The organism is Dietzia sp. 111N12-1 (genome assembly GCF_001658045.1).
Classification (GTDB): Bacteria; Actinomycetota; Actinomycetes; order Mycobacteriales; family Mycobacteriaceae; genus Dietzia; species Dietzia kunjamensis.
On sequence record NZ_LSSV01000071.1, the window covers coordinates 54,892 to 163,847 of the forward strand.

111 protein-coding genes, 3 pseudogenes and 1 riboswitch are annotated in these 108,956 nt (G+C 71.4%); of the genes and pseudogenes, 57 read left to right on the forward strand and 57 right to left on the reverse strand.

Going from position 1 to position 108,956, the window contains the following annotated elements:
- Window positions 1-22 precede the first annotated feature (22 nt).
- The 3 genes from AYO52_RS14625 to AYO52_RS14635 all read left to right on the forward strand — a co-directional run bounded on the left by AYO52_RS14625 (window position 23) and on the right by AYO52_RS14635 (window position 2,444).
- Entirely contained in the window at window positions 23-841 is an 819-nt protein-coding gene (locus AYO52_RS14625; RefSeq protein ID WP_067718877.1) for a glutamate ABC transporter substrate-binding protein, read from the forward strand.
- 113 nt (window positions 842-954) lie between these two features.
- Window positions 955-1,617 (forward strand): amino acid ABC transporter permease, encoded by a 663-nt coding sequence (locus AYO52_RS14630; RefSeq protein WP_067718880.1) that lies wholly within the window; start codon window positions 955-957, stop codon window positions 1,615-1,617.
- Window positions 1,614-2,444 carry an amino acid ABC transporter permease gene (locus AYO52_RS14635; protein WP_067718882.1) on the forward strand — a complete coding sequence of 277 codons (831 nt, stop codon included), beginning with the start codon at window positions 1,614-1,616 and terminating at the stop codon, window positions 2,442-2,444. The genes AYO52_RS14630 and AYO52_RS14635 overlap by 4 nt, the downstream gene beginning before the upstream one ends.
- A gap of 138 nt (window positions 2,445-2,582) precedes the next feature.
- On the opposite strand, the gene AYO52_RS14640 is transcribed toward AYO52_RS14635, so the two are convergent.
- From AYO52_RS14640 to AYO52_RS14650, 3 genes are all read right to left on the reverse strand, one after another.
- Complete coding sequence (locus AYO52_RS14640; RefSeq protein ID WP_067718885.1) at window positions 2,583-3,359, reverse strand: SDR family NAD(P)-dependent oxidoreductase; 777 nt, start codon at window positions 3,357-3,359, stop codon at window positions 2,583-2,585.
- Between the two features lie 60 nt (window positions 3,360-3,419).
- Window positions 3,420-3,842, reverse strand: coding sequence for a VOC family protein (locus AYO52_RS14645; protein ID WP_371517884.1), 423 nt, complete (start codon window positions 3,840-3,842; stop codon window positions 3,420-3,422).
- Window positions 3,843-3,927: 85 nt separating this feature from the next.
- Window positions 3,928-4,509, reverse strand: coding sequence for a maleylpyruvate isomerase N-terminal domain-containing protein (locus tag AYO52_RS14650; protein WP_067719146.1), 582 nt, complete (start codon window positions 4,507-4,509; stop codon window positions 3,928-3,930).
- Window positions 4,510-4,617: 108 nt separating this feature from the next.
- Between AYO52_RS14650 and htpG the strand changes: the two genes are divergently transcribed.
- A complete protein-coding gene (gene htpG, locus AYO52_RS14655; protein WP_067718890.1) occupies window positions 4,618-6,690 on the forward strand; it encodes a molecular chaperone HtpG in 2,073 nt (690 codons plus the stop codon).
- Window positions 6,691-6,875: 185 nt separating this feature from the next.
- On the opposite strand, the gene AYO52_RS14660 is transcribed toward htpG, so the two are convergent.
- The 3 genes from AYO52_RS14660 to AYO52_RS14670 form a co-directional block, all read right to left on the reverse strand.
- Window positions 6,876-7,508: a hypothetical protein gene (locus tag AYO52_RS14660; RefSeq protein ID WP_253702197.1), complete on the reverse strand. Its 633-nt coding sequence runs from the start codon at window positions 7,506-7,508 to the stop codon at window positions 6,876-6,878.
- Between the two features lie 129 nt (window positions 7,509-7,637).
- Entirely contained in the window at window positions 7,638-8,210 is a 573-nt protein-coding gene (locus AYO52_RS14665) for an O-acetyl-ADP-ribose deacetylase (RefSeq protein ID WP_067718893.1), read from the reverse strand.
- The gene (locus AYO52_RS14670) at window positions 8,207-9,028 is read right to left on the reverse strand and encodes a phosphatase PAP2 family protein (RefSeq protein WP_067718896.1); all 822 of its coding nucleotides are present in this window, start codon (window positions 9,026-9,028) and stop codon (window positions 8,207-8,209) included. The genes AYO52_RS14665 and AYO52_RS14670 overlap by 4 nt, the downstream gene beginning before the upstream one ends.
- A 106-nt stretch (window positions 9,029-9,134) precedes the next feature.
- Between AYO52_RS14670 and aspA the strand changes: the two genes are divergently transcribed.
- The gene (gene aspA / locus AYO52_RS14675; RefSeq protein ID WP_067718899.1) at window positions 9,135-10,598 is read left to right on the forward strand and encodes an aspartate ammonia-lyase; all 1,464 of its coding nucleotides are present in this window, start codon (window positions 9,135-9,137) and stop codon (window positions 10,596-10,598) included.
- Between the two features lie 70 nt (window positions 10,599-10,668).
- Here the strand turns inward: aspA and AYO52_RS14680 are convergent, their stop codons facing one another.
- Window positions 10,669-10,848 (reverse strand): hypothetical protein, encoded by a 180-nt coding sequence (locus tag AYO52_RS14680; protein WP_067718902.1) that lies wholly within the window; start codon window positions 10,846-10,848, stop codon window positions 10,669-10,671.
- Between the two features lie 146 nt (window positions 10,849-10,994).
- Between AYO52_RS14680 and AYO52_RS14685 the strand changes: the two genes are divergently transcribed.
- The gene (locus AYO52_RS14685) at window positions 10,995-11,771 is read left to right on the forward strand and encodes an acetoacetate decarboxylase family protein (protein WP_067718905.1); all 777 of its coding nucleotides are present in this window, start codon (window positions 10,995-10,997) and stop codon (window positions 11,769-11,771) included.
- Here the strand turns inward: AYO52_RS14685 and AYO52_RS14690 are convergent.
- The 3 genes and pseudogenes from AYO52_RS14690 to AYO52_RS14695 form a co-directional block, all read right to left on the reverse strand.
- Window positions 11,723-12,943: a glycosyltransferase 87 family protein gene (locus AYO52_RS14690; RefSeq protein ID WP_067718907.1), complete on the reverse strand. Its 1,221-nt coding sequence runs from the start codon at window positions 12,941-12,943 to the stop codon at window positions 11,723-11,725. The two genes, AYO52_RS14685 and AYO52_RS14690, sit on opposite strands and share 49 nt — an antisense overlap.
- A gap of 76 nt (window positions 12,944-13,019) precedes the next feature.
- Window positions 13,020-13,241: pseudogene (locus AYO52_RS17940) on the reverse strand (STAS domain-containing protein); the annotation flags it as partial.
- Entirely contained in the window at window positions 13,234-14,724 is a 1,491-nt protein-coding gene (locus tag AYO52_RS14695) for a SulP family inorganic anion transporter (RefSeq protein WP_371517887.1), read from the reverse strand. The pseudogene AYO52_RS17940 and the gene AYO52_RS14695, both read right to left, overlap by 8 nt.
- 132 nt (window positions 14,725-14,856) lie before the next feature.
- Between AYO52_RS14695 and AYO52_RS14700 the strand changes: the two genes are divergently transcribed.
- The gene (locus tag AYO52_RS14700; RefSeq protein ID WP_067718910.1) at window positions 14,857-15,255 is read left to right on the forward strand and encodes a MerR family transcriptional regulator; all 399 of its coding nucleotides are present in this window, start codon (window positions 14,857-14,859) and stop codon (window positions 15,253-15,255) included.
- A 61-nt stretch (window positions 15,256-15,316) separates the two neighbouring features.
- On the opposite strand, the gene AYO52_RS14705 is transcribed toward AYO52_RS14700, so the two are convergent.
- Together AYO52_RS14705 and AYO52_RS14710 are read right to left on the reverse strand one after the other, a co-directional pair.
- The gene (locus AYO52_RS14705; RefSeq protein WP_067718912.1) at window positions 15,317-17,062 is read right to left on the reverse strand and encodes a glycerol-3-phosphate dehydrogenase/oxidase; all 1,746 of its coding nucleotides are present in this window, start codon (window positions 17,060-17,062) and stop codon (window positions 15,317-15,319) included.
- A complete protein-coding gene (locus tag AYO52_RS14710) occupies window positions 17,059-17,655 on the reverse strand; it encodes a TetR/AcrR family transcriptional regulator (protein ID WP_067718915.1) in 597 nt (198 codons plus the stop codon). Before AYO52_RS14710 ends, AYO52_RS14705 begins: the two co-directional genes overlap by 4 nt.
- Before the next feature lie 155 nt (window positions 17,656-17,810).
- On the opposite strand from AYO52_RS14710, the gene AYO52_RS14715 reads away from it, so the two are divergent.
- From AYO52_RS14715 to AYO52_RS14730, 4 genes are all read left to right on the forward strand, one after another.
- Window positions 17,811-19,412 (forward strand): FAD-binding oxidoreductase, encoded by a 1,602-nt coding sequence (locus tag AYO52_RS14715; protein WP_067718918.1) that lies wholly within the window; start codon window positions 17,811-17,813, stop codon window positions 19,410-19,412.
- Window positions 19,409-20,368 (forward strand): diacylglycerol kinase, encoded by a 960-nt coding sequence (locus AYO52_RS14720; RefSeq protein WP_082924055.1) that lies wholly within the window; start codon window positions 19,409-19,411, stop codon window positions 20,366-20,368. The genes AYO52_RS14715 and AYO52_RS14720 overlap by 4 nt, the downstream gene beginning before the upstream one ends.
- Window positions 20,369-20,468: 100 nt before the next feature.
- Window positions 20,469-21,077 carry a CAP domain-containing protein gene (locus AYO52_RS14725; protein ID WP_240341356.1) on the forward strand — a complete coding sequence of 203 codons (609 nt, stop codon included), beginning with the start codon at window positions 20,469-20,471 and terminating at the stop codon, window positions 21,075-21,077.
- Between the two features lie 146 nt (window positions 21,078-21,223).
- Entirely contained in the window at window positions 21,224-22,957 is a 1,734-nt protein-coding gene (locus AYO52_RS14730; protein ID WP_067718923.1) for a BCCT family transporter, read from the forward strand.
- Here the strand turns inward: AYO52_RS14730 and AYO52_RS14735 are convergent.
- On the reverse strand, window positions 22,954-23,736 hold the full coding sequence (locus AYO52_RS14735; RefSeq protein WP_067718926.1) for a pirin family protein: 783 nt from the start codon (window positions 23,734-23,736) through the stop codon (window positions 22,954-22,956). The genes AYO52_RS14730 and AYO52_RS14735 overlap by 4 nt on opposite strands.
- Window positions 23,737-23,972: 236 nt before the next feature.
- Between AYO52_RS14735 and AYO52_RS19150 the strand changes: the two genes are divergently transcribed.
- Complete coding sequence (locus AYO52_RS19150; RefSeq protein WP_256385631.1) at window positions 23,973-24,098, forward strand: hypothetical protein; 126 nt, start codon at window positions 23,973-23,975, stop codon at window positions 24,096-24,098.
- Between the two features lie 48 nt (window positions 24,099-24,146).
- Here AYO52_RS19150 and AYO52_RS14740 read toward each other — a convergent pair whose 3' ends face one another.
- Genes AYO52_RS14740 through AYO52_RS14750 form a run of 3 tightly spaced genes read right to left on the reverse strand, consistent with a single transcriptional unit; the run spans window position 24,147 to window position 26,915 of the window.
- Window positions 24,147-25,193, reverse strand: coding sequence for a hemolysin family protein (locus tag AYO52_RS14740; protein ID WP_067718929.1), 1,047 nt, complete (start codon window positions 25,191-25,193; stop codon window positions 24,147-24,149).
- Complete coding sequence (locus AYO52_RS14745) at window positions 25,186-26,559, reverse strand: hemolysin family protein (RefSeq protein WP_067718932.1); 1,374 nt, start codon at window positions 26,557-26,559, stop codon at window positions 25,186-25,188. The genes AYO52_RS14740 and AYO52_RS14745 overlap by 8 nt, the downstream gene beginning before the upstream one ends.
- An 11-nt stretch (window positions 26,560-26,570) precedes the next feature.
- A complete protein-coding gene (locus AYO52_RS14750; RefSeq protein WP_067718935.1) occupies window positions 26,571-26,915 on the reverse strand; it encodes a hypothetical protein in 345 nt (114 codons plus the stop codon).
- Window positions 26,916-27,041: 126 nt separating this feature from the next.
- Here AYO52_RS14750 and dapA point away from each other — a divergent pair, with 126 nt between their 5' ends.
- Complete coding sequence (gene dapA, locus AYO52_RS14755; protein WP_067718938.1) at window positions 27,042-27,929, forward strand: 4-hydroxy-tetrahydrodipicolinate synthase; 888 nt, start codon at window positions 27,042-27,044, stop codon at window positions 27,927-27,929.
- 71 nt (window positions 27,930-28,000) lie between these two features.
- Here the strand turns inward: dapA and AYO52_RS14760 are convergent, their stop codons facing one another.
- Complete coding sequence (locus AYO52_RS14760; RefSeq protein ID WP_067718941.1) at window positions 28,001-28,915, reverse strand: SDR family NAD(P)-dependent oxidoreductase; 915 nt, start codon at window positions 28,913-28,915, stop codon at window positions 28,001-28,003.
- 162 nt (window positions 28,916-29,077) lie between these two features.
- Between AYO52_RS14760 and AYO52_RS14765 the strand changes: the two genes are divergently transcribed.
- On the forward strand, window positions 29,078-29,896 hold the full coding sequence (locus tag AYO52_RS14765) for a DUF1906 domain-containing protein (RefSeq protein WP_067718943.1): 819 nt from the start codon (window positions 29,078-29,080) through the stop codon (window positions 29,894-29,896).
- A gap of 24 nt (window positions 29,897-29,920) precedes the next feature.
- Here AYO52_RS14765 and AYO52_RS14770 read toward each other — a convergent pair whose 3' ends face one another.
- Complete coding sequence (locus AYO52_RS14770) at window positions 29,921-30,244, reverse strand: putative quinol monooxygenase (RefSeq protein ID WP_067718946.1); 324 nt, start codon at window positions 30,242-30,244, stop codon at window positions 29,921-29,923.
- An 84-nt stretch (window positions 30,245-30,328) separates the two neighbouring features.
- On the opposite strand from AYO52_RS14770, the gene AYO52_RS14775 reads away from it, so the two are divergent.
- Window positions 30,329-31,168: a serine O-acetyltransferase gene (locus tag AYO52_RS14775; protein ID WP_082924056.1), complete on the forward strand. Its 840-nt coding sequence runs from the start codon at window positions 30,329-30,331 to the stop codon at window positions 31,166-31,168.
- A gap of 12 nt (window positions 31,169-31,180) precedes the next feature.
- A complete protein-coding gene (locus AYO52_RS14780; RefSeq protein ID WP_067718948.1) occupies window positions 31,181-31,867 on the forward strand; it encodes a response regulator transcription factor in 687 nt (228 codons plus the stop codon).
- 104 nt (window positions 31,868-31,971) lie between these two features.
- On the opposite strand, the gene AYO52_RS14785 is transcribed toward AYO52_RS14780, so the two are convergent.
- Complete coding sequence (locus tag AYO52_RS14785) at window positions 31,972-33,438, reverse strand: cell wall metabolism sensor histidine kinase WalK (RefSeq protein ID WP_067718951.1); 1,467 nt, start codon at window positions 33,436-33,438, stop codon at window positions 31,972-31,974.
- Between the two features lie 74 nt (window positions 33,439-33,512).
- Here AYO52_RS14785 and AYO52_RS14790 point away from each other — a divergent pair, with 74 nt between their 5' ends.
- Both AYO52_RS14790 and AYO52_RS14795 read left to right on the forward strand, forming a co-directional pair.
- Window positions 33,513-34,325 carry a PaaI family thioesterase gene (locus tag AYO52_RS14790; protein WP_067718954.1) on the forward strand — a complete coding sequence of 271 codons (813 nt, stop codon included), beginning with the start codon at window positions 33,513-33,515 and terminating at the stop codon, window positions 34,323-34,325.
- A gap of 66 nt (window positions 34,326-34,391) precedes the next feature.
- Entirely contained in the window at window positions 34,392-34,955 is a 564-nt protein-coding gene (locus AYO52_RS14795) for an NADPH-dependent FMN reductase (RefSeq protein WP_067718956.1), read from the forward strand.
- A 103-nt stretch (window positions 34,956-35,058) separates the two neighbouring features.
- Here the strand turns inward: AYO52_RS14795 and tpx are convergent, their stop codons facing one another.
- The 3 genes from tpx to AYO52_RS14810 all read right to left on the reverse strand — a co-directional run bounded on the left by tpx (window position 35,059) and on the right by AYO52_RS14810 (window position 37,140).
- Window positions 35,059-35,556 (reverse strand): thiol peroxidase, encoded by a 498-nt coding sequence (gene tpx / locus AYO52_RS14800; protein WP_067718959.1) that lies wholly within the window; start codon window positions 35,554-35,556, stop codon window positions 35,059-35,061.
- 100 nt (window positions 35,557-35,656) lie between these two features.
- Entirely contained in the window at window positions 35,657-36,460 is an 804-nt protein-coding gene (locus AYO52_RS14805) for an adenylate/guanylate cyclase domain-containing protein (RefSeq protein WP_067718962.1), read from the reverse strand.
- A gap of 11 nt (window positions 36,461-36,471) precedes the next feature.
- Window positions 36,472-37,140, reverse strand: coding sequence for a DNA-3-methyladenine glycosylase (locus tag AYO52_RS14810; RefSeq protein ID WP_067718966.1), 669 nt, complete (start codon window positions 37,138-37,140; stop codon window positions 36,472-36,474).
- Between the two features lie 112 nt (window positions 37,141-37,252).
- Here AYO52_RS14810 and AYO52_RS14815 point away from each other — a divergent pair, with 112 nt between their 5' ends.
- From AYO52_RS14815 to AYO52_RS14825, 3 genes are all read left to right on the forward strand, one after another.
- Window positions 37,253-37,885, forward strand: a complete 633-nt coding sequence (locus tag AYO52_RS14815; RefSeq protein ID WP_067718968.1) for a YdcF family protein — start codon at window positions 37,253-37,255, stop codon at window positions 37,883-37,885.
- A 74-nt stretch (window positions 37,886-37,959) separates the two neighbouring features.
- Complete coding sequence (locus AYO52_RS14820; RefSeq protein ID WP_067719157.1) at window positions 37,960-38,562, forward strand: DedA family protein; 603 nt, start codon at window positions 37,960-37,962, stop codon at window positions 38,560-38,562.
- Window positions 38,563-38,635: 73 nt separating this feature from the next.
- Window positions 38,636-39,643: a pirin family protein gene (locus tag AYO52_RS14825; RefSeq protein WP_067718971.1), complete on the forward strand. Its 1,008-nt coding sequence runs from the start codon at window positions 38,636-38,638 to the stop codon at window positions 39,641-39,643.
- A 34-nt stretch (window positions 39,644-39,677) separates the two neighbouring features.
- Here the strand turns inward: AYO52_RS14825 and AYO52_RS19300 are convergent, their stop codons facing one another.
- From AYO52_RS19300 to AYO52_RS14835, 3 genes and pseudogenes are all read right to left on the reverse strand, one after another.
- The gene (locus tag AYO52_RS19300; RefSeq protein ID WP_256388226.1) at window positions 39,678-40,238 is read right to left on the reverse strand and encodes an isochorismatase family cysteine hydrolase; all 561 of its coding nucleotides are present in this window, start codon (window positions 40,236-40,238) and stop codon (window positions 39,678-39,680) included.
- A 21-nt stretch (window positions 40,239-40,259) separates the two neighbouring features.
- Window positions 40,260-41,078 (reverse strand): annotated as a pseudogene (nadE, locus tag AYO52_RS19305) (ammonia-dependent NAD(+) synthetase); the annotation flags it as partial.
- A gap of 72 nt (window positions 41,079-41,150) precedes the next feature.
- A complete protein-coding gene (locus AYO52_RS14835) occupies window positions 41,151-41,954 on the reverse strand; it encodes an alpha/beta fold hydrolase (RefSeq protein WP_067718976.1) in 804 nt (267 codons plus the stop codon).
- Window positions 41,955-41,999: 45 nt separating this feature from the next.
- Here AYO52_RS14835 and AYO52_RS14840 point away from each other — a divergent pair, with 45 nt between their 5' ends.
- The gene (locus AYO52_RS14840) at window positions 42,000-43,508 is read left to right on the forward strand and encodes a hypothetical protein (RefSeq protein WP_156523632.1); all 1,509 of its coding nucleotides are present in this window, start codon (window positions 42,000-42,002) and stop codon (window positions 43,506-43,508) included.
- Here the strand turns inward: AYO52_RS14840 and AYO52_RS14845 are convergent.
- The 3 genes from AYO52_RS14845 to AYO52_RS14855 form a co-directional block, all read right to left on the reverse strand.
- Entirely contained in the window at window positions 43,432-43,947 is a 516-nt protein-coding gene (locus AYO52_RS14845; protein ID WP_067718982.1) for a GNAT family N-acetyltransferase, read from the reverse strand. The genes AYO52_RS14840 and AYO52_RS14845 overlap by 77 nt on opposite strands.
- Complete coding sequence (locus AYO52_RS14850) at window positions 43,944-44,525, reverse strand: DUF2599 domain-containing protein (protein ID WP_067718985.1); 582 nt, start codon at window positions 44,523-44,525, stop codon at window positions 43,944-43,946. The genes AYO52_RS14845 and AYO52_RS14850 overlap by 4 nt, the downstream gene beginning before the upstream one ends.
- 250 nt (window positions 44,526-44,775) lie before the next feature.
- Window positions 44,776-45,345: a DUF1697 domain-containing protein gene (locus AYO52_RS14855; RefSeq protein ID WP_067718988.1), complete on the reverse strand. Its 570-nt coding sequence runs from the start codon at window positions 45,343-45,345 to the stop codon at window positions 44,776-44,778.
- 49 nt (window positions 45,346-45,394) lie between these two features.
- On the opposite strand from AYO52_RS14855, the gene AYO52_RS14860 reads away from it, so the two are divergent.
- Window positions 45,395-45,835: an SRPBCC family protein gene (locus AYO52_RS14860; RefSeq protein WP_067718991.1), complete on the forward strand. Its 441-nt coding sequence runs from the start codon at window positions 45,395-45,397 to the stop codon at window positions 45,833-45,835.
- On the opposite strand, the gene aroD is transcribed toward AYO52_RS14860, so the two are convergent.
- Entirely contained in the window at window positions 45,832-46,611 is a 780-nt protein-coding gene (gene aroD, locus AYO52_RS14865) for a type I 3-dehydroquinate dehydratase (protein ID WP_067718994.1), read from the reverse strand. The two genes, AYO52_RS14860 and aroD, sit on opposite strands and share 4 nt — an antisense overlap.
- Before the next feature lie 38 nt (window positions 46,612-46,649).
- Window positions 46,650-47,132, reverse strand: coding sequence for a DUF4262 domain-containing protein (locus tag AYO52_RS14870; RefSeq protein WP_067718996.1), 483 nt, complete (start codon window positions 47,130-47,132; stop codon window positions 46,650-46,652).
- Window positions 47,133-47,322: 190 nt separating this feature from the next.
- Between AYO52_RS14870 and AYO52_RS14875 the strand changes: the two genes are divergently transcribed.
- Window positions 47,323-48,459, forward strand: a complete 1,137-nt coding sequence (locus tag AYO52_RS14875) for a patatin-like phospholipase family protein (RefSeq protein WP_067718999.1) — start codon at window positions 47,323-47,325, stop codon at window positions 48,457-48,459.
- Between the two features lie 11 nt (window positions 48,460-48,470).
- Here AYO52_RS14875 and AYO52_RS14880 read toward each other — a convergent pair whose 3' ends face one another.
- Entirely contained in the window at window positions 48,471-49,031 is a 561-nt protein-coding gene (locus tag AYO52_RS14880) for a DUF732 domain-containing protein (RefSeq protein WP_067719002.1), read from the reverse strand.
- 142 nt (window positions 49,032-49,173) lie between these two features.
- Between AYO52_RS14880 and AYO52_RS18420 the strand changes: the two genes are divergently transcribed.
- From AYO52_RS18420 to AYO52_RS14895, 4 genes and pseudogenes are all read left to right on the forward strand, one after another.
- Window positions 49,174-49,329 carry a hypothetical protein gene (locus AYO52_RS18420; protein WP_156523633.1) on the forward strand — a complete coding sequence of 52 codons (156 nt, stop codon included), beginning with the start codon at window positions 49,174-49,176 and terminating at the stop codon, window positions 49,327-49,329.
- Window positions 49,280-49,852, forward strand: a pseudogene (locus tag AYO52_RS14885) (sterol desaturase family protein); the annotation flags it as partial. The gene AYO52_RS18420 and the pseudogene AYO52_RS14885, both read left to right, overlap by 50 nt.
- Before the next feature lie 10 nt (window positions 49,853-49,862).
- Complete coding sequence (locus AYO52_RS14890) at window positions 49,863-51,335, forward strand: FAD-binding oxidoreductase (RefSeq protein WP_067719004.1); 1,473 nt, start codon at window positions 49,863-49,865, stop codon at window positions 51,333-51,335.
- Window positions 51,332-52,648 (forward strand): class I SAM-dependent methyltransferase, encoded by a 1,317-nt coding sequence (locus AYO52_RS14895; protein WP_172812182.1) that lies wholly within the window; start codon window positions 51,332-51,334, stop codon window positions 52,646-52,648. The genes AYO52_RS14890 and AYO52_RS14895 overlap by 4 nt, the downstream gene beginning before the upstream one ends.
- Window positions 52,649-52,707: 59 nt before the next feature.
- Here AYO52_RS14895 and AYO52_RS14900 read toward each other — a convergent pair whose 3' ends face one another.
- The 3 genes from AYO52_RS14900 to AYO52_RS14910 all read right to left on the reverse strand — a co-directional run bounded on the left by AYO52_RS14900 (window position 52,708) and on the right by AYO52_RS14910 (window position 55,777).
- Window positions 52,708-53,565 (reverse strand): anti-sigma factor, encoded by an 858-nt coding sequence (locus AYO52_RS14900; RefSeq protein ID WP_067719009.1) that lies wholly within the window; start codon window positions 53,563-53,565, stop codon window positions 52,708-52,710.
- A complete protein-coding gene (sigK, locus tag AYO52_RS14905; protein WP_067719012.1) occupies window positions 53,562-54,143 on the reverse strand; it encodes an ECF RNA polymerase sigma factor SigK in 582 nt (193 codons plus the stop codon). The genes AYO52_RS14900 and sigK overlap by 4 nt, the downstream gene beginning before the upstream one ends.
- 74 nt (window positions 54,144-54,217) lie before the next feature.
- Entirely contained in the window at window positions 54,218-55,777 is a 1,560-nt protein-coding gene (locus AYO52_RS14910; RefSeq protein ID WP_371517914.1) for a molybdopterin-dependent oxidoreductase, read from the reverse strand.
- Between the two features lie 491 nt (window positions 55,778-56,268).
- Here AYO52_RS14910 and AYO52_RS14915 point away from each other — a divergent pair, with 491 nt between their 5' ends.
- Complete coding sequence (locus tag AYO52_RS14915; RefSeq protein WP_082924057.1) at window positions 56,269-56,946, forward strand: fasciclin domain-containing protein; 678 nt, start codon at window positions 56,269-56,271, stop codon at window positions 56,944-56,946.
- Between the two features lie 177 nt (window positions 56,947-57,123).
- Here AYO52_RS14915 and AYO52_RS14920 read toward each other — a convergent pair whose 3' ends face one another.
- From AYO52_RS14920 to AYO52_RS14930, 3 genes are read right to left on the reverse strand one after another with little or no spacing between them, the layout of a single operon-like run.
- Complete coding sequence (locus AYO52_RS14920; RefSeq protein ID WP_067719017.1) at window positions 57,124-58,935, reverse strand: acyl-CoA dehydrogenase; 1,812 nt, start codon at window positions 58,933-58,935, stop codon at window positions 57,124-57,126.
- A 49-nt stretch (window positions 58,936-58,984) separates the two neighbouring features.
- Window positions 58,985-59,947: an SDR family NAD(P)-dependent oxidoreductase gene (locus AYO52_RS14925; RefSeq protein WP_067719020.1), complete on the reverse strand. Its 963-nt coding sequence runs from the start codon at window positions 59,945-59,947 to the stop codon at window positions 58,985-58,987.
- 9 nt (window positions 59,948-59,956) lie between these two features.
- Window positions 59,957-61,945, reverse strand: a complete 1,989-nt coding sequence (locus tag AYO52_RS14930; RefSeq protein WP_082924058.1) for a penicillin-binding transpeptidase domain-containing protein — start codon at window positions 61,943-61,945, stop codon at window positions 59,957-59,959.
- A 63-nt stretch (window positions 61,946-62,008) separates the two neighbouring features.
- On the opposite strand from AYO52_RS14930, the gene AYO52_RS14935 reads away from it, so the two are divergent.
- Window positions 62,009-62,512: a DUF4112 domain-containing protein gene (locus AYO52_RS14935; protein WP_067719023.1), complete on the forward strand. Its 504-nt coding sequence runs from the start codon at window positions 62,009-62,011 to the stop codon at window positions 62,510-62,512.
- Window positions 62,513-62,552: 40 nt separating this feature from the next.
- Here AYO52_RS14935 and AYO52_RS14940 read toward each other — a convergent pair whose 3' ends face one another.
- Complete coding sequence (locus AYO52_RS14940; protein ID WP_253702200.1) at window positions 62,553-63,656, reverse strand: hemolysin family protein; 1,104 nt, start codon at window positions 63,654-63,656, stop codon at window positions 62,553-62,555.
- A complete protein-coding gene (locus AYO52_RS14945) occupies window positions 63,653-65,014 on the reverse strand; it encodes a hemolysin family protein (protein WP_067719025.1) in 1,362 nt (453 codons plus the stop codon). The genes AYO52_RS14940 and AYO52_RS14945 overlap by 4 nt, the downstream gene beginning before the upstream one ends.
- 226 nt (window positions 65,015-65,240) lie before the next feature.
- Here AYO52_RS14945 and AYO52_RS14950 point away from each other — a divergent pair, with 226 nt between their 5' ends.
- Window positions 65,241-66,716: a peptide MFS transporter gene (locus AYO52_RS14950; RefSeq protein WP_067719028.1), complete on the forward strand. Its 1,476-nt coding sequence runs from the start codon at window positions 65,241-65,243 to the stop codon at window positions 66,714-66,716.
- Between the two features lie 149 nt (window positions 66,717-66,865).
- Here AYO52_RS14950 and AYO52_RS14955 read toward each other — a convergent pair whose 3' ends face one another.
- Window positions 66,866-68,128: an Ig-like domain-containing protein gene (locus tag AYO52_RS14955; protein ID WP_067719031.1), complete on the reverse strand. Its 1,263-nt coding sequence runs from the start codon at window positions 68,126-68,128 to the stop codon at window positions 66,866-66,868.
- A 176-nt stretch (window positions 68,129-68,304) separates the two neighbouring features.
- Between AYO52_RS14955 and AYO52_RS14960 the strand changes: the two genes are divergently transcribed.
- From AYO52_RS14960 to AYO52_RS14970, 3 genes are read left to right on the forward strand one after another with little or no spacing between them, the layout of a single operon-like run.
- Window positions 68,305-68,967 carry an SDR family oxidoreductase gene (locus tag AYO52_RS14960; RefSeq protein WP_067719167.1) on the forward strand — a complete coding sequence of 221 codons (663 nt, stop codon included), beginning with the start codon at window positions 68,305-68,307 and terminating at the stop codon, window positions 68,965-68,967.
- Window positions 68,968-68,989: 22 nt separating this feature from the next.
- The gene (locus AYO52_RS14965; RefSeq protein ID WP_067719033.1) at window positions 68,990-69,427 is read left to right on the forward strand and encodes a hypothetical protein; all 438 of its coding nucleotides are present in this window, start codon (window positions 68,990-68,992) and stop codon (window positions 69,425-69,427) included.
- Between the two features lie 21 nt (window positions 69,428-69,448).
- Entirely contained in the window at window positions 69,449-70,414 is a 966-nt protein-coding gene (locus AYO52_RS14970; RefSeq protein ID WP_067719170.1) for an NADPH:quinone oxidoreductase family protein, read from the forward strand.
- A gap of 162 nt (window positions 70,415-70,576) precedes the next feature.
- On the opposite strand, the gene AYO52_RS14975 is transcribed toward AYO52_RS14970, so the two are convergent.
- Together AYO52_RS14975 and AYO52_RS14980 are read right to left on the reverse strand one after the other, a co-directional pair.
- Window positions 70,577-72,436, reverse strand: coding sequence for an acyl-CoA dehydrogenase (locus AYO52_RS14975; protein WP_067719036.1), 1,860 nt, complete (start codon window positions 72,434-72,436; stop codon window positions 70,577-70,579).
- A 128-nt stretch (window positions 72,437-72,564) separates the two neighbouring features.
- Entirely contained in the window at window positions 72,565-73,725 is a 1,161-nt protein-coding gene (locus AYO52_RS14980) for a pyridoxal phosphate-dependent aminotransferase (protein ID WP_067719039.1), read from the reverse strand.
- A gap of 76 nt (window positions 73,726-73,801) precedes the next feature.
- On the opposite strand from AYO52_RS14980, the gene AYO52_RS14985 reads away from it, so the two are divergent.
- Together AYO52_RS14985 and AYO52_RS14990 are read left to right on the forward strand one after the other, a co-directional pair.
- Complete coding sequence (locus AYO52_RS14985) at window positions 73,802-74,281, forward strand: Rieske (2Fe-2S) protein (protein WP_082924071.1); 480 nt, start codon at window positions 73,802-73,804, stop codon at window positions 74,279-74,281.
- A gap of 105 nt (window positions 74,282-74,386) precedes the next feature.
- Window positions 74,387-74,581, forward strand: a riboswitch (FMN riboswitch).
- A 100-nt stretch (window positions 74,582-74,681) separates the two neighbouring features.
- Entirely contained in the window at window positions 74,682-75,404 is a 723-nt protein-coding gene (locus AYO52_RS14990) for a nicotinamide mononucleotide transporter family protein (protein WP_067719042.1), read from the forward strand.
- Window positions 75,405-75,447: 43 nt separating this feature from the next.
- On the opposite strand, the gene AYO52_RS14995 is transcribed toward AYO52_RS14990, so the two are convergent.
- Genes AYO52_RS14995 through AYO52_RS15005 form a run of 3 tightly spaced genes read right to left on the reverse strand, consistent with a single transcriptional unit; the run spans window position 75,448 to window position 78,145 of the window.
- Window positions 75,448-76,818, reverse strand: coding sequence for an MFS transporter (locus AYO52_RS14995; RefSeq protein WP_067719044.1), 1,371 nt, complete (start codon window positions 76,816-76,818; stop codon window positions 75,448-75,450).
- On the reverse strand, window positions 76,815-77,426 hold the full coding sequence (locus AYO52_RS15000; RefSeq protein ID WP_067719047.1) for a bifunctional 2-polyprenyl-6-hydroxyphenol methylase/3-demethylubiquinol 3-O-methyltransferase UbiG: 612 nt from the start codon (window positions 77,424-77,426) through the stop codon (window positions 76,815-76,817). The genes AYO52_RS14995 and AYO52_RS15000 overlap by 4 nt, the downstream gene beginning before the upstream one ends.
- Window positions 77,427-77,458: 32 nt before the next feature.
- A complete protein-coding gene (locus AYO52_RS15005; protein ID WP_067719049.1) occupies window positions 77,459-78,145 on the reverse strand; it encodes a PIG-L deacetylase family protein in 687 nt (228 codons plus the stop codon).
- Window positions 78,146-78,259: 114 nt separating this feature from the next.
- On the opposite strand from AYO52_RS15005, the gene AYO52_RS15010 reads away from it, so the two are divergent.
- On the forward strand, window positions 78,260-78,892 hold the full coding sequence (locus AYO52_RS15010; RefSeq protein ID WP_067719052.1) for a class I SAM-dependent methyltransferase: 633 nt from the start codon (window positions 78,260-78,262) through the stop codon (window positions 78,890-78,892).
- On the opposite strand, the gene AYO52_RS15015 is transcribed toward AYO52_RS15010, so the two are convergent.
- Complete coding sequence (locus tag AYO52_RS15015; RefSeq protein WP_067719055.1) at window positions 78,867-79,505, reverse strand: hypothetical protein; 639 nt, start codon at window positions 79,503-79,505, stop codon at window positions 78,867-78,869. The two genes, AYO52_RS15010 and AYO52_RS15015, sit on opposite strands and share 26 nt — an antisense overlap.
- A 71-nt stretch (window positions 79,506-79,576) precedes the next feature.
- Between AYO52_RS15015 and AYO52_RS15020 the strand changes: the two genes are divergently transcribed.
- The 4 genes from AYO52_RS15020 to AYO52_RS15035 all read left to right on the forward strand — a co-directional run bounded on the left by AYO52_RS15020 (window position 79,577) and on the right by AYO52_RS15035 (window position 82,663).
- Window positions 79,577-79,978 (forward strand): BlaI/MecI/CopY family transcriptional regulator, encoded by a 402-nt coding sequence (locus tag AYO52_RS15020; protein WP_253702202.1) that lies wholly within the window; start codon window positions 79,577-79,579, stop codon window positions 79,976-79,978.
- Window positions 79,978-80,931: a M48 family metalloprotease gene (locus AYO52_RS18425; RefSeq protein ID WP_067719057.1), complete on the forward strand. Its 954-nt coding sequence runs from the start codon at window positions 79,978-79,980 to the stop codon at window positions 80,929-80,931. Before AYO52_RS15020 ends, AYO52_RS18425 begins: the two co-directional genes overlap by 1 nt.
- Window positions 80,932-81,027: 96 nt before the next feature.
- A complete protein-coding gene (locus AYO52_RS15030; RefSeq protein WP_216635339.1) occupies window positions 81,028-81,768 on the forward strand; it encodes a thioredoxin domain-containing protein in 741 nt (246 codons plus the stop codon).
- A gap of 10 nt (window positions 81,769-81,778) precedes the next feature.
- The gene (locus tag AYO52_RS15035) at window positions 81,779-82,663 is read left to right on the forward strand and encodes a cytochrome c biogenesis CcdA family protein (RefSeq protein WP_067719060.1); all 885 of its coding nucleotides are present in this window, start codon (window positions 81,779-81,781) and stop codon (window positions 82,661-82,663) included.
- Here AYO52_RS15035 and AYO52_RS15040 read toward each other — a convergent pair.
- Window positions 82,642-83,610 carry a glucosyl-3-phosphoglycerate synthase gene (locus AYO52_RS15040; RefSeq protein ID WP_067719063.1) on the reverse strand — a complete coding sequence of 323 codons (969 nt, stop codon included), beginning with the start codon at window positions 83,608-83,610 and terminating at the stop codon, window positions 82,642-82,644. The genes AYO52_RS15035 and AYO52_RS15040 overlap by 22 nt on opposite strands.
- A 179-nt stretch (window positions 83,611-83,789) precedes the next feature.
- Between AYO52_RS15040 and AYO52_RS15045 the strand changes: the two genes are divergently transcribed.
- The 7 genes from AYO52_RS15045 to AYO52_RS15075 all read left to right on the forward strand — a co-directional run bounded on the left by AYO52_RS15045 (window position 83,790) and on the right by AYO52_RS15075 (window position 92,479).
- Complete coding sequence (locus AYO52_RS15045; protein ID WP_067719066.1) at window positions 83,790-85,079, forward strand: acyl-CoA dehydrogenase family protein; 1,290 nt, start codon at window positions 83,790-83,792, stop codon at window positions 85,077-85,079.
- Entirely contained in the window at window positions 85,076-86,428 is a 1,353-nt protein-coding gene (locus AYO52_RS15050; protein ID WP_067719068.1) for a phosphotransferase family protein, read from the forward strand. The genes AYO52_RS15045 and AYO52_RS15050 overlap by 4 nt, the downstream gene beginning before the upstream one ends.
- Window positions 86,428-87,150, forward strand: a complete 723-nt coding sequence (locus tag AYO52_RS15055) for a histidine phosphatase family protein (RefSeq protein ID WP_067719071.1) — start codon at window positions 86,428-86,430, stop codon at window positions 87,148-87,150. Before AYO52_RS15050 ends, AYO52_RS15055 begins: the two co-directional genes overlap by 1 nt.
- Window positions 87,151-87,272: 122 nt before the next feature.
- Entirely contained in the window at window positions 87,273-88,082 is an 810-nt protein-coding gene (locus AYO52_RS15060; RefSeq protein ID WP_067719074.1) for an alpha/beta fold hydrolase, read from the forward strand.
- 14 nt (window positions 88,083-88,096) lie between these two features.
- A complete protein-coding gene (locus tag AYO52_RS15065) occupies window positions 88,097-90,352 on the forward strand; it encodes an MMPL family transporter (RefSeq protein ID WP_082924060.1) in 2,256 nt (751 codons plus the stop codon).
- Entirely contained in the window at window positions 90,349-91,095 is a 747-nt protein-coding gene (locus AYO52_RS15070; protein ID WP_082924061.1) for a lipocalin family protein, read from the forward strand. The genes AYO52_RS15065 and AYO52_RS15070 overlap by 4 nt, the downstream gene beginning before the upstream one ends.
- A gap of 10 nt (window positions 91,096-91,105) precedes the next feature.
- On the forward strand, window positions 91,106-92,479 hold the full coding sequence (locus AYO52_RS15075; RefSeq protein WP_067719077.1) for a TIGR01777 family oxidoreductase: 1,374 nt from the start codon (window positions 91,106-91,108) through the stop codon (window positions 92,477-92,479).
- Between the two features lie 13 nt (window positions 92,480-92,492).
- Here AYO52_RS15075 and AYO52_RS15080 read toward each other — a convergent pair whose 3' ends face one another.
- Genes AYO52_RS15080 through AYO52_RS15090 form a run of 3 tightly spaced genes read right to left on the reverse strand, consistent with a single transcriptional unit; the run spans window position 92,493 to window position 95,003 of the window.
- On the reverse strand, window positions 92,493-93,137 hold the full coding sequence (locus AYO52_RS15080; protein WP_067719079.1) for a TetR/AcrR family transcriptional regulator: 645 nt from the start codon (window positions 93,135-93,137) through the stop codon (window positions 92,493-92,495).
- Window positions 93,138-93,194: 57 nt separating this feature from the next.
- Window positions 93,195-94,517: an SPFH domain-containing protein gene (locus tag AYO52_RS15085; RefSeq protein ID WP_067719082.1), complete on the reverse strand. Its 1,323-nt coding sequence runs from the start codon at window positions 94,515-94,517 to the stop codon at window positions 93,195-93,197.
- 51 nt (window positions 94,518-94,568) lie between these two features.
- Complete coding sequence (locus AYO52_RS15090) at window positions 94,569-95,003, reverse strand: NfeD family protein (protein WP_067719085.1); 435 nt, start codon at window positions 95,001-95,003, stop codon at window positions 94,569-94,571.
- Between the two features lie 69 nt (window positions 95,004-95,072).
- On the opposite strand from AYO52_RS15090, the gene AYO52_RS15095 reads away from it, so the two are divergent.
- Window positions 95,073-95,963, forward strand: a complete 891-nt coding sequence (locus AYO52_RS15095; RefSeq protein WP_067719088.1) for a cation diffusion facilitator family transporter — start codon at window positions 95,073-95,075, stop codon at window positions 95,961-95,963.
- Here AYO52_RS15095 and AYO52_RS15100 read toward each other — a convergent pair.
- On the reverse strand, window positions 95,942-96,949 hold the full coding sequence (locus tag AYO52_RS15100; protein ID WP_241261203.1) for a carbon-nitrogen hydrolase family protein: 1,008 nt from the start codon (window positions 96,947-96,949) through the stop codon (window positions 95,942-95,944). The genes AYO52_RS15095 and AYO52_RS15100 overlap by 22 nt on opposite strands.
- 112 nt (window positions 96,950-97,061) lie before the next feature.
- Between AYO52_RS15100 and AYO52_RS15105 the strand changes: the two genes are divergently transcribed.
- From AYO52_RS15105 to AYO52_RS15115, 3 genes are all read left to right on the forward strand, one after another.
- Window positions 97,062-97,490 (forward strand): hypothetical protein, encoded by a 429-nt coding sequence (locus tag AYO52_RS15105; RefSeq protein WP_067719090.1) that lies wholly within the window; start codon window positions 97,062-97,064, stop codon window positions 97,488-97,490.
- A gap of 70 nt (window positions 97,491-97,560) precedes the next feature.
- Entirely contained in the window at window positions 97,561-97,992 is a 432-nt protein-coding gene (locus AYO52_RS15110; protein WP_067719093.1) for an MmcQ/YjbR family DNA-binding protein, read from the forward strand.
- A gap of 9 nt (window positions 97,993-98,001) precedes the next feature.
- On the forward strand, window positions 98,002-98,307 hold the full coding sequence (locus AYO52_RS15115; RefSeq protein WP_067719096.1) for a hypothetical protein: 306 nt from the start codon (window positions 98,002-98,004) through the stop codon (window positions 98,305-98,307).
- Here the strand turns inward: AYO52_RS15115 and AYO52_RS15120 are convergent.
- From AYO52_RS15120 to AYO52_RS19010, 5 genes are all read right to left on the reverse strand, one after another.
- Window positions 98,304-99,188 carry an alpha/beta fold hydrolase gene (locus tag AYO52_RS15120; protein ID WP_253702204.1) on the reverse strand — a complete coding sequence of 295 codons (885 nt, stop codon included), beginning with the start codon at window positions 99,186-99,188 and terminating at the stop codon, window positions 98,304-98,306. The genes AYO52_RS15115 and AYO52_RS15120 overlap by 4 nt on opposite strands.
- A gap of 80 nt (window positions 99,189-99,268) precedes the next feature.
- Window positions 99,269-100,291, reverse strand: coding sequence for a glycine betaine ABC transporter substrate-binding protein (locus AYO52_RS15125; protein ID WP_241261202.1), 1,023 nt, complete (start codon window positions 100,289-100,291; stop codon window positions 99,269-99,271).
- Window positions 100,288-100,998, reverse strand: a complete 711-nt coding sequence (locus AYO52_RS15130; RefSeq protein WP_067719194.1) for an ABC transporter permease — start codon at window positions 100,996-100,998, stop codon at window positions 100,288-100,290. The genes AYO52_RS15125 and AYO52_RS15130 overlap by 4 nt, the downstream gene beginning before the upstream one ends.
- Before the next feature lie 86 nt (window positions 100,999-101,084).
- Window positions 101,085-102,263 carry an ABC transporter ATP-binding protein gene (locus AYO52_RS19005; RefSeq protein ID WP_067719100.1) on the reverse strand — a complete coding sequence of 393 codons (1,179 nt, stop codon included), beginning with the start codon at window positions 102,261-102,263 and terminating at the stop codon, window positions 101,085-101,087.
- Entirely contained in the window at window positions 102,260-102,904 is a 645-nt protein-coding gene (locus tag AYO52_RS19010) for an ABC transporter permease (protein WP_067719103.1), read from the reverse strand. The genes AYO52_RS19005 and AYO52_RS19010 overlap by 4 nt, the downstream gene beginning before the upstream one ends.
- Before the next feature lie 133 nt (window positions 102,905-103,037).
- Between AYO52_RS19010 and AYO52_RS15145 the strand changes: the two genes are divergently transcribed.
- From AYO52_RS15145 to AYO52_RS15155, 3 genes are read left to right on the forward strand one after another with little or no spacing between them, the layout of a single operon-like run.
- Window positions 103,038-103,928, forward strand: coding sequence for an inositol monophosphatase family protein (locus AYO52_RS15145; RefSeq protein WP_067719105.1), 891 nt, complete (start codon window positions 103,038-103,040; stop codon window positions 103,926-103,928).
- Window positions 103,925-104,626, forward strand: coding sequence for an alpha-ketoglutarate-dependent dioxygenase AlkB (locus tag AYO52_RS15150; protein ID WP_067719108.1), 702 nt, complete (start codon window positions 103,925-103,927; stop codon window positions 104,624-104,626). Before AYO52_RS15145 ends, AYO52_RS15150 begins: the two co-directional genes overlap by 4 nt.
- Complete coding sequence (locus tag AYO52_RS15155; protein WP_067719110.1) at window positions 104,623-105,348, forward strand: APA family fibronectin-binding glycoprotein; 726 nt, start codon at window positions 104,623-104,625, stop codon at window positions 105,346-105,348. The genes AYO52_RS15150 and AYO52_RS15155 overlap by 4 nt, the downstream gene beginning before the upstream one ends.
- Before the next feature lie 7 nt (window positions 105,349-105,355).
- Here the strand turns inward: AYO52_RS15155 and AYO52_RS15160 are convergent, their stop codons facing one another.
- The gene (locus tag AYO52_RS15160) at window positions 105,356-106,135 is read right to left on the reverse strand and encodes a PIG-L deacetylase family protein (protein ID WP_082924063.1); all 780 of its coding nucleotides are present in this window, start codon (window positions 106,133-106,135) and stop codon (window positions 105,356-105,358) included.
- 111 nt (window positions 106,136-106,246) lie between these two features.
- On the opposite strand from AYO52_RS15160, the gene AYO52_RS15165 reads away from it, so the two are divergent.
- Together AYO52_RS15165 and AYO52_RS15170 are read left to right on the forward strand one after the other, a co-directional pair.
- Entirely contained in the window at window positions 106,247-107,404 is a 1,158-nt protein-coding gene (locus AYO52_RS15165) for an acyl-CoA dehydrogenase family protein (RefSeq protein ID WP_067719112.1), read from the forward strand.
- On the forward strand, window positions 107,401-108,537 hold the full coding sequence (locus AYO52_RS15170; protein ID WP_067719116.1) for an ArsO family NAD(P)H-dependent flavin-containing monooxygenase: 1,137 nt from the start codon (window positions 107,401-107,403) through the stop codon (window positions 108,535-108,537). The genes AYO52_RS15165 and AYO52_RS15170 overlap by 4 nt, the downstream gene beginning before the upstream one ends.
- The last annotated feature ends 419 nt before the right edge of the window (window positions 108,538-108,956 follow it).

The following is a 108,956-nucleotide window of genomic DNA, read 5'->3' on the forward strand; positions in this document are numbered from 1 at the left end:
ACCCATCCCACGAGGAGAACCCATGAACATCCGACGGATCGGAGCGGCCACGGCGGCCGTCGCCCTGGCACTCGGCGTGAGCGCGTGCGGTAGCGACGATGGCGGCGGCGAGGACCAGCTCAAGGTCGGCATCAAGTTCGACCAGCCGGGACTCGGGCTGAAGGAGGGCAACGACTACACCGGCCTCGACGTCGACGTGGCGCGCTACATCGCCGACAAGCTCGGGACCCCCGAGGACGAGATCGAGTGGGTGCAGGCCCCCAGCGCCCAGCGCGAGACGCTGCTGGAGACCGGTCAGGTCGACATGATCGTGGCCACCTACTCCATCACCGACTCCCGCAAGGAGAAGGTCGGATTCGCCGGCCCGTACTTCATCGCCGGCCAGGACCTGCTGGTCCGCTCCGACGACGACTCGATCACCGGTCCCGATTCCCTCGACGGCAAGCGTCTGTGCTCGGTCACCGGGTCGACCTCGGCCCAGACGGTCAAGGAGCAGGTGCCGGGTGTGAACCTGCAGGAGTTCGGCACGTACTCGGAGTGTGTCTCGGCACTGGTGTCCGGCGCGGTCGACGCCCTGACCACGGATGACACGATCCTCGCCGGATACGCCGCCCAGGACCAGTACCAGGGCCAGCTCGAGGTGGTCGGGGAGCCGTTCTCCGAGGAGCGGTACGGCGTCGGCATCGCCAAGGGTGACACGGAGATGTGCGAGCAGATCAACGAGGCCATCCGCGAGATGATCTCCGACGGCAGCTGGGACACGGCCGTCGAGGAGAACCTCGGCGCCGCCGGCTTCACCCCGGGCGAGGGCAACCCGCCCGAGCCGGAGGCCTGCGCCTGATCTGATCCGACCCGGCCGGATCGGCACCCGATCCGGCCGACCACCGCCTCCCTCCCCGCGCCGACCCACCGGCGCGGGGAGGAGGGCGGGCACCTCACCACGGAAGGTGGACCATGGGCGACATCTTCGCCGACTACGACGTCCTCGGGGCGGTCTGGGTGACGATCCAGCTCTCGGTCCTGGGCACCATCGGGGCCATGGTCCTGGGGACGATCATCGCCGTCCTGCGCGTGTCCCCGGTGGCTGTCCTGCGCGGCCTCGGTACCTCGTACGTCAACACGTTCCGGAACCTCCCGCTGACGTTGCTGATGGTCTTCAGCATCCTGGGGTTGTCCTTCATCCTCCAGCTGTCGGTCTCGGACGACTTCGCCCGCAACGCCTTCTGGTGGGCCGCGATCATGTTGGCCGTCTACCACGCCGCGTATGTCTGCGAGGCCCTGCGCTCCGGCGTCAACACCGTCCCGGTGGGGCAGGCGGAGGCCGCCCGCTCGATCGGTCTGGCCTTCGGCCAGTCCATGCGAGAGGTCATCCTCCCGCAGGCGTTCCGCGGGTCCATCGCCCCGCTGGGGTCGGTGGTCATCGCACTGATCAAGAACTCCACCGTCGCGGCGGTCATCGGCGTCGGGGACTCCGCCGGCCTGCTCCAGGTCATCACGGAGAACGAGGGCGCGAGCCTGCTGACGTTCTTCTTCTTCGCCATGGTCTTCGTGGTCCTCACCCTCCCGATCGGACTGTGGACCACCTCCCTCTCCCGGAAGCTGTCGGTGAAGCGATGAGCACACAGGCGGTACTTTTCGACGTACCCGGCCCCAAGGCCCGGCTGCGGCACAGGATCCTCACCGCTGTCGGCGTGGTCCTCGTGGTCGCCATCGCCTACGTCATCTATCTCCAGTTCGAGAAGGCCGGCCAGCTCAAGGCCTTCATGTGGGAACCGTTCGTCACCGACCCCGAGGTGTGGACGTCCTACCTCATCCCGGGCCTCAAGGGGACGTTCACGGCGGCGGCGATCTCCATCGTGCTCGCCGTGGTCTTCGGACTGCTCTTCGGCATGGGGCGGCTCTCGCCGTTCGCACCGTTGCGCTGGTTCTGCAGCGTGATCGTGGAGTTCTTCCGCTCCGTGCCCGTGCTGCTGATGATGGTCTTCGCCTACTTCGGCTACTTCGCCACCTCCGACATCGTGCCCAACCAGCACGCGCCGCTCGCCGCCGTCGTCACCGCGCTCACCCTCTACAACGGCGCGGTCATCGCCGAGCTCGTCCGCTCGGGTGTCCACGGACTGCCCGCGGGGCAGTCCGAGGCGGGACTGGCCGTGGGCCTCACCCCGGGGCAGGTGCTGCGCTCGATCCAGCTCCCCCAGGCACTCACGGCGATGCTCCCGGCCCTCGTCGGCCAACTCGTCGTCGTCCTCAAGGACTCCGCACTGGGCTACGGCATCACCTACCTGGAGCTGCTCAACTGGTCCAAGACCCTGGGCTCGGCGTACGCGAACACCGTCCCCGCCTACATCGTGGCGGGCATCCTGTTCATCCTCGTCAACTACACACTCACCAAGTTCGCCGTGTACCTCGAGGGCCGGATGAAGAAGCGCCGCGCGAAGGCCTGACCCGCGCCCACACCGTCGAAAGCCCGCACCGTCGAGAACCGCACCGTCGAAAAGGACGTTCCGCGCACATCGCCCGAGAGGGGAGTGCGCGGAACGTCCTTTTCGATGCCCGGGGGCGTGGTCGATTCCGGGGGCGTGCTACTTCGGTGGCATCCGGATGCCACCGTCGACGCGGATGGTCTCCGCGTTCATGTACGGGTTGGTGAGCAGCTCCATGACCATGGACGCCAGCTCATCGCCCGAGCCGAGACGCTTCGGGAACAGGACATTCGAGCCGAGGTTGGCCTTGAACGCCTCCGAGTCCGGGCCCTCGCCGTAGATCGGGGTGTCGATGAGGCCGGGCGCCACGGTATTGAGGCGGATGCCGGCGGCCGACAGGTCGCGCGCGACGGGCAGGGTCAGGCCGACGATGCCGCCCTTCGAGGCGGAGTAGGCGGCCTGGCCGATCTGGCCGTCGAACGCGGCGACGGAGGCCATGTTGACGATGGCGCCCTTCTGGCCGTCCTCGTCGGCCTCCTGCGTGCTCATCTTGGTGGCGGCCAGCCGCAGCATGTCGAACGAGCCGATGAGGTTGATGTCGATGACCTTGCGGAACGAGTCGATGTCGAAGGCCGACGAGTACTCACCGTCGCGGCCGATGGTGCGCTGCGCCCAGCCGATGCCGGCCGAGTTGACGAGGTAGCGCAGCGGACCGAGCTCGAGAGCGGCGGCGACGGCCTTCTCGTTCTGGTCGGTCTTGGTGACGTCGACGGAGACGAACACGCCTCCGACCTCGTTCGCCAGGGCCTCACCCTTCTCGGCATTGAGATCGGCGACGACGACCTTGGCGCCCTTGGCGGCGAGCTGACGGACGACGGCGGCGCCGATTCCCGACGCACCGCCCGTGACGATGGCACTTGCTCCAGAGATTTCCATGCCAGAACGGTAACAAGCACGAGCGCTGGATAAGGGTGGCTTGGCCGGGTCAGTGCGTAATCAGTCGCCGGTGCCCAGCACGACGACGTCCCAGCGGATGCCGAACCGATCGTGGACCTGCCCGTACCGGTCACCCCACGGGGCGACCTCGAACGCCATCGCCGTTTCGCCACCGCTCGAGGTGACCTTGTCCAGGAACGCACGGGCCTCGTCCTCGGTGTCGAATCCCAGCAGGAACGAGTAGACGTCGCTGCGCGGCTGCGGGAGGCTCTCGCCCATGGCGTCACCGCCGGTCAGGCTGATCCCGGGGGCCTCGAGGGTCGCGTGGGCGACCGAACCGTGCGGTGGGTCGAACGGGAAGTCCTCGGTGGAGGGGAACTGGTCGTAGGTCATCACCTCGAGCTTCCCGCCGAAGAGTTCCTGGTAGTAGGGGAACGCCTCCGCCGCGTTGGCGGGGAAGGAGATGTAGGGGACGCAGGTCATGGCCATTGTCGGAGTCTCTCGTCGTGGGCGACCGCGTGCCGGTGCTACCCGGTATACGCAACGCTAGACCCGTCTGCGGCGCCGGTCACGTTAATTCTGGGCGCCGTCCGGACAGCGCGAGCAGTCGGGCCCGAGAATCCGCCCCGAGCGTCACGGGGCTCGCCTCGGCGAGCACGTCGAACGACCGCATCAACTCCACCACGCTCCTGGCGTGGTCGAGGGTCCAGGCGGCGAGGTCCTCCGCCTCCGTCGACTCCCAGGTCGGGGGGTCGAGGTCGTGGGCGTGGACCAGGAGTTCGAAGACGCGCAGGGCGAGGAGGTCGCGGACCGGGATCTCGGCGAGCCGGTGCTGGACGATCGCGTCCGCGTCCCGGGCCCGCGCGAGTTCCCTGCGCAGACCCGCGGACGTGCGGTGCAGTGCGGGGATCGGCTTCTCACCGGCGTGGTCGGCGGTGCGGGTCCACTCGATCTCCGACTCCGGCAGCCGTGGGAAGTAGGCGGCGTAGCGCAGTCCACCGCCCAAGACGTGGTTGGCGCAGTCGCGGCGGGTCCATCCCGGGCAGGCCTCGCAGTCACCGTCGAGTCCGCCGGCGAGCGCGCGGCCGAACAGGGTGGTGGCCCGGTCGAGGACCGCGAGGTCCTCCGGGCTCAGCGGGGTCGGGGTCACGGGCACCTCACCTCCAGGAATGTCTGGGCTTCACACTAGGTTGACTGGGACGGTGTGAACAGATCGCGCCAGCCCTTCAGCCGTGACGAGAAAGGACCGATACCCGCCATGAGCCCGCAGACCTCCGGTGCAGCAGAGACCCGGGAGTTCCAGGCCGAGACCCGGCAGCTGTTGGATCTGATGATCCACTCGATCTATTCGAATCCGGACACCTTCCTGCGCGAGGTCATCTCCAACTCCTCGGACGCGCTGGACAAGCTCCGGTTGGCCGCGCTGCAGGATTCCTCGCTCGGCGCGGACACCTCGGATCTGCACATCGAGCTGATCCCGGATGCCGCCGCCCGGACGCTGACGATCCGCGACAACGGCATCGGCATGTCCCGCGACGAGGTGGTGGACCTCATCGGCACGCTCGCCAGGTCGGGCACCGGGCAGATGCGGGAGGCACTCTCCGCGGCCCGGGCGGCGCAGGAGTCCGGTGAGGTCTCGGAGCAGGCCACCGCGGACCTCATCGGTCAGTTCGGCATCGGCTTCTATTCGACGTTCATGGTCGCCGACACCGTCACGTTGGTCACCCGCAAGGCGGGCGAGAGTGTGGGGACGCGCTGGACGTCGAGCGGCGAGGACACGTACACGATCGAGGACGCCCCGGACGCTCCCCAGGGCACCTCGGTGATCCTGCAGCTCAAGCCGGCCGGTGGGGACGCGGCGCTTCCGGACTACGCCGAGGAGCACACGCTGCGCCGGGTGGTGCGCACCTACTCGGACTTCATCGCCTGGCCGATCCGCATGGACGTCGAGCGCCCGGCGCCGGAGTCGACGGATGAGGCCGGCGCAGACGATGCCGCAGACGATGCCGCCGCCGAGGACGCCGCGCCCGAGGCTCCCGGCACGGTCACCGAGACGGAGACGCTCAACTCCCAGAAGGCCCTGTGGACGCGGCCCCGCTCGGAGGTCACCGACGAGGAGTACGCCGAGTTCTACCGTCACGTCTCGCACGCGTGGGACGAGCCGCTGGAGACGATCACCCTCAAGGCGGAGGGCACGTTCGAGTACCAGGCGCTGCTGTTCCTTCCCACGCAGGTGCCGTTCGACCTGTTCTCCCCGGACACCAAACGTGGGGTGCAGCTCTACGTCCGTCGTGTCTTCATCATGGACGACTGTGAGGAGCTGGTCCCGCCGTTCCTGCGCTTCGTCAAGGGCATCGTCGACGCCCAGGACCTGTCGCTCAACGTCTCCCGCGAGATCCTTCAGCAGGACCGCCAGATCCGGGCGATCCGCAAGCGCCTGGTCAAGCGGGTGCTGCAGACGATCGAACAGATCAAGACCGACCGGCCGGAGGAGTTCCGCAGCTTCTGGGCCAACTTCGGTGCCGTCCTCAAGGAGGGACTGATCGCGGACGTCGACGCCCGCGAGCAGTTGCTCGCCGTGAGCACGTTCGCCTCCACGCGTCCCGCCCAGGCGGGCGCCGGGGACGCCGCGTCCGGATCGGACGAGGCCCCGCGCGAGGACGAGCGTGACGACGACGAGGTGGGCACCACCATCGCCGAGTACGTCTCCCGGATGGCCGACGGGCAGGAGGAGATCTACTACCTCACCGGGACGTCCCGCGCGGCGGTGGAGAACTCCCCGCACCTGGAGGCGTTCCGTGCCCGTGGTGTCGAGGTCCTCATCCTCACCGACCCGGTCGACGAGGTGTGGGTCGACGCGGTCGGCGAGGTCGACGGCAAGCGCCTGCGGTCGGTGGCCAAGGGTGACGTGGACCTGTCCGGCATCGGCTCGGAGAGCGAGGATCGCGAGGACGAGCCCGACGCGGCCGAGTTCGCCGACCTGCTCGCCTGGCTGGGCGAGGAGCTGTCGGACGAGGTCAAGCAGGTCCGCCTGTCGCACCGGCTCACCGAGTCGGCCGCGTGCATGGTGGGCGACGAGTTCGACATGACTCCGCAGCTCGAGGCCATGTACCGCGCTTCGGGCATGGAGTTGCCCACGAGCAAGCGGATCCTCGAGCTCAATCCCACGCACCCGCTGGTCGGGCGACTGCGCGAGCAGTACGCCTCGGATCCGTCGGCGCCCGGCCTGGCCGATACCGCCCGGCTGCTGTCGGGTGCGGCCGTCCTCGCGGAGGGCGGCACGTTGTCCGATCCGGCCGCGTTCGCCAAGTTGCTGGTCGACCGCATCTGACCTCGCCCCAGCGGCCCCTCGCGCCGCGCCGCTGGCCCGGCGGCCTCGTCGGCTCGAGCAGCCTCGCCGGTTTCCCGGCTCGCACGCCCGCCGCTCCGCAGGATCCCGTCAGGGCTCCCGCGGCGCGACGGGCGTTGTTGTCGACCTCCCCGCCCACAGCGACGGCCGGGGCGACGACTACCCGATCACCGGTGTCCGGCCCCGGCCAGGGAGCCGCAGGCCACGCCGATCACCGCCCCGAGCGCGGTCTCGGCCGGGGTGTGGTGGCTGATCCGCACGCGCGCCCACGCCACCGTCGGTACGAGGGCCAGCAGTCGCCAGTAGCGGGGTGAGAGTTCGCGGGCGAGGACCGTGGCGACCCCGGCGAGCACGGCGGTGTGGAACGAGACCTTGATCCGGAGCGTCGCGGCCCCGGTCACGCCCAGCGCCACCAGTGCGGCCCGCGTCATCCGCTGCAACTCGTCCGGGGCGTCGCCCCACCGTTGGGCCGCGAGCAGGGTCGCCACCGACCCGGCGATGCCGACGATCACCAGGGGGCGGTCCTCCCGCCGGGTGACGTGGTGGTCGGACAGCGCCTTGCGTCGGACCCGCCAGGTGATCGCGGCCTGCGGAACGATGCCCAGGCCGGCGGCGGTCGCGAGCCCCCACCCGGTCGACCCCACCGCCCGGCCGAGGTGCACCGACCCGACGGTGAGCACCACCCACGGGGCGCAGACCTCCGTCAGAACCGTCGCCGGGAGCACGCCACGCGCTCGCCCATCCGACGCGACCGGGCCCCGGGCCGACGCACCGCTCTCGACCACCACGCTCTCCGCCACCCCCCGAAAATCCGCTATCCCGAATACGGATCCGCTGGTCGGATTGGACTAGCGGATCCGGAGGGAGAGTAGCGGATCTGGCCGGGGCGGATCGGAGTGCGGGGCGAGGCGGGCCGGGAGCGGGGCGGGTCAGCGGGGCCGGATCTCGGCGAGGCACTGCTCGGCCAAGCTCAGGGTGGCTGCGTCGAACAGCAGCAGCGTGGCGGACTCCACCTCGGTGTCGATGCCGGCGAGAGTCCCGAGCGCGGTGCGGATCGCGTCCTCGCGCGGCCAGCCGTAGGCCCCGGCGGAGATGAGCGGGAAGGCCACCGTGCGGGCGCCGAGCTCATCGGCCACGGCGAGGGAATTGCGATAGCAGCCGGCCAGCAGCGCTCCGGCGCCGGTGCCGCCCGTGCCGCCCGTTGCTTCGGCGCCGCCGGTGCGTTCGTAGACCGGGCCCACGGTGTGGATGACCCAGCGGGCGGGGAGATCTCCGGCACCGGTCGCGACGGCCTGTCCCGTCGGCAGCCCGTCGCGCAGGCGGCCCGCCCTCAGCTCCCGGCACTCGGCCAGGATCGTCGGCCCGCCCGCGCGGTGGATCGCCCCGTCCACGCCGCCGCCCCCGAGCAGGGAACTGTTGGCCGCGTTGACCACCGCGTCGACGGCCATCCGGGTGATGTCGCCGTGGCCCAGCTCGATCCGGGCGCGCCTCGTCGTCGTCATCCCGACACCCCGGGCGCCACGGCCTCGCGGGCCGACCTCCGGCGGGTGATCATCGGCGTCGGCGAGTCGTCGAGGCGGTCCATCAACCACATGATGGTCGCCACCTCGCCCACCCACGCCAGGCTCACGCACCAGCCGGCCAGGATGTCGCTCGGGAAGTGCACACCCAGGTACATGCGGGTGACGCCGATGGCCGGGACGTACCCCGCGGACCCGACGATCACCGGGTAACGCCACGCCGTGGGCCAGGCCAGGACGCAGGCGCACCCGGCCAACGCCGCGCTCGCCATGGCGTGACCGCTGGGGAACGAGTAGCTCTTCTCCTCCACGATGTGGGTGAAGAACGTGGGCCGACCCCGCCGGTACAGGGCCTTGAGCACCGAATTGATGATCGTCGACCCCACCAGGGACACCGTCAACAGTGCGGCGGGCCGGCGACTGCCCCGGACGGAGACCAGATACGCCGAGGTGGCCAGGGCGAACAACGGCACCGCAGTGACTCCGCCGAGTTCGGTGACGGCCCGGACGATGCGCGTGTTGCGCGGCGAATGGCGACTCTGCAGCCACAGCATGACGGGCCGGTCGAAGGGCAGGCCCGCATCGCCGCGGATGCGCTCGGCCAGCTCGACGAATCCGATCACCGGGGTCGCGAACCCCACGAACGCCACCCCGAAGATCGTCCACGTCCCGCGCGGCAGCGGCATCTCGCGCCGGTCGACGATGCTCCCCAGCACCCCGTCCGACGGGTACAGCTGCCGCAGGATGTCCCGTGCGGAGTTGAACGCTCGGGAGCGACGGGAGGTCGTCGTGCGCGACATGCCACCACACTAGGCAGAGCGGCGGCCTTCCCGCCGGTGGATCGCCGCGAGGTCGGGTGCGGCGCGGTTAGGGTGGGCCGCAGGCGACCCGAGAGGCGGAGGACGAATGAGCCAGACCCGTGTGGAACATGACCTGCTCGGTACCAAGGAGGTCCCGGCGGAGGCCTATTACGGCATCCACACGGTCCGGGCCGTCGAGAACTTCCCGATCACCGCCACCACCATCAGCGACATCCCCGACTTCGTGCGCGGCATGGTCATGGTGAAGAAGGCCGCCGCGCTCGCGAACCTCGAGATGGGTGTCCTCGACGAGACCGTGGCGAAGGCGATCGTCGGGGCCTGCGACGAGATCCTGGTCGACGGGCGCTGCATGGACCAGTTCCCCTCCTGCCAGTTCCAGGGCGGCGCCGGCACCTCGGTGAACATGAACACCAACGAGGTCGTGGCCAACCTCGCCCTCGAGCGCCTCGGCCACCCCAGGGGCTCCTACGACATCGTCAGCCCCAACGACGACGTCAACCGTTCACAGTCCACCAACGACGCCTACCCGACCGGATTCCGCATCGCCCTGTGGCACGCGCTGGAACGGCTCGAACCGGCGATCGTCGCCCTGCGGGAGGCCTGCTACGACAAGTCCGAGGAATTCCGCGAGGTCCTCAAGATGGGGCGCACGCAGCTGCAGGACGCGGTCCCCATGTCGATGGGCCAAGAGTTCGGCGGCTTCGCCGTGACGCTCGACGAGGAACTCCACGTCCTCGGCGCCGCGGCCCGGATGCTGCTCGACGTCAACCTCGGTGCGACCGCGATCGGCACCGGAGTCAACACCCCGCCCGACTATCGTCGCGCCGTCATCAAACATCTGCGGGCCGTCACCGGACTGCCGGTCACCGGCGCGATGAACCTCATCGAGGCCACCAGCGACACCGGCGACTACGTCAACGTCCACGCCGCCCTCAAGCGGACCGCGGTGAAGGTCTCCAAGATCTGCAACGACCTGCGGCTGCTGTCCTCGGGGCCGCGCGCCGGCTTCAACGAGATCAACCTGCCGGAGCTGCAGGCCGGGTCGTCGATCATGCCCGCCAAGGTCAACCCGGTGATACCCGAGGTCGTCAACCAGGTGTGCTTCAAGGTGATCGGCAACGACGTCACCGTGACCATGGCCGCCGAGGCCGGTCAGCTCCAGCTCAACGTCATGGAGCCGGTGATCGCCCAGGCGATGTTCGAGTCGATCTCCCTGCTGACCAACGCCATCGAGACCCTGACCGAGAAGTGCGTGGAGGGGATCACCGCCAACGTCGAGGTGGCCCGACAGAACGTGATGAACTCGATCGGGATCGTCACCTACCTCAACCCGATCATCGGACACCACAACGGCGACCGGGTCGGCCGCGAGTGCGCCCGGTCGGGCCGCGGGGTCCGGGAGGTGGTGCTGGAGATGGGGCTGCTGTCGGCGGCGGAGCTCGATGACATCCTGTCGCCGTCCAACCTCCTGCGGCCGAAGTACAAGGGGAAGGCCGACAAGCGGGACGTGGCCCAGCCCGGGCAGGACATGACCGGCCCCACGGCCTGAGCCGCCGGGTCGGAGTCGGACCAGGGCGGTCCGACTCCGACCCGGGTGAGCCGTGTCAGGGTGAGCCGTGTCAGGCGGGGGGCTCGCCGACGCGGCCGATGCTGCTTACGGCGAGGTTCCCCAGCGAACTGTCGAAACCGAACTGCTGGTCGATGAATGCGGACGAGCCCGAGATCGCGGCGTTGATGGCGGCGGACGAGCCGACGGTGTAGTCGAACTGGGCGAAGAAGTCGGCGATGGCCTTGAGCATGAGTGCCTCCAGATGGATCGGTGGTCGCGCCGCGAACCGGGCGGCGGGACGTGAGCTGGCCTACACAGGTGATATCGGACCCGCCGCCCCGATCGTTAGCCGCGCAAACTGATGATTCCGGCCCGCGCGACCGCTACCGTCGCACCATGAGCTCTCCCACCTCCCGCGTCGTCGCCGGGCGCGAGATCACCTTCCCGGTCCCCGTCGTGTCCGCCTCGGTCTCCGGCGCGGCGTTCCTCACCCGGGCAGCCGTCGTCCGCCGGCTCATCGCGGCCGGCCGTCAGTCCGCCGTTCTCGACGCTGCGGGCGCCGAGCCGGTGGCACTACCCGGCGGCCGGACCCCCGCGATCATGATCCACGTGCGGTACCACGACGTGCCCGGCAACGTCCTGGGTGCGTACCACGAGATGGGAGTGGCTTTCCAGCTCAAGGTGCCGGGCCACGGGACGCTGGTGCACATCCACGAACTGCCGGTGGACCAGGACTTCACCCTCGCGGCGGGCAACGAGCTGTGGGGCTTTCCCAAGTGGAAGGGCGACATGGTCGGCACCGCCGGCGGGGCGCTCGACGATGCCCGTCTCGGGGCGGTCGGGTCGGCGGGCGCGGGCGGGGTCGATCTCAGGCTGGATACCCGCGTCGGTGTCCCGATCCCCGGCAGCCAATCACTCGCCATGAACTGCGTGCAGGTCCTCGACGGTCAGCCGGTGCGGGTCACGGCCGAGGCCACCGCCCGAGGTGGGCGGATGCGTCCGCTGAGCGGCGCTCGCGTGACGATCGCGACGGGCGCGGATGACAGCGACGCCGATGTCGCGCGGTTCGCCGAGGCGGTACGCGAACTCGGGCTGGACCGCGCCCGCGCCCTCGCCACCTTCTCCTACGACAGGTTCGAGGCCGAGTTCCAGGCGCCCGAACGGATCGGCTGACGCCGCCCGGGGGCGCCGCCCAAAGCCGCGCCGCCCAGAGCGGCGTCGCCGAGCAGCATCGCGAACGCGGCGATTCCGCTCACACCCTGCGCGTTGCCGATGAGCCACTGCAGCACGTGGGCGGCTGGGTCGACCGCGGTGAGCGCGTAGGCGTAGTGCGTGCCGATCAGGTGGGTGAGGACCAGGACCGCCACCGCGATCCGGACCGGTCTGCGCCGGGCGGTCAGTAGTAGCGGGATGGCGATGATCACGCCGGACCAGTGGTGGGTCACCGCCACCGGAGAGGCGATGAAGACCCCGAGGGCGACCAGGAGTAGGGCGTCGACGGGCCGGTTGTCCCGGGTCAGTCGCCAGGCTCCCCAGGTGGCTGCCGCGGCGACGAGCAGGAAGAAGCCGTAGACGGGCGGGTCGAGGTGCTCGGCGGGGATCCGGGCCCGGGCCAGCAGGCCGCTCAGGGCCTGGTTGGGGACGAAGTGCCGTGTGCCGCCCCGTTCGGTGAGGAAGAACTCGGCGGTCCAGAAATGCCAGGACTCGGCCGGGCGGATGAGGTGCCCGAGGCCGATCGTGGCCGCGACTGTCCCAACCGCCCGTGCCAGGGACGCCCAGTCTCTACGGACGAGGAACAGAACGCCGAACGCGGCCGGGGTGATCTTGATGCCGGCGGCCAGGCCGAGCAAGACGCCGCGGGCGCGGCGGGGAGTGAAGCCCAGGACGTCGGCGGTGACCATGAGGAACAGGAAGATGTTGATCTGGCCGAAGCCGATGTTCGCGCGGACCGGCTCGAACAGCAGCGCCACGCCGGTCAGTGCCAGGGCCAGGGTCCGTGCGCCCTGAAGCTGGAGCCGGGACGCGGCCATGGCCAGGATCGCCCAGACCGCGACCACCGTGGCGGCGGTCCAGGCGAGTTGGGCGACAGTGGCTCCGAGTGGCGCCAGCGGCAGGAAGACGACGGCGCCGAACGGCGGGTAGATGAACCTGAAGCCCGAGCGGGTGGGAAAGCCCTCGGAGTACAGGTCCGCCCCGGCCAGCAGGGCCCGTCCGGCGTCCTGGAACACCTGGAGGTCCAGCATGAACTCGGTCGCGGCTCGCACCATGACCGCGGTGATCACGGCCGCGGTCAGGATCAGACCTGCCAGGCGCAGCGCGCTCCCCGGCTTCGGGAGGGTGTGCATCGGGTAGCGCTCCTTTCGGTCCGGAACGGGGTGCGGTCGACCAGGATACGGTCTGGTCAGGCCGGGTCGGGTCAGGTCAGTGCCCCTCACCGAGGTTGCCGGAGAGCTTCTCCAGTCGCTCCTGGCTGGCCCCGTCGAGGCCGATGATCTCGACCGTCTTGCCCTTGGCCGCGTACTTGTGGCTGATCGCATCCAGGGTGGCCACGGTGGAGGCGTCCCAGATGTCGGCCTCGGTCAGGTCGATGACAGCGTGCTGGGGATCGCCCGAGTAGTCGAACTGGTAGACCAGATCATTGCTGGAGGCCCAGAACAGTTCCCCGCGGACCCGGTAGGTACGGATGTCGATGGTGCCGTCGTGATTNGTCGGCCTCGGTCAGGTCGATGACAGCGTGCTGGGGATCGCCCGAGTAGTCGAACTGGTAGACCAGATCATTGCTGGAGGCCCAGAACAGTTCCCCGCGGACCCGGTAGGTACGGATGTCGATGGTGCCGTCGTGATTCACGTCGAGCTCCGAGACCTTCTCCAGGCTCGTCATGTGCGCGACCCGGCGGGCGAACATGACCATCGCGGTGAGGACGCCGAGGACGACGCCGATGGCCAGGTTGTGGGTGATCACGGTGGCGGCCACGGTGACGATCATGACGACCGTCTCGCTGAGCGGCATCAGACGCAGGGTGCGGGGATGGATGGAGTGCCAGTCCAGGGTGGCCACGGAGACCATGATCATCACCGCGACGAGAGCGGCCATGGGGATCAGGCCGACGATGTCGCCCAGTGCGACGACGAGGATGAGCAGGAAGACGCCCGCCAGGAGGGTCGACAGGCGGGTGCGGGCGCCCGACTGCTTGACGTTGATCATGGTCTGGCCGATCATCGCGCAACCGCCCATGCCGCCGAAGAAGCTGGTGACGATGTTGGCCACACCCTGGCCCCAGCCCTCGCGGGTCTTGTCGGTGCGCACCTCGGTGAGGTCGTCGACGAGTTTGGCGGTCATCAGGGACTCCATGAGCCCGACCAGGGCCATCGCCAGGGCGTAGGGGGCGATGATCTGGAGCGTCTCCATGGTCCACGGCACGTCGGGGATGAACAGCGACGGCAGCGAGTCGGGCAGTTCACCCTGGTCGCGCACGTTGGGCATGGTCCAGCCGAACAGCACCACGACGGCGGTGATCGCCACGATCGCGATCAGCGGTGCGGGAACCGCGGCCGAGAGCCGGGGGAAGAACACCATGATGCCGATGCCGGCCGCGACCATCGGGTAGACCAGCCAGGGCACCCCGAGCAGGTGCGGGATCTGCGCGGTGAAGATGAGGATCGCCAGGGCGTTGACGAACCCGACCATCACGCTGCGGGGGATGAAGCGCATGAGCCGGCCCACGCCGATCAGGCTGAGGACCACCTGGAAGATGCCGGCCAGCAGCACTGTGGCGACGAGGTAGTCCATTCCGTAGTCACGCGCCACGGGGGCGATGACCAGAGCGATCGCGCCCGTGGCGGCGGAGATCATCGCCGGCCGCCCGCCGGTGAAGGCGATCGTCACGGCCATCGTGAACGAGGCGAACAGCCCCACCCGCGGGTCGACTCCGGCGAGGATCGAGAACGAGATGGCCTCGGGGATCAGCGCGAGGGCGACGACCAGTCCTGCCAGCACCTCGGTGCGCAGCCGCCGGGCCGAGGAAAGGGCGTACCTGAATGACGCGAGGACACCGACGGGCGCCAGACCGTCATCGTCGACGCCGGGAGCGGGAGCGGCCCCGGGCGTGGTCGCGGGAGCTGTCACGGAGAATTTTCCTCACCACGTAGGGGCATGACACACTCTCCCGTAGCGGGAGATTCTGAATGTACCGTAACGGTAGAGTTGGCCGAGCGCGAACCCGAGCCCATGAGTGTGAACAAGCCCACAAGGAGAACGATGTCGGACGACGCGGTGCGCAAGATCGGCGAGGTCGCCGAGATCACCGGATTGTCGATCCGCACCCTCCGCCACTACGACGAGCTCGGCCTGGTGGTGCCCTCCGGTCACACCGCCGGTGGGTTCCGGCTCTACACCGATGCGGATGTCCAGCGACTGCTCCTGGTGCGGCGGATGAAGCCCCTGGGGTTCTCGTTGGAACGCATGAGGCAGTTCCTCCGGGCGACGGACGTCCTCTCGGCGGGCCGCGGCTCGGGTTCGGTGGAGCTCGATGACTGGCACGCGGCCCGGACGACGGTCGAGGAGATCCGCTCGGAGGCGGAGGCCCGCTATCGCGACCTGCAGACCCAGCTCGACTACGGCACGGAGTTTCTGCAGCTGGTCCGGAGATTCGACTAGGGCCTCCCGGCGCCGGTCGGCTCCAGTCGGGTCGCAGCAGGCGCGGTAGGCGTACCGGCCGTCAGCCCGAAGCGGCCAGCCCTGCGGCGAGGGCCTGACGGGCGACCGGCTCGGCGGCGGCCCGATCGGTGGCCACCAGCCCGATGCGGCTGCGACGGTCGAGGACGTCGTCGACGGTCAGCGCCCCCTCGTGGGTGACCGCGTAGGAGAACTCGGCGCGGGTGACGTCGAGGCCCTCGGCCACCGCCTCCAGCGGCCGGTCCAGCAGGCTGGCCGCCACCACGGTGCCGGCCTCCTGGCCGTAGCGCGCGACCAGGGAGGCGGGGAGGAGTCCGGCGGAGGTGGCCGACACCGCGGCCACGGGATGCCCCGGCGCCCCGACGAGCGGGAGGTCGGCGGTCCGGCACGGACCGGCGGGGAGTCCTGCGCGCCCCACGACGAGGTCGACCACCTGCTCGGCCATGAGCCGGTACTCGGTGAGCTTGCCGCCGGTGATCGTGACGAGGCCGTTGTCCGCGGTGAGCAGCGCGTGATCGCGGGAGAGGTCCGCCGTGTCTCCGTCGCCGGAGTCGACCAGGGGGCGCAAGCCCGCGAAGGTGCCCAGCACGTCATCGCGGGTCAGCCGCACCTCGAGGGCGCGGTTGACCACATCCAGCAGGAAGTCGATCTCCGCCTCGGTCGACACCGGGACGTCCGGCACCGGGCCGGGGGCGTCGACGTCGGTCAACCCCACGTGCAGTCGCCCGAACTCGGCCGGGATGGCAAAGCAGAAGCGGTTGGTCTCACCCGGCACCGGCACGGTGAGGGCGCCGACGGGATGGCCCAACGCGGCCGCGTCGAGGACCAGGTGGGTGCCACGCGAGGGACGCACGCGCACCCCGGGAGTGGTCTGGCCGGCCCACACGCCGGTCGCCGACACGACGGCCCGCGCGGAGAGGGTGAACTCGCCGTCGCCGTCGCCGTCGCCGTCGCTCCGCGCCGCGCTGCCGACCCCCGCGCTGCCGACCCCCGCGCCGCCGCCCCCCGCGTCGTCGCTCCGCGCCGCGCCGCCCACCACGGCGCCGCCCGCGACCCCGGCGCCGAGCTCGTCGCGGACGGTGACCCGCGTGCCGCTCGTCTCCAGCACCCGCGCCCGCGTGATCACCCGGGCCCCGTGCCCGGCCGCGGTGCGCGCGACGGCGGTGACCAGGCGGGCGTCGTCGACGAGCTGACAGTCCCAGTTGAGGTGGCCGAACCGCAGGCCGTCGCGGCGCACGCCCGGCACGTACTCGGCGACCCGGCGCGGGCCCAGCACCCGCGCGCCCGGCAGGCGGTCGGCGCGCGTCCCGGCGAGACGGGAGAGCACGGTACCGGCGACGAACCCGAGGCCCGGCAGCACGGCCCCCACCGGCTGGGTGTCGCGGTAGACGGGCACCACCTGCGCGAGCGGGCGCACGAGGTGGGGGGCGGTGCGCTCGAGCATGATGCCACGCTCGACGGCCGAGCGGCGCGCGATCGCGACGTTGCCGGTCGCCAGATAGCGCAACCCGCCGTGGGCGAGCTTGGAGGACCACCGGCTGGTACCGAACGCCAGGTCGTGGGCCTCCAGCAATACGGTCTCGAGTCCGCGGGAGGCGGCGTCGAGCGCGATCCCCGCGCCCGTGATGCCGCCGCCGATCACGATGAGGTCCACGGGAGTGGAGCGGCCGCGCAGCTCGGCGAGCTCGCGCGCGCGTCGACCGGCGGACAGCGCGGTGGACGGGGCCCTCGCATCGGTGGGCCCGGGGCGCGCGGTGGGCCCGTGGTCCGCTTTCGCGTGCCCGGTCACAGGCCCAGGTACCCGGTCACGAGCAGGTGCAGCTCGGCGCGCCACGAGTCCGCGTCGAGCGGCGGGTCGGCCAGTGGAGCGGACAGCACGGCGCCCTGGACCGCGAGGTAGAGCATGGTGGCCATGCGGTCGGGGTCGCGGCCGGCGAGGCGGGCGTCGGCCGCGATGGCGCGGGCGAGGACGTCGCGGAGGAACCCGATGAGTCGGTGCTGGGACGTGCCGAGCCGGCGGAACACGTACTCGGCGAGCATGCCGCTCTCGTGTCGGCGCAGCGCGTCGAGCAGGGGGTCGGTGCGCACCTCGTCGGCCATCGCGCACAGCAGGCGGGCCAACTCGCCGGCATCGTGGACCGCGCCCTCCAGCAGGTCCGGGCCGACGCGCTCGACCACGCCGGTGAGTTCGCGGGTGAGGAGGTCGGCGACCAGTGCCCTGACGTCGGGCCAGTGCCGGTAGAGGGTGGTGCGTCCGACGCCGGATCGGCGCGAGACCTCGACCATCGTGGTGCGGCTGGGGCCGATCTCGAGGATCGCGGCGCGGGCGGCGGTGAGCGCGCGGTCCCGGGTGGTGTGACGCGAGGGGGAGGAGACGGTCATCAGGCCTCCTTCGCGGCGGGTCCCGCGGCGTGCGGGTCGGTGCCGGGACACCCGACGAAAACCCGTGAGCGGAACAGATCGTGCTCTAGTGTCCCAGTATGAGCGACGTGAACCCCGCTGACAAGCACCGATCCGGCCGCCTGCCGCTACCACCGATGGACCTGTCCAGGTGGGGGACGGCCGCCGAGGCCACGGAGCTGAGCGAGAGCATCCGCGCCCTGCTGCGCGACGTGCTCGGCGTGACCGCGGAGACCGGGCGGACGTTCGACCCGTCCGCGGTGACCGCCTCGCCGTCGCGATTGACCGACGCCGATCTCGCCGCACTGGCCGACATCGTGGGCCCCGACGACGTCTCGGCCGACGACGCGCAGCGCCTGCCGCGCGCCCGTGGCAAGTCGACGCCCGACCTGTTGGCGTGGCGGACGAGACCGGCCGTGGACTGCCCCGATGCGGTGGTGGCCCCGGGGGACGACGACGAGGTGGCCGCCCTCCTGGACTGGTGCACCACCGAGAAGGTCGCGGTGGTCCCCTTCGGTGGCGGCACCTCCGTCGTCGGTGGCCTGGACCCGGACACCGGGACGAACAGGGCCGTGCTGAGCGTCGACCTGGCCCATTTCGATGGTCTCGAGTCCATCGACCCCGAGTCGGGGGAGGCGGTCCTCGGGGCGGGTGTCACGGGCCCTCGGGCCGAGGAACTGCTGGGTGAGCACGGTTTCTCGCTCGGGCATTTCCCGCAGTCCTTCCCCTACGCCACGCTGGGCGGCTACGCGATGACCCGGTCCTCGGGACAGAGCTCCGCCGGATACGGGCGCTTCGACGAGATGGTCCGCGGGCTGACGGTGGTCACCCCGGTCGGCGTGATCGAGGCGGGCCGGGCCCCGGCATCGGCCGCGGGCCCGGACCTGCGGCAGTGGCTCCTGGGATCGGAGGGTGCGTTCGGCGTGTGCACCCGGGTGCGCGTGCGGATCCATCCGGTGCCGGAGGTGGTGCGGCACGAGGCGTTCCGCTTCCCCGATTTCGCCACCGGCGCCGCGGCGCTGCGCGCGGTCGAACAGCAGGGGACGGGCCCGACGGTCATCCGTCTGTCCGACGAGACGGAGACCATGGTGAACCTCGCGACCGCGACCGAGTCGATCGGCGAGCGGGCCGCGGACGACGAGGACCGCTCCGGAGGGTGCCTGTGTCTCTGCCTGTTCGAGGGCACGGCCGCCCATGCCGGGTCCCGGCACGCGGAGACGCGGGAGGTCATGATCGCCCACGGCGCTATCTCCCTGGGCGCGGAGCCCGCGCAGTCGTGGGAGCACGGACGCTTCGGGGCCCCGGTCCTGCGCGATGCGCTGCTGGACAACGGCGCGCTGGTGGAGACCCTGGAGACCGCCACCGACTGGTCGCGCCTGCCGGCACTGCGGGCTGCGGTCACGGAGGCGTTGACCACCTCGCTCGAGGCCTCCGGAACGCCGGCGCTGGTCATGTGCCACATCAGCCACGTCTACCCGACGGGTGCGTCCCTCTATTTCACCGTGGTCGCTGGTCAGCGTGGGCAGGACCCCGCCGCCCAGTGGCTCGATGCCAAGCGGGCGGCCTCCGAGGCGATCGTGGCGGCCGGCGGCACGATCACCCACCACCACGCGGTCGGGGTGGACCACCGCCCGTATCTGGAGTCGGAGATCGGCGAGGTCGGCCTGCGGATGCTGCGAGCGGTGAAGAACGCCGTCGACCCCCACGGCGTGTGCAACCCGGGCACACTCATCCCATGAGCGCGCAGCTGTCCGACCGCCGGATCGGCGCGGTCACGCTGCTGGTCAACCCCGCCGCGGGCGGTGGGCGCGGGGAGAAGGTGGCGGGCCGGGCCGCCGACCGGCTGCGCGCGCACGGTCTCGAGGTCACCCGGCTAGCCGGAGGCGGGGCGACCGAGTCCCTCGCGCTGGCGCGGCGGGCGGTGGCCGACGGGACCGACGCGCTGGTGGTGTGCGGTGGAGACGGGATGGTCTCGATCGCCGTGCAGGCGCAGGCCTTCACCGATGTGCCCGTGGGCATCATCCCGGCGGGCACCGGCAACGACCTGGCCCGCGAATACGGCATCCCCCTGGGCGATCCCGAGGCCGCCGCGGACGTCGTCGCCGACGGCCGGGTCGAGACCGTTGACCTCGGCCGGGCCACCCCGGACGGCGGGGAACCAACGGTGTTCGCCTCGGTGCTGTGCGCCGGGTTGGACTCGAAGGTCAACCGGCGGGTCAACGAGATGGGACTCCTCCGCGGGCCCCTGCGCTACGTCCTCGCCTCGATCATCGAGTTCCCGACCTACCGTCCCCGGCGCTTCCGGATGGTCTTCGACGCCGGGCTGCCGAGCGAGGACACCGTCGAGACCGAGGTCCTGCTCAGCGCGTTCGCGATCACCCGCAGCTACGGCGGGGACATGAAGATCGCACCCGACGCCGACCGGAGCGACGGGTTGTTCGACGTCTGCTACGTCGGGAAGATCTCCAAACTCCGCTTCATGCGGCACTTCCCCTCGATCTACTCCGGTGCCCACGTGGGTCTGCGCGGCGTGTCGACGAGGCGGTGCCGGACGGTCCGACTCGAGGCCGCGGACGTCGAGGCCTTCGCCGACGGGGACGCCATCGCGCCCCTTCCGGTGACCGTCGAGGTGCTCCCCGGAGCGGGTCGGTTCCTCGTACCCCGTGAGCCACTCCAGTCACACCAGCATCGCTGATATCTGCTGGTCACAGCATTGACGCCGTCCCGCGCCCGTCCTGTTACCTCATCGGCCAATCGGTTCGCTTCAGGCGCACCGAGACGGCATGATCACCACCATGCGCACCAGTCCCATCGCGTCACTCGCGACGATCGCCGTCACCGCCGCCACCCTTCTGGGTGGGGCCGCGACCGCCTCTGCCCAGACGGCTGACCGGACCCTGCCGTCCTTCATCCCGCAGCACCTGATCCCGGCCCACCTGGTCCCCCAGGTGGACGGTCTCGTCTCCCAGGTGCGGGCCGCACTGCCTCCCGAGGCGTGGGCTGCGGTCGGCTCCAGCGAGATGGCCTACCAGGACATCACCGCCCTGGCCGTCGGCGGCGGGTTGCGCGAGGGCATCGTCCGCGAGATCGACGCGTACCGCATCGGCCGCGCGCTCGGGACGCTGGCGCCCAACCCGGAACTCGACCGTGAGGCCCAGGCCTGGGCCGACCGACTCGCCGCCCGCGACGAGGTGGTCCACAACACCGCCCTGATCGGCCGTGGCTACGGGGAGAACATCGTCGCCGCCGGGACCCACTGCGGCGCGACCTGCCTCGTCGACCTGTGGAAGAACTCGCCCGGACACAACGAAAACCTCCTCGATCCCGGGTACCGGTCCGCCGGTATGGGAATCGCCTATTCGAGCGGCGGGAAGGTATTCGTGGTACACAACTTCGCGTACTAGAAGCAGGACCACAGGTTGAAGCACGACCACAAGTAGAAGCACCACCACTGGTAGAAGCCCGACCACTAATAGAAGCAGCACTCTGACTGAACCACTCGATCCGGCGGCACCGGCGCCCGGGTAGAGCCGAGACGACGGGGGAGACCATGTCCGAACGGATACTGAGAGCACTGAGGCTCAAGACCGATCCGGGGGTGTTCTTCACGACCGTCGGGGTCATCCTTCTCTTCGTCGTGGTGACGTTCTTCGCCGGCGACTGGGTGGGCAGCGTCTTCGGTTCCGCCTCCGGGTGGATCATGACCAACCTCGGCTGGTTCTACATCTTCGGTGTCACCGCGTTCCTCGGCTTCCTCATCTGGATCGCCCTGAGCCGATTCGGCCACGTCCGTCTCGGCGGGGACGACGAGCTCCCCGAGCACTCCACGCTGAGCTGGTTCGGCATGCTGTTCGCGGCCGGGATCGGCACCATCCTCATGTTCTGGGGCGTGGCGGAGCCCATCTCGCACTTCGCGACCCCGCCGCGCGGGGGCGTCGAGCCCGGCAGCCGGGACGCGGCCACCGAGGCGATGGCGTTCACGCTGTACCACTTCGGCCTGCACACGTGGACGATCTTCGCGCTGCCCGCCCTGGCGTTCGCCTACTTCATCTACAAGCGCAAGATGCCGCCTCGGGTGAGTTCGATCTTCGCCCCGCTGCTGGGTGACAAGATCTTCGGTCCGCTCGGCAAGACGATCGACATCGTGGCACTCGTCGGCACCGTGTTCGGTGTGGCCACCTCGGTCGGCCTGGGCACGCTGCAGATCAACGCCGGCCTGGACGAGCTGTTCGGCATCGCCATGTCCCCGGTCGTCCAGGTCCTCGTCATCGTCGTGGTCACCACCATCGCGTGCATCTCCGTGGCCCTGGGCCTGGAGAAGGGCATCAAGCGGCTGTCCAACCTCAACATCGCGGTCGCGGTCGCGCTGCTGATCTTCGTCGTGGCCACCGGGCCGACCCTGTTCCTGCTCAAGGGCACCGTCGAGTCGCTGGGGATCTACCTGTCGACCCTGCCGGAGCTGGCGCTGTGGAACAACGTCTTTCCTGCCAACGACGACCTGGCCTCGTGGCAGAACACGTGGACCGTCTTCTACTGGGCGTGGACCATCACGTGGTCGCCGTTCGTGGGCATCTTCATCGCCCGGATCAGCCGCGGCCGCACGATCCGCCAGTTCGTCTTCGGCGTCCTCGCCCTGCCGGTGGGCTTCTCGGTGTTGTGGTTCGGCATCTTCGGCATGGCCTCGTTCCACATCGAACTCTTCGGTTCCGGTGGCCTCACCGAGGCGGTGGTCGACGACGGCGACATCCCGGGCGCGCTGTTCGCGTTCCTGTCGAACTACCCGCTGGCCACGCTGCTCTCCGGTATCGCGGTGCTGCTCGTCGTCGTCTTCTTCACCACGTCCGTCGACTCGGCGTCGATGGTCGTCGACATGATGGCCTCCGGCAAGGACGACGACTTCGAGCCCTCGCCGACCCATCAGCGCGTCATCTGGGGCGTGCTCATGGGCGCGGTCGCGGCGACCCTGCTGGCCGGCACGGGCGAGGGCGGACTGACCGCGCTTCAGGAGGTCATCACCGTCATCGGCCTGCCGTTCTTCATCATGGGTTTCGTCATGATGTACAGCCTGGTGCGCGGGATCAGCAATGACATGGGGGAGAGGCCGCCCACGATCACCCGCCAGTGGCGCCGTGCCTACTCGGCCGAGGAGCTCGAGAAGCACGAGGAGGCGCCCTCGCCCGAGCCGGTGCACCCGCTGTACCACATCCCGGGGGACGGGGAGCAGGACGACGGTGCCCCCCTGTCGGCCGGCGACGACAAGGGGACGGCAACCGAGAAGGACTAGTGGCCGCGGACGTCGAGCATCGTCATGCCCGCGTGCATCTCCCACGCGAGGATCTCGGCGCCGTGGTCGCCGGCGGTGACGCGTCGGCCCCCGGCGGCGGTCATCCGCGCGGCGTCGCCGGTGTCCAGCAGGCCCTCGCCCTCCAGCGTCACCGAGCCCAGGGGCACGTAGAGGTGGACGTAGGGCGCGTCGGGGAGCTGGACGGACCGGCCCGGTGCCAGCCGCGCGGCGTGCAGCGCGGACGAGCGGTCGCGGATCCGGATGGCGGCGCGGTCGGCGTGGGTGGGTAGCCCTCCGGCGACGACGACGAGCTGGTTCTCCAGCTCCGCCGGTTCGATCTCCAGCTGTTCGTAGCCGGGATCCCCACCGGAGGAGTCCGGGACGACCCACATCTGGACGAGGTGGACCGGGTCGGCGGGGGCGGCCTCGGGGCGGACCGGGCCGTCGCGCCAGCCGTCGTTGCGTTCGGAGTGCAGGATTCCCGTGCCGGCGCTCATCCGCTGCGCGAGTCCGGGGTAGATGATCCCGCTGTGTCCCTCGGAGTCCTGGTGCACGAGCGAGCCGGACAGGACCCACGTGACGATCTCCATGTCCCGGTGGCCGTGCGTGTCGAAGCCGGAGCCGGCGGCGATGCGGTCGTCGTTGTTCACCAGCAGGCGGCCGAAGTGCGTGTTCATCGGGTCCTGGTAGTTGCCGAACGAGAACGAGTGGCGGGAGTCCAACCACCCGCCGGCGTCGTGTGAGCGCGACCGGGACCGGTGGATACGGATGTCGGACATGGGCTCTGCGCCCCCTCCCCAGCGGTGGATGACGCATCAACTATAGCACCGGCCGGTGGCGGGATGGCGCTCTCGCGCGTTCGGTGGCGGCGATGGAGGGGGCACTTTAGGGTTCGAAACGACTGTTCGGGCGATCGTTCAGAACGCCCGTCCAGAAAGATTGTTTATCTGTCAGCGGCCCGCCGCCGACGAGCGTAGAGTGACGGGAGTCACACCGACTAGCAGGAGGTTCCACGATGTTGCAGAACGCGCTGGCCGCCACGGTGCGAGTAGGCGTGGCCACGTACAGCGGGGTGGCGCAGATCGTCGTGGACAACACTCTCGGGCGGGTGCTCGACACCAACCCCGACAAGGTCCGGTAGGTCGTCGGGGCGCTTCCTGCTGCTCAAGCGACCTACTGCTCGGGCGCCCTACTGATCGGCTCCGGGCGTCGCATCCCTGACCTCGCCGACGAGTTCTGCCAGGACGTCCTCCAGGACCAGCAGCCCACGCGGGTCGGGTTCGCCGGGTTCGCGATCGTCGACGACCGCGAGGTGGGCCCGCGCCCGCTGCATCGCCTCCAGGACGTCGTCGAGGGGGGTCTCCGCGGGCACGATCCCCAGTTCGCGGATCCGATCCCGGCGCAGAGGCTGGGACAGGTCGTCGCCGAGGGTGTCCTTGACGTGGACGTAGCCGACGTACGCGCCGCCGCGGCGCACGGGGAACCTCGAGTGCCCCGTCCGCACGCACAGTTGCTGCACGTCTCCGGTGGACCAGTCCTCCTCGATCGAGTCCACCTCCGCGATCGGCCGGAGGACGTCGGCGGCGGTGATGTGATCGAACTCGAGCGCGCCCTCGAGCAGCAGCGTCTCGTCCTCGTCGAGGAGGCCGGAGTCCCCGGCCGCGGCGACCATCCCGTGCATCTGGTCCACCGTGAAAGTGGTCTCCACCTCGGAACGCGGTTCCACCCGCAGTACGTACCTCACCACCGCGTCCGCGGACTTGTTCATCAGCCAGATCGCGGGCAGGAACACCAGCACGAAGACCCGCAGGACCGGGCCGAGCAGGAGGGCCGCGGCCGCGGGCCGGGCGATCGCCATGTTCTTGGGCACCATCTCGCCGAGCACCATGTGCAGGAACGTGACGATGAGCAGGGAGATCACCAGAGCGATCGGGTGGGCGAACCCGGTGGACACGCCCAACCAGCCCAGCGGCTGCTCGATGAGATGGGCGATGGCGGGTTCGCCGACCGCGCCGATGAGCAGCGAGCAGGCCGTGATGCCGAGCTGCGTGGCCGCCAGCGAGAGCGACACGTTCTCCATGCCGCGCAGCGACCACAGTGCGCGCGTGCTGCCCTCGGCAGCGTGCGGCTCCAGGTTGTCGCGCCGCGCGGAGACCATCGCGAACTCCGCGGCGACGAAGAACCCGTTGCCCAGCAGGAGGGCCACCAGGACCAGCAACGCCACACCGTCACTCATCCGGGTCCACCGCCTCGGGCTCGTCCCGCAGGACGGTGGCACGCACCCGCTCGGCCCGGTGCGCGCGCAGTGATTCCACCCGCAGGCGCACACGCGCCCGCGTCGGCAGGTCGTCGTCGTCGCGGTTCTCGTGGTCGTGCGCGTCCAACTCGGTCTCGTCGCCGACCCGGGGGAGTCGGTCCACCGCCTCGGACAGGAGCCCGGACAGGGTGGACACCGTCTCCACCGGCGGGATCTCCAGTCGCAGGATGGCGCCCAGTTCGTCGGGCCGCATCATCCCGCCCACGAGCACGGTGTCGTCGTCGACCCACTCGTGGGTGCGCGACGCACGGTCCTGCTCGTCATCGATCTCGCCGACGATCTCCTCCACCAGGTCCTCCAGGGTGACGATCCCCGCGGTCCCGCCGAACTCGTCCACCACCACGGCCATCTGCAGATCGGTCTGACGGAGCAGCCGCATGAGCGGGTCGAGCGTCATCACCTCCGACACCACGGTCGCCTCGGTGGCGATCTCCCGCACCGGCGTCCGGGCGCGCTCGTCGACAGGCACGGCCAACGCCTGCCGGTAGTGGACGACGCCCACCACCTCGTCGACGGTCGCGCCGAGGACGGGGAACCGCGACCGGCCCGTCGCGGCCACCGTGTCGAGCAGGTCCTGTGCGGTGTGGTCACGCAGGAACGTCACCAGCGGACGGGGCACCATCACGTCCGCCGCGCGGTGTTCCCCGAACGAGATCGAGCGGGTCACCAGCTCGGCCGTGTGCGGGTCCATCGCGCCCTGGCGGCCCGACCGCGCGGCCGACGCCCGCAGCTCCTCGGGTGACCGTGCCTCGCCGGGTTCCTCCTGCGGGGTGAACCCGAGCAGCCGCAGGACGACGTTGGCGGTGGTGTTGAGGCCCTTGACCAGCCAGCCGAACACCGCCATGAAGATCCGCTGGGGGATCACGACCAGCCGCGCGACCCGCATCGGAGCGGCGATGGCCCAGTTCTTGGGGACCAGTTCGCCGAAGACCATCTGGAGGAAGGTGACGACGACGAAGGCCACCGTCATCGCGATGCCGCGGGCCGCCGGTTCACCCATCCCCGACAGGCCGAGGGCGCCGGTGATCAGCTCGCCCACGGAGGGACCGGTGAGGTATCCCGCCAGGAGGCTGCTGACCGTGATGCCCAGCTGGGCCCCCGACAGGTTCGTCGAGGTCCTGGCCAGGGACCCGTCGAGGGTCGTGGCGATGCGATCGCCCTCCGAGCCGGCCGCGCGGACGTCGTCCCGGTTGACGGTGAGGAACCCGAACTCGACGGCCACGAACAGGGCGTTGGCACTGATGAGCAGTACCAACGCCAGCGTGAGCGTCAGGGCGATGGCCACGTCAGGCCCGACTACTGGCCGTCTGCCGTACCGTCCGAGCCGCCCACGGCGTGATCCGGCTGCTCGGGGGTCTGGTACACCTTCTTCTGCTCGGCGCGCTCGGCGGCGCCGTCCCCGCCCGCGCCGGACGTCGCAGCTGAGCTCGCCGCTCCCGCGGAGTCGTGCGGGGTCGCGCCCCCGGCGGCCCGGTCGGTGGCGGACTCGGTGGCGGCGGGCTCGGTGGCGGTGTCCGCCTCGTCCCCGCCCCGGGAGGTGCTGCCGTCGCCGGCCCCCGATCCGTCGATGGTGTTGCCGAACGACTCCGGGGGCTCCTCCGGGATGCGCGCGGGGTCGTCGGGTCGGGTCTGGTCGGTCACAATCGCCTCCGCGGTCTCGGTGGTGGGCGCCGGTCCCCGGCGCCGGGGTGCTGACGACCCTAGTCCCGTGGGCACCCCTCACGTCGGAATCTCCCGACCGCGTCACCGTGGCTTAGTCTGGTGCGCATGTCGGACAATCCCTTCGGTCGGGTCATCACCGCGATGGTGACCCCCATGCATGACGACGGCTCGATCGATTTCGACGGCCTGCAGCGGCTCGCGGTGCACCTCGCCGATCACGGCCACGACGGTCTGCTGGTCAACGGCACGACCGGCGAGTCCGCGACGACCACCGACGACGAGGACTACGACAGCGTGGCCGCCGTCGTCGAGGCCGTCGGCGACCGGGTGAAGGTCATGGCCGGTTGCGGCACCAACGACACCGAGCACTCGATGCGCGCGGCGCGCGAGATGGTCGCCCGTGGCGCCGACTCCCTGCTCGTGGTGACCCCGTACTACAACAAGCCCACCCAGCACGGGATCGTCGAGCACTTCCGGATGATCGCCGAGGCGGCCGACCGCCCGATCATGGCCTACGACATCCCCGGCCGCACGGGCACCGCCCTGGCCACGGACACCATCCGGCGGATGGCCGAGATCCCCCGGGTGCTGGCGGTCAAGGACGCCAAGGGTGACCTGTTCGAGGCCAGTCGACTCATGGCGGAGACGGACCTGCTCTGGTTCTCCGGCGACGACGTGCTCAACCTGGCCTTCTTGGCCCTCGGTGCCACCGGCATCGTCTCGGTCGTCGGCCACGTCGCCGGCGACGACTACCGGGCGATGATCGAGGCCGTCGACGCCGGCGACCTGCCGCGGGCCCGCGAGATCCACACCCGCCTCATCCCGGCCGTGGACGCGATCATGCACACCTCGCAGGGCGCCATCCAGGTCAAGGCGGCGCTGAAGGAGGCCGGCCTCATCGGCTCGGACCGCCTGCGCATGCCCCTCCTCCAGGGGCCGCCCGAGCACCGGGCCAAGTTGCGCGACGGGCTGGCCGCGGCCGGGCTCGGCTGACCCATCCCGGCCACCGGCCGACCACGGTCACCACTCTGCGGGGGATGACCTCGTCGTCGTCGTGACCCTCGTCATGACCGCTGGAACGCGGCCATCTCCGTGCACCGCCGCCACAGTGCGGCGGCCGTGGTCCGGTCGTGCGAACGGCGACCCGACCGGGCGGGCTGCGGATGCCCGCGTAGGCCCCCGAGGCGATCGGGGCCGACGAACTCGCCACCGGTGAGGCCGGGCACCGTCGCCGCGTACAGCACGGACAGTGCGCCCATCTCCGGTGTCAGGCCCGCCCACGTGATGGAGTTGCCCAACTCGAAGAAGCGGTCCGCCAGTGGGTTGCCGCTCTGGCGGGTGAGGTCGGTCGCCGTGTAACCGGGATGGGCGGCGACCGACCGCAGCCCGCTGCCGGACCGCTCGAAGTGGCGCTGCCATTCGTAGCCCAGCATGATGCACGCCAATTTGGAGTTCGCGTACGCCGCCATGGGGCGGTAGCCGCGCACGTCCATGTCGAGATCGTCGGTGTCGAGTCGTCCGCGCAGGTGGGCGAGCGAGCCCAGCCACACGACCCGGTCCGTCAGCATCTGCTCCAGCCCCAGGGTGAGCGCGTGATGTGCCAGCACGTTGACCCCGAACTGCATCTCGTGTCCCTGCGCGGTGCGGGCGTGGGGGATGTTCATCACGCCGGCGTTGTTGATCAGCACGTCGACCGGCGCACCCTCCGCCGCCGTGGCCGCCACGAACGCGTCGACGGAGTCCAGGTCCGCCATGTCGAGCAGGCGAACCTGCGCGCGCTCCCGGTCACCGGCGGGGAGCGTCGCGCGCGCCTCCTGCGCCTTCTCCTCGTTCCTGCAGGCCATGACGACCCGGGCGCCCCGGGCCGTGAGTGCGGCGGTGGTCGCCAGCCCGATCCCGCCGTTGGCGCCCGTGACCACGAAGGTCCGGCCCGTCTGGTCGGGGATGTCGGTGGCGGACCATCTGTGCGCGCGAGTCATGAACGTCAGTCAACCAGCCGTGCCTGCCCTGTGGTGGTCCGTCCGTGTGGTAACGCCGGGATATCCTTCGCGATCTCCTTGTGACACACTCGTCGGGTGTGCGGGTCCCACGTGTCACAGGTGCCCCCTCGTGCCCCTTCCTCGAGATCCCGGAGTAGCCCCATGACGTTCGACCGCCGAACCTTCCTGCGCCGCGCCGGCATCGGCGCCGCCGGGGCGGGCGCCCTCGCCGCGGGCATCACACCCGCGGTGGGTGCCCAGTCCTCGATCCCCGCCGGGCTCGGTGCGCTGCCGGGGGCGGGTGTCGGCGTCCCGATCGGCACCCTGCTCGACTACGCCTCCGGCCCGCCGTCGGCGGCGTCGATCCGCGCGGCCGGCCACATGGGCGCCGTGCGGTACTGCTCCAACCGTCGCCCCGGCGCCGAGTGGATGACGGGCAAGCCGCTGCTGCGCCGCGAGGTCGACGACTTCCGCCGCAGTGGCCTCAACATGGTCTCCTGCTACCAGTACGGGCGTGCCGAGACCGCCGACTGGAGGGAAGGCGCCGCGGGCGGCGACCGCCACGCCCCGATCGGGATCCGGATCCACCGCGAGGCCGGCGGGCCGTCCGGCGTGCCGATGTACGTCGCGATCGACGACAACCCCACCCGGTGGCAGTTCGACAACCAGATCCGCCCGTACCTCGAGCGCTGGCGCGCCCAGCTCCACGGCGCGGGGATGGAGCTCGGCGTGTACGCCAACGCCCCCACCATCGACTGGTGCCGTCAGACCGGCCTCGGGCGGTACTTCTGGCAGCACGACTGGGGCTCCGGTGGGCGCCTCAACCCGAGCGCGACGATCCACCAGCTGCCGGTCCGCCAGCAGGTCACCGTCGGCGGGGTCGTGTCCGACCTCAACCGTGTCTACGCGCTCGACTACGGCCAGTGGTGGCCGGTCGACCCGATCGCTCTCGCGCAGTCGGCGCTCGGCAGCTCGATCTGACGCGACGTCCGGCGGGGTCGTCGCCTACTCGACGGTGATCTCGCCCATCGTCCCCCACTCCTCGCCCTCGGCGGTGGTGTTGATGATCCGCGGGGTCCGCTCGAGGTGCGGGGCGGCCGAGCCGGTGAACTCGGCGAAGTGGTCGGAGTTCACGTGCTGGGCGGGGGCGTCGCCCTCCCGGAAGGCCTCGCACAGCAGGAAGGTGTTCGGGGACTCCGGCGACCGGTACCAGTCGAAGAAGAGATTGCCCGGCTCGGCGCGGGTGGCCTCGGTGAACTCGCGGGTGAACTCGAGCCAGGACTCGGCGAACTCGGGCTTGACGTCGAAACGCACGTTGATGAGGATCATGGCCCCATCCTGCCGCGCGGGGAGCGGGCCGTCGAGGGAGGTGTGACTCGCCCCGACCGCCGGGGCAGGCATACGCTGTATCAGGTGACCATCGAGATGAGCACCGAGAACCCGTGCGTCCCGCGGGCAGAGGCCGACTCCTCCGTCCGCGCCGTCTGGAACCGCCTGTCGCTGGACGCGACCTCGAGCAGGAACGAACCGCTGATCGCGGGACTGGTCCTGGACCTCATCGACGGCTGTGATGACCTCGGCGAATCCCTCGCGCGCCTCGCCGCCTCCCGGGTCGCGACCCCCGAGATCGGTCGGCACGTGCTGGAGAAGGAGATCCGGGCGGTGCTGGTGGAGCATCCCCACGTTCTGGAGGCCGTCGCGGCCGACCTCGTGGTGAGCTTCGAGCGCAACCCCGCGTACCCCAACTACCTGGTGCCCTACCTCTTCGCCAAGGGCTTCCTCGGCCTGCAGGTGCACCGCGTGGCCCACGAGATGTGGAACTCCGGGCGCGTCATGGCGGCGTCGTTCCTGCAGAGCCGGATCTCCGAGGTGTTCGCGATGGACATCCATCCCGCGGCCCGTGTCGGCTCGGGCATCCTCGTCGACCACGCCACCGGGATCGTCGTGGGCGAGACCTGCGTGATCGGCGACGGCGTGTCCATCCTGCAGGGCGTCACCCTCGGCGGCACCGGCAACGAGGACGGCGACCGTCATCCCAAGATCGGCTCCGGCGTGCTGCTGTCCGCCGGATCGATCGTGTTGGGCAACGTCCGGGTGGGCGCCTGCTCCAGGGTGGCCGCGGGATCGGTGGTCCTGCACGAGGTCCCGCCCCACACCACCGTGGCCGGGGTCCCCGCGAAGGTGGTCCGGCGGCACGCGGATTCGCTGGTCCCCGCAGAGCGGATGGACCAGGAGATCGACCCCGAGGGGTAGGGAAACACGCCGATGCGGGTCCTGGTGGTCGACGACGAGCCGGCGCTGCGCGAGAGCGTGCGCCGGGGACTCGTCACGGGCGGCTGGGCCGTGGAGACCGCCGCCGACGGTGACGCGGGCCTCGAGATGGCCTGCGCCGACGACTTCGACGTGGTCGTGCTGGACATCATGATGCCGCGGCGCAGCGGGTACGAGGTCGTCCGCGAGATGAGACGCCGCGAGGTCTGGACCCCGGTGCTCATGCTCACCGCCAAGGACGGCGAATACGACGAGGCCGACGCCTTCGACCTGGGCGCCGACGACTACCTGGTCAAGCCATTCTCGTTCGTCGTCCTCGAGGCCCGACTCCGGGCTCTGGTGAGGCGGGGGGCGCCGGAGCGCCCGGCGACGTTCGAGGCCGGCGACCTCGTGGTGGACCCGGCCGCGCGGGAGGTCCGCCGCGGAGATACGCGGATCACCGTGACCGCGCGTGAATACGCGGTGCTCGAGTACCTCATCCGCCATCGCAACCAGGTGGTGTCCAAGGTCCAGATCATGCGGGCCGTGTGGGACGCCGCCTACGACGGTGACGACAACATCGTCGAGGTGTACGTCGGCTACCTGCGACGCAAGATCGACGCCCCGTTCGGGGCCCGCGCCATCGAAACCGTCCGCGGGCAGGGCTACCGACTCGTCGACAGCGTCGCGGCGCGCCCCTGAGCCGGGCCACTTCGCCCACTCCTCGCCGGCGTCTGCGCGTGGCCATCCGTCCTGCCACAGCCGCCCGCCGGCGCAGGAGGCGGGACCCTGTGCGGGATGACCGCTCAGGCGGGCCGGGCCGGGCCGGTGGGGATGTCGTCGACGTCGTCGTCCAGTGACTCGACCGGCAGCTCGACCACGAACCTCGCGCCACCGCCGGGGGCGTCCTCCGCCCGGACCGAGCCGCCGTGGGAGCGGGTGATCTCGGCGACGATCGCCAGGCCCAGGCCCGATCCGCCCTTGCCCCGCGCGCGGTCCGCGTCCAGGCGGGCGAAGCGATCGAACACCGAATCCCGCTGATCAGGCGGAACGCCCTCGCCGTCGTCGTCGACACACACCACCGCGCGCGGCGACCCGGGGGTCGTGCGGTCGACGGTGAGCCGCAGCGCGATCCGGTCGCGCGCGTGGCGGCGGGCGTTGTCGACGAGATTGCGCACCACGCGCTGCAGGGCATCGGCGTCGCCCACGAGGCGCGCGGGCTCCACCGAGGCCGCCACCTCGAGCCCGCCGCCGCCTCCGTCGCCGCCGCCGACGAGCCCGCGGAGCCGGGCGGCCTCGGAGAGCACGATGTCGTCGAGGTCCACGTCGTCGCGGCGCAGCGGCCGGCCGCGCTCGTCGTTCTTGGCCAGCAGGAGCAGGTCCTCGACCATCGTGCGCATCCGCTGCACCTCCGGCAGGAGCAGTTCGTCGACGGTCTCCACGTCCACCGGGGTGCCGGAGGTGGAGGACAGTTCGAGCATCGTCGACAGCGTGGACAGCGGGCTGCGCAGCTCGTGAGAGGCGTCACCGACGAACGCGACCTGTGCGGTGCGGGCGGCGTCGAGGCGCGCGAGCATGGCGTTCATCGTCCGGGCCAGGCGTGAGATCTCGTCCTCGGCCTCCGGCACGGGGACCCGCTCGCCACGGCCGGAGGCGGAGATCTCGGCGACGCGGGAGCGGATCGACTCGACCGGCCGCAGCACCCGTCCCATCGCGTAGTGGACGAACACCGCGGTGGCCAGGCCGGCGACGGGGACGAACGCCAGGAACAGCACCGCGCCGGTGGCCAGGAGGGAGTCGTAGCGGTCGGTGTCGGTGGCCACGTCCACGGCGAACGTTCCCCCGCGGACCTCCACGCCGACGGAGGTGAGGCGGAGGTCGGCGCCGTTCGGGGCGTCGAGGTCGCGCTGGATGACCTGACCAGGGGCGGGAGAGGGGAGCGCGGGGACGTTCTCGAGGCCGCGGGTGACCTGACCGGCCAGGACGCGGCCGTCGGGCGCCACGACCCGCACCAGGTCCACCCCGGACAGCGGCTCGGAGACCAGCTCGAGGGACGCCTGCGGACCCCGGGCCGCCAGCCCACCCGCCACTTCGACCGCCCGGGCGCGGTCGGCGGAGTCGATCGCGCCGTGCACGGCCGACCGCAGGAGCAGCCACGCACCGCCGGCCGCTGCCGCCAGCACGAGGATGACGATGCCGGTGGCGATCACGGTCGTGGCGACGCGGATGGGCCAGCGACGGGGGGTCGTGAGGGCCTCGCGGTTCAGTGGCACGTCTCCATTGTGCGGACGCGATGCGGCGCGCGCGGCCGCGGGGAGTGAACGAGAACACGTGTTAGCGTCGGCGGGTGAGAGAATCGCAGCACGACGGTCCGGAGCCCCGCCTGGGGTTGACGTTCAGCCCGAACCCGGACGGGTCGGTGAGCTGGCACCAGCCGGTCGCCGATCAGTTCGTCGACCCGTCGGGGCGTTTCGCCACCGGCGGTCTGGCGGTCCTGGTGGATTCGGGACTGGGGTCGGAGAACCACCGTCGGCGCCCCGAGGGGATGTGGACGGTCACCACCGAGCTGCGGATGGACCTGCTGGCGCGACCGCGCGCGGGATCGGCGGGACTGGGCATCCGCACGGACCACCTGGGCGACGACGGTCACTGCCTCACGACGCGCGGTGAGGTCGTCGACGACGACGGCGAGGTGATCGCCTCGGGACTGGTCAAATCCATGGAGATCGCGGGAGCCGTGGACCCGGGCGGGTACGACGACGAGCCGCCGTGGCCGTCCAGGCTCGCGCCGGGAACGCTGGCCGAGGTCCTGTGCCTGACGCTGGACGAGCGGGACGACGGCCCGGGCGGAACCCGCGTCGTGGAGGGCGTGATCGCGCCGGAGCCGACGCTGGCCAACCCGCTGGGGAATCTGCACGGCGGCGTGTTCGCGGCGGCCGCGGAGGTCGCCGGGGCGGCGGTGTTCCCGCACGAACGCGAGGTCAGCTCGTCCTCGCTCGACGTGCGGTACGTGCGTCAGATCCCGCTGGTGCAGCCGGTGACGGTCCGGGCCGAGGTCCTGCACGACGGGCGGAGCTGGGGCATCGCCCAGGTGACGACGAGGGACGAGCGGGGGCGTGTCTGTGCCGTGGCGACGGTCACGGTCTACGGCCACCGGTAGTAGGTGTCACGTCAATCAAGTAGTGTTCTCGTCGTCAGTAACCCGCACGACGAGAGGGGACCGTACGTGAAGATCGGCATCATTCTGGGCAGCATCCGAGAGGAGCGTTCCGGGCAGACCGTGGCCGAGTGGGTCGCGCAGGAATCGCAGGCGCGGCAGGACGCCACCTATGAGCTGGTCGACCTCAAGTCGTTCGACGTCCCGCTGCTCACCTCGGCCACGGTGCCGGGCGCGGCGAACAAGCAGTACTCCGACGAGCGGGTGCAGCGCTGGAGTTCGACCATCGACTCCTACGACGCCTTCGTCTTTGTCACCCCCGAGTACAACCACAGTGTCCCGGGCGGCCTGAAGAACGCCTTCGACTCGCTCGGTAGCGAGTGGGCGAACAAGCCCGTCGCCTTTGTCTCCTACGGAGCCGAGGGTGGTGTGCGCGCCGTGGAGCACTGGCGGCAGATAGTGGCCAACTTCCACATGTACGGCGTGCGTCAGCAGATCTCGCTGAGCTTGTTCACCGAGTTCGGCCCCGAGGGCGTGCAGCCCGCGGAGCGCCGCTCCGAGGAGCTGGCGACGCTGTTCGATCAGCTCGAGCAGGCCACCCGCCGCTTCTCCCTGGTGGACGCGAGCGCCTGAGTCGCGGCGCGGTACACAGGCGCAGTAGCCGGACGCAGTAGTTGAGCAAGGAGGCCCGCCCCCGTTTCTTCGGGGGTGGGCCTCGTCGTTCGCTGCGGTGCGCTCAGTTCACGGCGGCGAGCGCGGCGTCGTAGTCCGGCTCAGTGGTGATCTCGTCGACGAGCTGCGTGTAGACGACCTTGCCCTCGGCGTCGACCACGACGACCGAGCGGGCCAGCAGGCCCTCCATGGGGCCGTCGGTCATCTTGACGCCGTAGTCCGCGGCGAAGTCGCTGCGGAAGGTCGAGCCGGCGGTGGCGTTCTCGATGTCCTCGGCGGCGCAGAAGCGCTTGTGGGCGAACGGCAGGTCGGCCGAGATGTTGACGACCTCGGTGTTCTCCAGGCCGGAGGCCTTCTCGTGGAAGGTGCGCACCGACTGGGCGCACACGCCCGTGTCGACGCTGGGGAAGATGTTGAGGATGAGCTTCTTGCCCGCCAGCGACCCGGAGGTCACGGGAGCGAGGTCGGTGCCGACGAGTTCGAAATCCGGGGCCTTGGAGCCGACGGCGGGGAGCTCGCCGGACGTGCTGACGGGGTTGCCCTTGAAATTGGTGGTTGCCATGCGTCCGTTCTACCGGATGGCGGCGGTCGGCGGTGGTCCGGCCGGTTCCGGGGTGGGGCGGCGGATGGCGGGTTCCCCGCTCCCGGTCCCGCCGAACTCCTCAGCGCGGGGTCGCCACGTAGACGGCGATCCCGTCGGGGACGCCCTTGACCCCGCCCCACCGGAAGGTCCGCTTGGGGCGGGTCGCCACGCTGTCGGGGTCCAGCCCGGCGCGGGTGGACTCGCTGATGAGGATCTCGCCCGCGCCGGCCTTCTCCGCGAGCCGCGCGGCGACGTTGACGTCCATACCGAGGTAGTCGTCCCCGATCCGGCGCGGGCGCCCGGTGTGGACACCGACCCGCAACCGCGGACGCCAGCCGGCCACCTCGACGCCGGCGACCCCGTCCAGGCAGGCGGCCACCGCGTCCAGCGCCAGCTGGGGAGACGGGAACGTGGCCATCAGTCCGTCGCCGAGACGTTTGACGACGGCGCCACGGTGGGCGAGCACCTCGGGTTCGGTGGCCGCGGCGACCCGTCGGAGGAGCTGCAGCGACTCCTCGTCGCCGGCGCGCATCGCCCAGTCGGAGAACCCGACGATGTCGGTGAACACGATGGTCACCTCGCTCCCGCCGCCGGCCCGCCCCGTGCGCTCGAGCACGGCGTGCCACACCTGGAGCCCGCCGAGCGTCACCTCCCGGGACGCGGTGGGCTGCTCGTCGAACAGTCGGCCGGCCACCCGGGCGATCGTCCCCGCGCTGTCGCGGCCGGCGGCCGAGAGCGGGTCGCCGAAACCGGCGTCCCCGGGCAGGGCCCGCCGGGCCCGCCGCAGCAGTTCGACCGACGTGGGATGACGGTTGACGTCGCGTGCGCCCGCCGCGGCGCGGGCCGTCGCCGTCCGCACCCGCTCCCAGTAGAGGTTCGCCATGGTCGTGAAGCCTAGGACGAGGAGGTGGGCGCCGGGGCCGCCTCGCCCGTCTGGTCCACCGCCCGCCACAGGTACCAGGACGCCACCGACCGGTACGGTGCCCAGCCGGCCGAGTGGTCCAGCATCATCGCGGGGGAGGCCTTGTCGTCCAGACCCAGCACCCGTTCGAATCCCCGCCGCACCCCGACATCGGCCACGGGGAACACGTCGGGTCTGTCCAACAGGAAGATCAGCAGCATCTCCACGGTCCATCGGCCGATCCCGCGGACCGTCGTCAGGGAGCTGATGACCTCGTCGTCGTCGTAGTCCCTCAGTTCCCCCAGGGTCGGGATCCGGCCCCCACGCACCGCGTCGGCGAGGTCCCGCAGGGCGGCCACCTTCGGCCGCGAGATCCCGCACGCCCGCAGTTCCTCGTCGGACAGTGCGGCCACGAGCGCGGGGTCGAGCTGGGCGTCGCTCGTCGCCCGCCCGCGCAGCCGGCCCGCGATCGTCGCGGCGGCCCTCACCGAGAGCTGCTGGGACAGGATCGACGAGGCCAACCGGTCGAAGAGGGTGTGCGGCCCCGTGTCCGGCGTCGGGGTGAGGGTGCACGGACCGACGGCGTCGATGTGCGCGCGCAGGTGTGGGTCGGCATCGTGGAGGTACCGCACGGCCGTGACCCTGTCGTATCCTTCCGGCATGCCGTGAAGGGTACGCGGGTCGCGCGTGACCTCCCCGTGTCACAGGTAACGACCTTCACGCACAATGCGATAACCAACGGGTCACGACACTGCTCGGGAGAGGACCGTTATCGTGCGTAGAACTCAGAGGCGCTTCGCCGCCGTCGCGGCCGCCACGGCTCTCGCGCTGGGCGCCGGAGCGGGCACCGCCTCCGCCGGGTCGGCCGAGGTGCCGTCGGGCGTCGCGCTGTACAGCGGCCTGACGATGCTCGGCTGCCAGAACGTCGGCCAGAAGCTCCTGGCGGTGTGTGGGGACTTCGAGGTCCCCACCGTGGACGATCCCGCGGTGCTCACCGTCAACCCGTTCACCACCGACATCGTCATCCTGGGTGCCGGACTGCTCCCCGACGGCGGCATCCGCCCCGTGCTCGAGGAGCGACTGCGGACCGGCTACCGGTTGGCGCAGGCGTACCCGACCTCCCGCATCATCGTCACCGGCGGCCTGCCGCAGAACGGGCGCACCGAGGCGCGCGCGATGGGTGACTGGCTGCGTGGCGCCGGGATCGCGCCGTTCCGGATCACCGAGGAGGGGAACTCCGCCTCCACGGTGCAGAATGCGCAGTTCACCGACCGGATCTTCCGTGAGCGCGGCACCACCGGCGCCGTCGTCGTGACCACCGGTGACCACGTGAAGCGCGCGGTGCTGAACTTCCGACAGGCCGTGGACGGCCGGATCCCGGTCACCGGCGTGGTCGCGCGGGGCTGATCGAGGTCGCTGCTCCCGTGGTCCTGGCGGCCGAGGGTGATCTCGGCGGGGTCGCCGGCTGGGCCGTGGGCGTCATGGAGGCGCTCGGCGGGCCCGGCGCGGCCCTCGTGGTGGGTCTGGAGAACGTCTTCCCGCCCATCCCCAGTGAGGTCATCCTGCCGCTGGCGGGGTTCAGCGCGGCTCAGGGCACGTTCACCCTCGCCGGTGCGATCTTCTGGACCACCCTCGGGTCCGTGCTGGGGGCGGTCCTGGCCTACGGTCTGGGTTTCTGGCTCGGTGCCGAGCGGGTCCGCGCGCTGTTCGACCGGGTCCCCCTGATCCAGGTCGCGGACTTCGACAAGGCCGAGGGTTGGTTCACCCGCCACGGCCGGGGCGCGGTCTTCTTCGGTCGCATGGTGCCCGTCGTGCGCAGCCTCATCTCGATCCCGGCGGGTGTGGAGCGGATGAACCTCTTGCTGTTCGTGCTGCTCACCACGGCTGGCAGCCTGATCTGGAACTCGCTGTTCGTCGTGGCCGGGTACCTTCTGGGTGAGCAGTGGCACCGGATCGAGTCGGTGGCGGGATGGGCCTCCAATGCCGTCGTCGCGGCGATCGTGGTGCTGCTGGTGGTGTTCCTGGGGCGGCGTGCCTACCTGGAGTTCAGGGAGCGGGAACACGGCGACGCCCCACGCGGTTAACTGATGCGACAGCAAAAGCAATCGCGTCAGCTCACCCGTGCACCCCAGTACCCGTGCACCCCAGGAGGAAACCATGTCCGCCATCCGCCAGGTCGTCCCGCTCGGAGGCCAGTGGCCGGGCCTCGACCCGTTCCTGTTCGCCGTCCATCACCGTGACGAGTTCCCTCCGGCCGAGGGCGAGACCATGCGTCCCGCCGCCTCTCTCGCAGGCCGGTCCCTGGGGCAGGACTTCTCGGGCAAGGACGGGTGGTCGATGTACCACGGTGAGACCGTCCCCGGCTTCCCCCAGCACCCGCACCGCGGGTTCGAGACCGTGACCGTGGTGCTCGACGGCGTGGTCGACCACGCCGACTCCCTCGGCGCGGCGGCCCGTTTCGGCCACGGCGACACCCAGTGGCTCACCGCCGGTTCCGGGATCTCGCACTCGGAGATGTTCCCGCTTCTGGACACCGAGCGTCCCAACACCATGGAGCTGTTCCAGATCTGGCTCAACCTCGCACCCGAGGACAAGTCCGCCGAGCCGCACTTCGACATGTTCTGGTCCGAGAAGACCCCGGTCGTCGTCCGCGGAGCCGATGGCGCAGCCGCGCGGTTCCGCCTGATCGCGGGGGAGATCGACGGCGTGCGCGCGCTCGACCCGCCGCCACACTCCTGGGCGGCGCGACCCGAGAACCACCTGGCCATCTGGATCGTCACGCTCGACCCCGGCGTGAGCACGGAGCTACCCGGTGCCGACCCCTCCGCGAACCGGGTGCTCTACAACTACGGCGGGCCGCTGACGGTCGACCACCAGCAGTTGGGGTACGACGCCGCCGTCCTCGCCCCGGAGACGGTCACCGTGACCGCCGGTGACGAGGGCGCGTCGTTCCTCGTCCTGCAGGCCCGGCCGATCGGCGCCCCGGTCGTCCAGCAGGGTCCGTTCGTCGGCAACACCCGCGAGGACATCGTCACCGCCATGCAGGAGTACCGCGCCGGCGTGTTCGGCACCTGGGACCTGCCGCAGAACGACCCCGTCCACCCGCGCGGCGAGACCCGTTTCGCCCGCTACCCGGACGGCCGCGTCACGCGGCCGGTGGGTTAGACCGCGGCCGTCGGGCCAGGCCGCGGCCGTCGGGTCAGTCCCCGTCGGGCCAGGCGCCGGTCCGCAGCAGCTCGAGGCTGGCCTCCTGGTCGATGATCGGCTGGCGCATCTGGTCGGCGCAGAAGTCCAGCAGCGCCTCCGAGAGGGCGGAGTTATCCGACGAGATGGCACCGCGGGCGACCGCGACGTGGAGGTTCTCGGCGAACCCGTCGATCGCCGTCTGCGACACGCAGCTGTGCGTCGACACCCCGCACAGCAGCAGGTGGTCCACGCCGAGTTGCTCGAGCCGGGCCTTGAGCTCGGTGTCGAAGAAGGCGCTGTCGCGGGTCTTGACCACCTCCACGTGGTCGCCCGTGGCCAACTCGTCGAGGAACTGCGCCTGCTCGGTGCCGGGGAACGCGAAGCCCTGGCCGTCCTCGCACATGTTGAGCGTCCACGTGGACTTGTCGCGGGAGTGCTCGGTGCGCACCAGCACGACGGGTCGTCCGGCGTCGTGGGCGGTGCGGATGAGCTCGTTGACCCGCGGCACCAGCTCGTCGCGCACCTTCGCCAGTTCGGGGAACTCGAAGTACGAGTTCTGCATGTCGATCACCACGAGGGCGGTCTGCTCGCCCGGACGCCACCACGTGTCCGAGACCTCGACCGGCGTGGTGCGCTTGTGCCGGTTGCGGTGCCACACCGTCTCGATCGTCCGCGCCACGTGCTCGGGGACGTCGCGGCCCTCGAGGTAGTCATCGATGTCGTCGTAGCGCAGGCCGAGTTCGTCCTCGTCGGTCTGGCCCTCGTTCTCGTCCAGCAGGTCGGCGGTGGGCACCTTGTCCCACAGTCGCTTCGGGGCGCCCAGTTGGCGGAGCAGGGCGCGACCCTGCCGCTTGTTCAGCCCCGACAGCGGCAACACGTCCGCGGCGCCGTCGCCGAACTTCGTGAAGAACCCGGTGACGTTCTCGGCGGCGTGGTCGGCGCCGATCACCAGTAGTCCGCGGTCCCCGGCAAGCGCGTACTGGGCGACCATGCGGTGACGCGCCTTGGCGTTGCCCTTCGTGAAGTCGGTGAGCTCGGCCCCCGTGCCCTCCCGGATCGCCCCGTTGAGGGCGTCGACCCCCGGTGCGACGTTCACGGTCACGGTCTCGTCGGCGTCGACGAACTCCACCGCGGCGACGGCATCGGCCTCGTCGTGCTGCACCCGGTAGGGCAGGCGCATCCCCACGAACACCGCGTCGCCGCCGTCCGCGCGCACCCGCTCCACCGCGATCTGGGCCAGGCGCCCGGCCAGGGTGGAGTCGACCCCGCCGGAGATGCCCAGCACGAAGCCCTTGGCGCCGCTGGTGGTGAGATAGTCCACGAGGAACCGCACCCGTCGCTCCACCTCGGTGGCGGGGTCGATGTCGGGCCGGACCCCGAGGCTGTCGATGATCGTTCGCTGTAGTTCGCGCATGGGCCCATTGTGCGAGGCCGGCGCCGCGGTGCCACCGCTCGGGCGCCGTCGGGTCGCCGGGCGCTGCCCCGCTCAGCCGCCGCCAGCACGCATGAAGTCACCCACCACCCGCGGCCACGAGGCCACCTCGGCCGGGGTGCGAGCCACCTCCAGCCGGGCGTCGGGCAGCAACTCCACAAGCTCCTCGGCCACCTCCAGCGGATGCGAGGCATCCAGGGGCCACGCGAGCAGCAGCACCGGAATCCCGAGCCGGGCCACCTCCTCCCTGGGCGGCAGGTCGGTCGCGGCCGCGCCCCGGAACGCCGCGGGCAGCCACTCGTCCGCCACATCGGGCGCGGTGACCGGACGGGCCGGGTCGATGGCCGGCGAGGTGGGCGGCTGCCGGGTCACCTCGGACCACCGGGCCCCGCCCCAGCGTTCCACCTGCCGCGCGGCCAACTCGTACAGCCGCGACTGTTCCCGCCGCCATTGCCACACCGTCGGCGGGATGCCCAGGGTGAGCGACGCGAACCGCTCCGGCTCGGCCACCGCCGCGGTCAGCAGCGTCGCCGACCCCATCGACTGACCCACGCCGTGGACTTGCTGGCCTCCGAACTCCTCGTCGAGCAGGGCGAGCAGATCGCGGGCCAGCGCCGGCCACGTGTAGTCGTCCGGGTCCGCGGTGCCCGGGGACTCACCGTGACCGCGGGCGTCGTAGCGCACGACCCGCAGGCCGTCGCGGCCCGCCGTGAGGTCGAGCCCGAACACCTCGTCGCGGCGCCGGCTCGAGCTGAGCCCGTGCAACTGCACCACCGGCAGCCCGTCCCCGCGCACGTCGCGGGCGAGCGCGGGCCCGTCCCCGCCGGGCCGGGCGTCGAGCCGTCTCGTCGTCGTCACACTTCGCGCCTTTCCCCGTAACACGCCGCCCCTACCGTCCGGGCCATGAGGCTCACCACCGTAACGCGGATGTCGCTCCCCGACGGCGTCGTGCACCGGTTTGCGACCGATGTCACCCCAGCTCACGGCGAAGATCGATCCCCCTCGTTCGACCAGGCGCGCCACGCCTCGCTCGGCCCCCGCCCGGGCTCGTGGATGGCCGTGGCGTTCACGCTGCCGTTCCCGGCCGACCGGGACGAGGTCGCGCGGGCGTGGCTCGCGGTGGTCGCGCGCCACGAGACGCTGCGCGCGGTGCTCACCGGAGGCGGGCACGACCGCGACGAGCACGAGGGGAGGACCGACCGCGACGACCGCGACGACCGTGACGACGACAACGACGACGAGCTGCGCCTTCGGCCCGTGACCGTGCGGCCACTCGGGTGGCGGACCCCGCCCGCGGAGCCGGGGGAGGACCCGAGGGCCGTCCTGCGCCGGGTGTTCGACGAGGCGTGCTGCCCGTTCGCCCGGCCGGCGCACGCGCTGTGCCTGGTGGAGCCGCTGGACGAGCGGGAGCGGCCGGTCGTGGTGATCGGGCTCGACCACTGCCACGTCGACGCCTGGTCGCTGCTGGTGCTGATGCGCGACTTCTGCTCGTGCCTCGACGACCTGGCCTGCGGCCTCGAACCGGGCACCTGCCTGCCGCCGGCGACGGCGTTCGCCGCCCACACCGCCGAGCTCGCCGCCCGCCCGCCCGCGCCGGAAGAGGTGCACCGACGCTGGGCCGCGATCCTGGCCCGCGGCGGCGGTGAGATGCCGGTATTCCCGCTCGACCTGGGCGACATCTCCACCCCGCGCGAGGAGGTGGTCGAGGTGCGCGACGTGCTCGACCCGGCCGGGGTCGCCGCCCTGGATGAGGCGGCCGCCGCCGGCGGAGTACGCATGATCTCGCTGGCGATCGCCGAGATGACGGCCGTACTCCACCGCCGCGCCGGGGTGGGCCTGCGCGCGGTCCTGCCTGTGCACTCCCGCCACGATGTGCGCTCCGCCCGCTGGAACGACTCGGTGGGGTGGTTCATCACCAACTCCGTGATCGAGTGCGACGACCCCGACCCGGCCGCGTGCGCGGTGGCCGTGCGCGAGGCCGTCGACCTCGGTTCGCACGCACTGGGGCCGATACTCGCCCCGTACGGCGGGATGCCGCACACCCCGGGGATGTTCGCGATCTCGTGGCTCGACCACCGCCGCCTGCCGGTTGACGTGGACCTGAGCCTCAGCCCGCAGCACGTGTCGGCCGCGATCCGGACCGACGGGGTGATGGTGTGGTTCGTGGTCAGCGGTTCGGGGCTGCACGTGCGCTGCCGCTATCCGGGCACCGAAGCCGCCCGCGGGTCGGTGGGGGGTTGGCTCGACGAGCTGTGCGCCGGGCTGGTCCGCCGCGCCACCCCGGCCGCCGGTCGCACCGGGCCGGGCGGGCAGGTCGAGGCAGACCACGAGCAGGTCAGTGGGGCGGCGCGCCGGACTCCGGTCCCAGGTCGGCCTGCAGCCACCCCACGTCGAGCCACCGCCCGTGCTTGAACCCGATCCGTTCCAGCCGGCCCGCCTCGCGGAACCCCATGGCCAGGTGTAGAGCCACACTCGGCTCGTTGGGAAGGGTCACGATCGCCAGCAGTCGGCGGAACCCGGCCGCCTCGAGCCGGGCGAACAGCTCCCGGTACAGCGACCGCCCCAACCCGAGGCCGTGCGCGCCCGGATCGACGTAGACGCTAACCTCGCATGACCAGCGGTACGCCGCGCGGTCCTTGACCGGCCCGGCGTAGGCGTACCCGACGATCCGACCGTCGAGCTCGGCCACCAGCCAGTCGTACCCCGCCAACGCCCGGTCGATCCGCGCCGCGAACTCGTCGACCGGCGGCACCTCGGTCTCGAACGTCGTCGTGGTCTCGCGGACGTACGGCGCGTACACGTCCAGACAACCGGCGGCGTCGGCCACGGTGGCGCGGCGGATCGCCCTCACACCTCCGGCCCTCCCGGGTTGCACCCCTCGGCCAGCATGCGCTCGGGCGAGACCACCGGCCGCCACGGCTCGAGATTCCAGGTGGGCTTGTCCGGCTCGAGCAGTCGCGCCCAGGTCCAGTGGCAGTCGAACTGCTCCCACATCCCCGGGCTGTCGGCCTCGGGGACGAGCCGGACGACCTCCCGCCAGGCCGTTCGCGAATCGTCGTCCCCCCACGCCTGGCGGCCGGCGGTGGACGGGGCGACCTCGAGCGTCACCCCGTAGTCGGAGTCGCCCCAGGTCGCGGCGTCGATGAACGGCGGGACGGGCGGGGGCGAGCCCCGCTCCGAGGGGACGGGACTGTCGGTGGCGGGGGACGACGACCGCGCCGGGGGCGGGGACTCCCGCGGCGCGGCCGTCGGCACCCGCGCCGCGGCCGTCGGCACCCGCGCCGCGGAGGTGGACACGGACGTCGTCGCCCCCGCGTCCCCGGGCGCGGGTTCCCGCGGCTCCGACGAGCACCCACCCAGCGCGATGGCCGCCAACAGCACGGCGCCGAGTGCGGCGGCAGTGGATCCGGTGGGCGGGCGGTGGGACATCGCTCGCAGTCTGCCACGGGCAAAGGGTTGCGTCCGAGCACGTGTGCAGAGGATCCTGTCTGCGGAAGGGAACCCGGCGCAGGCGGAGAGCCCGCACGCCACCCCTCCCACAGAAGGAGCGTGACCGATGCCCCCGTTCGACCTCTCCCAGCTGCAGGCCATGTGGGACGGGATCTTCCCCGCGATCTTCGGGCCCCTCGCTGCCTTCGTCGACACGATCGGCGCGTCCGTCCAAGGGCCCTGACGCGTCTCAGCCCACCGCGAGGATTTTGTGTAGCGTCCGGAGGTTCCTGCTCGTCAGGTTACGGTCATGCGCTCGGCCCCCGGAGGCCTTGCCGGCGGCCGAGTTCAGCGTCGCCCCCTTGGGGACCCGCCAGTACACGCACCCTGATCCCGCTGTCACGACCTCGGTGCCGCCGGGCTCGATCGCCGCGCCCATCGCCTCGGCGACCGCCCGGGTGACCGCCGGGTCATCGGAGAACACGACGTAGTCGTGGTGCTCGTCGAGCGACTCGAACGGGTACGCCGCCACCGCCTCCTCGACCGCATCGCGGGTGAGTACCTGCACCACCGCGTCGTAGCCGAACCTGTCGGCGTAGGCGGTTTCGAGCACCGCCCGGAGTTCGTCCTCGGTGCGTGGGTCGGTGAGCACGACGTTCCCGGTGGCGAGGACGGTTCTCACCTCCGTGCAGCCCGACTCCTCGGTGCAGGCCCGCAGGTCCGCCATCGCGATCCTGGCCGACCTGCCCACGTTGATCCCCCGCAGCAACGCGACCTTGCGGTCTGCGCTCGACCCGCCGGGACCGGCTGCGGCGTTCATGGACCGATCCTCGCACCACGGGCGGGCCGCGAGGGTAACTTTGGCGACCATGGCAGTGTCAGTGCAGTCAGTGACCACGATCGAGGCCGGCATCCCTGAGATCATGGAGGTCCTCGCCGACGTCGAATCCCTCGTCGACTGGTCGGAGGCCCACCGCGAGGTCGAGATCCGCGAGGCCGACGACGAGGGGTGGCCGATCGTGGTGTGGGAGAAGATCGCGCAGTACGGCGTGACCGACGAGATGGTCGTGCGGTACGAGTGGTACGACGGCGAGGTGAGCTGGTCCCTCGTCGAGAGCAGCACCCAGAATGTGCAGAACGCGCGTTATGTGCTGACGGACAAGGGTGGTGGGACCACCGAGGTGGTCTTCGACCTCGAGGTGGACCTCAAGATCAAATTTCCCGGAGTGATGCTCAAGAAGGCCCAGAAGCACATCGCGGACGTGGCCACCTCCGGCCTCCGCAAGGAGGTCCTCCGGCGCTACGGCTAGCCCAGCAGATCGAGCGCTGCCCGCACCCCGGCCGCCGGCAACTGCCCGGGCGCCGAGGCCTCGCCCACGGTGGCGAAGGTGGCCGCCGATCCGAACGTGCCGCCGCCGATACGCGTCACCGCCCCGAGCGCGCCCATCGACATGGTGATCAGCGGGATACCGGCGACGCGGTGGCGACTCTCGGTGGCGGCGATCAGCGTCACCACGTCGGCCGCCGAGCGGGGCATGACGGCGATCTTGGCCACGTCCGCCCCGGCGGCCTCCATGGCCTCCAGTCGAGCGACGATCTCCGCGGCCGGCGGCGTCGCATCGAAGTCGTGGTTCGACGCCACCACCGAGGTGCCGTGCGCGTGGGCCGCCTCGATCGCCCGTGCCGCCCGCGGGTGCCTGTACTCGACGTCCACCGCCGCCACCAGGCCGGTCGCCGCGAGAGAAGCCACCAGCGCGACGTAGGCGTCGTCGGCGATCCCGGCACTACCGCCCTCGGCCGTGGTGCGGAACGTGGCCAGGATCGGGGTGTCCGGAAGCAGCCCGGCCAGGGCCTCGAGCGCCGCCACCGCCGGGCCGGGATCGGTCGACGTCCCGGCCTCGGCGGCGGCCGCCCCGGACCGGGCGGGGGCGGGCTCGTAGAGGTCGACCCGCCACTCGACGAGATCGACCACGGGATCGTCGGCCAACGCCGCGGCCTGCTGCTCCAGTTGCGTGCGATCGCCGGCGGTGATCGGGACGATGATCGACGGCGAACGCGCATCCAGGTGCAGCTGGTGACGGGGCATGGTTAGACCCTACGACGACCCCCGCCGGGTCCGGACCGTCAGCTACACCCCTCGCAGGGGCACGGCCGGCGGGCCGGGATCAACTCCAGCGCGGTCAGACCCCCGGTTCCGGAGGTGCGGTAGTACCTGCCCGCCCAGCGCAGGGTGCGGGACGGCCGGCGTACGGGGACCAGTTCCCAGGTCGGGCCGCCGGAGCCCTCGCACAGCAGGTGCCCGGCATCGAAGACCTGGCCGGCCAGGACGGTCTCGCCCCACCGGCCCAGCAGATCGGCGGTCTCCCGCGCCGACAGGCCCCGCACGAGCAACTCGGGGTGCCCCAGGTCGGTCAGTCCGATGGTGTAGCCGAACCTCTCGTCCGGAGGAAGTGGTGTGGCGGCGCAGTCGCCGCAGTCGCAGCCCTCGCCGACGTGGACGACGTGCATCCCGGAGCGCTCGACGTTAGCGGCGACCCGCAGCATGTCGCGGTCGACGGTGGGGGCGTAGGCGGAGCCGGTACGGGGCGGGATGGCGGTGTGGGACATGGGATCTCCTTCGTGCGGGTGTATCGGGCCCGGGGCCCGGCGTCGAACAGGTGCTCGATGCGATGCTGACGGTAGATCCCACCTACGACACGGACCGTGGAGTTGACGTCCTGTACCCGGACGGGACGGGTGCACACTGGGGGCGGACACGCGGGGGACGCGTGGTCGGACTCGACCGGAAGGGGCGCCTGTGAGGGTCGCGTTGGCACTGGGCTCGGGCGGGGCGCGTGGATACACGCACATCGGCGTGATCCGTGAGCTACAGGCACGTGGACACGAGGTGGTCGGTGTCTCCGGGGCGTCGATGGGTGCCGTAGTGGGTGCCCTCTACGCGGCCGGCAAGCTCGACGACTTCGAGAAGTGGGTGCGGGGCCTGACCCAGCCCGCCGTCCTGCGGCTCCTCGACGTCTCCTTCGCGGGCGGCGGCGCCATCCGGGCGAACAGGATCATGGCGGTGATCGGGGCGATGTTGGACGACGTCCGCATCGAGGATCTCGAGATCCCGTTCACCGCCGTCGCCACCGATCTGCGGGCCCGCCGGGAGGTCTGGTTCACCCGCGGCCCCGCGGACGTGGCGGTGCGGGCCTCGTTCGCCATCCCCAGCGTCATCACCCCGGCGTTGGTCGGAGGGCGGTTGATCGTCGACGGTGGCGTGACCAACCCCGTCCCGCTGGAACCGTTGGCGCCCGTGAACAGCGACCTGCTGCTGGCGGTCTCGCTGACGGGGCGTCGGTCCGGGATCCGAGGGTCGACGTTCCAGGAGAGTTCGGATCCGGACGAGGTGTCCCCCGAGGCCGAGCCGAAGATCTCCCGGAGGGGTGCCGCGGCCGGGGCGAGGCCGGCGGGCACGCTGACAGGCCGGATCCGGACCGCCGCAGCGGATGTCCGCGACGGCGACCTGGTGCGACTGATCGCCGCGCGATTCGGTCAGGATCCGGCTGTCCCGGAGGACGAGGACTCATCGGATGCCGGCGGTGACGTGGCCGACGACGCGGTCGACGGCGTCTACGACGGGACGGCCGGAGTCCGGGTGCCCGGTCAGCCGTCTGACGTGGTGGAAGAGGTGGTCGACGAGGGCGAGCAGGAGGTCGCCGCCGATGCCGAGGAATCCCTTCCCGGGTCCCTACGGATCTTCGACGTGGTCACCCACACCATCGAGGCGATGGAGAGCATCGTGACGGCTTACCGCATGGCCGGCAACCGCCCCGATGTCCTGGTGGAGGTCCCCTCGGACGCGTGTTCGACGTTCGACTTCCACCGGGCGGACGAGCTGATCGCGCTGGGCCGCCGCCTCACCGCCGAGGCGCTCGACCGCGCCGGGATCTGACGGGGTCGGTCCTAGGCGCCTCCGCCGTTCTCGCCACCGCCGTTCTCGCCTCCGTCGCCGACGAGCGGCAGGTGCTGCGAGCAGTACGCCTTGACCGCGGCCGTCACCACTGCCGGTGCCTCGATCACGGGAGCATCGGGATGGGCGTCGTTGTACATCTGGAGCACGTCGATGTAGCCGGTGCCCTCGTCGAACGACGCGCAGGCGTCACGGCCGCGGGTGATGTAGTCCTGCTCGTCCGGCGTGTCCACGCCGACGCGTTGGATGTCGTTCAGGAACTCCTCGTCCGGGTTCGGGCTCTCGCCCCCACCTTCCTCGGAGCCTTCGGGCTGCGGGCCGTTGCCGGTCGTGGCGCCGCCCTCGCCGCCCTCGCCGCCGTCGTTCATCGCGTCACCCACCGCCGACGTGGCCTCGGCGGCGACGGACCCCACCGCGCTGGTGGCCTCGCCGACGGCCTGCTCGGCCTCGCCCTCCTCGCCGCAGGCCCCCAGCACGAGGGCCAGAGCTGCGAGGCCGGATGCGGCCGCGAGGGTGCGGGAACGGGTGCGTACGGACCGGGGTGTGACGGCCACGGTGGGTCCTCCTCTTCGAGTCGGTTGCGCGACACAGGCACTCGGGGCCGGTGCTGTCGCGAGGGTATTGCACCTGCGCGGCCCGACCGGGCCTGATGCCCCGATTGTCTGTGAGTGGTGTCACAATCGAGATCTGAACGAGATGGGGTACTCCGAGTCGCTGGGGGCCCTCGCGGATCCGTTGCACGAGCCGGTTCTGCTGGCACTTCCGGTGTTCATCGCGCTCGTCGCCATCGAGTGGATCTCGGCACCGGATCCGGCTCGTCTGGGCCACCCACCAGGCCCACCATTCGAGTGAGTACTACAACTTCGCGACCGTCTTGCGCCAGAAGTGGAACAACTCCGGGGAGATCGTCGCCTGGCTGCCTCTACCGCTGTTGGGGGTGCCGCCGTGGATGGTCTTCACCGGGTTCTCGATCTCGCTCGTCTACCAGTTCTTCGTGCACACCGAGCGCATCGGTCGGCTGCCCGGACCGGTCGAGTTCGTGTTCAACACCCCCTCTCACCACCGCGTGCACCACGGCAGCGACGCCGAATACCTGGACCGCAACTACGGCGGGATCCTCATCATCTGGGACCGCCTGTTCGGCACCTTCCGCCCCGAGACCCACCGGCCCACCTACGGGCTCACGACGCCGGTGACCTCGCACAACCCGTTCTGGCTCCAGACGCACGAGTACGTCGCCATCTGGCGGGACCTCCGCGGTGCCGCGAGCTGGCGCGAGCGGCTCGGCTACGCGTTCGGCCCACCGGGGTGGAGGCCCGCCCCGGTGCCGGCACCCATCCCCCGATCATGCGCCGGGGTCCCCGAGCCGCACTAGGGTGGGGCGCATGGGAACTGCCACCAGCCTCGCCGACCCACTCGTCGTGGGTACCGCCCGACATGACGAAGGCGTGCGGCGACTGGTCGAGAGCTTCCGGGCCGTGCCCGCAGGTGAACCGGTTCGGCTGGCCAAGCGGACGTCCAACCTGTTCCGGCCGCGCGCCTCGTCGTCGTCGCCCGGTCTCGACACCTCCGGTCTCACGCGCGTCATCTCCGTCGACCCCGGGGCGCGCACCGCCGACGTCCAGGGCATGTGCACCTACGAGGACCTGGTCGACGCGACGCTGCCGCACGGGCTGATGCCGTACGTGGTGCCGCAGCTCAAGACCATCACCCTCGGTGGCGCGGTCACCGGGCTGGGCATCGAGTCCTCCTCGTTCCGCCTGGGCCTACCGCACGAGTCCGTGCTCGAGATGGACGTGCTCACCGGCACCGGCGAGATCGTCACCGCCCGCCCCGACGGCACCGAGCGCGAACGCGCGCTCTTCCGTGGCTTCCCCAACTCCTACGGCTCGCTCGGGTACGCGGTGCGGCTGCGGATCGCACTCGAGCCGGTGGGACGCTTCGTGGAACTGCGACACGTACGGTTCGACTCCCTCACCGCGCTCGAGGCGGCGTTGGCGCGGATCAGCGAGGACGAGCGATACGACGACGAGGAGGTCGACTTCCTCGACGGGGTCGTGTTCTCGGCCGACGAGTCGTACCTGTGCCTGGGTCGGCGGACCGACGAGCCGGGGCCCGTCTCGGACTACACCGGGGTGGCCGACAAGCAGGCGATCTTCTACCGCTCGATCCAGCACGGCGGTCCCGCCGGCTCGGTGGAGCGCGACCGCCTGACGATCCGCGACTACCTCTGGCGCTGGGACACGGACTGGTTCTGGTGCTCGCGGGCGTTCGGCGTGCAGAACCCGCGCATCCGCAGGTTCTGGCCGCAACAGCTGCTGAGGAGCGCGGCGTACTGGAAGATCATCGGGTTGGACCACAAATACGACCTGGGCAACAGGATCGGCGCGCTCAAGGGCGAGGGCCCGCGCGAGCGGGTGGTGCAGGACGTGGAGGTCACCATCGACCACACCGCCGACTTCCTCGGGTGGTTCCTGCGCGAGGTGCCCATCGAGCCGCTGTGGATCTGCCCGCTGCGCCTGCGCGAGTCCAGCCCCTCGCCCGGCGTGGGCGGCGGCCCCGGTTCCGACCGGCCCTGGCCGCTGTACCCGCTGGCCCCGGAGACGACCTACGTCAACATCGGCTTCTGGTCGTCCGCGCCGATCGGACCCAGCACGGCCGAGGGGGCGTGGAACCGGCGCATCGAGGAGGAGGTCTCCGCACTCGGCGGTCACAAGTCGCTGTACTCGGAGGTCTTCTACTCCCGCGAGGAGTTCGCCCAGCTCTACGGCGGTGACCACGCGGGCAGGCTCAAGACGGAATTCGATCCCGAGGGCCGGTTCGCGACCCTCTACGACAAGGCGGTGGGTGCACGGTGACCACGACGAGTGCGGGGACCGCTGGTGCCCCGGGGAAGATGACGATCGGCGAGATCATCGGCGCCTTCGCCGCCGGTGAACCGCCCCTGCGGATCGAGGCCTACGACGGGTCCTCGATCGGACCGGAGAACAGTGACCTGGTGCTGCGGCTGAAGAGCGAGAAGGCGCTGCAGTACTTCGTCACCGCCCCCGGTGACCTCGGGCTCGCGCGGGCCTACCTCATGGGTGAACTCGAGATGGACGGTGTCCACCCCGGGGCGCCCCACGACGTGTTCGGGGCGCTCGAGGTCTTCCGCAAACACATGACCCGCACCCCCGATGCCCGGACCCTCGCCCGGATCGCCCGGGCGGTGGGCACGGAGAACATCAGATTCCTCCCCACGCCGCCCATGGAGGTCAAGCCCGCGTGGAAGCGGGTGGTGTCGGGGATGCGCCGACACTCCAAGGAGCGGGACTCCGAGGTCGTCAGCTACCACTACGACGTGTCGAACCGCTTCTACGAGTGGATCCTCGGGGAATCCATGACGTACACGTGCGCCTGCTACACCGCCCCCGACACCTCCCTCGAGGAGGCGCAGGAGAACAAGTACCGGCTGGTGTTCGACAAGCTGGGTCTCCAGGCCGGCGACCGGCTGCTCGACGTGGGGTGCGGTTGGGGCGGCATGGTCCGCTACGCCGCCGCGCGGGGCGTGCGGGTGATCGGCGTGACCCTGGCCAAGGAGCAGGCCGAGTGGGGACAGGCCGCGATCGCGCGCGACGGACTGGGTGACCTCGCGGAGGTCCGGTTGCAGGACTATCGGGACGTACCCGAACGCGACTTCGACGCCGTCAGCTCGATCGGCATCACCGAGCACATCGGCCGCAAGAACTACCACGACTACTTCACCCGGCTGCACAATTATCTGCGGCCCGGCGGGCGCCTGCTCAATCACTGCATCACCCGGCCGGACAACTCGCGCACGGTCAAGGCGGGCCAGTTCATCGACCGGTACATCTTCCCCGACGGCGAGCTCGCGGGCGCCGGGACCGTGCACCTGGAGGCCGAGAACGCGGGCTTCGAGGTGGTGCACGAGGAGAACCTGCGCCAGCACTACGCGTTCACCCTGCGGGACTGGTGCGCCAACCTGGTCGAGCACTGGGACGACGCCGTGGAGGAGGTCGACGAGCCCATGGCCAAACTGTGGGGCCTTTACATGGGCGCGTGCCAGTACGGGTTCGAACACAACAAGATCCAGCTGCACCAGATCCTCGCGGTCCGGCTGGGCGACACCATGACCTGGGATGTGCCGCTGCGGCCGTGGTGGCAGGCCTGACGAAGGCCTCCGAGGGGCAGCCGCCCGCGCGGGCATCGCCTGCGAGCCGGAACGCCGGGTCAGTCGATGTCGACGGCCAGGAGGACCTGACCGGTCGGCGCCGGCGATCCCCCCGCGGGCTCCTCGGTGATGCCGATCTGCTCGGAGTTGCGGATGCCGTCGATCTGCGCCGAGGGCGACGGTCCGACCTGGCCGGACTCCATCGTCCCCGCCGAGATGGGCTCGTGGTCACCCATCAACCACAGCTGGTAGGCGCGGCCGGTGGCCGGCTCGGGGAGGTCGGTCATCGAGATGACCGCCATGTCCTCCGTCTTGGACGCCAGGACGGTGGCGGTACCGGTCGCGCCGACCTGGCCGCGGACCACCGCGAGGTCCTCCGCCGCCAGCAGCGAGGAAACCTTGCCGGGTATCGACGGCGGGGCCGCGACGGGCACCGAGCTGTCGCCCCCTGCGTTGTCGGTGATGCGACCGATGGTCACGCCACCGGCGACCAGCACCACGGCGGCCGCCGCGGCGGCGAGGAACGACAGCGGACCGGGCCGCCGGCGCTCGCGCTCCCGGCTCAGGTCGACCACGTCGGTGCCTCCGCCGGGCTGATCCCGGTCGGTGTCCCCGGCGTCGGCCGGCCGGGCCGGCCCGCGGGGGGTACCGGCAGCGGCCAACTCCAGGACGCGATCCCGCAACTGCGGCGGGGGCGCGGTGTCGAGCCCGGCGTCGGCGACGATGCCGGCGACGACCTCACGCGTCGAGGCGATGTGCGCCAGCATGGACGACTTCTCCTCGGCCGATGCGCTGACCAGCGCCATCTCGACGGCTTCGGCCTCGTCATCGTCCAGGGCGTCCAGGGCGTAGAGGTCGAGGTCCTCGGGACGAACGCTGCCCAGGTCCGACGGATGATCGTGGTGTCGAATGCTCATGACAGCTCACCTCCCAGGCAGTTCTTCAGGCGACGGAGACCGTCGCGGATTCTCGATTTGATCGTGGGTAGCGCGGTGCCGAGACGGTCGGCGACCTCGCGGTACGTCTGGCCGGAGAAGTAGGCCATCTCGATGGACTCGCGCTGGTTGTCCGTGAGGGTCCCCAGGCATCTGCGGACCTCCGCGGCGTCCTCGTCACGGGAGAGCTGTTCGGTGACCTGCTCCGCGATGTCGCCGGACCGGGTGAAGTCCGCCGCCGCGTCCATCTCGTCGCGCCGCGCGGCGGACGTCTCCGAACGAACCCGGTCCACCGCCCGACGGTGCGTGATGGTCAGCACCCAGGACTGCACCGATCCCAGACTCGGCCGGTAGTCGGCAGCCTGCTTCCAGACCTGGAGGAAGACCTCCTGCACGGTCTCCTCGGCGTACCCCGGGTCCCGCAGGACCCTCAGGGCCAGGCCGTAGACGCGCGGGGACATGAGGTCGTAGAAGCGACCGAAGGCCTGGAGGTCACCGGAGGCGGCGAGCTCGAGCAGGCGCCCCGGGTCGGTCAGTGGCGGGGCGACTGGCTCGGACACGATCCCCAGTCTAGGGCCAATCCGGTCCGGGTCGCGGGGCGGCCGTGTTCCCGGTGCGCGGATCTCTACGAGGGTCATGCCGTCGCCACCCGGAACGTCCGGTTGTGCCAACCCGTGGCGCCGCTCGGGACGGGCTCCCGCCGCTCCTCGGGCTGTACCCGACCGGTCCCGTCCGTCGCGCGGACGTGCAGGGTGTGCAGACCGGGTTCGGCGTCCCAGGTCCACGACCACATCCGCCAGGTGTCGACCGAGTACTCCTCCGACAGTTGCGCCTCGCGCCACGGACCGTCGTCCACCCGGACCTCGACCCGCTCGATACCGCGACGCTGGGCCCAGGCGGTGCCCGCCACCACAACCGGCCCGGGCGGCACCTCGGCGAGCGGCGCGGGCCGGTCGATGCGGCTGGCCGTCCGGATCGGACCCCGCTCCGCCCACCCGCGATCCGTCCAGTACGCACTGGCCCGGTCGAATCGGGTGACCTCCCAGTCCACGACCCACTTGGTCGCCGAGACGTACCCGTAGAGCCCCGGCACCACCTGGCGGACCGGGTACCCGTGCTCGAACGGCAGCGGTTCGCCGTTCATCCCCACGGCCAGCAGGGCGTCGCGGCCGTCGGTCAGTGCTTCGAGCGGGGTGCCGGCGGTCCAGCCGTCGACCGACGTCGACAGCAGCATGTCGGCGTCCGGCAGGGGCCCGGCCTCGGCGAGCAGGTCAGCGATGGAGAAGCCGGTCCAGCTCGCGGTGCCGACCAGGTCGCCACCGACCTCGTTGGACACGCAGGTCATGGTGATGATGCGCTCGCGGGTCTCCCTGTCGATCAGCGATTGCCAGTCGAGCTCGATCTCGCGCTCCACCATCCCGTGGATGCGCAGTCGCCAGTCGGCGGCCCTCAGCGAAGGGACCCGCAGAGCGGTGTCGATCCGATAGAACTCGTCGTTGTCGGTGAGGAACGGGGTCGCGCCGGGCGCGTCCGGGACCACACCTGTCGGCACGGCAGGCGCCGCGTTCCGCGCGAGGACCCGGGGCAACCGCAACCCGGTGCGTTCGGCCACCGCCTCGGCGGCCCGGCGGGTCAGTGCCATTCCCGTGGCACCGGCCGCGGCGATAACGGCCGCGGCCGACCCGGCCAGGACCAGGAAGCGTCGACGGTCGGGATCCCGCCGCGTCGCGGTCCCCGCCGCGCCGGTGCCGGGCGAGGAGGAACTTTCCCCGGTGCCGGCGGAGGCGGACCCCTCCGGGCCTCCGGCGGCCGCGGCGACGGAAGACGCGGGGAACAGGGCGCCGATCATCGCCCGCAGGGCCACGATCGAGACGATCGCGCCGAGCACCGTCGGCAGTGCCCACAGCGGCCCCGCTGTCGGCCGGGTCACCGCCGCTGCGGTGCCGATGAGGCAGAAAAGGGCGAGCACGATCGTGCCGGCGGGACGTCCCCGGCGCTCGATGAGGCCCACCACCACGCCCGTCACCACAAGGATGACCGCCAGCCCGGCCATCAGTGCAGGCTTGTCGGCGGTACCGAGTGCGTCGATCGTCACCTCGCGCACCGCGGAGGGGGCCCGGTCGACCACCGAGTCGGCCACGGCGAGGAAAGGCGACGACCCGGGGGCCACGACTCCGGCGACGGCATGACCCACTGCGACGGCGAGACCGGTGGCGAGGAGGCCCGCGCCGGCTCTGGCCGCGACGAGGGATCGGGTCTGTGGAGTGTTCACGTCCTTGATTCGGAGCCGGAGCCCGGTCGGACGGCCCGGTCGGCCTGCACGGCGGGCCTGCACGGCCGGGCGCACCCCCGGCGACCCCCGGGAGTCAGCGCGGCCTCACCCCGCCCGGTGCCCGGCGTCACCGGGACACCTCCCCGACGACCCGCAGCCGGCATCCGCTCCCGCGCATGGCGCCCTGCTCGCGCGGATGGACGCGCCGGCGACCGCCGCCCCCGGGGAGGGCGTCTGGCCTGCGCATCTGTTCACGCGAGACGCCATCGTGACGGGCGGCGGCAGGCGGCTGCGGCCGGCGGCTCGAAAAAAATTCCGGGCCGGACCCATCCGGATCACGGGGGGCGGCGAAGCACTGGTGACCCACCGCACAGAGCCCCACACCACAGGGGCTCCACCGAAAGGACAGCACAATGGGCATCACGATCTCCCGCCGAGTCGCCTCGATCGCCGCAGCCGCCGCGGTCTCCGGACTCGTCCTCGCCGGCTGCTCGACCGACGACGGAAGCGACACCGAGACCACCGCCGAGGGCACCGCCAGCTCCATGATGAGCACCACCGCCTCCTCCGAGACCTCGTCCATGGAGGCCGAGCCGGCCGGCATGCTCGTCGGCCCCGGGTGCGCGGACTACGCCGAGGCCAACCCGGAGGGACCGGGCTCGGTCGACGGCATGGCGATGGAGCCGGTCGCCACGGCCGCCTCCAACAACCCGCTGCTGACGACCCTCACCGCCGCCCTGTCCGGCGGCGTCAACCCGGACGTCAACCTCGTCGACACCCTCAACAACGGCGAGTACACAGTCTTCGCCCCCGTCGATGACGCGTTCGCGCAGATCGATGACGCGACGATGGAGGCGCTCCAGACCGACGCCGACCTGCTCACCGGCATCCTCACCTACCACGTCGTGGAGGGCCAGATCACGCCCGACGAGATCTCCGGGATGCAGACCACGCTCAACGGCGCTGACGTCGATGTGACCGGTTCCGACGACGAGCTCATGGTCAACGGTGCCAACGTGGTCTGCGGCGGCGTCGAGACCGCCAACGCCACCGTCTACCTCATCGACCAGGTCCTCATCCCCGAGGAGTGATCTGACCGAACACCGCGGACGGGTGCCCTGAACTCCCGCCCATCCGGTGAGGTCGACCAGACGAGACGAGGCCCGGGCCGACGCGAGAGCGCCGGCCCGGGCCTCGTCGTGTGCCGCCGCCGAGCGGTCGGCCGAACCGGGCGCGGTCCAGCACCGGACCCGGGTCAGAACCAGAGGTCAGAACCAGTCGTCGCGCATGTCCAGCGTCGTGCGGTCGCCCGCGGCGAGCAGGTCGAACTTGGCGTCGACGATCGGGAGCTCGCGGCGCAGGAAGTACTCCGCGGCCCTGAGCTTGCCCGCGGCGAAGGCGTCGCCCTCGTCGCCGGTGCGCGCGCCCAGTGCCATCACCTGTTCGACCCAGATCCAGGCGATCACCACATGCCCGGCGGCCTCGAGGTACTCGGTGGCGTCGGCCAGGAAGGCCTCCGGATCCGTGGCCCCCACCTCCGCCAGCGCGGTGGTGACCTCGATGAGGCGGGTGACGCGCGGGCGCAGCAGCGCGGCCATCTCGGCCGCGGACCCGCCCGCCTCGGCAGCCCGGTCACACGCCTGGGTGATCCGCCCGGTCAGCGCGGCCAACCCGGCCCCGCCGCCGGCCATCACCTTGCGTCCCAGCAGGTCCTGGCCCTGGATACCGTGCGTGCCCTCGTGGATCGGGTTGAGACGGTTGTCGCGGTAGTGCTGCTCCACGTCGTAGTCGATGGTGTAGCCGGCCCCGCCCAGCACCTGCACCGCGAGCTCGTTGGCCTTGAGACACCACTGCGAGGGCCACGACTTGGCGATCGGGGTGAGGACGTCGAGCAGCATCTTCGCCGCCGCCGACTCCTCCGGAGATCCGGTCTTCTCGTCGTCGACCAGTCGCGCGCAGTACAGCCCCAGGGCGAGGGCGCCCTCCACGTACGATTTCTGGGCCAGCAGCATGCGGCGCACGTCCGCGTGGCCGGTGAGCATGACCTGCGGCGATGACGGGTCCGCCCCGACCTGCCGGCCCTGGGGACGGTTCCGGGCGTAGTCCAGCGACTTGAGGTACCCGGTGTAGCCGATGGCGGTCGCGCCGAGGCCCACGCCGAGGCGGGCCTCGTTCATCATGGTGAACATCTTCTTGAGGCCGGTGTTCTCCTCTCCGACGAGGTACCCGATCGCGCCCGCCCGACCGCCGGGGGTGTGCATGCCCTGGCCCAGCGTGGGCATGGTGTTGACCGTGCCGCGGAAGCCCATCTTGTGGTTGAGGCCGGTGATGACGATGTCGTTGCGCTCGCCGATCGTGCCGTCGTCGGTGACCAGGAACTTCGGCACGACGAACAGGCTGATGCCGCGGGTGCCCGCCGGCGACCCGGGAACCTTCGCCAGCACCAGGTGCACGATGTTCTCGGCCATCTGGTGCTCGCCGCCGGAGATCCACATCTTCTGCCCGAACAGCCGGTAGGTGCCGTCGGGCTGCGGCTCGGCGCGGGTGGTGATGTCGGCGAGGTTGGACCCGGCCTGCGGCTCGGACAGGCACATCGTCCCCGTGAAGCGGCCCTCGATCATCGGCTTGACGTACCGCTCGATCTGCTCGTCGGAGCCGTGCTCGATGAGCAGGTTGGCGTTGCCGGTGGTGAGCAACGGGTAGGCCGCGGTGGAGATGTTCGCGGCGTAGAACCAGGCCATGCACGCCAGGTAGGCGGTGTAGGGCAGCTGCATGCCGCCGACCCGCTCGTCCATCGCCGCACCCACGAGGTCGGCCTCGGCGAACTTCGCCAGCGCCTCGCCGATCTCGGGGATGAGCTCCACGTCCTCGCCGACCAACCGGGGCTCGGTGAGGTCGGCCTTGCGGAAGTGGGGCGCGAAGTACTTCTCGGCGAGTTCGGCCGACAGGTCCACCACGGAGTCGATCGTCTCGCGCGAGTGCTCCGCGTACCGCTCCCGATCGCACAGCTCGGAGACATGGAGCCAGTCGTGCAGGAGGAAATCGAGGTCGGCGCGGGAGAGCAGGTGCGAGGGGGTCATGCCCCGCAGGGTACTAGCGCGCGGTACCAGCGCGCGCCGCCCCCGGTGCTCACGTGCCCGTCGCGCCCGTTCCCCCGGCCTCGGCGCCCGACCCGCCCGTGGCCCGTGTCGCGGCCGCGAACTTCTGGCCCATGCCGAGCATGGTCCTGGCGTACGCGGCGGGGAGGAACCGCTTGGCACGGTACGACTTGCGGGCGTCGGGGTCGGGGAGGATGAGGAACTGCTTGGCGTCCAGGCCCGTCATCACCTCCGCGGCGATCTCGTCGGCGCCCCGCTCGGAGCGGTCGATGAGCTTGCTCGCGAACCCGCTGGCGGCGGGGTCGGAGGCGTTGAGACTGGAGGCGAGGTTGGTGCGGAAGAACGAGGGGCACAGCACCGACACGTCCACGCCGAACGGCTCGAGCTCCCACCGCAGGCTCTCGGAGATCGCCACGACCGCCGCCTTGACCGCCGTGTAGGAGGACATGGTGGGCGGGTGGACGAGGCCGGCGAGAGAAGCGGTGTTGACGAGGTGACCGCTGCCCTGCGCCTTGAGCATCGGGACGAAGGTGCGGCATCCGCGCGCGACGCCGAGCAGGTTGATGTCGACGATCTGCCGCCAGTCGTCCTCGGTGAGCATCTCGATGCGGCCGCCCTGGGCGATGCCGGCGTTGTTGACGAGCACGTCCAGGCCGCCCCAGATCTGCTCGACCTCGACGCGTGCGGCCTGCCACTCGTCCTCCGAGCGCACGTCGAGCCGGAGGTAGTGGGCGTCGGCGGGCACGGAGTCGGGGCGGTCGCCGGTGGGGGCGAGGTCGGCGATGATCACCCGGTCGCCGCGCTCGAGGAACGCCGTCGCCAGGGCCAGACCGAGGCCGGAGGCGCCGCCGGTCACCAGGACGCGGCGGTGGGTGTCTGCGGGGGACGGTGACGACGACGAGAACGGCAGCCGGTCCAGGCCGGGCAGCGGCAGATTCTGCAGGGCCAGATCGGGCAGGGACAATTCAGGGAGCGAGACCTTGGGCAGGCGCATGTGCCGAAACTACCGAGCCGCCAGGGGAGCCGGTTGGCCGACACCCCCGAGGAAGTCGGCGGCCAGCTCCACCGCCGGGCCCGAGGAGTCCGCGCCCTCGAGGAGAACGGCCACCGCGATGTCCCCGGTGAAGCCCACGAACCAACCGTGCGCCGGCCCGCTGCCCACCTCGGCGGTGCCGGTCTTGCCGCCCAGGCCGGGCACGGACCTCGCGGCCGTCGCGGTGCCCGACTGCACGGTCTGCACCATGTAGCGGCGCAGGGTGTCGACCACGGCCGGGTCGAGCGGCTCCGGGGAGTCGTTGGCGACCGCGGGCATCCCGTCGATGAGCTGCGGCAGGATCATCCGGCCACCGTTCGCGAGTGACGCCGTCATCACGGCCATGCCGAAGGGGCTGGCCAGCACCTCGCCCTGCCCGATCGCCGCCTCGACCCGGCCCGGGCCCTGCTCGGTGACGGGCACCTCCCCGGTGTAGGTGTTCAGCCCCGGGGTGAAGAACCCGACGCCGAGGCCCAGTGTCGCGGCGGTGTCCTTCATCGCCGCGGGTTCCAGGCGGTCGCTGATGACGGCCTGAGTGGTGTTGCACGACCGGGCGAACGCCGTCTCCAAGGGGACGGGGCCCAGCTCGAAGTCGTCGTCGTTGGGGATCGTCCGGCCCGAGACGGTGACCGACGCCGGGCACGGCACGATCTCGTCCGGGCCCACGACGCCGGCGGAGAGCGCGGCGGCGGTGGTGACCACCTTGAACGTCGACCCCGGCGGGAAGCGCCCCTGCAGGGAGACGGGCCCCTGCCGGTCGGCGGCGGAGTTCTGGGCCACGGCCAGCACCCCACCCGTGGAGGGCTGGATCGCGACGATCGATGCCGGCAGCCCGCTGCCGTCCACGGCCCGCTGGGCCTCACGCTGCATCGAGATCTGGATCATCGAGACCAGGTCGTCGACCTCCCCGGCCGGGGCGCCCCCGATCTCGATCGGTTCGGCCCCGGGGTTGACGATCTGCGCCGACCACCCGGCCTCGGACTGCAGCGCCTCCGTCCAGGCGTTCGGTAGGCCGTCGAGGGCGGGGGAGTCCAGGTCGCGGTCGGTGCGGATGAGCTGGCCCTGCTCCGGCAGGCTCACGCCCGGCACCGCGGCGAGCTGATCGCGGATCGGGTCGATGTCCGCGGGGCGCAGCGCCACGACCTGGTACGGCTGGTCGCCGGCCTCGGCCATGCCGTCGCGGATCGTCTGACCGGTGATCGTCGGTGCGGCACCGCTGACCAGCGACGCGACCGCGTCCGCGGAGCCGGCGGCGTCGGGTGCGAGCGTCACCGCGGTGACCGGCGTCCACTGCATGAGCGGCTCGCCTGTCCGGTCGAGGATGTCGGTGTCCCAGTCGAGTTCCTCGGCGAACGTCAGCCGACCCCCCTCGGCCAGCCGGGTGTCGAGCACCGTCGGCGCCCACTGCACCTTCCACTGGTCGCCCACCTCGGTCGTCCGCACCTCGCCGCGGGTGGTCACGCTGCGCGTCCCGGCGCCGGCAGCCTCGTCCCCGCCGGCCGGGCCGGAGCCCGCCTCGTCGTCGTCACGAGAACCGTCGGCGCCGCCCTCGTTCTCGCCGCCTTCATCGTCGGCTCCGGCGGCGCCCATGTCCCACGTGATCTCCACCGTCACCGGGTCGCGGTCGGGGCGCCCGTCGTCGCCGCTGGTGGTCGCGGAGATCGCGGGCAACCCCATCCCCTCGACGCTCGCGATGATGGTCTCCTCCGCGGCGGCCGGGTCGGTGGTCAGCTCTGCCGCGCCCGTCACGTCGCCCCGATTGAGGGCGGCCAGGAACTGGTCCACCTCGTCGGCGCCCGTGTCACCGGTCAGCGCCGCGCACCCCGACCCCACGAGGACGACGGCGAGGGCCGCCGCCACGAGGCCTCCGGCGCGACGATCCGGGTGCCGGGTCGCGCCGGGATCGCGGTGGGGCCGCAGCGGGCGGCGACTCGGCTGAGAGGCGGGCGTGGGGATCATCTCTCCACGAAACCAGATCCCGGGCCCGGGCGCACCGGGAGCGCGGACCGTAGGCTCGGGCCCGTGAACCCCGCCCGCCCCGACCCCGCCCCGGCACCCGTCGACCGCACCGGCGCCTCCCCGGTCACCATCGGTCTCGCGCGCGTGCTCGACGACCTCGTCCGCATCCCCGGCACCCGTTATCGCGTCGGCCTGGATCCGGTGATCGGGCTGGTCCCGGTGGTCGGCGACGCGGTCGGCACCGTGTTCGCGGCCGCCGTGTTCGCCGAGGCGGTGCGCAACCGGGTGCCCGTGCGGATCCTGTTCCGGATGGGCTGGAACTACCTGGTGGACGCCGTGCTCGGGCTGATCCCGTTCGTCGGTGACGTCGCCGATGCCGCCCACAAGGCCACGTCCAAGAACCTGCGGCTGGTCGACCGCGCCATCGCCGACGGCAGACGCGTCGACACCGACGCGCGCGGCTACCTGCTGAGGGCGATCGGCGCGGTCGGGCTCATGCTGCTGGTCCTGCTCGGGATCACCGGGCTGGCGCTGTTCGGCGTGGTCTGGCTCATCAGCCGGATCTGACCCGCGCCGGTCCACCTGCGCCGAGCTACCCCCCGCCTATCTACCCCGAGGTGACGGGCAGGAGGCGACGGACCACGTCGTCGAGGGTGAGGACGCCGCGGACCTCGGAGACGTGGGTGCCCGGGTGCCCGCCGGATTGTTCGACGACGACGAGGTGCGCCCGTGCGTCGCGCATCCGGCGGAACGCCTCGGCGACGGTCAGGTCGTGCTCGAGGGACAGGCTCGACCGCATGAGTTCGCGGGCGGTGGCCGGCCCCTCGACGTCGATGGCGTCCCGCGCGTGCACCACGCCGACGGCGGTGTCGTCCTCGAGGACCAGTAGCCGCAGGTGGCCGGTGCGGCGGGCGGTGTCGCGGATCTCGCCCGGGGTGGCGTCCGCGCCGACGGAGGACATCTCCTCCGGCGAGGCGGGCGTGTCGACCCCGCGCTCCCCGAGCAGGTCGCCCACGGTGAGCTCCTGCAGCTCGAGGGCGCTGAGCAGCTGGCGCTGATGGGTGTCGTCCAGGGTCCCCGCCTCACCGGAGTGCCGCACGAGCTCGCGCAGTGAATCGGCGTCCTGACCGGCGGACACCTCGTCCCTCGACTCGACACCCAGCCGGTGCAGGATGTTGTTCGCCATGGCGTTGAGGGCGACCAGGAGCGGACGGGTGAGCCAGAGGAACGCCCGCATCGGGATCGCCAGCAGGGTGGCCGAGTACTCGGGATGCGTGATCGACCACGACTTGGGGGCCATCTCGCCCACCACGAGGTGCAGGAACGTCACGATGATCAGCGCGAGGATGAACGCGATGACGTCGGCGGTCCACAACGGCAGGCCCCAGCCGGAGAAGACCGGGGTGAGCCAGTGGTGCACGGCGGGCTTGGTGATCGATCCCAGCGCCAGTGCACACAGCGTGATCCCCAGCTGCGCTCCCGCCAGCAGGAGGGTGAGTTCGGAGGCGTTGCGCAGGGCCGCCCGGGCGGCCTTGCTGGTGGCGGCGGCGTCCTCGAGGCGGTGGCGCCGCGCGGAGATGAGGGAGAACTCGACGGCCACGAAGAACGCGGACGCCGCGATGAGCAGGACGGTCGCGGCCAGGACCACCCAGGGATTGCTCATGAGTCCGGACTGGGCCTCGGCGGCCATGAGGGTCGTGGTGGGGGTCATCGTGTGGCCTCCTCGACCACGATGTGCAGCTCGGCGGGGACGCGACGCTCGAGACGACGGACCTCGGCCCGCAGGACGCGATCGGCGGAGACCTCCTCGAGGATGTCGGTGTCGGGCAGCGGGATGTCCACCCGGTCGCCGACGTCCGGCAGGTCACCGATCGTCTCGACGACGAGGCCGCCCAGCGTCTCGGCGTCGACCTCGGGCAGGGTGATGTCGAGCAGGCGCTCGACCTCGTCCAGGTGGGTGTCGCCGCCCAGGACCCAGCCCAACCCCTCACTGACCGGGGCGTCCCCGGCGGCCTGCGGGTCGTGCTCGTCGGCGATCTCCCCGACGATCTCCTCCGCCATGTCCTCCATCGTCACGACTCCGGCGAACCCGCCGTACTCGTCGACGACCACGGCCATCTCGGCCTTCTGTTCGCTCAGGCGCGCCGCCACCTCGGGCAACGGCAGGGAGGTGGGCACGACGATCGGGGCCCGCATGACCTCCGACACCAGGGTCAGGGAGGTGTCCCGCTCGTCGTCGCAGATCACCAGCAGGTCGTGCAGGTCGACGATGCCGATGACGTCGTCGGAGTCCTCACCGACCACGGGGTAGCGGGTGTGGCCGGTGGCCATCTTCGACAGCACGTCCGGGACGGCGTCCTCCCCGCGGACCACGTCGGTACGGGACCGCGGGATCATCGCGTGCTCCGCCGGCTGCCCGGGGAAGTCGAGCATCCGGTCCAACAGGCGGCTGAGCTCGGGGGAGAGTTCGCCGGTCTCGCTGGACTCGTGGACGATGTGCTCGAGGTCGCGGGCGGTGGCGGAGTGCTCCTTGTCGTGCACCGGCTCGATGCCGACGGCCTTGAGCAGGGCCTCGGACGCCTTGTCGAACAGCCCGATGAGCCAGCCGAACAGCGCCAGGTAGATGGTGGTCGACCGCGCCAACCAGCGGGCGACGGGTTCGGGTTTGGCGATCGCCAGGTTCTTGGGCACGAGCTCGCCGAAGAGCATCTGCACGACGGTCGAGAACAGCAGGGCCAGGACCGTGCCCACACCGACGCCGATGGCCTGTGGAACGGAGGCCAGACCGAGTAGTTCGCCCAGGGCCCGCCCGATGAGTGGCTCGGCCACGTAGCCGACGACGAGGGTCGTGACGGTGATGCCCAGCTGCGCACCCGACAGCATGAACGAGGTCCGCCTGGTGACCCCGAGTACGCGGTCGGCGACGGGGTCGCCCTTGTCGGCGGCAGCCCCCATCCGCGAGCGATCAACGGCCATGAAGGCGAATTCCTGCGCCACGAAGTAGCCCGTGAGCGCGGTGATGGCCAGGACGACGACGACGCCGACCAGGAGTGAGAGCGCGATGCTCATCCGGTGTCCCCCCTTCGGTGAAGGGGGCTGATAGATCGGGCCGGGGTGTCGGCTCGGCTCACTGGAGGTGCTCCTGCGCTTCTCGATTGCGCCCGGGGCAGATCGCCCGGGCTGATCGGTCCGATTCTCCCGTCTGGGGCACCGATTGTCGACTCCCACCCCTAAGGGGCAGCTCGCGCGGCACCGGTTTTGTCCGGCTCGGGGAGCAGGAGTATCACTGACGTACATGACAACTCGGAATGCCGAGGTGGCTCTCGCCGATTCGGACCGCAGGTTCTTCGGCCACCCACTCGGATTGGCGAACCTGTCGGGGATCGAACTGTGGGAGCGGTTCAGTTTCTACGGCATGCAGGGTCTGCTGGCGTACTACATCTACTACGCGGTCGGCGACGGCGGACTCGGCTACTCCCAGGAGATCGCCGCCTCGATCGTCGGCGCGTACGGCGGTCTGGTGTACGCCTCCGCGATCCTGGGCGGCTGGGTCTCGGACCGCCTCCTCGGCGCCGAGAGGACGCTGTTCGGCGCAGCCGTGATGATCATGCTCGGCCACCTGTCCCTGGCGCTCGTACCCGGGGCGATCGGCCTGGGCATCGGCCTCGTGCTGGTCGGTGTCGGTGCGGGAACCCTCAAGGCCACCACCTCCACGGTGGTCGGCGACATGTACCGCCGGACCGACGACCGGCGGGACGCCGCGTTCTCGATCTACTACATGGCGGTCAACATCGGCGGTCTGACGGGCCCGCTGCTCACCGGGGTGCTGTGGGACAACTACGGCTTCCACTGGGGCTTCGGGGCGGCGGCCGCGGGTATGGCAATCGGGCTCATCCAGTACGTCGCGATGCGCGGCGCCACCCTCAAGGGCGTCGGCGCTGTCGTCCCCGACCCGCTCCCGCGGCCACAGCGCGTCCGCTACCTGGGGATCGGCGCGGTCGTGGCGGTGCTCGTCGTCGCAGCCATCGCCACCGGCCTCGTGCCGCTGGAGTCACTGGCGGACATCGTCACCGCGATCGCCGTGGTCGGCGCGATCGCGCTGTTCGCCCTCCTCATCACCAGTGCCAAGACGGAGCCGGTCGAGCGCAGCCGGGTGGTCTCGTTCATCCCGATGTTCGTGGCCTCGGTGGCGTTCTGGGCCCTGTTCCAGCAGCAGTTCACGGTGATCGCGATCTATTCCGACCAGCGACTGGACCGCAACCTGGGCGGCTGGGAGATGCCGGCGAGCTGGGTGCAGTCCATCAACCCGCTGTTCATCATCATCTTCGCCGCCGTGTTCGCGACGCTCTGGGTCAAGCTCGGGAACCGTCAGCCTTCGAGCCCGATGAAGTTCGCCCTCGCGAACCTCATCATGGGTATCGCCTACCTGGTGTTCCTGTTCTTCGTGGGCAGTGTGGCGACGCCGCTGCTGGGCATCGTCGGGATCCTGTTCCTGTTCACGATGGCCGAGCTGCTGCTCTCACCGGTCGGGCAGTCCCTGTCCACCAAGCTCGCCCCGGAGGCGTTCAAGACGCAGATGGTCGCGCTGTTCTTCCTCAGCGTCTCGATCGGCAGCGCGTTGTCCGGCGTGCTCGCGGGGTACTACGACCCGACGGACGCCGGCGCCGAGCGCAACTACTTCCTCGTGCTGGGCGTCGCCTCGATCGTCCTGGCCGGGATCATGGCCGCGTTGTCGCCGTGGATCAGGAAGAACATGATGGGCGTGCGCTGACTCCGCCCTCAGACACCACGAGACAAGAAGATCCGCTATCCGGATTCCGGATCGGCTACTCCATTCGGGGGCGCAGATCAGGAATCCGGATAGCGAATTTCGTAGGTCGCGTGGGCTACGTGGGCCGTGTGCGGGGACGTGGGGGGACGTCAGTCGGCGGAGCCGGACTGCCAGACCTCCCACGGCACCGACCAGTCACCGTTCTGCCAGACCCCGAGTTCGGGTCCGCCCGTGCCTTTGACCTCCACGACATCGCCCGTCACGGCCTGGTCGAAGTACCACTTCGCGTCGGTGGGCGACAGGTTGAGGCAGCCGTGCGAGGTGTTGGTGTTCCCCTGTGCCCACATCGACGACTCGAGCGCGTGGAGGTAGATCCCGTCGTTGGTGAGGCGCACACCGTGGTCGACGGTCACCTTGTACCCGGCGGACAACGGCAGGCCGTAGGTCGAGGAGTCCATCACCACGGAACTGGCCTTGTCGAGCACCGTGTAGTTGCCCGGCTGGGTCCAGAAGTGCATCGTCACGTCGCCGTAGGTGGCCCATCCGCCCTTGCCCATGGAGGTCGGCATGACCCTCACGGGTTTCTGGTCGTGGTAGACGGTGACGGTCTTGGTCGCGTCGTCGGCGATCGCCACGCGACGCTCGCCGATGGTGAAGTCGGCTTCCGCGCTCGCCCCGCCCCACTGCCCGCCGCCGAGGCTGCGTCCCTCGACGTCCAGCGCGACCTGCACGCGCGTGCCGGGCTCGTAGTAGTCGCGGGGCCGCCAGTGCGCGGTCGAGTCGTTGAGCCAGAACCAGTTGCCCTCGACCTCGGGGGTCGTCGTGACCGTCATGTGCTTCTCGGCCTCGTCGCGATCGGCGATCGGCTGGTCGAACCTGGCCGCGACGATGATCCCGACGCCGTACTCACGGTCGGACTCGAGGGCGGCCCCGCCCGTGGTGACGAGGCTGGGCGTGACGACGGCCAGCGGATCGGCCATGGTGAACGTGCGGGTGTCGCTCCGGCTCCCGCCGGCCGCGCCCTCGTACGTGATCTCAAGGGTGTAGGTGCGCCCGTATCCGAGGGTGACGGCCGGCTTCCACTGGGAACCGTCGCGTGAGAGTTCGCCCTCGATCTCCTTGCCGGCATCGTTGGTGAGCACGGCGTCCGTGATGGTCCCGTTCTCCACGGTGGCCCGGACACCGTCCACCACGGCGACCTCCGTGGCACCGTCGGCCGGGGTCACCTCCAGCGTCGCCGGGGCGGGCGCCTCGGAGGTCGGAGTCGTGGGCGTCGTCTCCCCGGCGGAACCGACGGGCATCGGGATCGTGCACCCGGCGGTGACCAGGAGCAGGGCGAGGAGAGCGGCGAGCAGGCCGAGGGGACCCGGCACCGCCCGAGCAGAGTGGGTTCGAGACCTGGACAGGGACATGCGGTACTCCGAAAGAACGAACGCGGGGCCGCCGGTGAGTCCCGGCTTATGTCCACATGATGCACTCCGGGTCCGACACCGGGCCAATCGCCGGACCGACGGACGCCCGGTCGTTGTGGATTCGTGATCGAACCCGGGAGCCCCCGCTGACGAACACGGAGGCGTACAACGGAAGGATGAGCATCGACAAACCAGTGACCATCATCGGCGGCCACGGCAAGGTCGGCCTCCGCGCCGCCAGGATCCTGTCCGAGGCGGGTGCCGAGGTGTATTCGGTGATCCGCAATCCCGATCACGCCGACGACGTCCGCGCCGCGGGTGCGAACCCGGTCGTCGCGGACGTGGAGACGCTCGACGTCGACGGCCTCCGAGAGCTCGTGCGCGGTAGCGGGTCGGTCGTCTGGACCGCCGGCGCCGGCGGCGGGAACCCCGACCGCACCTTCGCGGTGGACCGCGACGCCGCGATCCGCTCGATGGACGCGAGCGCCGCCGAGGAGGTGGGACGCTACGTCATGGTCTCCTACGACGGCGCGGGCCCCGACCACGGCGTCCCGGAGGACGACTCGTTCTTCCCGTATGCGGAGGCCAAGGGCGCCGCGGACGCGCACCTGCGCAACTCGGACCTGGGGTGGACGATCCTCGGGCCGGGGGCGCTGACCGACGAGCCCGGCGGCGAGACCATCGGGGTGGGCGACGACAAGCGCGAGGACCGGTCGACCAGCAGGGACGCGGTGGCCGCCGTCATCGCCGCCGTCCTGCGCCGACCGGACACCGCCGGTCGCACCATCGAATTCTCGGACGGCGACATCCCGATCGGTGAGGCGCTGACGAGGGAGTGACCGGCGGCGTTATTCTCTCCGCGTGAGGATCCTCGTGGGCGGTTCGTGGATCTCGGTGATCTGCGCGCTGCTCACGGCCCTGTGGAGTGTTCCGCAGTTCCTGTTCGAGGGCACGGTCACCCTCAGTTCCCACCCGCTGTTCGTGGTGCTGTTCCTGTTCCCGGCCCAGATCGGCGTCCCGGTGTGTCTGCTGGTGGCGCTCAACTCGCTGTTGATGGCGTTCCGTCGCCAGCTCACCACGAATCCGCGGCGGTTCCTGGCGGGCGGGCAGCTCATCACGGTCGTCCTGCTGGGCATCTGCGCAGCCCTCCTGATCTCGCCGACGACGTTCGGCCGCGAGTTCATCGTCATGGCGCTGGCCTTCCAGATCGGCCAGGTGTTCGTGGCGGTGGGGCTGGCCCTGCACCTGCTCCGCCGTCGGCGGCACCAGCGTGAGGCGGAGGGCGCACGCGTTCGGTGACGGGCTGACACTATGGACCGCATGCGTGCCATCCACATCTCCAGCCATGACGGACCCGCCGCTCTCGAGGTGGTGGACGTCCCCGAGCCCGACGCGGGTGCGGTGCTGATCGACGTCCACGCCGCCGGGGTGACCTTCCCCGAGGTGCTGCAGACGCGCGGCAAGTACCAGATCTCGCCGCCGCTTCCGTTCGTCCCCGGCTCGGAGGTGGCGGGCGTGGTGCGGTCCGCCCCCGACGGCTCGGGGTTCGCCGCCGGTGACCGCGTGTGTGCGTTCCCGGGTCTGGGCGGGTTCGCCGAGGTGGTCTCGGCCGATCCCGGTCAGGTGTTCCGTCTCCCGGACAGCCTGTCGTTCACGCAGGGCGCCTCGATCCCGATGAACGTGCTCACCGTCCACTTCGCGTTGGCCCACCGCGGCCGGCTGCAGGCGGGGGAGACGGTGCTGGTCCACGGCGCGGGCGGCGGGATCGGGATCGCGGCCACCCAGTTCGCGACCGCGATGGGTGCCCGCGTCATCGCCGTGGCCTCCACGGAGGAGAAGCGGGACCTGGCGCTGAAGGCCGGGGCGAGCGACTCGATCGCGCCCGAGGGCTTCAAGGACGCCGTGAAGGACCTCACCGGTGGGAAGGGTGTCGACATCGTCGTCGACCCCGTGGGCGGTGACCGGTTCACCGACTCCATCCGGTCCCTCGGTCAGGAGGGGCGGATCCTCGTCATCGGGTTCACCGGCGGCGAGATCCCCACGGTCAAGGTCAACCGCCTGCTGCTGGGCAACAAGAGCGCCGTGGGCGTGGGCTGGGGCGAGTACTGGATGTCCAATCCCGGTTACCTGCAGAAGCAGTGGGCCGAGGTCGAGCCGCTGCTGGCCGCCGGCAAGCTCGACCCGCTGGTGGGCGCCGAGTTCCCCCTGGAGCAGGCCACGGAGGCCCTGGAGCTCATGGACGGCCGCGGCGCGGTGGGCAAGATCGTCCTCACCACCGGCCGCTGAGTCCCCCCGTCCCAGATCCCCGTCGAGAAGAGCGTTTCGCCCACTTCTACTCGGCAGACGCGGGCGAAACGCTCTTCTCGACGAGGGAGGGGCGGGGCGGGCCGGGATCGACGACGACGAGGTGCGCTGCCGCCCCGGCGGGCCGAGCCGGAAGGCCCCGACCTAGAACGCGCCCTCGGGCATGTGCATGACGTCCACGTCGAGCGCCTCGATGGTGGCCCGCGCGGCGCCCACCTGCGGCAGGTGGGCGCGGGCGAAGAAGTTCGCCACCGTCACCTTGCCGGTGTAGAAGTCGTGGTCGTCGCCGGTCGCCTCCGGCAGCCGGTCCAGCGCCACGCCCGCCTCGCGCAGGAGCATCCAGCCCACCATGAGGTCGCCGACCGCCATGAGCAGCGGGACCGCGCCGAGCCCGATGAGGTAGAGCTTCTCGGGATCCTCCTGGGCGCCCATGAGGTGCTCCGTGAGGGTGCCGACCATCGACTCGACGTCGGCCAGGGCGCCGGCCACCCCGGCGCGCGCGGTCTCGAGCTCGGCCGGGCCGGTCTCGGCGGGACCGGTCTCGGCGGGACCGGCCTCGTCCACGGTGCGGTGGATCTGCGCCGCGACGTGGCCCAGTGCGGTCCCGCCGTCGCGGATGATCTTGCGGAAGAAGAAATCCTGCGCCTGGATCGCGGTGGTGCCCTCGTAGAGGGAGTCGATCTTCGCGTCGCGGAGGTACTGCTCGACGGGGTGGTCCTTGAGGTACCCGGAACCGCCGAAGCACTGCAGTGACTCGGCGAGGCACTGGTAGGACCGCTCGGAGCCCACCCCCTTGACGATGGGCAGGAGCAGGTCGTTGACCGTGTGCGCGAGCTCGGGCCCGGCGCCGGAGACGACCTCGGCGGACACGATGTCCTGGTGGGCGGCGGCGTAGAGGTACACCGCGCGCAGCCCCTCGGCGTACGCCTTCTGCGTGAGCAGCGACCGGCGCACGTCCGGGTGGTGGATGACGGTGACCTTCGTGGCGTCCGGGTTGCCGGCGTCGGCCATGTCGTTGCCCTGGACCCGCTCGCGCGCGAACTCGAGAGCGTTCAGATAGCCCGTGGAGAGGGTGGAGATGGCCTTGGTGCCGACCATCATCCGGGCGGCCTCGATGGTCTTGAACATCTGCTTGATGCCCAGGTGGACGTCACCGGCCAGGAACCCCACGGCGGGTCGGCCGTGCGCGCCGAAAGCCACCTCGCAGGTCGCGGAGGCGGCCAGGCCCATCTTCTTCTCGATGCCGGTGACGTAGACGCCGTTGCGCTCGCCCGGCGCGGCGGTCTCCGGGTCCGGCATGTACTTGGGCACGAGGAAGTAGCTCAGGCCCTTGGTGCCGGGGCCGGCGCCCTCGGGTCGGGCGAGCACCTGGTGCCAGATGTTCTCGAACAGGTCGCCGGTGTCGGCGCCGGTGATGAACCGCTTGGTGCCCTCGATGTGCCAGGTGCCGTCGGGCTGCTCGATCGCCTTGGTGCGCACGGCGCCCACGTCGGAGCCGACCTCGGCCTCGGTGAGCATCATGGACGACCCGTGGTTGCGCTCGATGATCTTGGTGGCCCACGTCTTCTGCTGCTCGTTGCCGATCGAGTGCATGATCCCGGCGAACAGCGGACCGGACAGGTACATGAAGATCGACGGGTTGGCGCCCACGAGGAACTCGCTGATCGCCCAGGTGACCAGGCGCGGTGCGGCCACGCCCCCGACGGCCGGGTCCACGCCGACGAGGCCCCAGCCGGCGTCCTGCCAGGCGCGGACGGAGGCCACGTAGTCGGGGTGGAGGGTGACCTCGTGGGTCTCGGGGTCGAAGGTGGGCGGGTTGCGGTCGGCGGTGGTGAACGACGCGGCGACCGGTCCCTCGGCGAGCGCGGCGGCTTCCCGGAGCATGGTGCGGACCGTGTCGCCGTCGAGTTCGGTGGCGTCGTCGCGCTCGAGGATCTCGTCGAGACCGAACACGTCGAACAGGACGAACTCCAGGTCACGTGGGTTGCTGCGGTAGTGGGACACGCGGGGCCTTTCCGACGACGGTGGTCCGCACCGGGTGGCGCGTCACGTGCCCACCGTAGAGCACGTCGCCCCGCGGTCGGCGCGATTACGGACCGCAGTCCGAAAGATTGGTGACGGTGGCGGACCCACTACCCCCGAAGGGCTCGCAACCGTCGCCCCGCCTCGTCGAGCACCTCGGGCCGTTTGCAGAACGCGAACCGCACCAGGTGGGACCACTCCGCCGAGAAGGCGTCGGTGAACGGGGCGAACGGCACCGCCGCCACGCCGATCCGCTCCGGTAACTCCAGGCACCAGGCCGCCGCGTCGGTCACCCCGAGTGGGCGCGGGTCCGCGGTGAGGAAGTACGTGCCCTGTGCGACGACGAGGTCGAACCCGACACCCGAGAGCGTGTCCACCAACTGGTCCCGCCGAGCCTGCATGTCCTGCCGCAGCGTCGCGATCCATCTCTGCTCGTGACGCAGGGCGTGCGCGACGCCCAGTTGCAGGGGCGAGGCGACGGTGAAGCTCATGTACTGCCGCGCGGTGCGGGCCCCCGCCACGAGGTCCGCCGGCCCGGTGAGCCATCCGATCTTCCACCCGGTGCAGTTGAGCAGCTTGCCGGCGCTCGAGATGCGCAGGGTCCGCTCGGCCATCCCGGGCAGCGTCGCGATCGACACGTGCTCCACCCCGTCGTAGGTGAGGTGGGCGTACACCTCGTCGGAGATGGCGATCGCGTCGAACTCGTGGCACAGCGCGGCGATCTGTTCGAGGTCCTCGCGCGGCAGGACGGCCCCGGTGGGATTGTGGGGCGAGTTCACCAGCACGGCCCGCGTCCGCGGGGAGAACGCGTCCCGCAACGAGTCCACGTCGAGTCGGATTTCGCCGCCCGTGCGGACCATCCTCGCGGCGCGACGGGTGGCGCCGGCCATCGCCACCGTGGCTGCGTAGGAGTCGTAATACGGTTCGATCACGACCACCTCGTCGTCGTACTCCACCAGGCCCACCACCGCGGCGGCGATCGCCTCGGTCGCGCCGACCGTCACCAGCACCTCGGTGTCCGGGTCGTGCACCAGTCCGGTGTGGGCGGTCTCGTGGTCGGCGGCGGCCCGGCGCAGTTCCGGGGTGCCGATGCCCGGCGGGTACTGGTTGTGGCCCTCCCGCATGGCGCGTGCGGCCGCCTCGATCATCGACTCCGGTCCGTCCGTGTCGGGGAAGCCCTGGCCCAGGTTGATGGCGTCGAACCGCGTGGCCAGCTGCGAGACCTCGGAGAAGATCGTCGTGGCGTGGGGTCGGAGTCTGCGGACCGTCATACGGGCAGCCTAGGTGTTCGGCCCACGGTGTTCGGCACACGCAGGACGGGTGGCGCCGACCGATACCATGGGCGGCATGACCGAGCCCCTCGCCGCCACGTCCGCCTCGACCGGTGGAGCCGCCGCCGTCGGGCCGTGCACCCAGCGCCGCGCGGTGCTGGCCGCCCTGCCCGGGATCATCCTGCTGCCGGGCATCGCCTCGGCCTGTGGCATGACCGAGCCCGCGCAGCCCCCGTCGACGGTGCAGCAGACCACCACGGTCCCCGCGACCACCATCCCCGCCGCCGAGATCCCGCCGGGCACGGCCAAGCAGTTCAGGGCCGGCGAGGCCACGGTGATCGTCGCGCAGCCCGTCGAGGGCGAGTTCGTCGCCTACTCGGCGCGCTGCACCCACCAGGGCGGGGTGGTCCAGGTGATCGAGGGCATGACCCTGCGCTGCCCGCTCCACGGCGCCGAGTACGACGCCACCGACGGCCGCAACACCCTGCCCCCGGCCCCGCGCCCGCTCGACGCGATCCCGGTGACGGAGTCCGGCGGGCAGCTCACCCTCGGCTGACGCCCGCCGCCGCCCGCGCCAGCAGCCCCGCCGCCCGCGCCCGCGCCCGCGCCCGCCGGCGCCGCCTCGGCTTGCGGCGCGGCCACGGTCAGGGGTAGAACGGGAACACGTTCTCAGGGCGGGGTGAAACTCCCCACCGGCGGTGATGTCACCGGCCCCATGGCCGGCGGCGAGCCCGCGAGCGCCCCGCACACGCGGTGCGGTTGGACTCCCGGTCCGGCCACGCCACGCACGCGGGGGTCAGCAGACCCGGTGTGATCCCGGGGCCGACGGTCATAGTCCGGATGGAAGAGAACCGCGCGTCACCCGACGCGGTCCCGGTCGACGACGACCGTGGCCGGGCGGGCGTCGTGTCACAAGCCCTGGGCCGTCTGTGTAGAGCCCGTGAAAGGGGCACACGATGAGCCTTCTCGTGGAATTCCTCGACGCGCAGTTGATGATCGGTGGCGTTCCGATCCTGTGGCGCGAGATCGTCGGCAACGTCTTCGGCCTGGCCGCCGCCATCGGCGGTATGCGCCGGGTGGTGTGGGCGTGGCCGGTGGGGATCGTCGGCAACCTCACCCTTCTGACCGTCTTCCTCGGCGGCGTCTTCCACACCCCGCAGGACGTGGACCTCTACGGTCAGGCCGGCCGGCAGGTCATGTTCCTGGCCGTGGGTGTCTACGGCTGGTGGCGGTGGTCGCAGTCCAGGCGTGCGAGCGCCGCCCTGCCCGGCGGCTCGGTCGCCGACGCGGTGGCCGTCCATCCGCACTGGGCGACCGGCCGGCAGCGGGCCGGTCTCGTCATCGGGATGGTGACCGGCACCCTGGTGTTCGGCTGGATCTTCGCCCAGCTCGGCTCGTGGGGGCCGTGGGCCGACGCGTGGATCTTCACCGGGTCGATCCTCGCGACCTACGGCATGGCCCGCGGGTGGACCGAGTTCTGGCTGCTGTGGATCGGCGTCGACATCGTGGGGGTGCCGCTGCTGCTCAAGGCCGGCTACTACCCGTCGGCGGCGCTGTACCTGGTGTACGGCGCGTTCGTGATCTGGGGTTTCCTGGTGTGGTGGCGCGTGGATCTGGCCGAACGCGCGGACGCCGCCGGTCCCGCCGGGCAGCGGCGGGAGCAGCTGCCGGTCGGCTGACCACGGCCTGTCCGACGCCAGCCGCCCGCCGGGCCCCGGGTCGTCAAACCGTCGACGCCGGGGCGACCGTCCGGCGCGCGGTCCGCGGCCGCACAGCCGCCACCACGACGAGCGACAGGGCGGCGAGCGTGAAGCCGAGCCCGCGGAAGTCGATCCACGCGAACACCAGGCCGGACAGCAGACCGCCGGCCGCGCCGGACAGCGCCACTGCCACGTCGGCCTGCCCTTGGACGCTGGCACGCACGGTGGTCGGGACGGACGTCGTGAGGACGGTCGTGCCGGCGACCAGTCCCAGGCTCCAGCCCAGTCCCAGCAGGATCAGTGCCAGCGCGACGAGCGCCGTCGACTGCGGCGGGGCCAGGGCGGCGAGCCCTCCGGCGGCCAACAGCACCAGGCCCGCGGACACCGCCACGGCGCGGGTGCCGAACTTGTCCACGAGTAGCCCGGACAGTGGCGCGGGCAGGAACATCGCGGCGACGTGCAGCGAGATCACGACGCCCACCACGGTCACGGTGTGGTCGTGGGCGCGCATGTGCACGGGGGTCATGGTCATGAGCCCGACCATGACGAACTGGGTCAGCGCCATCACCACGACACCGGTGATGACGTCGGCCGTCCAGATGCGGGTCGGTACGGTCGCCACGGCGTGCCGTTCGGAGTCGGCGGCGGTGGCCGCGGCCTCCGCAGCGGGGGAGGGGGACGACGACGGTGACGGTGTCGATGACGACGACGACGAGGTGAGCGCCGCCTCCGCTGCCGCGATCTCCATCCTGCGCGCCTCGAGCAGGGGGTCGGGCCGCAGCAGCAGGGAGATGACCAGCGCGGCACCGCCGTAGGCCGCGGCGGCGAGGAGGAACGGTCCCGCGAGCGGGGCCAGGCCCAGCGCCTCGGCGACGACGCCGGTGGGCCCCACGAGGTTGGGCCCGGCGACGGCACCGGCGGTGGTGCCGAGCAGGACGTAGGACAGGGACCGGGCGCGGGTGGCGTCGGTGGCGAGGTCGGCGCCGGCGTAGCGGGCCTGCAGGTTGGTGGCCGTGCCGGAGCCGTAGATGACGAACGAGGCGAACAGCAGCGGCAGCGACTCGAGGGCGGTGGCCGCGACGATGCCGAGTGCGCCGAGTGCGCCGACCGCGAATCCGGCGGCCAGGCCCGGGCGGCGGCCGCGGGCCTGGGAGAGCTTGCCGACCGCGATCGCGGCGAGGGCGGAGCCACCGGTGAACAGGGCCGACGGCAGCCCGGACAGGCCGGGGCCACCGAGCAGGTCCTCGGCGAGCAGCGCGCCCACGGTGATGCCGGCGGCGAGTCCGGCCCCGGCGAGGAGCTGGGCCAGGACGAGGACGGTGAGGATCCGCCGCTGCGCCGTCGCCCGGCCCGTCTCCCGCGCGGTGTGCGTGGCGTCGCCTGCGTGGGTCACGCCCCGCCCCAGGTCCGGGCGTGCAGGAGCACGTCGACGGCGGTGGCCTTGCCGGCAGGCCGCAGGTCGTGCCGCAGCGAGACCACCTCGAGTCCCTCGGCGCCGCGGGCGAGGTCGGCGATGTCGGGGAGCACGGTGGGATCCTGCGGACCGCCCACGCCGCGGCGGAGGTTCTCGGCGGCGTGGCCGAGGTAGACCAGGTGGCCGCCGGGGCGCAGCCAGGTGCCGGCGCTGCGCAGCACGGCGGTCAGTGCGGGGAGGTCGAGGTGGAGGAATCCGACGACGACGAGGTCGACGGCCTCGGACGGGGCCCAGGTGGTGGCATCGCCGACGACCCAGTCGACACTGCCGCTGCGTCCGTCGTCGGAGTCCTTGGCGCGGGCCTGCTCGATGGCGACCTCGGAGAAGTCGACCGCCTGCACCTGCCAGCCGTGCGCGGCGAGCCACCGCGCGTGCCGGCCGTCACCGCAGGCCAGGTCGACGGCGGTGCCCACGTCCAGCCCGGTGTCCTCGGCGGCCGTCACCTCGGCGACGATCCGGGCGGCGGGGGTCGTGCCCCACGCATCGGGCTGCGCGAGGTAGCGGGCGTTCCATGCGGAGGCGTCCACGGGCGGTGGTCCTTTCGGTTCGGGCACGGTTCTCAGGGGCGGCGGAGCCACCGGAGGTGTTCGGTGTCCCCCTGCAGTTCCAGTCTCCTCCACAGCACGCTGCCCGGGACGGCCTGGCTGGGGTGACATTCCACCGCGGCCAGCTGCGCGGCACGGTCGACGGTCAGGGCCAGGTCGATCTCGTCGGCCGGGCGTCCGAGGAATCCCGCGTACCCCTCGCCCGCCAGCGTGGCGCAGATGGCGTCGGGGAGGACCCACGCCAGCACCCCCAGGTCGTGGCGCTCGCCCGCGCGGACGGCCGCCGCGGTGGCGGCCACGTGGTCGGGGTGGCCGCTGATGCCGGTGGAGTCGAAGGCGACCAGCCCGTCCGGCCTCACCGCCTCGATCTCCCGCTCGACCGCGTCGTCGATCGCGTCCGCACCGAGCGCTGTCAGCCCGCCGTCGGGGAGGTCCAGGAGGGTGACCCCCTGCGCGCCGAGCGCGTCGGCGGCGGCCCGCAGTTCGCGCTCGCGGATCACCGACAGGTCTCCCTCGATCTCCTCTCCACGCGCCCCGTGGAGGGTCGAGGCCTCGCCCCGGGTCAGGCAGAGGACGTGGACACGCGCGCCCGCGGCCGCGAGGGTCGACAGGATCGCGCCGAGGCCGAAGGACTCGTCGTCGGGGTGGGCGACCACGGCCAGGACCGTGTCCCAGTCCGGTAGCCCGGTCGTCGTGCGCATCGCGGCGGACCTCCCTGTGTCGGTGGGAATCGCTCTGTCGGTAGGGATCGTTGTGTCGGTGGGAATCGCTGGACCGGCCCCAGGGCCGGCGGATACCCGGTACCGTATCTTCGCATGAATAGGTCTCGCGAACGGAAGGATGCCTCACTCTTCGCCCGCGCGTGGGTGGTGGCCAGCCCGGTGCTGGAGCGGATCGGCCTGGCGGAGTCGCGACGTCGTCTGGTCGACGGCCTGTCGGGCACGGTGGTGGAGGTCGGCGCCGGCAGCGGGGTGACCTTCGAGCATTACCCGCCGGAGGTCACCCGGGTGGTGGCGGTCGAACCGGACCCGCACCTGCGCGCGTACGCCCGCCGGCACGCGCAGCGGGCGGCGGTCGACGTCGAGGTGGTGGACACGGTGGCGGAGGCGCTCCCGCTCGCCGACGGTGAGGCCGACGCCGTGGTGTTCGGGCTCGTCCTGTGCACCGTCCCCGACGTCCCGGCCGCCCTGGCCGAGGCCCGGCGGGTGCTCGCCCCGGACGGCGAGCTGCGTCTGCTCGAGCACGTCCGGGCGGACGGTCGACTGGGTCGCGTCGCCGACCGGATCGAACCCATGTGGAGCCGACTCGGAGGCGGGTGCCACCCGAACCGCGACACCGCCCGGCACGTCGCGGAGGCGGGCTTCGACGTCTCCGGCCTGCAGGCCCGTCCGTTCCCGCCGGTGGTGCCGTTGACGCCGATGCTCAGCGGGTCCGCCCGGCGTCGGTAGCGCGGTCCCCGCTCCCGGTGGGCGGCACCGCGCAGGCGTCGGACGCGCAGGCGCCATCGGCGCAGGGGCGGGCCCGCCACCGGTAGATCACGGCGCCGGCCAGGAGGGCCAGCGACAGGGCCGCGAGCCACGGCTGCAGCGGGGCCCACACCCCGAGCGCGCCGGTGGTGCCGAGCAGGATCAGCACGATCTTGTTGCAGACGGGGCACGCCACCGCGAACCAGGCGGTCGCCACGCCCACGGTGACCAGCGCAGGGCGTTCGGACGGCTCGGCTCCGGCGGGGTGCCCGGTTGCGCTGCCGACGCCGGCCTCCCGCGCGGACCGGATGCCGAACCAGGCGGCGGTGAGCAGTACGGTGGCGGCGAGCACGGGGTACTCCCACCAGCGGACGGGGATCTCGCGGCCGAACACCGGGTTGGGCAGGATGTCGGTGGGGATGCCGATCAGCAGGAAGGTCCCGAGCGCCGCCAGGGCGGCGCGAGCGGGGGCGAACACCGCCGGGGTCGACGTGATTTCGGACGACGCGATCCCGGACGACGCGGCCTCGGAGGACGCGGTCTCGGGGGCGGGCGCGTTCCGGGGGGCGGCCGACGCGCCGGACGAGTGGTTCATGCCACCATGGTCTGCATACCGGCGGGGTATCCGCCACCGGCCCTGGTAGATAGATCGGGAGGAGCGCTGTCGTGGCCCATTCGCTGCCCGGTCTCGGTGAGCTCGAGACCGCCGTCCTCGAATTGCTGTGGGACGAGTGCGCGGGTGACGACGACCTGTCCGTCCGCGAGGTCTCGGATCGGCTCGCGGACCGGCGGCCGCTGGCCTACACGACCGTGATGACCGTCCTGGCGCACCTGTACGACAAAGGGGCGGTGACGCGCGAGAAGGTCGGACGCGGGTACCGGTACCGGCCCGCGCGCAGCCGCGAGGACTTCGGCGCGGACGCCCTGGGGGAACTGCTCCGGTCGAGTGGCGACGCGGAGAAGCTCCTCCTGCACTTCGTCTCGAGGGAGGGTGGAGACCTGGCCCCGGAGGAGGCGGGAGTGCTCCGCAGGATCACCGCGCGCCTCCGCGGCGGCGGGGACACCTGATGGGCATCGGGATGCTGCTCGCGGCGCTGGTCGTCGGCGCCGCCGGCCCTGCCTACCTGCGTCGCGCCGTGGATGCGGCGGCGCGGCCGGGCGTCGCGCTGGGTGCCTGGATCGGCACCGGCGTCGTCTTCGTGTCCCTGCTCGTCGCCGCCCCGGTGGTGATGCACGTGCAGCCGCTGAGGGGGTTCGCGCCCGCCGCCACCGCCGTCACGGCGTGCGCGACGATGTTCGATCCGGCGGCGAGCGGCGTGTGGCCGGCCGCCGTCCGTGGCGTGGTCGTCGCGGTGGCCGTGGTGGCGGCGGTGTCCGCGGTCGCGGTGGTCGTGGCGGCGATGTCCCGGGCCCGGCGCTCGGCGCGGGCGCACGCCCGGTCGCTGCGGTCACTGGTCGAGGCCACCGACCACGTCGACGGGGTACGGGTGTGGTGGATCGCCGACGACGAACCCGTCGCCTACGCACTGCCGGGGGCGGCGACGCGCGGGTTCCCGGGCGTGGGGCGACGCGGGTCGGCCTCGCCCGGCGGGACGGTGGTGGCCTCCACCGCCCTGTGGGATCTCGGCGAGGAGCGCCGACGGGCCGTGCTCGACCACGAGATCGCGCATCTGCGGGGACGTCACCACGTCGCGGTGACGTCGGCGGCGGCACTGCGCACGGTGTTCTCGCCGGTGCCCCTGCTGCGGCGAGCAGCAGCGGAGGTGTCCGTCCTCGCCGAGCTGGCCGCGGACCGGCGGGCCGCGCTCGGCGCCGGCGGCGCGGCGGCCGTGCGCGGTGCCCTCGGCGAGCTCGGCGCCCCCGCCGGCCGGGTGGCCGTCCTGTCCTCGGTGCCGGCCGGACCCCGGGGGACGGGGCCCGGTCTCGCGCTGGCGCTCGTGCACGCGGTCTCGCCGGCGGCGGTCTCCGCGGCCGCGGCGACGGCACTCGTGCTGGGGATGTGCTCCGCGCTGGCGGGTTGACATCGCGCCACCGACGCGAACTACTATGCAACGTAGTAGGAAGTGGCCCGCTCGCGGGTCGGTCCCATCCCCGATCGCACCCGCAGGAGCCCCGAAGTGTCCCGTCGTCCGAGCGTCCCGGTCATCGCGTTGTCCCTCGTGGTGGCCGTACTCCTCGCCCTCGTGGCGATCCTCCTCGCCCGCGAGGTGGGCGGGGGCGAACCGTCCGCCGACGGGTCCGCCGCGGGGACGTCGGAGGTGTCCGACGATCGGCAGACCAGCCCGGAACAGGCTCCCGGTCCGGAGTCCATGGAGGGCATCGCGCGCTTCGAGGAGGGCGACCCGATGGCCATGGGGCCCGTCGACGCGCCGGTCGTGATGACCATGTACACCGATTTCCGCTGCCCGTTCTGCGCCAAGTTCTCCCGCGAGGTGGAGCCCGCCCTGGTCGAGGAATACGTCGGCAGCGGCGAGCTGCGGATCGAATGGCGGGACCTGCCGATCTTCGGCGAGCAGTCGATGGCCGCCGCGCGAGCCGGCCGCGCCGCCGCCGACCAGGGCCGGTTCTGGGAGTTCACCGAGGTGGTCTTCGCCGACTCCCCCGACCGCGGTCATCCGGACCTCGGCGAGGAGAAGTTGGTCGGGTACGCCCGCGAGGCCGGCGTCGCCGACATCGAGCGCTTCCGCGAGGACATGACCAGCGACCGGTACGACGAGGCGATCCGGGCCGACTACGAGGCGGCCACCGCACTCGGTGCCACCTCGACCCCGACGTTCCTCATCAACGGAACGGGCATCATCGGCGCCCGCTCCACGGAGACGTTCCGCAACGTCATCGACAGCTCACTCGACGGGTGACGTGGGCCCGATGACCGAACAGATCGGACTGATCGGCGGATTCCTCGGCGGCGTCCTGAGCATCCTCAGCCCGTGCTCGGCCCTGCTGCTGCCCGCCTTCTTCGCCTACGCCTTCGGCACCCGCCGGGTGCTCCTCGCCCGGACCGGGCTGTTCCTGCTCGGCCTCGCCATCGTCCTGGTCCCGCTCGGGGCGGGGGTCGGGGCCATCGGTTCGCTGTTCACCGTCCACCGCGGGACCGTGACGCTGATCGGTGGCCTCGTCGTCGTCGCCCTGGGTGTCTACACCGCGATCGGGGGCGGCTTCCGGCTCCCCGGACTCTCGGACGCCTCGTCCCGCGTCACCGGCAGCGGCCCCGTGGCCGTCCTCGCGCTGGGCGCCCTCTACGGGTTCGCCGGATTCTGCTCGGGCCCGCTGCTCGGCGGTGTCCTCACCCTGGCGATGGCCGGGGGTTCGCCCGCCTACGGTGCGGCCGTCATGGGCGCCTACGCGGTCGGCATGGTCGTCCCGCTCGCGGTGCTCGCCCTGGCGTGGGACCGGCTGGGCGTGTCGCGTCGGCGATGGATCCGCGGTCGCGACGTCACCCTGGGGCCCGTCCGCACGCACACCACCTCACTCATCGCCGGGGTGCTGTTCATCGCGGTGGGACTGCTGTTCATCCTCACCGACGGCACCGCGGCCCTCGGCTCGGTGATGGGCGTGGACGCCCAGTTCGACCTGCAGGCCGCCATCGAGCGCCGGGTCGCCGGGATCGACGACCTGTGGTTCGTCGTCGCGGCACTCGCCCTGGTCGCCGTCGGCCTCGCGGTGTGGGTGCTACGCGACCGGCGCCGCGCGCGGGCGCGGCAGGAGCCGGATGCCCGCAGCCCCGAGGATCAGGAGCCCGCCCGCGGCTGAACCCTCACCTCGCACATCGGGGGCCTGTCGCCGGTCTCGATGCGCGTGGTGGTGGGCGAGTAGGCCCCCGCCGGCGACCGGGTGAACGTGGTGAGCCGCTGATCCGGTCGCACCGTCGTGGTGACGCGGCCACCGCGGACCAACCGGTCCAGCGCGGTGAGCTGGATCTGCGCGGCCATCCGGGCCAACGAGTCGTCGGGGGAGTTGCGGTGCCGCCGGATGCCCAGGTCCACCTGCGCCATCGCGTCGAGCCCCACCAACTCCCACACGTCCACCAGGAGCGCGAGCTCGACGCCGTAGCCCCGCGCGAACGGGATCCGTTCGAGGACCTCCCGGGTGGCCGCGTACTCCCCGGCCAGTGGCTGGACGAACCCCGCCAGCTCCGGCCACCAGGCGTCGATGAGTGGCCGGGCCACGAGTTCGGTCACCCGACCGCCGCCCGAGGGCGCCACCGTGACGCCGTCCGCGAGCGGTCGGTCGTAGCACCCCTTGACGAAGCCGAGTGACGGATCCAGGACCAGCGGGGCCAGCAATCCCACGGCGAAGGTCGGGTCGAAGTCGCGCAGGTCGGCGTCGATGAACGCCACCACGTCCCCGGTCGTCACCGCGAGGGACTTCCACAACGCCTCGCCCTTGCCCGGGACCGACCCCCACTCCGGCAGGATCTCGGACTGCGCGTGGACCACGGCGCCGGCGGCGCGGGCGACCCGCGCGGTGTCGTCGGTGGAGTCGGAGTCGATCACGACGATCTCGTCGAGCAGCGGCACCGCCTCCACCAGGTGCTCGCGCAGCGCGGTGACGATGGCGCCGACCGTGGCCTCCTCGTCGCGGGCGGGCAGGACCACCGACAGGCGTCGGCCGGCCTTCGCCGCGGCCACCCCGGCGGCGTCGAAGTCCCGGGCGGTCAGGCTCCGGCGTCGGAACCAACCCTCGGTGTCCGGCAGCATCGTCGGGCGTCTCGCTCTCGCTGTGACGACCCACCGGCCGGGCGGGTCGCGGAGGGGGTCTCCGTCTCGCCATTGTGGGTCACCCGTCGGCGGGCCCGCGCGCGACCCCCGGCCCCGGCCCGCACGTGGAGACGCCGCGGAGCCGGGACCCGTTCGTCGGGCTGTGCCACGATGAACCCATGGACTTCTCCTCCTCGCCCCGCGCCGCTGAGCTCACCGCAGCCGTCCGCGAGTTCATCGACACCCACATCGCCCCGGTGGAGCCGGAGATCCACGCCGACATCGCCCGGCGCCGGCTGGCAGGGGAGGATCCGTGGGCGGTCGATCCGCGGGTCCCGGAGCTCCAGGCCCGCGCCCGCGAGCAGGGACTGTGGAACCTCTTCCTCCCGGCCGGACACGAGGGGCCCTACGCCGAGCGCTACGGCACCCACGGCGGCACGGGCCTGAGCAACACCGACTACGCGCCGGTCGCCGAGGAGATGGGCCGCTCGTTCCTCGCCCCGCTTGTGTTCAACTGCAACGCCCCGGACACCGGGAACATGGAGGTCCTGCTCAAGTACGGCTCCCAGGAGCAGAAGGACCGGTGGCTGGACCCGCTACTGGACGGGAAGATCCGCAGCGCCTTCCTCATGACCGAGCCGGATGTGGCCTCCTCGGACGCCTCGAACATGGCCGCCACCGCCCGTATCGAGGGTGACGAGGTCGTCCTCGACGGCCGGAAGTGGTGGTCCACGGGCGTCGGCCACCCGGACTGCAAGGTGGGCATCTTCATGGGCGTGTCCGATCCGGACGCGCACCGCTACCTGCGCCACTCGATGGTCCTGGTGCCGATGGACGCCCCCGGGGTCCGCGTCGAGCGCATGCTCACCGCCCAGGGGGTCTACGACGAACCGCTCGGCCACGGCGAGGTGACCCTGGACGGCGTGCGACTGCCGGTGTCCAGCATCATCGCCGGTCCGGGCAAGGCCGCGGAGATCGCGCAGGGCCGCCTCGGGCCCGGCCGCGTCCACCACTGCATGCGGTTGATCGGCCTGTCCGAGATGGCCCTGGACCTGGCCTGCCGCCGTGCCTCGGGTCGCGTGGCCTTCGGCAAACCCATCGTCAACCTCGGCGGCAACCGTGAGCGTCTCGCCGAGGCGCGCATCGCGATCGACCAGGCGCGCCTGCTGGTCCAGCACGCCGCCTGGAAGCTCGACACCGAGGGACAGGCCGCCGTGGAGGTCAGCGCCATCAAGGCCGCCGTTCCGAAGATGGCGCAGCAGGTGATCGACATGGCCCTGCAGCTCCACGGTGGCGGCGGCATGAGCGACGACTTCCCCCTGGCCGGGGCGTACGCCACCGCGCGGTCGCTGCGACTGGCCGACGGCCCCGACGAGGTCCACCTCGGCGTCGTCGCCCGGGCCCTGCTCGCGCCCTACCGCGACGCCGCCACCACCGGTGGCACCGAGAAGACCGGAGCGACCCGATGACCGCCCGCGACGGCACGCCCGACCGCGACGCCGCCCTGCGGCGCCGCGTCCCGGGAACCGACGCGGTGCGCCGCGAGGACGCGTTCGACGTCGAGGCCGTGGCCGCGTGGTTGCGGTCGATCGCGCCCGACGACCCGACCGTGCTGGCGGGGGTGAATCTGGGCGACGACGACGAGCCGGTCATCCCCGAGGTCCGGCAGTACACCGGTGGCGCGTCCAACCTCACCTACCTGCTGCGCTACCCGGGCGCGGACCTGGTCCTGCGCCGCCCGCCGGCCGGGACGAAGGCCCGCGGTGCCCACGACATGAAGCGCGAACACCGCGTCCAGTCGGCGCTGCGACCGGTGTACCCGCTGGTGCCGCGCATGGTGGGGTTCTGCGGCGACCACTCGGTGATCGGCTCGGACTTCTACGTGATGGAGCGGATGGAGGGCACCATCCTGCGCAAGGAGCTGCCCCGCGAACTGCTCATGGACCGGGTCACCACCCGGCATCTCGCCGAGGCGGCCGTCGACGCGCTCGCCGACCTCCACTCGGTGGACGTCGGGGCCGCGGGCCTGGGCGACCTCGACCGCGGCGAGGGATACGTGCGCCGCCAGGTCGAGGGCTGGTCCGCCCGCTACCGTCGCGCCCGCACCCCGGACGTGCCCGACTTCGCGCCGGTGATGAAGTGGCTGCACGCCAACCAGCCCGACGACGTGGGCCACTGCCTGGTGCACAACGACTTCCGCTTCGACAACCTCGTGCTGGACCCGGACGACGTCACCCACGTCATCGGCGTCCTGGACTGGGAGATGGCCACCGTCGGCGACCCGCTCATGGACCTCGGCGGCGCACTGGCCTACTGGGTGCAAGACGACGACGGCCCGCTGTTCAAGGCGTTCCGCCGCCAGCCCACCCACGCGCCCGGGATGCTCACCCGCAAGCAGGTCGTCGAGCGGTACGCCCGCCGGGCCGGACTGGACATCACCGCGGAGCAGTGGCGCTTCTACGAGGTGTTCGGTCTGTTCCGCCTGGCCGTGATCGCCCAGCAGATCAACCACCGCTACTTCCACGGGCAGACCACCAACCCGGCGTTCCGCGCCTTCCGACCCGGAGTGGCGTTCCTCGAGCAGCGGTGCCTGCGCATCATCCGCACGGGCGACGGTCGCCTCACACCGACCAGGGTCTCCCCGCGGGACGTGGTCCCGGAACTGCTCGGCGTCCCGCGGGTCGTGCTCCCGTTGCTCGCCGGGGGCGTCCACGACGTCCGGGGCAAGGTGACGGGTCTGCTCGGAGGCCTGCCGGTGATCGGCGATCTCCCCGTGATCGGCGGGCGACCCACCGGCACGACGGGTGGTGGGCGCTGATGGGGTCCATCCACCTCGTCCGCCACGGGCAGGCCTCGTTCGGCAGCGGCGACTACGACCGGTTGTCGGAGACCGGTCACCTGCAGGCGCGCCTGGCCGGCGAGGACATGGCCGGCCGCGGGCTGCGGCCCGACGTGATCATCCACGGTGGCCTGCGCCGACAGCGCGAGACGGCGGAGGGCCTGCTCGCCGGCCTGCGCGCCCACCACGACCGGGACGCCGCCGAGGACGTCGCCGTGGAGGTCGACGAGCGCTGGGCCGAGTACGACGCCGACGCGGTACTGGAGGCCGCCCGCGTGGCCGGCCTGACCACCGAGCACGGGACCCTCGACTCCGCCGGTGCCTCCGACGAGGCCAAGCAGGCGTTCCAGCGTCAACTCGACGCCGCCCTCGGACACTGGGCGGGGCTCGAGGCGTTCGCCGAGTACCGGCGTGACGCCGACGACGCCCTGGCGGACGCCGCCGCGAGGTCCGGGACGGGCAGGACGACCGTCGTCGTCTCCTCCGCCGGCACGATCTCCCTGGCGGTCGCCGGCCTCCTCGCCGACCCCGAGGGGGTCGTGGGGCTGTGGACCCGGTTGCAGCGCGTGACGGTGAACACCGGGACCGCCCGGGTCGTGGTGGGTCGCGGTGGGATGACGTGTATCGCGGTCAACGAACACCAGCACCTCGAGCGGGCGGCCGGGCCCGACGACCCGCGCCGACTGGTCACCCTGAGGTGACGATGTCGGCCGACCGCACGTCGGATCGGCTCGAGGCCGCCTCGCGCCCGGGCGGGCGTCGTATCGTACGACCGTAGAGGCCGTTCCAGGCGGCCGCGAGAGCACGGCAGGAGAACGCCACGATGCCCACCTTCCAGCGCGGTCACACGACGATCGCCTACACGGACACCGGCGCCCCCGCGGGACGCCAGGACGCCCCGGTGGTGTTCTTCGCCCACGGATTGCTGTTCTCGGGCTGGATGTTCCAGCACCAGATCGCCCACCTTCGCGAGAAGTTCCGGTGCGTGACGATCGACTTCCGAGGTCAGGGCAACTCCCCGCGGGCCATGGGTGGCTACGACATGGACACCCTGACGGTGGACGTGTCCGAACTCCTGCGGCACCTGCAGATCCCGGTGGTGAACTTCGTGGGCCTGTCGATGGGCGGGTTCGTGGGGATGCGCCTGGCCGCCCGCAACCCGGAGATCGTGCACACCCTGACCCTCATGGACACCGCCGCCACCGCGGAGGAGCCGGCCAACCGCAGCAAGTACAAGACGCTGTCCAAGGTGTACCGCGTCGCCGGCATGAAGCCCCTGCGTGCGCGGGTGGCGCCGATCATGCTGGCCGAGGGCAATCTCGACGCCCCCTGGGTCCAGGAGTGGATGACCCAGCTCGAGCGCACCGATCGCGTGGGGCTGGTCAAGGCCATCGACTCCGTCGCCGACCGTGACCCGTGTGAGGACGAGGCCATCCGCATCATCGCCCCGACGCTGGTCATGGTGGGGTCAGAGGACGCGGCCACGCCCCCGGACAAGTCCCGGCGGATCACCGAGCTGATCGCGGGCTCGCGCTATCGCGAGATCCCCGGTGCGGGGCACTCGCCCAGCATGGAACGTCCCGACGAGGTCACCACCATCCTCGAGGCGTTCCTCTCCGAATACGACGTGTGAAGACAAGGGAACCGATGAGAGCTGAGCGCTCGGCTGCAGAGAAGTCAGGGTCGACGGGGCGGTCGGGGTCGGCCGACGGGTGGGTCGGCGTCGTCACGGGCAAGCTCTCCGCGTGGTTGATGCTCGTGGTCGTGCTCCTCGTGAGCGGCGCGGTGTTCGCCTTCGCCTCCTCGGAGGGCTCGTCGCAGGGGCCACAGACGCTCCCGGACGACTCCGAGGCCGCCCTCGTCTCCGAGATCCAGCGCGAGTTCCCGGGGTCCGAGTCCGTCCCCGCGGTCCTCGTGGTGACCCGCGAGGACGGCGGCGAACTGGGGCCCGAGGGCATCGCCGCGGCCGTCGGCGCCGGCGAGCGCATGGCCGAGGTCGTCGGTGCTCCCGCAGAGGGGCCCATCCCGTCCGAGGACGGCGCCGCCGCCCTCATGCTGGTGCCGGTCGACGCCCAGTTCCTCTCCGGGGGCGCGGCCAGCGACCTGGTGTCGGAGATGAGGGACGCCGTCGCCGACGGTCTCGACGAGGGCATCAGCGCCCAGCTCACCGGCGGCCCGGGGTTCGCCGCCGACACCGCCGCCGCGTTCGAGGGCGCCGACTTCCGACTCCTGGCGGCCACGGCCCTGGTCGTCGCGGTACTGCTCATCGTCACCTACCGCTCACCGGTGCTGTGGCTCGTCCCGCTGATCATCATCGGTGTCGCCGACCGCGTCGCGGCGCTGCTCGTCGCCAAGGTCGGCGAAGCACTCGACTTCACCGTCGACGGGTCCACCTCCGGCATCGTCTCCGTCCTCGTCTTCGGTGCCGGAACCAACTACGCCCTGCTCCTGGTGTCCCGCTACCGCGAGGAACTCCGCAAGACCTCGGATCGTCGAACCGCCCTCCGCGACGCGTACCGGGGCGCGGTCCCGGCCATCATCGCCAGCAACGTCACGGTCGTGCTCGCCCTGCTCACCCTGCTCCTGGCGGCCCTGCCCAACTACCGATCGCTCGGCGCCTCCGCGGCGGTGGGCCTGCTCGTCGCCCTGGTCTACGCGCTCGTCGCGCTGCCCGCCGCCCTGGCCGTGTGTGGCCGCGGCCTGTTCTGGCCGTTCATCCCGCGCCCGCACGAGGGACCTGCCGGCACGCGAACCGACGACGGCGCCCCCGTGACCCCGCGGGACTTCGACGAGGACGTCCCGCCGGGCGTCTGGGGCCGCGTCGCCGCGCGCGTGGTCAAGCGCCCCGTGACGGTCCTCGTCTCCTGCGTCCTGCTCCTCGCCGTTTTGTCGCTCGGCCTGTTCGGTACGCGTATCGGCCTGAGCCAGACCGAACAGTTCCGTACCCCCTCCGAGGCGGCCGCCGGGCTCGAGACCGCCGCCGAGCACTTCCCGGCCGGCGTCACCGACCCGGTCACCGTGCTCACCCGCACCGGCACCGAGGGCGAGATCACCGAGGTGGTCCGGGATGTGGAGGGTGTCGTGTCCGCCCGCCCGGCCGGCGAGTCCGGGACGGGATGGAGCCGCGTCACCGTGGTCCTCGACGCCGCGCCCGCGACCGACCGGTCGGAGGACAGCGTGATCGCGCTCCGCGAGGCCGTCGACACGGTCCCCGGTGCCGAGGCGCTGGTGGGCGGGTCGGTGGCCGAGGCCGTCGACACGTCCCAGGGCAACCTGCGGGACCTCACCCTGATCGCGCCGCTCATCCTGCTCGTGGTGTTCGTCGTCCTGGTTCTGGTCCTGCGGTCGGTCGTCGCGCCCCTGCTGGTCATGGCGGCGACCGTGCTGTCGTCGCTCGCCGCTCTCGGGCTCGGCACGTTCGTCACCACCCAGATCCTGGGCTTCCCCGGCCTGGACGTGTCGGTGCCGCTGTACAGCTTCCTGTTCCTGGTGGCCCTCGGCGTGGACTACTCGATCTTCCTCACCATCCGGGCCCGCCAGGAGGCCTCCACCCACGCCACCAGGGAGGCGATGGTCCGCGCCGTCGCGTTGACGGGCGGCGTCATCACCTCCGCCGGCATCGTGCTCGCCTCGGTGTTCGTGGTCCTCGGCGTCCTTCCGCTGATCGTGCTCACCCAGGTCGGCGTGATCGTCGCCCTCGGCGTCCTGCTCGACACCTTCGTCGTGCGCACCCTGGTCGTGCCCGCCCTGTTCACCCTCGTGGGGGACAAGGTGTGGTGGCCGGGTGACCCGCGAGGACAGACCCGCCGCGGCGCCACCGCAGGTTCCGCGTCCGACGACCCCGACCGCCTCACCGGCGACCACGGCGCCGGCCCCACCACGACCGAGGAGATCCACGCATGAGCACCACCGCCCGCACCAGCACCGCCGCCCGCACCAGCACCAGCCCCCGCTCCGGCCCGTCCCGGTCCCGCCTGCGAGGCCTGGTGACGGCCCTGGCCGTCGCGCCGCTCCTCGCGGCGGGCCTGGGCACCGCCCCCGTGGCCAGCGCTCAGGACGTCACCGACGGCGGACGCCTCGGCGGCGGCTCCTCGCAGCTCCTGCCCGACGGTGTCGCCGTGGGCTCCCTCGGCGGACCCGAGCTCACCCAGGTCGACTCCGTCGACCTCGAGCGGTACCAGGGAGAGTGGTTCCAGGTCGCCGCCATCCCGCAGCCCTACACGCTGCAGTGCACCAACGACACCAGGGCCGAGTACGCGGTGACCGCGCCCGGCACGGTCTCCGTGCGCAACTCGTGCGGCTCGGCCATCAGCTCGGACTCGGTGATCGAGGGCGAGGCGAAGGTCCGCGACACCGACACCAACGCCTCGCTCCGGGTCAACTTCCCGATGGTCCCGTTCCAGGACGAGAACGGACCCGTCAACTACCGGATCACCTACCTGGCCGACGACTACTCGCTGGCCATCGTGGGCGACCCCACGCGGTCGTCCGGGTTCGTGCTCAGTCGCGAGCCGGTCCTCGACGCCGAGCAGTGGTCCACCGTCCGCGATGTGATCGAGGACCGCGGTTGGTGGTCATGCGCCTTCCTCACCGTTCCTATGGCGGGCGGCCGCGGCGACGTGACCCCGCTCTGCCTCCTGCCGTGATGAGCACCCGATGAGCATCGATCTCACCTGCACGGTTCCGGCCACCCCCGACGAGGCGTGGCGTTACTTCGCCTCGCCCGGCGCCTTCCGCCGGCTCTCGCCCCCGTTCATGCCGCTGCGACCGGTGAGTGAGGCCGATTCACTGCGGGACGGCGTGGCGGTCCTCGAACCGCGTACGGCGCTGCCGGGACCTCTCGGAGTCCGCTTCGGACCCCGCTGGCTCGCGCAGCACGACCCCGCCGGTTTCATCGAGGGTGAGCGGTTCGTCGACCGCTGCGTGTCCCAGCCGTACGCCGCGACGACCGGATGGGTCCACACGCATACGGTGACGGCCGGTCCGGACGGCACCGCCCTGCTCGGCGACAGGATCGACGCCCGGGTGCCCGGCCGGATGCTCTCGCCGGTGTTCGCCTACCGGTACCGCCAGATGGCCGCCGACCTCGACAGCCTCGCCCGGTACGACAACCGCGCTCTGACCGTCGCCGTCACCGGCGCGTCGGGCCTCGTGGGCACCGCCCTCACCGCGCTGCTCGGGGTCGCCGGACACCGGGTCATCCGCCTCGTCCGCGGCGACGCCCGTGGCCCGGGGGAGCGCCACTGGGACACCGGCGATCCCGCCGCTGACCTCCTCGAGGGCGTCGACGTCCTGGTCCATCTCGCCGGTGCCCCCATCGCTGGGCGCTTCACGGACCGGCATCTCGAACTCGTCCGCGACAGTCGCGTGGGCCCCACCCGTCGTCTCGCCGAACTCGTCGCCGCCCGCGGCGGGTCCACCACCCTCGTGTCCGCGTCGGCGATCGGCTACTACGGCGCCGACCGCGGCGACGAGCGGCTCGTCGAGGACTCCGCTCCCGGCTCCGGTCCGGTCGCCGACATCGTCGTCGACTGGGAGCGCGACTGCGAGCCCGCACGTCTCGCCGGGGCCCGGGTGGTGAACGTGCGCACGGGCATCGTGCTGTCCGGTTCCGGGGGGATGCTCCCGCCGCTGGCCGCCATCACCCGTTCCGGGCTCGGCGGCCGCCTCGGTTCGGGAGAGCAGTGGATGTCCTGGATCTCGCTGGACGACCTCACCGACATCTACCTGCGGGCGATCGTCGACCCCGAGGTGACGGGCCCGGTCAACGCCACCGCCCCGGAACCGGTCACCAACTCCGAGTTCACCCGTGTCCTCGGTTCGGTCCTGCGGCGCCCGACGATCGTCCCGGTACCCGGGTGGGCCCCGGCGATCGTCCTGGGCGGGCGGGGTTCGGACGAGCTCGCCCTGGCCAGTCAGCGGATCCTGCCGCAGGCGCTCGCCGGCGCGGACCACCGCTTCCGACACCCCCGGCTGGAGAGCGCGCTGGCCCACGAACTCGGCGCGAAGGAGCTCCCCGCGGGGCTGTAGAGAGATGCAGCGTTCAGCGCTGCAGGATCATCGGCACGAGCACGCGACGGGCCAGTGCCCGGATCTGCTCCTCCGTGTCGACCGCGGGCGGGCCGTCCGTCATCACGACCAGTGAATGGAGGAACCGGCCGACCACGCTGGCGACCTCGCGGGAGAGCTGCTCGCACTCCTCGTCGTCCATCTGGCGGGTGTGGACGTCCGCGTTCCACGTGCTTCGGACGAACTGGGCGAGGATCTCGGTGATCGCGTCCAGGACCGTGTCGGACTGGCCCGCGAGCAACGCCATGGCCTCGACCTTGTCGACCTCGACGAGCCGACGTAGCAGTTCGTTCTGCCGGATGTCGAAGACGGTCCCGACCAGCAGGTCCTCGATGTGCCTCACCGGGTCCCACTGCAGGGACTCGAAGGGCGTGTAGCGCGCGTTGACGGTCATCATCAGGCGCTGCGCCTCGTGGGCGTAGATGGCGCGGAGGATGTCGTCCCGCGGCCCCAGACGCCGGTACAGGGTCACGCGGGTGACACCGGCCGCCCGCGCGATGTCGTCGGTGCTCGTGCCCTTGATGCCACGCTCGGCGAACACCGCGGACGCCGTCTCGATCAACCGGACATCCTCGGCGTCAGGCGCGCGGCCACCACCCAGGCCAGTGTTACGAGTCACGCCCCCATGTTACGACGCCCGGCCGAGGTGGCTGCGCGGAATGCCACCCGTCGGGGGTCACCGCCGGGGCTGGTCGCCACCATCGACGGGGTAGGCACCCTCGCCCGACCGCTGGTCAGCGGCCTGGTCGAACCCGGACGGCTGCCCCGGCCCGGGAGCCTGAGGCCCGCCGATCGCGGGGGTGTCCTGGCCTGCCGACTGCGAGGGGCTGTCGGGCGCCACGCCACCCTCCGACTCCGGGACCATGTCGAACACGCCGGGCTTGGGCTTGGGCCGGCTCGGCTGCTCGTCCATCACCGAGGTCGTACTCTTGGCCGCCGCCTCCGCGGCGGCCACGGACCGGGCGATCTCCGGGTCGGTGGAGGTGTCGAACCACTCGTCGGGCGCCGACGGCAGATCGGCATCGGAGTCGACGTCGGCCGGCTCGTAGCGGAACACCCCGTCGTCGTCCTTCTTGGCGACGGACTTGACGAAGTTCTCCAGCGAATCGCCGAACTGCGAGGGGATCATCCACATCGTGGCGGCCTCGCCCTTGGCCATCTCCGGAAGGTTCTGCACGTACTGGTAGGCCAGCATCTCCGGCGTGGGCTTGGAGGACTTGACCGCGGCGTTGACCCGGGCGATCGCGGCGGCCTGGCCCTCGGCCACGAGGTAGCGGGCTGCGCGCTCACCCTGGGCGCGCAGCATGCGGGACTGCCGGTCGGCCTCGGCGTTGAGGATCGAGGCCTGCTTGTTGCCCTCGGCGTCGAGGATGGCTGCCTGCTTGGCACCCTGCGCCGTGGTGATCGCGGCCTCGCGCTGTCCCTCGGCGGTGAGGATGGTGGCGCGCTTCTCGCGGTCGGCCTTCATCTGCTTCTCCATCGACTCCTGGATGGACATCGGCGGATCGATGGACCGCAGCTCGACCCGGGCCACGCGCAGGCCCCAGCGTCCGGTCTCGGAGTCGAGCACCCCGCGCAGCTGCTTGTTGATCATGTCGCGGCTGGTGAGCGTCTGCTCGAGGGTGAGCCCACCGACGACGTTGCGCAGGGTGGTGGTGGCCAGCTGTTCGACGGCCACGATGTAGTTGTTGATCTCGTAGACCGCAGCCTTGGGGTCGGTGACCTGGAAGAAGACCACCGTGTCGATGCTCAGGGTGAGGTTGTCCTCCGTGATCATCGACTGCGGCGGGAAGGTCACCACCCGCTCGCGCAGATCGACCTTGGCGCGCACCCGGTCGATGAACGGGATGATCAGCGTGAGCTGGCCGCTCACGGTGCGTTGGTAACGGCCGAGCCGCTCGATGACGGCGGCCTCCGCCTGGGGGATGAGCTTGACCGAGCTCACCACCACCGAGGCGATGAGGATGACGATGACGGCGAGGAAGATCAAGCCTTCCATGGTTCCCTCCGATGCTGTCGTGCGTGTCCGCTGGCTAAAGACCAGCGCCTTCTAGATGCCACGCACGACGATCGCCGTGGCGCCCTCGATCTGGTGCACGAGGACCTTGTCCCCGGCCTCGAACGTCTCGCCCTCGAGGAGCGGACGCGCGGTCCAGGTGTCGCCCGCGATCTCGACCAGTCCGCCGCCCGCGCCGATCGCCTCGACGACGGTGCCGTCCCGGCCGGTGAGCGCGGCGGTGTTGGTGTCGTGCTCGGGAAGCGCGGCGAGCAGGCGCCGCCGGACGAGGGGGCGGACCCCCAGGACGAGGACGAGGGAGACGAGGGCGAACGCCAGGGCCTGCCCCCAGACCGGCGCGCCCAGGAACGAGGCGGCCGAGCCGCCGAGGGCGCCGCCGGCGAGCATGAGCATGAACAGCTCGCCCCCGGCCGCCTCTCCGGCGGCGAGCAACACCGCTGCTCCGAGCCAGGCCAGTCCCACATGCATGACACCGAGCCTACCGACAACGGGCGACGGGCAGGAGGTCTCCTGCGTGCGGGACTAGGCTGCTGGGACGTGTCGACTCTGAGGAAGTTCGCGTGGCTGTCCGTGGCCACGGCGATCGTGACCATCGTGCTCAAGATCGCGGCCTGGTGGGTCACCGGTTCGGTCGGCCTGCTTTCCGACGCCGCGGAGTCCGTGGTCAACCTCGTGGCGGCGGTGATCGCGCTCGGCGCCATCACGGTCGCCGAGCGCCCGGCCGACGACGACCACCAGTACGGTCACTCCAAGGCCGAGTACTTCTCCGCGGGTGTCGAGGGCGCGATGATCTTCGTCGCCGCCGCGTTCATCCTGGTCGTCAGCGTCGAGCGGCTGATCAATCCGGAACCGCTGGAGGCACTCGGTGTCGGCCTGGCCATCTCGGTGGTGGCCGCCGTGATCAACGGCGTGGTGGGTGTGGCGCTGGTGCGGGCGGGCACCCGTCACCGGTCACCGACCCTCAAGGCCGACGGCAAACACCTCATCACCGATGTCATCACGTCGGTCGGCGTCGTCGCCGGCCTGGCGCTCGCGTGGGCCACGGGCTGGGAGGTGCTCGACCCGATCGTCGCGATCGGCGTGGGACTGAACATCCTGTTCATCGGCTATCGACTGGTACACGAATCGGGGATGGGATTGATGGACGCCACGCTCCCCGACGAGGACAACCGGGCGATCGAGGAGGTCCTCGAACGCCACCGCGAACCCGGCCGCGTCGACTTCCACGAACTGCGGACGAGGGAGTCGGGCAGGTGGCGCTTCGTCGAGTTCCACGCGTTGGTGCCCGGTCAGTGGAGCGTCGAACGCGGGCACGACCTCGTGGAGACCGTGGAGCAGGAGATCCACGCGGTCCTGCCGAGCTCGCACATCACCACACACCTCGAGCCGATCGAGGACGAGCGGGCCTACAACGACGTGCACCTGTGATGCGCCGCGCGCAGCCCGGCTACGCGACCTCGGCGGCGGTAGTAGCTCCTGCCCGCGACGTTCTGCTGGTGCCAGTACCCGCGTAGCAGCGGAGGCAGGTCGGGGATCCAGAACCGGTCCTCCAGCGGCGTGACGGGGTCCGTGGCTCCGAGGGGCACGTCCGCGTAGACGATCCCGGGCCCCTCGTCCGTGCGTCTGGTGGCCAGGACCGTGCCCGAGGCGTCGACGATCTGGGTGGCGCCCACGAACTCCGTGGCGTACGGCACCGATGCGTCGGAACCGGGCAACAAGAGGAAATCCGACCGCAGCGTCCCGCAGTGGGAGGCCTGCAGCACGGGCGCGCCCAGCCGCCGGGCGAACTCCGCCGGCGCGTTCTCCGACAGGTCCCTGTTGTACCGCGCGAGCGAACCGAGCGCTCGCCGGGTCAGCCCGCCCCAGTTGTCCGGGACCGTCCACCAGTGGGTCCCGGTCACCGCCACCGCGACGCGCCCCCGGAGCCTGCGCACGGTCCCGGTGCGGATCAGCTCCCAGCAGCTCGCCACCCCCACCCCGCCGAGCCCGGTGTCGAACGCCCCGTCGTCGCTGCCGTCGGTGTAGAAGCCGCCGCCGGTGTAGAAGCAGTTCTCCCACATCGTCGGCAGGTCCTTGTCATGGATGTGCACGCGTCCGTCGGGCTCGACCAGGTGGTAGCGGTTGAACACCTCGTCGTCGTCGGCCACGAGCATCGACCCACCGACGGTGACGGAGTGGCGTGCGGCGAGGCGTCGGAACATCTCGACGGCCACGTTCTCGCGCGGAAGGACCGCGTCGTGGACCCGCCCGCGCATCGGCACCGGCGACGTGCAGAACTCCGGCACCGCGATCAGGCGCGCGCCCCGCCCGGCGGCCTCGACGATCATCTTCTCCAGTCGACCCAGTGTGAGGTCCACGCGCCCCGGCACGCCTTCCAGTTGCACTGCCGCGGCGTGCACCACCTGCGCGTCCATGAGGCCTCCCGTGTGCGATCGCGCGCGAACGAGCGCGCAGGTCAGCGTGCTGTCCTATGGTCGTGAAGCATACAAATCACGCCCTGCTGTCAAGTGCACTTCGGAAGGATCCATGGAACTCGGCCTCGACACGCGCCTCACCCTGCTCGCCGCGGGTCTCCTCTTCCTGCTGGCGCTCGGCCTGGGGGTGTGGAAGTACCGGCAGATGGCCACCACCGCCGATCATCTCGCCCACCCGTACGTCGACATCGCGCACCGGGCCTCGCTGCTGTACTCGTTCGCGACGCTGCTCATCGCCGCGTTCGTCGAGCTGAGCAGCTGGCCGACCTGGGTGAACCTGACAGCGGCCGCGGTGGTGGTCTTCTTCTTCCTGGTGGCGATCGGCAGCTACATCCTCCACGGCGCGCGGAGGGACACGACCAACCAGTTCGAGCACCCCACGGCGACGCTGCACATCGGCATGGTGGCGCTCATCGTCGGCGAGATGGGCGGGTTCGCGGTGCTGCTGGCGGGGTTCGTCGCGGGGCAGTTCGGGGGCTGAGTCGGCCCGCGGCGGGTTTCGGCGACCGTTCGCCCGGGATGATGCGGTCGGCGGTCGTAGTCTCGGCCGTGTGGGTCATCCGATCATGTTCGACGCCGCGGATCCTCTGCCGACGCGTCTGCGGGAGGTGTGCCTCGCGCTGCCGGACGCCGGCGAGAAGATCTCGCACGGCCGGCCCACCTGGTACACGACCAAGGTGTTCGCGGTGTACGGCGGCTCGGTCAAGGGGGATCACTCGGACCCCCTCCTGGCCCGGGCACTCCTGTTCCTGCCGGATCCGGGGGAGCGCGCGGCGCTGGCGCAGGACGAGCGATTCCACGTCCCGGCGTACTACGGGCCGGCCGGCTGGCTGGCATTGCCGCTGGACGGTGGAGTGGACGGTGGCGGCCGTGGACCGGACTGGGATGAGGTGGCCGAACTCGTCGAATCCTCGTACCGGCAGACCGCCGGGGGCCGGCGGGTCGCTCGTCTGGACGACCAGCGGGGACGCCCCGGCGACTAGGCTGCACTCATGCCGCTCCGCCCCCGCTCCGAGGCCGCCTCGCCACGCAGGCGCTCGTCCGACGGCATGGACCTGGGGACCCGGGCGCTGGTGCTGGGTGTCGGGGCCCTGGTGATCTCGTGGGTGCCGGTGCTCAACATCATCGCGTTCCTCGCGGGCCTGATGGCCGTCGCGTTCGGCCTGCTCGCCCGCTGGCCCACCGGCTGGCTCACCAACGACGATGCGAACCCACGTCGCGCACTGGCGGGCGTGGTCCTGGGCGTGATCGCCCTGGTGGTGTTCGTGGTGACCGCGGTGCGGTACTCGGCGCTCTAGCGCGCGTTCGACACGACCCAGCCGATCGCGGTGCGCATCCGGCGGGCGAACGTGCCGGGGTGGGTGGCACAGACTGCGTGGCCGGCGTGGATCGGGAACACGGCGCTGTGCGGCAGCAAATCGGCCATCTCGTCCTGGATCCACTGCGGGAACGCGAGGTCACGGGTGGTCTTGACCACCGCGACGGGCAGGGTGAGTTCGTGGAGCCAGGGTGTCGAGTTGACCCCGGCCACCTGGGCGATCACGGTGCGGTGCGTGGCGAGCGAGACCGACGACAACTCGCGCAGCGCCCACGCGTGCGGCCTGAGCGCCTCGTCGTCGACCTGTTCCTCCACCACCTCGCCGACCTCCTCCGGAACGGTGTTGAGCAGCGGCTGGGAGCGGGTGAACCCGCTGAGTGCGACCTTCTCGAGGGCATTGCGCTGTGCGCCCGTCCCGGTGGCGGCCAGCACGAGGCCACCGAGCCGGGAGGGGTCGCGGCGGGCCGCGAGCTGGGCGACGATCCCGCCCATCGAGTAGCCGCCCACGACCGGCGCCGCCAGGTCGAGGTGGTCGGCGACCCGCAGCACGTCCTCCGCGAGGGTCTCGAACCGGAAATCCCCGTGGAAGCCCTTGCCGTGCCAGCGTTGGTCGAACGTGATGAGTCGGTACTCGCCCCGCAGTCGTTCGAACGTCTGGTACCAGTTCAGCATCCCGGTGGCCGCCATCCCGTGCAGCAGGATCGCCGGTGCGAGGTGCTCCTCGCCGGTGTCGTGGACCTTCGTGGTGACACCGTCCGCGAGCGTGACGATCCGCCCGGGTGGCAGATGCGCCAGGTCGGGGATCATCCGCGGTAGTCGCGCGGCCGTCCGCGGCAGCGAGACGATCGACCTCCTGGACACAGGGCACCTCCTGGTAGTGGTACCCGATTGTGTGTCACCGGGCGGGCGGGCGCATCCGGCCGCGTGGGGCACGCGCCGGGTCACTCCACCGAGACCAGCCCCCGGTCCTCGAGGAAATCGCGCGCGACCAGCGCGGGATCCTCGCCGTCGACGTCGACGCGCATGTTCATCTCCACCATCACCTCGTTGGTGAGGATGTCCACCAGCGGGGCGAGGACGTCCTCGATCTCCGGGTGCGCGTCGAGCATCTCACCGCGGACCACCGTCGCGAGGTTGTAGACGGGGAAGAAGCGCTGGTCGTCCTCCAACACCAGCAGGTCCAGGCCCTTGATCCGGCCGTCGGTGGTGTAGACCTCGCCGAACCGGCACTCCCGGCCGACCGAGGTCGCCTGGTAGATGATCCCCGGCTGCATGATCGGCGTGGGCACGGCGTCCGCGTCGAACCCGTAGGCCTCCGCCAGCCCGGGCCAACCGTCGCGACGCACGGAGAACTCGGTCTCCATGCAGGTCAGGGCCGCCTGTGGATCGGTCCGGGCCAACTCGGCGTACTCGGAGAACGTGCGCACCCCGGTCTCCTCGGCGGTGGCCCGGTTCATCGCGAACGAGTAGGTGTTGTCCACGGTGGTGGGGGCCAGCCACCTCAGGTCGTGCTCGGCCAGGTCGGCGTCACGCACCGCCTCCCACTGCCCCTGCGGATCGCGGATGGGGTCGGAGTTGCCCAGGTAACTCATCCACGCGGTGCCGGTGTACTCCATGCCGATGTCGACCTGCCCGGTCACCAACGCCTGGCGGAAACTGTTCGACCCGGCCAGTGACGACATGTCGGACACCTCCATCCCCGCGGCCGCCAGCAGGAACTCCACCAGGTAGCTGGCGATCACGCCCTCGGTGAAGTCCTTGCCGCCGACCGTGATGCGCACTCCCTCCAGCGCGGGGACGGTGCCCTCGGGGCCGGGGCCCACGGGCAGCGGGACGGAACCGCCGTTGTTGAGCCCACATCCCGTCGCCAGCATCACGGTGGCCAGGAGCGCGGCGACCAGGCGCCTTGTTCGTGTCAACCCTGCCCGCCTCATCCCGGCGCGCGCGGGGATCGTGCCGGTCATCGCAGCCCCTTCGGATTGAACAGGATCTCGCCGACCCCGCCGAGCCAGTCCACGAACAGCGCCAGGCACACCGCCAGCACCGAGCCGACCACGAGGGTGGTGTAGTCCTGCAGCCGGTATCCGGTGTCGATGAAGATCCCCAGCCCGCCGGCGTCGACGAGGAAGCTCAGCGTCGCCGTGCCCACCGCCAGCACGAGGGTGGTGCGCAGGCCGGCGAGGATGAACGGCACCGCGAGCGGCAATTCGACCGTGCGCAGGACCCGTCCGCTCGACATCCCCTGTCCGCGCGCCGCGTCGATGAGTGCGGGGTCGACGTTACGGATCCCCACGATGGTGTTCCGCAGCACCGGCAACAGGGAGTAGAACGCGACCGGCAGCACACCGATCCAGAACCCTGTCCGGTTGGTGGCCAGGAACAGGAGCACGATCAGGCCGATCGCGGGCGCCGCCTGGCCGATGTTGGCGAACCCCACCGCCACGGGTGCGAGGAACCGCGTGCGCCTGCGGGTGAGCAGGATCCCCAGCGGCACGCCGACCGCCACGACGATCGCCACGACCGTCACCGTGATCTGCACGTGCTCGAGCGTGCGCTGGGTGATGGAGGCGGCGTTGAGCGAGGCCTTCTGTGTCTCGTCCAGTTCGCCGGAGAACGCCCACCACAGCACGCCCACGGCCGCGGCCACGATGAGGAGCGGTTGCACGATCAGCCGCGCGGAGTCCTGGAGAGCGGCGACCCCATTGGCAGCGCCACCACGACCAGCGGAGCCCGCGCGCGTCGCCGTGGCGGGGGCGCTCACGGCGCCACGTCCTGCTCGGCGAGGCCCTCGTCGTTGTGCCGGTGGTGGATACGCCGCAACTCGGCGACCAGGTCGTCGATCCCGATGGTGCCGCAGTAGGCCCCGTCCCGGTCCACGACCACCGTGGTGGCGCTCGCCGTGGACAGCAGTCCGTCCAGCGCCTCCTGCAGCGAGGAGTCGACCGTCACGGTGCCGGTGATCGGCAACCCGCCCGAGCCCAGGTCCGGCATTCGCGACACCCGGTCCCCGCGCACCCAGCGCAGGGGGCGGCCGGCGTCGTCGAGCACCACGGCCCACTCGTCGCTGGTTCCGCGCAACCGGGCCGCGAAATCGGTCGGGCTCTCGGAGGCCCTCGCCGTCGTCGCCCCTTGCAGTTCCACGTCCCCCACGCGCCGGAGGGTCAGTGTCTTCAGCGCGGCGTCGTCGCCGACGAACCCGCTCACCGTCTCGTCGGCGGGGTTGGTGAGGATCGCCTCCGGGGTGTCGAACTGCAGCACCGACGATCCGGGGCCGAGCACCGCGATCCGGTCTCCGAGCTTGACCGCCTCCGAGAAGTCGTGGGTGACGAAGACGATGGTCTTGCGTAGCTCGTCCTGCAGCCGCACGAGCTCGTCCTGCAGCGACGCGCGCGTGATGGGGTCGACCGCCCCGAACGGCTCGTCCATGAGCAGCACCGGCGGGTCCGCGGCCAGCGCCCGGGCCACGCCGACGCGCTGCTGCTGACCACCGGAGAGCTGCGCGGGGTAGCGGTCGCGGTAGTCCGACGGGTCCAGGCCGACCAGCTCCAGCATCTGGTCCACCCTCTCGGCGATGCGCGACTTTTTCCACTTGAGCAGCCGCGGCACGGTGGCGACGTTCTGCGCGACCGTCATGTGCGGGAACAGTCCGGAGGCCTGGATGGCGTAACCGATGCTGCGGCGCAGGGTGTCGGCGTCGAGGGTCCGGTTGTCCTCGCCGTCGATCGTGATCGTGCCGGAGGTGGGCTCGATGAGGCGGTTGATCATCCGCATCGTGGTGGTCTTGCCGCAGCCGGACGGGCCCACGAACACGGTGGTCCGCCCGGCCGGCAGTTCGAGCGAGACGTGGTCCACCGCCGGGCGCTCCTGCCCGGGGTAGACCTTGGTGACGTCGTCCAGCACGATCGGCACGCCGGAGACGGGTTCTGAGGTGCTCACTGGTTCCCCCTGATGGTGAGACGTCCGAGCAGGACGAGGAGCGCGTCGAGGACGAGCGCGAGGACAACGATGAGCACGGTCGCGGTGAGCGCCATCGGCAGCGCGGTGGGCGTGCCGACCCGGGACAGGGCCGCGAAGATGAGGTTCCCCAGCCCCGGGCCCTTGGCGTACGCGGCGATGGCGAGGATGCCCATCGACATCTGGGTGGAGATGCGGATCCCGGCGAGGATGGACGGCCACGCCAGCGGGATCTCGACCCGGCCCAGCACCCCGATCCGGCTCATCCCCACCCCGCGGGCGGCGTCGACGGTCGCCGCGGGCACGGCGTCCAGGCCGACGATGGTGTTGCGCAGGATCGGGAGCACCGCGTAGATCACCAGTGCGGTCATGGTGGGCAGCACGCCCAGGCCGAGGACCGGGATGAGCAGGCCGAGCAGCGCGAACGACGGGACGGTCAGGGCGGTGGCGGCCAGGCCGGTGGCGATCGCGGACCCCGACCGACTGCGGTACACGGCCACCCCGAGCGCGACCGAGAGCAGCGTCGCGATGAGCACCGCCTGCACGGTGGCGCTGATGTGCTGCCACGAGTCCGTCGCGAGTTGGAAGCGGCGGGTGGAGATGAAGTCCATCAGGGCGGTCATCGCATCTCGGCTCCGTCCGTGGGTGGTGCGTTCCGTGTTCGGGTGCGCCCACGGTAGCCGTATCGGCGGGCATAGAGGGCGCACATGCGCCGATCCGTCGGGACGGTGGCGGGGCGTGGTGCACCATGGGGGCATGACGTCACGGCCCGCACGCCCCCTGGATCACGACCTGACCGAGCGCCTCGACGAGCTCCTCGCCGCCAGTGGCCGCATCGCCCGCCGGCACTTCCACGGTGACCTCGAGTCGTTGGCCGCCGCGGACAAGAACGGCGTGGCAGGCGACGGCGGGAACGGCGACGGCCGGGCCGGGAACGGCGCGACGGACGGGCGCTACGACCCGGTGACCGAGGCCGACCGCGCGATCGAGGCGCTGCTGCGGGCGGGGATCTCGAACGTCTACCCGGGCGACCGGATCGTGGGGGAGGAGAACGGCGAGACCGGGCCGGCCGGCGCCGCCCGGACCTGGTACCTGGACCCGATCGACGGCACCAAGGCGTTCATGACGGGCATGGCCGGGTGGGGCACGCTCGTCGGTGTGGTGGAGGACGGCCGCGCCGTGGCCGGGTGGATGGACCAGCCGGTCCTGGGCGAGACCTTCGCGGCGGTGCACGGCCGCGCCACCGTGCGGCGCCGCTCCGACGGTCCGGGCGCGATCGACCTGCGCGCGTCGGGGTGCACGGAGCTGTCCGAGGCGATCATGTACACCACCCACCCGTCGATGTTCGGTGACGACGGCGAGGTGCGCAGCCGCTACGACGAGCTCGGCCGCCGGGTCCGCCTGCAGCGCTTCGGCGGGGACTGCTACGCCTACTGCATGCTCGCCGCGGGGCGTGTCGATCTGGTCGTGGAGGCCGACCTGAACTCGTACGACATCGTGGCGCTGATCCCGATCATCGAGGCCGCGGGCGGCGTGATCACCGGCCCGGACGGCCGCCAGCCGCTCGAGGGCGGCACGGTCGTGGCGGCCGCGACCCCGGAGCTGGCGGAGCAGGCGTGGGCGGTGCTGGGCACGGACCTGGAGTGACCGAGCCGCTCTTCGGCGTCGACCGCGAGCCCACCATCCTGGGTCCCGGCGCCGTGCACGTGCCCGACTGGCTGAGCCGCGAGCAGCAGGAGTTCCTCCTCCGGGCGTGCGTGGACTGGGCCGCGATGCGCGTGCCTCGCTCGATCGTGCTGCCGGGCGGGGGCCGGATGTCGGTGCGCACGTTCAGCCTGGGGCGCCACTGGGTGCCGTACCGGTACGACGACGACGAGGTGGTCCCGCCGGTCCCGGACTGGCTGGTGCGGGCGGCGCGGAACGGGCTCGCGGCGGCAGCGGCGGTGGAGCCGGTGGTCGCGGGGTCGGCCGACCGGACCCCCGACCCCGTCCCCGCCTACACCCCGGACACCGCCCTGGTGAACCTCTACGGCCGTGGATCCACGATGGGCCTGCACCAGGACCGCGACGAGGCGAGCACGGCACCCGTCGTCTCGCTGAGCCTGGGTGATGCGTGCACGTTCCGCTTCGGGACCCCGGAGCACCGCGGGCGCCCGTACACCGACGTGCGCCTGGAGTCGGGCGACCTCGTGGTGTTCGGCGGGCCGTCGCGGATGGCCTTTCACGGCGTCCCGAAGGTCTTCGACGGCACCGCCCCGGCGTGGTGCCGCGAGGTGCTGGGCGCGGAGCCGGGGAGGGTCAACATCACGCTGCGGGAAACCCGGCCGCCTACGCTGGGCGGATGACGTCAGGGCAGAACCCGTCCGCCGGCCGGAGCCGGATCATTCTCGTGGTGGCGCTCGTCGCCGTCCTGGCGGTGGTCGCCGCGGTCGTGACGGTGGTCGTCTCGTCGGCGACGTACTCCCCGGGGGTGCGCACCCTGTCCCCGAAGATCCAGGTGGCGGCGGGTTCCGATCACGTGGATCCCTACGCAGGCCTGGTGATCCGCGTCCCCGAGGGGTGGCGCGCGGAGTCGGGGGAGCTGGTCTTCGGCAGTACCGTCATGAGTCCGGTCGCGGCTGCCGACGATCCGAGCCGCTCGGACGGCGTCGTGTTGGTGGGGCAGCTCACCGAGGACCTGTTCGACCCGGAGAACCCGGACAACCAGCTCGCGGCGCTCGCACTGGTCAACGGGATGGGTCAGTTCCTGCTCCCCGTCCCGGGGCGGCCGGTCGAGGAGCGGATCGAACCGCTCTCCACGCGCGTCGGCGACGGCTGGTCGGTGTCGTTCCGGGTGCTCCCCACGGTCCCACAGGACATCATCGGCCCGGAGGGCGCGCTGGTGTACTCGGCGGTCGTCGGCGAGGGCGCGCAGCGCTTCTGGCTGACCTACGTCAGTCGTCCGGGCGACGGCACCATGGCGTCGCCGCACGCGGAGTGGGCGGACGAGATCGTCGAGCGTCTGCGGCCCTCCGAGGCGTACTACGCGCCACTGGGCCCGGGGGAATCGACCGCCGAACCGGCCTGAGGCCGGCTCAGGGCCGCATGCGCCGAAAGCCCACCACCGGGTTCCCGTCCGCGAGTCCCTCACGCGACGCGCACACGGTCTCGACCTGCGCCCGCGCCTGGTCCCGCACCGGCGTCTCCGGGTCGAGCACCGACAGGTACTCGGAGTGCTCGGCCAGCGCGTCGACGGCCGGCTCGACGAAACCCTTCACGTCGACGTAGTGCGTCATCTCGGGCGAGGACTCGAACCACATCTGCGGACGCCCCTCCGCGGCGTCCACCCCGACCGCGGCGACCAGGTCGTCGTACGCGGCCCCCACGGCCGCGCCGAACTCCATGTGATCGCGCGGGTTGGGCATCCCCGGCCCGAACTCCTCACCGGAGTACAGGGAGATGACGACGTCCGGGCGATGGCGGCGGATCGCGTCGGCCACCGCGTCGCGCAGTTCGGCGTTGTTGACGATCCGACTGTCCGGGAAACCGAGGAACTCCACCTCGTCCACTCCGACGATCGCCGACGACCGTCGCTGTTCCTCCTCCCGGATCGGCCCGGCGATCGCCGGCGCCATCCCCTCGATGCCCGCCTCGCCGCTGGAGGCCAGGACGTAGACGATGCTGCGGCCCTCGGCCGTCCAGCGCGCCACCGCGGCGGACATCCCGTACTCGGGGTCGTCGGGGTGCGCGACCAGGACCAGCCCCCGGGTCCAGTCGGTGGGGAACGCCTCGGGCACGGAATGGCCCGAGGATGCCGGGGTGGTGGCCTTCTCGGGCTGGGCTGCGTTCTCTGGCCGGTCCGGGGAATCGTTCATGACCCGAGTATGGCCCTCCTCGGTGCTCGCGTGCCCGCCGTCGCCGGAACGGGCCCACGTAAACTTGCCGCGAACCTCATCGTCGTCGTCGTCCCCTCATGGAGGCCCCCAGTGTCCGCACTCTTCCCCGACTACCGCCCCACCTGGGAGACCGACGACCACCGGCTGCTCCGCGAGCACGCCCGCGCGTTCTTCGCCAAGGAGATGACGCCCAACCAGGAGAAGTGGTCCACACAGAAGCACGTGGACCGCGAGACCTGGCTGCGCACCGGCGAGGCCGGCCTCATCTGCCTCGACGTGCCCGAGGAGTTCGGCGGCCAGGGCGGCGACCCGGGCATGGAGTACCTCGTCACCGAGGAGCTCGTCCACTCCGGCGACACCGCCTTCGGAATGGGCGTCGGCTCCACCATCACCCCGCACTACGTGGCGAACTACGCCACGGAGGAGCAGAAGCGCGAGTGGCTGCCGAAGATCTGCTCGGGTGAGTGGATCTCCGCCATCGCCATGACCGAGCCCGGCGCCGGGTCCGACCTGCAGGGCGTGCGCACCACCGCCAAGCGGGACGGCGACCACTACGTCATCAACGGCTCCAAGACCTTCATCTCCAACGGTGGCTCCGCCGACTTCGTGGTGGTGGTGGCCAAGACCGACCTCGACGCCGGCCACAAGGGCATGGCCCTGTTCGCCGTCGAGGCCTCGACGCCGGGCTTCGAGCGTGGCCGCGTGCTGGAGAAGATGGGCCGCCACGGCGCGGACACCGCCGAGCTGTTCTTCAACGACATGCGCGTGCCCGCCGCCAACCTCCTCGGTGGCGAGGAGGGGCAGGGCTTCTACCAGCTCATGAACCAGCTCCCGCGCGAGCGCCTGGCGATCGCCGTGGACGCGCTGGCCATGGCCGAGGCCGCCGTCATCGAGACGCTCGAGTACGTCCGCGAGCGGCAGGCGTTCGGCAAGCCGATCCTGGATTTCCAGAACACCCGCTTCGAGCTGGCGCACTGTAAGACCCAGGTCATGGCCACCCGCACGTTCGTCGACCACTGCATCTCCCGGGAGATCGCAGGGGAGCTCGACGCCGTCACCGCGTCGATGGCCAAGCTCCAGGCGACCGACATGCTCGACGACGTGGTCGACCGCTGCCTCCAGCTGTTCGGCGGCTACGGCTACATGATGGAGTACCCCATCGCGCAGAAGTTCGCCGGTGCCCGCGTCATGCGGATCTACGGGGGCACGAACGAGATCATGAAGGAGGTCATCGGTCGGGCGCTGTGATCCACCGCGACGTCGTGGTGATCGGCGGGGGCCAGGCGGGCCTCGCGGCCGGCTTCTATCTCCGCCGCGCCGGCGCGGACTTCGAGATCCTCGACGCCTCGAACGAGCCCGGCGGCGCGTGGCCGCACACGTGGCCGTCCCTGCGGTTGTTCTCGCCCGCCGACTTCTCGTCCCTGCCGGGCCGCCGCATGCCCCGCACCGACGACGGCGCCAATCCCGACGCGGCCCACGTCGTGGACTACCTGCGCGGTTACGAGGAGTACTACGACCTCCCCGTGCGGCGCGGGGTGACGGTGGTCGCCGTGGAGCGGCCGGGAGCGGGGCGAGAGGGTGGCTACGCCGCCAACAGCAACGACGACCACGACGACCACGACGACAACCACGACGACGACCATGACGACGACGAGGTGTTTCTCATCCGGGCCGCTGACGGTCGCTCGTGGCGCGCGCGGGCGGTCATCAGTGCGACCGGTACCTATCGACGCCCCTTCGTCCCCACCTATCCGGGCGCCGCCGACTTCCGTGGCCGGCAGCTGCACAGCGCCGCCTACCGGGGCCCGTCGGACCTCGAGGGCAGGCGCGTCGTGGTGGTCGGTGGCGCGAACTCCGGCGCCCAGATCGCCGCTGACCTCGCCCGGCCACTCGCCGACTCCGGCGGGTCGCTGACCTGGTGCACAACCGGCCCACCCCGCTACCTGCCCGACGATGTCGACGGCCGCGAACTCTTCCGCGTCGCCAACGCGGCCATCCGGGGCGTGGGAGAGTCCGGCGGCGGCATCGCCGAGCTGGGCGACATCGTCGTGGTGCCGCCGGTCCGCGCGGCCCGTGACGCCGGCCTCCTGGAGGCGACGCCGATGTTCGAGCGGTTCACCGCGGCCGGTGTGGAGTGGTCGGACGGTCGACGCGAGCCGGTCGACGCGGTGATCTGGTGCACCGGCTTCCGGCCGGCGTTGGGTCACTTGCGGGGGTTGCTGCCGCGTCGCGACGGACGGGTCGACACGAGTGGCGTCGAGGTGCCGGGCGTCCCGGGACTGTTCCTGCTCGGCTACGGCGACTGGTGCGGGGCGGCGTCGGCGACCCTTATCGGGGTGGGGCAGTGGGCGAAGGCGGCGGTGGCTGCGTCGCTGGGGTGAGCACGACGGTCCCGCGTGTTCTCGGCTGGGGCTATTTGATGATGTGTGACCCTTGCCTGTTCGAATGTGCGTGCGTATCATAGAACACAGATTCGACACCAGGTAGCCAGACGGTCAGGGGGTGGAGCACATGGGCGGAAACGCAGACACCGCGGCCGGTGGCCCGTCCCCATCCCCGTCCGGTGGCTCGCCCTCGTTTGGTGGCGGCTCCGGTTCCGCGGCGCCCGTGTCGCTGTCGGGGTTGCGGGCGGCGGCGCGGGAGGGGTGGATGGGCGAGAATCGTGCGGTGGCGCGCCGGTTCGTGGCCTGTTACGAGTTGTTTGTCGAATGCCAGCGTCGGGAGGAGTCCGGGGCGGGCGGCGGTGAGTGTCCGCCCGGTCATGCGGTGCTCGATCCGATCGATGTCGCGGCGGGGTACG

Bases quoted from the DNA above. Each gene is read 5' to 3' on its own strand.
- AYO52_RS14625 (WP_067718877.1), top strand. From the start codon at position 23: ATGAACATCCGACGGATCGGAGCGGCCACGGCGGCCGTCGCCCTGGCA.
- AYO52_RS14630 (WP_067718880.1), top strand. From the start codon at position 955: ATGGGCGACATCTTCGCCGACTACGACGTCCTCGGGGCGGTCTGGGTG.
- AYO52_RS14635 (WP_067718882.1), top strand. From the start codon at position 1,614: ATGAGCACACAGGCGGTACTTTTCGACGTACCCGGCCCCAAGGCCCGG.
- AYO52_RS14640 (WP_067718885.1), bottom strand. From the start codon at position 3,359: ATGGAAATCTCTGGAGCAAGTGCCATCGTCACGGGCGGTGCGTCGGGA.
- AYO52_RS14645 (WP_371517884.1), bottom strand. From the start codon at position 3,842: ATGACCTGCGTCCCCTACATCTCCTTCCCCGCCAACGCGGCGGAGGCG.
- htpG (WP_067718890.1), top strand. From the start codon at position 4,618: ATGAGCCCGCAGACCTCCGGTGCAGCAGAGACCCGGGAGTTCCAGGCC.
- AYO52_RS14665 (WP_067718893.1), bottom strand. From the start codon at position 8,210: ATGACGACGACGAGGCGCGCCCGGATCGAGCTGGGCCACGGCGACATC.
- AYO52_RS14670 (WP_067718896.1), bottom strand. From the start codon at position 9,028: ATGTCGCGCACGACGACCTCCCGTCGCTCCCGAGCGTTCAACTCCGCA.
- aspA (WP_067718899.1), top strand. From the start codon at position 9,135: ATGAGCCAGACCCGTGTGGAACATGACCTGCTCGGTACCAAGGAGGTC.
- AYO52_RS14680 (WP_067718902.1), bottom strand. From the start codon at position 10,848: ATGCTCAAGGCCATCGCCGACTTCTTCGCCCAGTTCGACTACACCGTC.
- AYO52_RS14685 (WP_067718905.1), top strand. From the start codon at position 10,995: ATGAGCTCTCCCACCTCCCGCGTCGTCGCCGGGCGCGAGATCACCTTC.
- AYO52_RS14690 (WP_067718907.1), bottom strand. From the start codon at position 12,943: ATGCACACCCTCCCGAAGCCGGGGAGCGCGCTGCGCCTGGCAGGTCTG.
- AYO52_RS14700 (WP_067718910.1), top strand. From the start codon at position 14,857: ATGTCGGACGACGCGGTGCGCAAGATCGGCGAGGTCGCCGAGATCACC.
- AYO52_RS14710 (WP_067718915.1), bottom strand. From the start codon at position 17,655: ATGACCGTCTCCTCCCCCTCGCGTCACACCACCCGGGACCGCGCGCTC.
- AYO52_RS14715 (WP_067718918.1), top strand. From the start codon at position 17,811: ATGGACCTGTCCAGGTGGGGGACGGCCGCCGAGGCCACGGAGCTGAGC.
- AYO52_RS14720 (WP_082924055.1), top strand. From the start codon at position 19,409: ATGAGCGCGCAGCTGTCCGACCGCCGGATCGGCGCGGTCACGCTGCTG.
- AYO52_RS14725 (WP_240341356.1), top strand. From the start codon at position 20,469: ATGCGCACCAGTCCCATCGCGTCACTCGCGACGATCGCCGTCACCGCC.
- AYO52_RS14730 (WP_067718923.1), top strand. From the start codon at position 21,224: ATGTCCGAACGGATACTGAGAGCACTGAGGCTCAAGACCGATCCGGGG.
- AYO52_RS14735 (WP_067718926.1), bottom strand. From the start codon at position 23,736: ATGTCCGACATCCGTATCCACCGGTCCCGGTCGCGCTCACACGACGCC.
- AYO52_RS19150 (WP_256385631.1), top strand. From the start codon at position 23,973: ATGTTGCAGAACGCGCTGGCCGCCACGGTGCGAGTAGGCGTGGCCACG.
- AYO52_RS14740 (WP_067718929.1), bottom strand. From the start codon at position 25,193: ATGAGTGACGGTGTGGCGTTGCTGGTCCTGGTGGCCCTCCTGCTGGGC.
- dapA (WP_067718938.1), top strand. From the start codon at position 27,042: ATGTCGGACAATCCCTTCGGTCGGGTCATCACCGCGATGGTGACCCCC.
- AYO52_RS14760 (WP_067718941.1), bottom strand. From the start codon at position 28,915: ATGACTCGCGCGCACAGATGGTCCGCCACCGACATCCCCGACCAGACG.
- AYO52_RS14765 (WP_067718943.1), top strand. From the start codon at position 29,078: ATGACGTTCGACCGCCGAACCTTCCTGCGCCGCGCCGGCATCGGCGCC.
- AYO52_RS14770 (WP_067718946.1), bottom strand. From the start codon at position 30,244: ATGATCCTCATCAACGTGCGTTTCGACGTCAAGCCCGAGTTCGCCGAG.
- AYO52_RS14780 (WP_067718948.1), top strand. From the start codon at position 31,181: ATGCGGGTCCTGGTGGTCGACGACGAGCCGGCGCTGCGCGAGAGCGTG.
- tpx (WP_067718959.1), bottom strand. From the start codon at position 35,556: ATGGCAACCACCAATTTCAAGGGCAACCCCGTCAGCACGTCCGGCGAG.
- AYO52_RS14805 (WP_067718962.1), bottom strand. From the start codon at position 36,460: ATGGCGAACCTCTACTGGGAGCGGGTGCGGACGGCGACGGCCCGCGCC.
- AYO52_RS14810 (WP_067718966.1), bottom strand. From the start codon at position 37,140: ATGCCGGAAGGATACGACAGGGTCACGGCCGTGCGGTACCTCCACGAT.
- AYO52_RS14820 (WP_067719157.1), top strand. From the start codon at position 37,960: ATGGAGGCGCTCGGCGGGCCCGGCGCGGCCCTCGTGGTGGGTCTGGAG.
- AYO52_RS14825 (WP_067718971.1), top strand. From the start codon at position 38,636: ATGTCCGCCATCCGCCAGGTCGTCCCGCTCGGAGGCCAGTGGCCGGGC.
- AYO52_RS14840 (WP_156523632.1), top strand. From the start codon at position 42,000: ATGAGGCTCACCACCGTAACGCGGATGTCGCTCCCCGACGGCGTCGTG.
- AYO52_RS14850 (WP_067718985.1), bottom strand. From the start codon at position 44,525: ATGTCCCACCGCCCGCCCACCGGATCCACTGCCGCCGCACTCGGCGCC.
- AYO52_RS14855 (WP_067718988.1), bottom strand. From the start codon at position 45,345: ATGAACGCCGCAGCCGGTCCCGGCGGGTCGAGCGCAGACCGCAAGGTC.
- AYO52_RS14860 (WP_067718991.1), top strand. From the start codon at position 45,395: ATGGCAGTGTCAGTGCAGTCAGTGACCACGATCGAGGCCGGCATCCCT.
- aroD (WP_067718994.1), bottom strand. From the start codon at position 46,611: ATGCCCCGTCACCAGCTGCACCTGGATGCGCGTTCGCCGTCGATCATC.
- AYO52_RS14870 (WP_067718996.1), bottom strand. From the start codon at position 47,132: ATGTCCCACACCGCCATCCCGCCCCGTACCGGCTCCGCCTACGCCCCC.
- AYO52_RS18420 (WP_156523633.1), top strand. From the start codon at position 49,174: ATGGGGTACTCCGAGTCGCTGGGGGCCCTCGCGGATCCGTTGCACGAG.
- AYO52_RS14890 (WP_067719004.1), top strand. From the start codon at position 49,863: ATGGGAACTGCCACCAGCCTCGCCGACCCACTCGTCGTGGGTACCGCC.
- AYO52_RS14900 (WP_067719009.1), bottom strand. From the start codon at position 53,565: ATGAGCATTCGACACCACGATCATCCGTCGGACCTGGGCAGCGTTCGT.
- AYO52_RS14915 (WP_082924057.1), top strand. From the start codon at position 56,269: ATGGGCATCACGATCTCCCGCCGAGTCGCCTCGATCGCCGCAGCCGCC.
- AYO52_RS14920 (WP_067719017.1), bottom strand. From the start codon at position 58,935: ATGACCCCCTCGCACCTGCTCTCCCGCGCCGACCTCGATTTCCTCCTG.
- AYO52_RS14925 (WP_067719020.1), bottom strand. From the start codon at position 59,947: ATGCGCCTGCCCAAGGTCTCGCTCCCTGAATTGTCCCTGCCCGATCTG.
- AYO52_RS14930 (WP_082924058.1), bottom strand. From the start codon at position 61,945: ATGATCCCCACGCCCGCCTCTCAGCCGAGTCGCCGCCCGCTGCGGCCC.
- AYO52_RS14940 (WP_253702200.1), bottom strand. From the start codon at position 63,656: ATGACCCCCACCACGACCCTCATGGCCGCCGAGGCCCAGTCCGGACTC.
- AYO52_RS14945 (WP_067719025.1), bottom strand. From the start codon at position 65,014: ATGAGCATCGCGCTCTCACTCCTGGTCGGCGTCGTCGTCGTCCTGGCC.
- AYO52_RS14950 (WP_067719028.1), top strand. From the start codon at position 65,241: ATGACAACTCGGAATGCCGAGGTGGCTCTCGCCGATTCGGACCGCAGG.
- AYO52_RS14955 (WP_067719031.1), bottom strand. From the start codon at position 68,128: ATGTCCCTGTCCAGGTCTCGAACCCACTCTGCTCGGGCGGTGCCGGGT.
- AYO52_RS14960 (WP_067719167.1), top strand. From the start codon at position 68,305: ATGAGCATCGACAAACCAGTGACCATCATCGGCGGCCACGGCAAGGTC.
- AYO52_RS14970 (WP_067719170.1), top strand. From the start codon at position 69,449: ATGCGTGCCATCCACATCTCCAGCCATGACGGACCCGCCGCTCTCGAG.
- AYO52_RS14980 (WP_067719039.1), bottom strand. From the start codon at position 73,725: ATGACGGTCCGCAGACTCCGACCCCACGCCACGACGATCTTCTCCGAG.
- AYO52_RS14985 (WP_082924071.1), top strand. From the start codon at position 73,802: ATGACCGAGCCCCTCGCCGCCACGTCCGCCTCGACCGGTGGAGCCGCC.
- AYO52_RS14990 (WP_067719042.1), top strand. From the start codon at position 74,682: ATGAGCCTTCTCGTGGAATTCCTCGACGCGCAGTTGATGATCGGTGGC.
- AYO52_RS15005 (WP_067719049.1), bottom strand. From the start codon at position 78,145: ATGCGCACGACGACCGGGCTACCGGACTGGGACACGGTCCTGGCCGTG.
- AYO52_RS15010 (WP_067719052.1), top strand. From the start codon at position 78,260: ATGAATAGGTCTCGCGAACGGAAGGATGCCTCACTCTTCGCCCGCGCG.
- AYO52_RS15015 (WP_067719055.1), bottom strand. From the start codon at position 79,505: ATGAACCACTCGTCCGGCGCGTCGGCCGCCCCCCGGAACGCGCCCGCC.
- AYO52_RS18425 (WP_067719057.1), top strand. From the start codon at position 79,978: ATGGGCATCGGGATGCTGCTCGCGGCGCTGGTCGTCGGCGCCGCCGGC.
- AYO52_RS15035 (WP_067719060.1), top strand. From the start codon at position 81,779: ATGACCGAACAGATCGGACTGATCGGCGGATTCCTCGGCGGCGTCCTG.
- AYO52_RS15040 (WP_067719063.1), bottom strand. From the start codon at position 83,610: ATGCTGCCGGACACCGAGGGTTGGTTCCGACGCCGGAGCCTGACCGCC.
- AYO52_RS15045 (WP_067719066.1), top strand. From the start codon at position 83,790: ATGGACTTCTCCTCCTCGCCCCGCGCCGCTGAGCTCACCGCAGCCGTC.
- AYO52_RS15050 (WP_067719068.1), top strand. From the start codon at position 85,076: ATGACCGCCCGCGACGGCACGCCCGACCGCGACGCCGCCCTGCGGCGC.
- AYO52_RS15055 (WP_067719071.1), top strand. From the start codon at position 86,428: ATGGGGTCCATCCACCTCGTCCGCCACGGGCAGGCCTCGTTCGGCAGC.
- AYO52_RS15060 (WP_067719074.1), top strand. From the start codon at position 87,273: ATGCCCACCTTCCAGCGCGGTCACACGACGATCGCCTACACGGACACC.
- AYO52_RS15065 (WP_082924060.1), top strand. From the start codon at position 88,097: ATGAGAGCTGAGCGCTCGGCTGCAGAGAAGTCAGGGTCGACGGGGCGG.
- AYO52_RS15070 (WP_082924061.1), top strand. From the start codon at position 90,349: ATGAGCACCACCGCCCGCACCAGCACCGCCGCCCGCACCAGCACCAGC.
- AYO52_RS15075 (WP_067719077.1), top strand. From the start codon at position 91,106: ATGAGCATCGATCTCACCTGCACGGTTCCGGCCACCCCCGACGAGGCG.
- AYO52_RS15085 (WP_067719082.1), bottom strand. From the start codon at position 94,517: ATGGAAGGCTTGATCTTCCTCGCCGTCATCGTCATCCTCATCGCCTCG.
- AYO52_RS15090 (WP_067719085.1), bottom strand. From the start codon at position 95,003: ATGCATGTGGGACTGGCCTGGCTCGGAGCAGCGGTGTTGCTCGCCGCC.
- AYO52_RS15100 (WP_241261203.1), bottom strand. From the start codon at position 96,949: ATGGACGCGCAGGTGGTGCACGCCGCGGCAGTGCAACTGGAAGGCGTG.
- AYO52_RS15105 (WP_067719090.1), top strand. From the start codon at position 97,062: ATGGAACTCGGCCTCGACACGCGCCTCACCCTGCTCGCCGCGGGTCTC.
- AYO52_RS15115 (WP_067719096.1), top strand. From the start codon at position 98,002: ATGCCGCTCCGCCCCCGCTCCGAGGCCGCCTCGCCACGCAGGCGCTCG.
- AYO52_RS15125 (WP_241261202.1), bottom strand. From the start codon at position 100,291: ATGACCGGCACGATCCCCGCGCGCGCCGGGATGAGGCGGGCAGGGTTG.
- AYO52_RS19010 (WP_067719103.1), bottom strand. From the start codon at position 102,904: ATGACCGCCCTGATGGACTTCATCTCCACCCGCCGCTTCCAACTCGCG.
- AYO52_RS15145 (WP_067719105.1), top strand. From the start codon at position 103,038: ATGACGTCACGGCCCGCACGCCCCCTGGATCACGACCTGACCGAGCGC.
- AYO52_RS15155 (WP_067719110.1), top strand. From the start codon at position 104,623: ATGACGTCAGGGCAGAACCCGTCCGCCGGCCGGAGCCGGATCATTCTC.
- AYO52_RS15160 (WP_082924063.1), bottom strand. From the start codon at position 106,135: ATGAACGATTCCCCGGACCGGCCAGAGAACGCAGCCCAGCCCGAGAAG.